The 112,979-nt window shown below is 70.1% G+C and carries 105 protein-coding genes (2 of these 105 only partly in view); 54 read left to right on the forward strand and 51 right to left on the reverse strand.

Going from position 1 to position 112,979, the window contains the following annotated elements; genetic code table 11:
* A protein-coding gene (gnd, locus tag OIE74_RS27030) for a phosphogluconate dehydrogenase (NAD(+)-dependent, decarboxylating) (RefSeq protein WP_329392455.1) crosses the window boundary here: on the forward strand, positions 1-705 show its 3' portion. The gene continues 183 nt to the left of window position 1, outside the view; the window shows 705 of its 888 coding nt (coding positions 184-888); its start codon lies off the left edge, out of view; the stop codon is at positions 703-705.
* A gap of 103 nt (positions 706-808) precedes the next feature.
* A complete protein-coding gene (locus OIE74_RS27035) occupies positions 809-976 on the forward strand; it encodes a hypothetical protein (protein WP_329388062.1) in 168 nt (55 codons plus the stop codon).
* A gap of 5 nt (positions 977-981) precedes the next feature.
* On the opposite strand, the gene OIE74_RS27040 is transcribed toward OIE74_RS27035, so the two are convergent.
* Complete coding sequence (locus OIE74_RS27040; protein WP_329388064.1) at positions 982-1,875, reverse strand: ketopantoate reductase family protein; 894 nt, start codon at positions 1,873-1,875, stop codon at positions 982-984.
* A 70-nt stretch (positions 1,876-1,945) separates the two neighbouring features.
* On the opposite strand from OIE74_RS27040, the gene OIE74_RS27045 reads away from it, so the two are divergent.
* The 5 genes from OIE74_RS27045 (at position 1,946) to OIE74_RS27065 (ending at position 7,803) form a co-directional block, all read left to right on the forward strand.
* On the forward strand, positions 1,946-2,575 hold the full coding sequence (locus OIE74_RS27045) for a TetR/AcrR family transcriptional regulator (protein WP_329388066.1): 630 nt from the start codon (positions 1,946-1,948) through the stop codon (positions 2,573-2,575).
* A gap of 233 nt (positions 2,576-2,808) precedes the next feature.
* Complete coding sequence (locus OIE74_RS27050) at positions 2,809-3,912, forward strand: type III polyketide synthase (RefSeq protein WP_329388068.1); 1,104 nt, start codon at positions 2,809-2,811, stop codon at positions 3,910-3,912.
* Positions 3,909-5,225 (forward strand): aldo/keto reductase, encoded by a 1,317-nt coding sequence (locus OIE74_RS27055; protein WP_329388070.1) that lies wholly within the window; start codon positions 3,909-3,911, stop codon positions 5,223-5,225. The genes OIE74_RS27050 and OIE74_RS27055 overlap by 4 nt, the downstream gene beginning before the upstream one ends.
* On the forward strand, positions 5,218-6,435 hold the full coding sequence (locus tag OIE74_RS27060; RefSeq protein ID WP_329388073.1) for a cytochrome P450: 1,218 nt from the start codon (positions 5,218-5,220) through the stop codon (positions 6,433-6,435). Before OIE74_RS27055 ends, OIE74_RS27060 begins: the two co-directional genes overlap by 8 nt.
* A 162-nt stretch (positions 6,436-6,597) precedes the next feature.
* A complete protein-coding gene (locus OIE74_RS27065; RefSeq protein ID WP_329388075.1) occupies positions 6,598-7,803 on the forward strand; it encodes a DUF418 domain-containing protein in 1,206 nt (401 codons plus the stop codon).
* Positions 7,804-7,806: 3 nt separating this feature from the next.
* Here the strand turns inward: OIE74_RS27065 and OIE74_RS27070 are convergent, their stop codons facing one another.
* From OIE74_RS27070 to OIE74_RS27105, 8 genes are all read right to left on the reverse strand, one after another.
* Entirely contained in the window at positions 7,807-9,636 is a 1,830-nt protein-coding gene (locus OIE74_RS27070) for a type IV secretory system conjugative DNA transfer family protein (RefSeq protein ID WP_329388077.1), read from the reverse strand.
* On the reverse strand, positions 9,633-11,195 hold the full coding sequence (locus OIE74_RS27075) for an ATP/GTP-binding protein (protein ID WP_329388079.1): 1,563 nt from the start codon (positions 11,193-11,195) through the stop codon (positions 9,633-9,635). Before OIE74_RS27075 ends, OIE74_RS27070 begins: the two co-directional genes overlap by 4 nt.
* Before the next feature lie 2 nt (positions 11,196-11,197).
* A complete protein-coding gene (locus tag OIE74_RS27080) occupies positions 11,198-12,694 on the reverse strand; it encodes an SCO6880 family protein (protein ID WP_329388081.1) in 1,497 nt (498 codons plus the stop codon).
* 151 nt (positions 12,695-12,845) lie between these two features.
* The gene (locus OIE74_RS27085) at positions 12,846-14,141 is read right to left on the reverse strand and encodes a hypothetical protein (RefSeq protein WP_329388083.1); all 1,296 of its coding nucleotides are present in this window, start codon (positions 14,139-14,141) and stop codon (positions 12,846-12,848) included.
* A 1-nt stretch (position 14,142) separates the two neighbouring features.
* Entirely contained in the window at positions 14,143-14,928 is a 786-nt protein-coding gene (locus OIE74_RS27090) for a hypothetical protein (RefSeq protein ID WP_329388085.1), read from the reverse strand.
* Positions 14,929-14,950: 22 nt separating this feature from the next.
* Positions 14,951-15,256, reverse strand: coding sequence for a hypothetical protein (locus tag OIE74_RS27095; RefSeq protein ID WP_329388087.1), 306 nt, complete (start codon positions 15,254-15,256; stop codon positions 14,951-14,953).
* A gap of 56 nt (positions 15,257-15,312) precedes the next feature.
* On the reverse strand, positions 15,313-15,627 hold the full coding sequence (locus tag OIE74_RS27100) for a hypothetical protein (RefSeq protein ID WP_329388089.1): 315 nt from the start codon (positions 15,625-15,627) through the stop codon (positions 15,313-15,315).
* The gene (locus OIE74_RS27105; RefSeq protein ID WP_329388091.1) at positions 15,624-16,136 is read right to left on the reverse strand and encodes a DUF6668 family protein; all 513 of its coding nucleotides are present in this window, start codon (positions 16,134-16,136) and stop codon (positions 15,624-15,626) included. Before OIE74_RS27105 ends, OIE74_RS27100 begins: the two co-directional genes overlap by 4 nt.
* 275 nt (positions 16,137-16,411) lie before the next feature.
* On the opposite strand from OIE74_RS27105, the gene OIE74_RS27110 reads away from it, so the two are divergent.
* From OIE74_RS27110 to OIE74_RS27120, 3 genes are all read left to right on the forward strand, one after another.
* Positions 16,412-17,227: a transglycosylase SLT domain-containing protein gene (locus OIE74_RS27110; RefSeq protein ID WP_329388093.1), complete on the forward strand. Its 816-nt coding sequence runs from the start codon at positions 16,412-16,414 to the stop codon at positions 17,225-17,227.
* Between the two features lie 24 nt (positions 17,228-17,251).
* Positions 17,252-18,199 (forward strand): hypothetical protein, encoded by a 948-nt coding sequence (locus OIE74_RS27115; protein ID WP_329388095.1) that lies wholly within the window; start codon positions 17,252-17,254, stop codon positions 18,197-18,199.
* Between the two features lie 230 nt (positions 18,200-18,429).
* Positions 18,430-19,014, forward strand: a complete 585-nt coding sequence (locus OIE74_RS27120; RefSeq protein WP_329388097.1) for a sigma-70 family RNA polymerase sigma factor — start codon at positions 18,430-18,432, stop codon at positions 19,012-19,014.
* Positions 19,015-19,052: 38 nt separating this feature from the next.
* Here OIE74_RS27120 and OIE74_RS27125 read toward each other — a convergent pair whose 3' ends face one another.
* From OIE74_RS27125 to OIE74_RS27135, 3 genes are read right to left on the reverse strand one after another with little or no spacing between them, the layout of a single operon-like run.
* A complete protein-coding gene (locus OIE74_RS27125) occupies positions 19,053-19,985 on the reverse strand; it encodes a hypothetical protein (RefSeq protein ID WP_329388099.1) in 933 nt (310 codons plus the stop codon).
* Between the two features lie 58 nt (positions 19,986-20,043).
* The gene (locus tag OIE74_RS27130) at positions 20,044-20,715 is read right to left on the reverse strand and encodes a hypothetical protein (protein ID WP_329388100.1); all 672 of its coding nucleotides are present in this window, start codon (positions 20,713-20,715) and stop codon (positions 20,044-20,046) included.
* Positions 20,712-21,761 (reverse strand): C40 family peptidase, encoded by a 1,050-nt coding sequence (locus tag OIE74_RS27135; RefSeq protein WP_329388102.1) that lies wholly within the window; start codon positions 21,759-21,761, stop codon positions 20,712-20,714. The genes OIE74_RS27130 and OIE74_RS27135 overlap by 4 nt, the downstream gene beginning before the upstream one ends.
* Before the next feature lie 160 nt (positions 21,762-21,921).
* On the opposite strand from OIE74_RS27135, the gene OIE74_RS27140 reads away from it, so the two are divergent.
* The 8 genes from OIE74_RS27140 (at position 21,922) to OIE74_RS27175 (ending at position 29,422) form a co-directional block, all read left to right on the forward strand.
* The gene (locus OIE74_RS27140; protein ID WP_329388104.1) at positions 21,922-22,521 is read left to right on the forward strand and encodes a DUF6668 family protein; all 600 of its coding nucleotides are present in this window, start codon (positions 21,922-21,924) and stop codon (positions 22,519-22,521) included.
* Between the two features lie 36 nt (positions 22,522-22,557).
* Entirely contained in the window at positions 22,558-22,854 is a 297-nt protein-coding gene (locus OIE74_RS27145; RefSeq protein WP_147879035.1) for a hypothetical protein, read from the forward strand.
* Between the two features lie 74 nt (positions 22,855-22,928).
* On the forward strand, positions 22,929-23,699 hold the full coding sequence (locus tag OIE74_RS27150; protein WP_329388106.1) for a hypothetical protein: 771 nt from the start codon (positions 22,929-22,931) through the stop codon (positions 23,697-23,699).
* The gene (locus OIE74_RS27155) at positions 23,699-24,940 is read left to right on the forward strand and encodes a hypothetical protein (RefSeq protein ID WP_329388108.1); all 1,242 of its coding nucleotides are present in this window, start codon (positions 23,699-23,701) and stop codon (positions 24,938-24,940) included. The genes OIE74_RS27150 and OIE74_RS27155 overlap by 1 nt, the downstream gene beginning before the upstream one ends.
* Positions 24,937-26,433, forward strand: a complete 1,497-nt coding sequence (locus OIE74_RS27160; RefSeq protein WP_329388110.1) for an SCO6880 family protein — start codon at positions 24,937-24,939, stop codon at positions 26,431-26,433. Before OIE74_RS27155 ends, OIE74_RS27160 begins: the two co-directional genes overlap by 4 nt.
* Positions 26,434-26,532: 99 nt before the next feature.
* Positions 26,533-27,990 (forward strand): ATP/GTP-binding protein, encoded by a 1,458-nt coding sequence (locus tag OIE74_RS27165; protein WP_329388112.1) that lies wholly within the window; start codon positions 26,533-26,535, stop codon positions 27,988-27,990.
* A gap of 187 nt (positions 27,991-28,177) precedes the next feature.
* Positions 28,178-28,999 carry a glycosyltransferase family 2 protein gene (locus OIE74_RS27170; protein WP_329388114.1) on the forward strand — a complete coding sequence of 274 codons (822 nt, stop codon included), beginning with the start codon at positions 28,178-28,180 and terminating at the stop codon, positions 28,997-28,999.
* Between the two features lie 177 nt (positions 29,000-29,176).
* The gene (locus tag OIE74_RS27175; protein WP_329388116.1) at positions 29,177-29,422 is read left to right on the forward strand and encodes a hypothetical protein; all 246 of its coding nucleotides are present in this window, start codon (positions 29,177-29,179) and stop codon (positions 29,420-29,422) included.
* 484 nt (positions 29,423-29,906) lie between these two features.
* Here the strand turns inward: OIE74_RS27175 and OIE74_RS27180 are convergent, their stop codons facing one another.
* Genes OIE74_RS27180 through OIE74_RS27190 form a run of 3 tightly spaced genes read right to left on the reverse strand, consistent with a single transcriptional unit; the run spans position 29,907 to position 32,177 of the window.
* Positions 29,907-30,605 carry a response regulator transcription factor gene (locus OIE74_RS27180; RefSeq protein ID WP_329388118.1) on the reverse strand — a complete coding sequence of 233 codons (699 nt, stop codon included), beginning with the start codon at positions 30,603-30,605 and terminating at the stop codon, positions 29,907-29,909.
* A gap of 4 nt (positions 30,606-30,609) precedes the next feature.
* A complete protein-coding gene (locus tag OIE74_RS27185) occupies positions 30,610-31,851 on the reverse strand; it encodes a sensor histidine kinase (RefSeq protein ID WP_329388120.1) in 1,242 nt (413 codons plus the stop codon).
* Positions 31,818-32,177, reverse strand: a complete 360-nt coding sequence (locus tag OIE74_RS27190) for a hypothetical protein (RefSeq protein WP_329388122.1) — start codon at positions 32,175-32,177, stop codon at positions 31,818-31,820. The genes OIE74_RS27185 and OIE74_RS27190 overlap by 34 nt, the downstream gene beginning before the upstream one ends.
* An 18-nt stretch (positions 32,178-32,195) precedes the next feature.
* On the opposite strand from OIE74_RS27190, the gene OIE74_RS27195 reads away from it, so the two are divergent.
* Positions 32,196-32,414 carry a hypothetical protein gene (locus OIE74_RS27195; RefSeq protein ID WP_329388124.1) on the forward strand — a complete coding sequence of 73 codons (219 nt, stop codon included), beginning with the start codon at positions 32,196-32,198 and terminating at the stop codon, positions 32,412-32,414.
* A 179-nt stretch (positions 32,415-32,593) separates the two neighbouring features.
* Positions 32,594-32,965 carry an MmpS family transport accessory protein gene (locus tag OIE74_RS27200; protein ID WP_329388126.1) on the forward strand — a complete coding sequence of 124 codons (372 nt, stop codon included), beginning with the start codon at positions 32,594-32,596 and terminating at the stop codon, positions 32,963-32,965.
* Between the two features lie 75 nt (positions 32,966-33,040).
* Here the strand turns inward: OIE74_RS27200 and OIE74_RS27205 are convergent, their stop codons facing one another.
* The gene (locus OIE74_RS27205) at positions 33,041-33,874 is read right to left on the reverse strand and encodes an enoyl-CoA hydratase/isomerase family protein (RefSeq protein ID WP_329388128.1); all 834 of its coding nucleotides are present in this window, start codon (positions 33,872-33,874) and stop codon (positions 33,041-33,043) included.
* Between the two features lie 122 nt (positions 33,875-33,996).
* Here OIE74_RS27205 and OIE74_RS27210 point away from each other — a divergent pair, with 122 nt between their 5' ends.
* Positions 33,997-34,386, forward strand: a complete 390-nt coding sequence (locus OIE74_RS27210) for a winged helix-turn-helix transcriptional regulator (protein ID WP_329388130.1) — start codon at positions 33,997-33,999, stop codon at positions 34,384-34,386.
* A 104-nt stretch (positions 34,387-34,490) separates the two neighbouring features.
* On the opposite strand, the gene OIE74_RS27215 is transcribed toward OIE74_RS27210, so the two are convergent.
* Together OIE74_RS27215 and OIE74_RS27220 are read right to left on the reverse strand one after the other, a co-directional pair.
* Entirely contained in the window at positions 34,491-34,829 is a 339-nt protein-coding gene (locus tag OIE74_RS27215) for a GNAT family N-acetyltransferase (RefSeq protein ID WP_329388132.1), read from the reverse strand.
* Positions 34,830-34,858: 29 nt separating this feature from the next.
* Positions 34,859-35,848 (reverse strand): pirin family protein, encoded by a 990-nt coding sequence (locus tag OIE74_RS27220; protein WP_329388134.1) that lies wholly within the window; start codon positions 35,846-35,848, stop codon positions 34,859-34,861.
* A 139-nt stretch (positions 35,849-35,987) separates the two neighbouring features.
* Between OIE74_RS27220 and OIE74_RS27225 the strand changes: the two genes are divergently transcribed.
* A complete protein-coding gene (locus OIE74_RS27225; protein WP_329388136.1) occupies positions 35,988-36,476 on the forward strand; it encodes a carboxymuconolactone decarboxylase family protein in 489 nt (162 codons plus the stop codon).
* 74 nt (positions 36,477-36,550) lie between these two features.
* Here OIE74_RS27225 and OIE74_RS27230 read toward each other — a convergent pair whose 3' ends face one another.
* Both OIE74_RS27230 and OIE74_RS27235 read right to left on the reverse strand, forming a co-directional pair.
* Positions 36,551-36,793, reverse strand: coding sequence for a hypothetical protein (locus tag OIE74_RS27230; protein ID WP_329388138.1), 243 nt, complete (start codon positions 36,791-36,793; stop codon positions 36,551-36,553).
* 88 nt (positions 36,794-36,881) lie between these two features.
* Complete coding sequence (locus tag OIE74_RS27235) at positions 36,882-38,621, reverse strand: pyruvate dehydrogenase (RefSeq protein ID WP_329388141.1); 1,740 nt, start codon at positions 38,619-38,621, stop codon at positions 36,882-36,884.
* Positions 38,622-38,932: 311 nt separating this feature from the next.
* Here OIE74_RS27235 and OIE74_RS27240 point away from each other — a divergent pair, with 311 nt between their 5' ends.
* The gene (locus OIE74_RS27240; protein WP_329388143.1) at positions 38,933-40,003 is read left to right on the forward strand and encodes an LLM class flavin-dependent oxidoreductase; all 1,071 of its coding nucleotides are present in this window, start codon (positions 38,933-38,935) and stop codon (positions 40,001-40,003) included.
* Entirely contained in the window at positions 40,000-40,668 is a 669-nt protein-coding gene (locus OIE74_RS27245) for an NADPH-dependent F420 reductase (protein ID WP_329388145.1), read from the forward strand. The genes OIE74_RS27240 and OIE74_RS27245 overlap by 4 nt, the downstream gene beginning before the upstream one ends.
* Before the next feature lie 23 nt (positions 40,669-40,691).
* On the opposite strand, the gene OIE74_RS27250 is transcribed toward OIE74_RS27245, so the two are convergent.
* On the reverse strand, positions 40,692-42,029 hold the full coding sequence (locus OIE74_RS27250) for an aspartate aminotransferase family protein (RefSeq protein WP_329388147.1): 1,338 nt from the start codon (positions 42,027-42,029) through the stop codon (positions 40,692-40,694).
* An 89-nt stretch (positions 42,030-42,118) separates the two neighbouring features.
* Here OIE74_RS27250 and OIE74_RS27255 point away from each other — a divergent pair, with 89 nt between their 5' ends.
* Positions 42,119-43,045 (forward strand): LysR substrate-binding domain-containing protein, encoded by a 927-nt coding sequence (locus tag OIE74_RS27255; RefSeq protein WP_329388149.1) that lies wholly within the window; start codon positions 42,119-42,121, stop codon positions 43,043-43,045.
* A gap of 320 nt (positions 43,046-43,365) precedes the next feature.
* On the opposite strand, the gene OIE74_RS27260 is transcribed toward OIE74_RS27255, so the two are convergent.
* Entirely contained in the window at positions 43,366-44,238 is an 873-nt protein-coding gene (locus OIE74_RS27260; protein WP_443076241.1) for an oxidoreductase, read from the reverse strand.
* Here OIE74_RS27260 and OIE74_RS27265 point away from each other — a divergent pair.
* Positions 44,149-44,886, forward strand: coding sequence for a TetR/AcrR family transcriptional regulator (locus OIE74_RS27265; RefSeq protein WP_329392456.1), 738 nt, complete (start codon positions 44,149-44,151; stop codon positions 44,884-44,886). The two genes, OIE74_RS27260 and OIE74_RS27265, sit on opposite strands and share 90 nt — an antisense overlap.
* A gap of 36 nt (positions 44,887-44,922) precedes the next feature.
* On the opposite strand, the gene OIE74_RS27270 is transcribed toward OIE74_RS27265, so the two are convergent.
* The 9 genes from OIE74_RS27270 to OIE74_RS27310 form a co-directional block, all read right to left on the reverse strand.
* A complete protein-coding gene (locus OIE74_RS27270; protein WP_329388151.1) occupies positions 44,923-45,729 on the reverse strand; it encodes an SDR family NAD(P)-dependent oxidoreductase in 807 nt (268 codons plus the stop codon).
* Between the two features lie 26 nt (positions 45,730-45,755).
* Complete coding sequence (locus tag OIE74_RS27275) at positions 45,756-46,076, reverse strand: hypothetical protein (protein ID WP_329388153.1); 321 nt, start codon at positions 46,074-46,076, stop codon at positions 45,756-45,758.
* 90 nt (positions 46,077-46,166) lie between these two features.
* Positions 46,167-47,129, reverse strand: coding sequence for a hydroxymethylglutaryl-CoA lyase (locus OIE74_RS27280; protein WP_329388155.1), 963 nt, complete (start codon positions 47,127-47,129; stop codon positions 46,167-46,169).
* Positions 47,130-47,169: 40 nt separating this feature from the next.
* Positions 47,170-47,967: an enoyl-CoA hydratase/isomerase family protein gene (locus tag OIE74_RS27285; protein ID WP_329388157.1), complete on the reverse strand. Its 798-nt coding sequence runs from the start codon at positions 47,965-47,967 to the stop codon at positions 47,170-47,172.
* 1 nt (position 47,968) lies between these two features.
* Positions 47,969-49,249, reverse strand: a complete 1,281-nt coding sequence (locus OIE74_RS27290; protein WP_329388159.1) for a CaiB/BaiF CoA transferase family protein — start codon at positions 49,247-49,249, stop codon at positions 47,969-47,971.
* 55 nt (positions 49,250-49,304) lie between these two features.
* The gene (locus OIE74_RS27295; RefSeq protein WP_329388161.1) at positions 49,305-51,458 is read right to left on the reverse strand and encodes a hydantoinase B/oxoprolinase family protein; all 2,154 of its coding nucleotides are present in this window, start codon (positions 51,456-51,458) and stop codon (positions 49,305-49,307) included.
* A gap of 28 nt (positions 51,459-51,486) precedes the next feature.
* Positions 51,487-53,553 carry a hydantoinase/oxoprolinase family protein gene (locus tag OIE74_RS27300; RefSeq protein WP_329388162.1) on the reverse strand — a complete coding sequence of 689 codons (2,067 nt, stop codon included), beginning with the start codon at positions 53,551-53,553 and terminating at the stop codon, positions 51,487-51,489.
* 45 nt (positions 53,554-53,598) lie between these two features.
* Entirely contained in the window at positions 53,599-54,873 is a 1,275-nt protein-coding gene (locus tag OIE74_RS27305; protein ID WP_329388164.1) for a hydroxymethylglutaryl-CoA reductase, degradative, read from the reverse strand.
* A 107-nt stretch (positions 54,874-54,980) separates the two neighbouring features.
* Entirely contained in the window at positions 54,981-55,496 is a 516-nt protein-coding gene (locus OIE74_RS27310) for an ATP-binding protein (protein WP_329388166.1), read from the reverse strand.
* A 218-nt stretch (positions 55,497-55,714) separates the two neighbouring features.
* Between OIE74_RS27310 and OIE74_RS27315 the strand changes: the two genes are divergently transcribed.
* The 7 genes from OIE74_RS27315 (at position 55,715) to OIE74_RS27345 (ending at position 67,244) form a co-directional block, all read left to right on the forward strand.
* On the forward strand, positions 55,715-57,712 hold the full coding sequence (locus OIE74_RS27315) for a helix-turn-helix domain-containing protein (protein WP_329388168.1): 1,998 nt from the start codon (positions 55,715-55,717) through the stop codon (positions 57,710-57,712).
* A gap of 98 nt (positions 57,713-57,810) precedes the next feature.
* Positions 57,811-58,209 (forward strand): TOBE domain-containing protein, encoded by a 399-nt coding sequence (locus tag OIE74_RS27320; protein ID WP_329388170.1) that lies wholly within the window; start codon positions 57,811-57,813, stop codon positions 58,207-58,209.
* A gap of 46 nt (positions 58,210-58,255) precedes the next feature.
* Positions 58,256-59,092, forward strand: a complete 837-nt coding sequence (modA, locus tag OIE74_RS27325) for a molybdate ABC transporter substrate-binding protein (protein ID WP_329388172.1) — start codon at positions 58,256-58,258, stop codon at positions 59,090-59,092.
* Positions 59,093-59,154: 62 nt separating this feature from the next.
* Positions 59,155-61,164, forward strand: coding sequence for an ABC transporter permease (locus tag OIE74_RS27330; protein ID WP_329392457.1), 2,010 nt, complete (start codon positions 59,155-59,157; stop codon positions 61,162-61,164).
* Between the two features lie 110 nt (positions 61,165-61,274).
* On the forward strand, positions 61,275-62,135 hold the full coding sequence (locus tag OIE74_RS27335; RefSeq protein ID WP_329388174.1) for a hypothetical protein: 861 nt from the start codon (positions 61,275-61,277) through the stop codon (positions 62,133-62,135).
* A 418-nt stretch (positions 62,136-62,553) separates the two neighbouring features.
* A complete protein-coding gene (locus OIE74_RS27340; RefSeq protein ID WP_329388176.1) occupies positions 62,554-65,043 on the forward strand; it encodes a PQQ-dependent sugar dehydrogenase in 2,490 nt (829 codons plus the stop codon).
* Positions 65,040-67,244, forward strand: a complete 2,205-nt coding sequence (locus OIE74_RS27345; RefSeq protein ID WP_329388177.1) for a ThuA domain-containing protein — start codon at positions 65,040-65,042, stop codon at positions 67,242-67,244. Before OIE74_RS27340 ends, OIE74_RS27345 begins: the two co-directional genes overlap by 4 nt.
* Positions 67,245-67,365: 121 nt before the next feature.
* Here OIE74_RS27345 and OIE74_RS27350 read toward each other — a convergent pair whose 3' ends face one another.
* From OIE74_RS27350 to OIE74_RS27360, 3 genes are all read right to left on the reverse strand, one after another.
* Complete coding sequence (locus tag OIE74_RS27350) at positions 67,366-68,835, reverse strand: GAF domain-containing sensor histidine kinase (RefSeq protein WP_329392458.1); 1,470 nt, start codon at positions 68,833-68,835, stop codon at positions 67,366-67,368.
* An 82-nt stretch (positions 68,836-68,917) separates the two neighbouring features.
* Entirely contained in the window at positions 68,918-69,961 is a 1,044-nt protein-coding gene (locus tag OIE74_RS27355) for a rod shape-determining protein (protein ID WP_329388179.1), read from the reverse strand.
* A gap of 186 nt (positions 69,962-70,147) precedes the next feature.
* Positions 70,148-70,741 carry a hypothetical protein gene (locus OIE74_RS27360; protein WP_329388181.1) on the reverse strand — a complete coding sequence of 198 codons (594 nt, stop codon included), beginning with the start codon at positions 70,739-70,741 and terminating at the stop codon, positions 70,148-70,150.
* Positions 70,742-70,862: 121 nt separating this feature from the next.
* Between OIE74_RS27360 and OIE74_RS27365 the strand changes: the two genes are divergently transcribed.
* Positions 70,863-71,609: an SCO2400 family protein gene (locus OIE74_RS27365; RefSeq protein WP_329388183.1), complete on the forward strand. Its 747-nt coding sequence runs from the start codon at positions 70,863-70,865 to the stop codon at positions 71,607-71,609.
* A 42-nt stretch (positions 71,610-71,651) separates the two neighbouring features.
* Here the strand turns inward: OIE74_RS27365 and OIE74_RS27370 are convergent, their stop codons facing one another.
* Complete coding sequence (locus OIE74_RS27370; protein ID WP_329388185.1) at positions 71,652-72,110, reverse strand: MarR family winged helix-turn-helix transcriptional regulator; 459 nt, start codon at positions 72,108-72,110, stop codon at positions 71,652-71,654.
* Between the two features lie 94 nt (positions 72,111-72,204).
* Between OIE74_RS27370 and OIE74_RS27375 the strand changes: the two genes are divergently transcribed.
* Positions 72,205-73,221, forward strand: coding sequence for an NADP-dependent oxidoreductase (locus OIE74_RS27375; protein ID WP_329388187.1), 1,017 nt, complete (start codon positions 72,205-72,207; stop codon positions 73,219-73,221).
* A gap of 79 nt (positions 73,222-73,300) precedes the next feature.
* Positions 73,301-73,729 (forward strand): organic hydroperoxide resistance protein, encoded by a 429-nt coding sequence (locus tag OIE74_RS27380; protein ID WP_329388189.1) that lies wholly within the window; start codon positions 73,301-73,303, stop codon positions 73,727-73,729.
* Between the two features lie 102 nt (positions 73,730-73,831).
* On the opposite strand, the gene OIE74_RS27385 is transcribed toward OIE74_RS27380, so the two are convergent.
* Complete coding sequence (locus OIE74_RS27385; protein ID WP_329388191.1) at positions 73,832-76,399, reverse strand: M14 family zinc carboxypeptidase; 2,568 nt, start codon at positions 76,397-76,399, stop codon at positions 73,832-73,834.
* Positions 76,400-76,574: 175 nt separating this feature from the next.
* Between OIE74_RS27385 and OIE74_RS27390 the strand changes: the two genes are divergently transcribed.
* A complete protein-coding gene (locus OIE74_RS27390) occupies positions 76,575-77,420 on the forward strand; it encodes an EI24 domain-containing protein (protein ID WP_329388193.1) in 846 nt (281 codons plus the stop codon).
* A gap of 51 nt (positions 77,421-77,471) precedes the next feature.
* Here OIE74_RS27390 and OIE74_RS27395 read toward each other — a convergent pair whose 3' ends face one another.
* Together OIE74_RS27395 and OIE74_RS27400 are read right to left on the reverse strand one after the other, a co-directional pair.
* Complete coding sequence (locus OIE74_RS27395) at positions 77,472-78,671, reverse strand: pyroglutamyl peptidase (RefSeq protein ID WP_329388195.1); 1,200 nt, start codon at positions 78,669-78,671, stop codon at positions 77,472-77,474.
* Between the two features lie 342 nt (positions 78,672-79,013).
* Positions 79,014-79,598 carry a TetR/AcrR family transcriptional regulator gene (locus tag OIE74_RS27400; RefSeq protein WP_329388197.1) on the reverse strand — a complete coding sequence of 195 codons (585 nt, stop codon included), beginning with the start codon at positions 79,596-79,598 and terminating at the stop codon, positions 79,014-79,016.
* A 160-nt stretch (positions 79,599-79,758) separates the two neighbouring features.
* On the opposite strand from OIE74_RS27400, the gene OIE74_RS27405 reads away from it, so the two are divergent.
* A complete protein-coding gene (locus tag OIE74_RS27405; RefSeq protein WP_329388199.1) occupies positions 79,759-82,251 on the forward strand; it encodes a beta-glucosidase family protein in 2,493 nt (830 codons plus the stop codon).
* Positions 82,252-82,264: 13 nt separating this feature from the next.
* Here the strand turns inward: OIE74_RS27405 and OIE74_RS27410 are convergent, their stop codons facing one another.
* On the reverse strand, positions 82,265-83,272 hold the full coding sequence (locus OIE74_RS27410) for an aldose epimerase family protein (RefSeq protein ID WP_329392459.1): 1,008 nt from the start codon (positions 83,270-83,272) through the stop codon (positions 82,265-82,267).
* A gap of 26 nt (positions 83,273-83,298) precedes the next feature.
* Positions 83,299-84,255 (reverse strand): SGNH/GDSL hydrolase family protein, encoded by a 957-nt coding sequence (locus OIE74_RS27415; RefSeq protein WP_329388201.1) that lies wholly within the window; start codon positions 84,253-84,255, stop codon positions 83,299-83,301.
* Positions 84,256-84,529: 274 nt separating this feature from the next.
* On the opposite strand from OIE74_RS27415, the gene OIE74_RS27420 reads away from it, so the two are divergent.
* Both OIE74_RS27420 and OIE74_RS27425 read left to right on the forward strand, forming a co-directional pair.
* Complete coding sequence (locus OIE74_RS27420) at positions 84,530-85,024, forward strand: DUF3145 domain-containing protein (protein ID WP_329388203.1); 495 nt, start codon at positions 84,530-84,532, stop codon at positions 85,022-85,024.
* Positions 85,025-85,082: 58 nt separating this feature from the next.
* Complete coding sequence (locus OIE74_RS27425; RefSeq protein ID WP_329388205.1) at positions 85,083-85,958, forward strand: NAD(P)-dependent oxidoreductase; 876 nt, start codon at positions 85,083-85,085, stop codon at positions 85,956-85,958.
* A 79-nt stretch (positions 85,959-86,037) separates the two neighbouring features.
* Here OIE74_RS27425 and fabF read toward each other — a convergent pair whose 3' ends face one another.
* From fabF to OIE74_RS27450, 5 genes are all read right to left on the reverse strand, one after another.
* The gene (gene fabF, locus OIE74_RS27430; RefSeq protein WP_329388207.1) at positions 86,038-87,300 is read right to left on the reverse strand and encodes a beta-ketoacyl-ACP synthase II; all 1,263 of its coding nucleotides are present in this window, start codon (positions 87,298-87,300) and stop codon (positions 86,038-86,040) included.
* Between the two features lie 79 nt (positions 87,301-87,379).
* Positions 87,380-87,628, reverse strand: a complete 249-nt coding sequence (locus OIE74_RS27435; protein ID WP_329388209.1) for an acyl carrier protein — start codon at positions 87,626-87,628, stop codon at positions 87,380-87,382.
* Positions 87,629-87,700: 72 nt separating this feature from the next.
* Positions 87,701-88,702 carry a ketoacyl-ACP synthase III gene (locus tag OIE74_RS27440; protein WP_329388212.1) on the reverse strand — a complete coding sequence of 334 codons (1,002 nt, stop codon included), beginning with the start codon at positions 88,700-88,702 and terminating at the stop codon, positions 87,701-87,703.
* 15 nt (positions 88,703-88,717) lie between these two features.
* Positions 88,718-89,647, reverse strand: a complete 930-nt coding sequence (locus OIE74_RS27445; RefSeq protein WP_329388213.1) for an ACP S-malonyltransferase — start codon at positions 89,645-89,647, stop codon at positions 88,718-88,720.
* 89 nt (positions 89,648-89,736) lie between these two features.
* Complete coding sequence (locus OIE74_RS27450) at positions 89,737-90,918, reverse strand: PucR family transcriptional regulator (RefSeq protein WP_329388215.1); 1,182 nt, start codon at positions 90,916-90,918, stop codon at positions 89,737-89,739.
* A gap of 61 nt (positions 90,919-90,979) precedes the next feature.
* Here OIE74_RS27450 and OIE74_RS27455 point away from each other — a divergent pair, with 61 nt between their 5' ends.
* Positions 90,980-91,642, forward strand: coding sequence for a pirin family protein (locus OIE74_RS27455; protein WP_329392460.1), 663 nt, complete (start codon positions 90,980-90,982; stop codon positions 91,640-91,642).
* A 3-nt stretch (positions 91,643-91,645) separates the two neighbouring features.
* Here OIE74_RS27455 and OIE74_RS27460 read toward each other — a convergent pair whose 3' ends face one another.
* Entirely contained in the window at positions 91,646-92,467 is an 822-nt protein-coding gene (locus OIE74_RS27460) for a serine hydrolase domain-containing protein (protein WP_329388217.1), read from the reverse strand.
* 114 nt (positions 92,468-92,581) lie between these two features.
* Between OIE74_RS27460 and OIE74_RS27465 the strand changes: the two genes are divergently transcribed.
* Together OIE74_RS27465 and OIE74_RS27470 are read left to right on the forward strand one after the other, a co-directional pair.
* Positions 92,582-93,055, forward strand: coding sequence for a MerR family transcriptional regulator (locus OIE74_RS27465; RefSeq protein WP_329388220.1), 474 nt, complete (start codon positions 92,582-92,584; stop codon positions 93,053-93,055).
* Entirely contained in the window at positions 93,052-94,065 is a 1,014-nt protein-coding gene (locus OIE74_RS27470) for an aldo/keto reductase (RefSeq protein ID WP_329388221.1), read from the forward strand. Before OIE74_RS27465 ends, OIE74_RS27470 begins: the two co-directional genes overlap by 4 nt.
* 243 nt (positions 94,066-94,308) lie before the next feature.
* Here OIE74_RS27470 and OIE74_RS27475 read toward each other — a convergent pair whose 3' ends face one another.
* The 3 genes from OIE74_RS27475 to OIE74_RS27485 all read right to left on the reverse strand — a co-directional run bounded on the left by OIE74_RS27475 (position 94,309) and on the right by OIE74_RS27485 (position 97,261).
* Positions 94,309-95,154 (reverse strand): DUF4429 domain-containing protein, encoded by an 846-nt coding sequence (locus OIE74_RS27475; protein WP_329388223.1) that lies wholly within the window; start codon positions 95,152-95,154, stop codon positions 94,309-94,311.
* Between the two features lie 64 nt (positions 95,155-95,218).
* Positions 95,219-96,430, reverse strand: coding sequence for an alpha/beta hydrolase (locus tag OIE74_RS27480; RefSeq protein ID WP_329388225.1), 1,212 nt, complete (start codon positions 96,428-96,430; stop codon positions 95,219-95,221).
* 171 nt (positions 96,431-96,601) lie between these two features.
* On the reverse strand, positions 96,602-97,261 hold the full coding sequence (locus OIE74_RS27485; protein ID WP_329388228.1) for a TetR family transcriptional regulator: 660 nt from the start codon (positions 97,259-97,261) through the stop codon (positions 96,602-96,604).
* 260 nt (positions 97,262-97,521) lie between these two features.
* Here OIE74_RS27485 and OIE74_RS27490 point away from each other — a divergent pair, with 260 nt between their 5' ends.
* Both OIE74_RS27490 and OIE74_RS27495 read left to right on the forward strand, forming a co-directional pair.
* Positions 97,522-99,015, forward strand: coding sequence for an MFS transporter (locus OIE74_RS27490; protein ID WP_443076382.1), 1,494 nt, complete (start codon positions 97,522-97,524; stop codon positions 99,013-99,015).
* Between the two features lie 174 nt (positions 99,016-99,189).
* Entirely contained in the window at positions 99,190-99,576 is a 387-nt protein-coding gene (locus tag OIE74_RS27495) for a peptidase inhibitor family I36 protein (protein WP_329388232.1), read from the forward strand.
* A 99-nt stretch (positions 99,577-99,675) separates the two neighbouring features.
* Here the strand turns inward: OIE74_RS27495 and aceE are convergent, their stop codons facing one another.
* The gene (gene aceE, locus OIE74_RS27500; protein WP_329388234.1) at positions 99,676-102,420 is read right to left on the reverse strand and encodes a pyruvate dehydrogenase (acetyl-transferring), homodimeric type; all 2,745 of its coding nucleotides are present in this window, start codon (positions 102,418-102,420) and stop codon (positions 99,676-99,678) included.
* Between the two features lie 595 nt (positions 102,421-103,015).
* Here aceE and OIE74_RS27505 point away from each other — a divergent pair.
* The 6 genes from OIE74_RS27505 to OIE74_RS27530 all read left to right on the forward strand — a co-directional run bounded on the left by OIE74_RS27505 (position 103,016) and on the right by OIE74_RS27530 (position 107,706).
* Positions 103,016-103,453 carry a DUF3052 domain-containing protein gene (locus OIE74_RS27505; protein ID WP_164250122.1) on the forward strand — a complete coding sequence of 146 codons (438 nt, stop codon included), beginning with the start codon at positions 103,016-103,018 and terminating at the stop codon, positions 103,451-103,453.
* Positions 103,454-103,624: 171 nt separating this feature from the next.
* A complete protein-coding gene (locus OIE74_RS27510) occupies positions 103,625-104,131 on the forward strand; it encodes a peroxiredoxin (protein WP_329388237.1) in 507 nt (168 codons plus the stop codon).
* A 215-nt stretch (positions 104,132-104,346) separates the two neighbouring features.
* Complete coding sequence (locus OIE74_RS27515) at positions 104,347-104,922, forward strand: TerD family protein (RefSeq protein ID WP_189108171.1); 576 nt, start codon at positions 104,347-104,349, stop codon at positions 104,920-104,922.
* 155 nt (positions 104,923-105,077) lie between these two features.
* Entirely contained in the window at positions 105,078-105,653 is a 576-nt protein-coding gene (locus OIE74_RS27520; protein WP_329388241.1) for a TerD family protein, read from the forward strand.
* 51 nt (positions 105,654-105,704) lie between these two features.
* A complete protein-coding gene (locus tag OIE74_RS27525; protein ID WP_329388243.1) occupies positions 105,705-106,838 on the forward strand; it encodes a DUF475 domain-containing protein in 1,134 nt (377 codons plus the stop codon).
* A gap of 130 nt (positions 106,839-106,968) precedes the next feature.
* The gene (locus OIE74_RS27530; RefSeq protein WP_329388245.1) at positions 106,969-107,706 is read left to right on the forward strand and encodes a TerD family protein; all 738 of its coding nucleotides are present in this window, start codon (positions 106,969-106,971) and stop codon (positions 107,704-107,706) included.
* A gap of 48 nt (positions 107,707-107,754) precedes the next feature.
* Here OIE74_RS27530 and OIE74_RS27535 read toward each other — a convergent pair whose 3' ends face one another.
* Complete coding sequence (locus OIE74_RS27535; RefSeq protein WP_329388247.1) at positions 107,755-108,711, reverse strand: TerD family protein; 957 nt, start codon at positions 108,709-108,711, stop codon at positions 107,755-107,757.
* A 190-nt stretch (positions 108,712-108,901) separates the two neighbouring features.
* Between OIE74_RS27535 and OIE74_RS27540 the strand changes: the two genes are divergently transcribed.
* The 3 genes from OIE74_RS27540 to OIE74_RS27550 all read left to right on the forward strand — a co-directional run.
* Positions 108,902-110,065: an HpcH/HpaI aldolase/citrate lyase family protein gene (locus OIE74_RS27540; RefSeq protein WP_329388249.1), complete on the forward strand. Its 1,164-nt coding sequence runs from the start codon at positions 108,902-108,904 to the stop codon at positions 110,063-110,065.
* 110 nt (positions 110,066-110,175) lie between these two features.
* Positions 110,176-112,689 carry a phosphoribosyltransferase gene (locus tag OIE74_RS27545; protein ID WP_329388251.1) on the forward strand — a complete coding sequence of 838 codons (2,514 nt, stop codon included), beginning with the start codon at positions 110,176-110,178 and terminating at the stop codon, positions 112,687-112,689.
* Positions 112,686-112,979 carry the start of an HAD family hydrolase gene (locus OIE74_RS27550; RefSeq protein WP_329388252.1) on the forward strand. It continues 540 nt past the right edge of the window, so only the first 294 of its 834 coding nucleotides appear in the window; the start codon lies at positions 112,686-112,688; its stop codon lies beyond the right edge, outside the window. Before OIE74_RS27545 ends, OIE74_RS27550 begins: the two co-directional genes overlap by 4 nt.

Consider the following 112,979-nt stretch of genomic DNA (forward strand, 5'->3'; position numbering starts at 1 on the left):
CCGGCGACGCAGGGCGTCATCGACGAGCTGGCGGAACTGCTGTCCCCCGGCGACGTGGTCGTGGACGGCGGCAACTCCCGCTGGACGGACGACGAGAGGCACGCTGTTGAGCTTGCCGCGAAGGGCATCGGCTTCGTCGACGCCGGCGTCTCCGGCGGTGTCTGGGGTTTGCGGAACGGTTACGCCCTCATGGTCGGCGGTGCGGCTGAGGACATCGCCGTCGTGCGGCCGGTCTTCGAGGCGCTCAAGCCGGCGGGTCCGTACGGCTATGTCCACGCGGGCAAGGTCGGCGCCGGGCACTTCGCGAAGATGGTCCACAACGGTATCGAGTACGCGATGATGCAGGCCTACGCCGAGGGCTGGGAGCTGCTGGAGAAGGTCGACTCCGTCACGGATGTGCGTGAGGTCTTCCGGTCCTGGCAGGAGGGCACGGTGATCCGCTCCTGGCTGCTCGACCTGGCCGTGAACGCCCTGGACGCCGATGAACACCTCGGCGAACTCAAGGGATACGCCGCCGACTCGGGTGAGGGCCGCTGGACTGTCGAGGCCGCCATCGACAACGCCGTGCCCCTCCCCGCCATTACCGCCTCTCTCTTCTCCCGGTTCGCGTCCCGGCAGGACGATTCCCCGCAGATGAAGATGATCGCCGCCCTGCGCAACCAGTTCGGCGGCCACGCCGTCGCCGCCGCGGGAGACAACGAGTAGCCGTGCGGTACGACGGCCTCACGGCCGGTGCCCGGACGCGGGCGATGTGGTGCTGGTGTCCCTTCCGATCAGTCGGCAACCCATCCAGGAATGTGAAAGTGATATGGATCAGACGCTGTCACGATGCCCGCACCCGCTCAGTCGCGACGCGGGCAAAGGCGAATACGCCACCGGTCAGTACCGCGGAATGCTGATGCGCGCCCTGGCGCTGAGGCCCGAGCAGCTCGTGCCCGTGATCGAGTCGTGTGTGGTGAGGTTTTCGCCGTTTTGAGTTGCTCAGGCCCTGTCCGGTGGAACTTCGCGGGCTCCCGCAGGGGCGCGGAGCTGTTCGGCCAGCCGGTCGAGTTCGGCCGCCGCGGCGGGCGAGGTGGCGTTGAGTCCGCTGTTCACGGCCGTTGGGCTCTTCAGGAAGCGCCGGAGCACGGCCACCAGGAGCCCTTGCGGCAGAGCCCGCAACGCGGCGAACGCGCGAGGTACCGGCGGCGTCTTCATCGCGGCGAGGTTCTGCCGCATGAGGCGGAGCATGCTGCGGACCGCGGCCGGGTCGTCGGCCAGCGCTACCGGGCCGCCCGCCGCGTGTACCGCCTGTCCGAGCGGGACTTCGAACGCGGCGTGCGTCCTGAGCCAGGCATCCATCCGCGGCTCGGCCTTGGCGTTGATCCCGGCGGTACGGAACGTCTCCACGATCCGTACCAGTCGAGGGGTGGTGCGGCCGTCGGGCTCGCCGATCGGTATCGCGACCCGGCGGGTGATGAAGTTGGTCTTGCGGTAGCGGATCACGTCGCCGTCCATCGTGCCGCCGGTCGTGGGGAAGCCGAGCAGCACCCGCTCGTGGCCGATCACCGCGCCCAGCGTCTCCGGGCCGGCTGCCCAGTTGAGCAGGAACAGCACGTCACCTTTGACACCGGCGAGTGATTCCAGCACCGCGTCCATCTGGTGGGTGCGGACGAAGACGGTGATCAGGTCGTACCCGCTGTCCGGGTGCTCGATCACCGGTACCGGCACCCGCCTGGCAGCCGGGCCGTCTTCCTCGGCGAGCCGCACTCCGTGCCGGCGCAGGGCGGTCAGGCGCTCGCCCCGGGCGAGGAGCGAGACGTCATGGCCGGCCTCGTGCATGCGGGCGGCGAACAGGCTGCCGCAAACCCCGGCGCCGTACACGAGCAGCTTCATGACAGCCCTCTTCCATACGTTCGTTTGATTCATACGTTCGTTTCATTCAAACATATGTAGAGTCCCTCGTGTGGCGACCCCAGACACCCGCACCCAGATCCTCGACGCGGCCGAGCACCTCTTCGCCGAGCACGGATACCGCGGCACCTCGGTCCGCGCGATCACCAAACTCGCCGGAGCGAACCTGGCCGCCGTCGGCTACTACTTCGGCTCGAAGGCGGAGCTGATGGCCGCGGTCGCCCGCCGCGTGATCGAGCCCATCAACGCCGCCCAGAGCGCCGGGCTCGACAGACTGCTCGCCCGGACCCCCGAGCCATCGGTCGGCGAACTGGTGGAGGCATTCGCGGGGCCGCTGTTCGACGAGATGCCGGCCGGCGACGAGGGAAGCGCCCGGACGTCCCGGCTGATCGTGACGATCCTCAGCGACCCGGCCGAGGAGGCACGCAGCTGGACCGGCCCGGCCGAGGCCTCGGTCCGCGAGCGCTACCTCGCGGCCTTCGCGCGCGTACTGCCCGGCCTTTCCCCGGAAGAGCTGTGGTTCCGGATGCGGGGGATCCTTGCCGTGACGGCCGTCGACCGCCTTGAGGTCCACCAGCAGCCGTCCCCGGGCTGCGTGTCCCCGGCGGCGGGCGAGGCGGCCCGGCGATGGGCGATCACGTTCCTGACGGCAGCGACGAGCGCGCCCCCGACCCGGACCTGACGCCCCAAGACCCGGGCCTTTGGGCCCGCCGCTTGGTCACTCCGCCGCGAAGTCCGCCAGATCACCCCGGACCGCAGCCAACTCCCCACTCGGCACACCCGATCGAGGGTGAGCTTGGCGTTGAACCATCCAACAACTTCGACCGTAGTTGATCAACACAGGGGCCACAGAGCCCGATGGATGAACACGGGGATCCCTGAATCATCTGTTCCAGAATACCGATCGGAAGACGTGTGCCTGTACTTTGCTGCCCAGCAGTCGATGTACCCGAATACACGATCAGCATGCAGGAGACGCTTGAGCTCGCGGAGCGCCTCCACCCTGATCACGATCAGCTGCCGTTGGCGCTCAAGCTGATCGAAAATACCGGAGTACGGACCCGGCATCTGGTTCAGCCCATCGAAAGAACCCTGGCGCATCCGGGATTTGAGGAACGCAACCGAATTCATCTCCAGGAAGCGAAGGCCCGGATCCCGGCCGTGGTCGAGCGGGCGCTGCGGAATGCCGCGCTCAGTGCCGACCAGGTTGATGCCATCATCTACGTGTCGTGCACGGGATACAGCATGCCGTCCCTGACCGCATGGATGATCAACAACCTGGGGTTTCGGGCGGACACACGCCAGTTGCCCATCTCGCAGATGGGTTGCGCCGCGGGTGGCGCTGCCATCAATCGTGCCAGTGACTTCTGCCGGGCCCATGCCGACGCGAATGTCCTGATAGTTTCCTGTGAATTCTGTTCACTCTGCTATCAACCGACCGATATGACCGTGGGAAACCTGCTGTCCAACGGGTTGTTCGGGGACGCGGTGGCGGCCGCGGTCGTTCGTTCGGAGGGCGGCAGCGGAATACAGTTGGCGCGGAACGGATCGCACCTCGTGCCGAACACCGAGGATTGGATCTCGTACGCGGTGAAGGCCACCGGGTTCCATTTCCTGCTCGACCGAAGAGTTCCGGGGACGATGAAGCAACTCGCCCCTGCTCTCATCGATCTGGCCGACAAGCACGGGTGGGACGCGGGCGCGCTCGACTTCTACATCATTCACGCCGGCGGACCGAGGATCCTCGACGACCTGTCTCTTTTCCTCGGCGTCGATCCAGCCATGTTCTCCTACAGCCGCAGCACCCTGACGGAGTACGGGAACATCGCCTCCGCCGTCGTACTCGACGCCCTGCGCCGACTGATCGAATCGGGGACCGTGCCGCACGGGGCACGGGGGATGCTCGCCGGGTTCGGGCCTGGCATCACTGCCGAAATCGCGCTGGGCACCTGGGTCGCCCCTGACGCACAACTCTCCACGCCGCTCCCCTCTCACGAAGAAAAGGAATTCGCACTGTGACCATCTCGCCGAACGGCGTCAGTCAGCAGTTGACCATCGGAGGAGACCGTACGGTCAACCGGATCGGCTACGGCGCCATCAAGCTGACCGGGCCGGGATGCTGGGGGCCGCCGAAAGACCCGGATTCAGCTATCCGACTGCTGCGCCGCGCCGTGGAGTTGGGCGTCAACTTCATCAACACCGCGGATGCCTACGGGCCGGACTTCAACGAGCAGATCATCCGCGAAGCACTGCATCCATACCCCGAAGACCTGGTGATCTGCACCAAGGGCGGCTTGTTGCGGCGTGGCCCCGGAGACTGGCGGGAGGGGTACATCGCCGCTTGTGGCCGGCCCGAGTACCTGCGCCAGCAGGTCGAGATGAGCCTGCGCAACCTGGGTCTGGACTGTCTCGACCTGTATCAGCTGCACAGCATCGACCCGACTGTGCCCCTCACGGACCAGGTGGGTGAGCTGCGACGGCTTCAGGATGAGGGGAAGATCCGGCACATCGGGCTTTCCTCCCAACCCGGAGTGACGATAGAGCAGTTGAAGGAGGCGGCCAGTGTCGCCACGATCGCGTCGGTGGAGAACCTCTACAACATCGGCGACCGCACCGACGAGGCGGTCGTCAGGTATGCCGAGGAACACGGCATCGCCTACATCTGCTACTGGCCGCTGGGTAGCGGAAGCCTGCTGGCGTCGCACAGCAAGCTCGCCAAGGCGGCCGGCGAGATCGGAGTGAAGCCCGCCCAACTGGCCCTCGCCTGGCTGCTGCGCGACTCGCCCAGGACACTGCCGATCCCCGGCACAACGTCGATCGAGCACTTGGAGGAGAACCTGCGGGCGGCCGACATCCTGCTGGACGACGATCAGTGGGACGAGATCGCCCAAAGCTCCCGGGAGGAAGCTCCGACCCGGCCCTCCGCGCCCGTTCGGCGCGAACCGAAGGAACACCCGAACGTCGAAACCCTGCGATCGGTGTACGAGAACCTCTCATCCATCGGGGAGTACTCGGACGACGACGTCGTCCTGCACCCGGCCGGGCGCACCGAGCGCGATCCCGGAGATATCGTGGGCAAACCCGCGGTCGTGGCCCGGCAGGCGGCTCTTCTCGAACTTCACCACGGCACCACGGTGATGGAGCTGGAGAGCATCACCGCCAACGACTACTTCGGGGCGGTGCTGGGCACCGTGCACACTCAGTACCCGCAGGTCGCGGCAGTGCGGTTCTGCGGACTCTGGCGCTTCCGGGACGGCCGAATCGTGGAGCACTGGGAGAACGCCTACAACACTCAGGAAGCCCTGAAAAAGCTGACGCAGGCTCATGGCTGAGGAATCCCCGGTGGACGACAGCCGAGTCTGGGACTGCCCCTTCCAGCACAACGAGGCACTTGAGTTCGATCCGCTCATGCTGCGGCTGCTCAATGAGGACCCTGTGGCGCGGATACGCATGCGACACGGGAGCGGCGAGGCATGGCTGGTGTCCCGGTACCGAGACGTACAGGTGGTCACCTCGGACCGCCGATTCAGCCGGGCCGCCGGCATCGGCCGGGACCTGCCGCGGATGACGCCGCAGCCCATAGCGCACTCGGACGCGATCAACAACATGGACCCTCCTGAGCACACCCGGTTTCGCCGGGCGATCGCTCAGGGGTTCACCCGCCCCGCCGTCGAGCGTCTGCGGCCCCGCACCGAGCGAGTGGTGAATCAGCTGCTGGACAACATGGCCGGGACGAGCGCCCCGGCCGACCTGGTCCAGCACTTGTCCTCTCCACTGCCTCTGGCGGTGACGAGTGAGATGTTCGGCATCCCCGAACGTGATCGGAGCTGGTTCCAGGAACGGGCCGCGGCAGTCATGACGTTGGCGACCGGGCGGAGCGCCGAAGCAGCGCAGGCGAAGACGGATCTGCGCGGGTACTTCACCGAGCTGGCCGAGCGCAGGCGACGGGAGCCGGGTGACGACCTGCTGAGCGCGATGAGCAGGGCCGAAGGTGCCGACGAGCCGCTCACCGACACCGAGCTGGCCATGCTCGGGCAGGTGATCGTGGTCGCATCCGACACGTTGACCTTCGAGATCAGCAATTTGATCTACACCTTGCTCACCAGGGACACCCTCCTCGCCGAGCTCCGGACACGGCCCGAGCGGCTCCCTGCCGCGATAGAGGAGATGCTGCGGTTCATTCCCTTCCGACAGGGCGTCGGTATTCCACGGGTGGCCACCGAGGACGTGGAGCTGAGCGGGACAAGGATCCAAGCTGGTGACGCGGTACACGTGTCGTACCTGAACGCCAACCGGGACGGCGAAGTGTTCACCCGCCCGCACGAGTTGGACCCGCGACGGGAATCGGCGCAGCACATGGTGTTCGGATACGGCCCGCACCGGTGTCCCGGCGCGCAGTTGGCCCGGATGGAGATGCAGGTCGCCTTGGCGGCGCTCCTGCGCCGCTTCCCGAAGCTGCGGCTGGCAGGCGAGCCCGGCGACATCGTGTGGAACGCGGAGTCCATCTGGCGGTTCCCGCTCGCGCTTCCGGTCCGCTGGTAAGGCTCCGGGGCACCGCTGTCTGACAGACCGCCACGGTGGGACCGATTGAACCGTTCACGCGGGTTCCTCGTGGTGGTCCCCGGGCGGCGACGAAGCAGGTGTGGTGATGGTCGGCGCGGCCTCGCCGTTCGTTTCGCTCCGCATCGGTCCCGGAGGCCCGTCTTGCGTTCCTCGCGCCGTACACAGGTCTCTCGCGCCACCGAGGCGCTACCGGGGAGCGGACGGAGCGAACGGATACGAGAGATCGATCTGCTGCGCGGATTCGCCCTGCTGGGCATTCTCCTGGTCAATCTCCCGGCCATGGCCGGACCGCATATTGGTCCGGAGGGCGAACTGTCCGTGTGGTGGGTGGACGAGGCGGCCGACTGGCTCGTCACGGTCCTGGTCAGTGCCAAGTTCTACCTGCTCTTCTCCTTCCTGTTCGGTTACAGCTTCACGTTGCAGAGGGCCTCGGCCGAGCGCGCGGGGGTGCCGTTCGCTCCTCGGCATCTGCGCCGGTTGAGCTGCCTGTTCCTCCTGGGGCTCGTGCACGGTGTCTTCCTCTTCTCCGGCGATGTCCTGCTGGTCTACGCGGTGCTGAGCCTCGTCCTCTTCGCGGTCAGGGACATCGAGCCCCGGACCGCCGTACGGGCGGCGGCCTGTCTTGTCATCGGTGTCGCGGTATGTCTGCTGGTCTGGGGCCTGTCGACGGTCGCCTACGCGGAGCCGATGAATCCGCGGGACCGCACGGCCGCGATCCAGGAGATCGCGGCTGCCTACCAGGGAGACTTCGGCTCCGTCGTCCGGGCCAATCTGGGGTCATTGCACGACTCCCTGGGCTGGAGCGTCCTGTACGGCGCCGACATGCTGGCGGCCTTCCTGGTGGGACTCGCCGCCGGCAAGCGCGAGCTGCTCACCGACACCGGCCGGCACCGTGCCCGGATGGTGCGGATCGTCGTACGCGCCCTGCCCGTCGGCCTGGCGGGGAGCGTCTTCATGGCCATCTGCCGCAACGGGCCGCTGGACGCCCGGTGGTACGACGTCGGCTCGGCCGTCGGCGTGCTCACCGCCCCGGCGCTGACGGCCGCGTACGTCTGCGGGCTGCTGCTTCTGCTGCGCTCCCGGCCCGGCGGCCGGGCCGCCGGCGCCCTGGCCGGGGCCGGCCGGCTGGCCCTGACCCACTACCTCACACAGTCTGTGGTGATGGCGCTGGTCTTCACCGGTTACGGACTGGCCTGGTACGGCCGCCATGGCACCGCGGTGCTGCTGGTGGGATGCTTCGCCCTGTACGCGGCGCAACTCGCGTACGGCGGGTGGCTGTTGCGCCATGTCCGGTACGGACCGGCCGAATGGCTGCTGCGCGCGGCGACGCTGGCCCGCAGGCCCTGAGATCTACCCGTACGGCTTGTCCAGGGACACCGCGTCCCTCTCCCACCTGTTCATGGTGTCGTCGGGAGCGTGGGCACCGCTGCCGGACCAGGCGCGGGCCGCCCGCTCGGTGATGGCGGCCGTCTCGGCCTTGGCCGCCGCCGAGATGGCAGCGGCGTTGGGCTCCTTGTACCAGGGGCGCAGACGGATCAGGGCCGGCCGTACACCGGTGGCCAGCAACAGGGCGGTGCCCTTGGGCAGCGCTCGTATCCGGTCCGCGGGCAGCACCGGGTCCAGCCGGTAGGAGTACGAGTGGGAGCCGCCGTCCTTGCTCTTGGAGTAGGACGCGGTGCGTACGTCGTGGTTGCCGACGAGTTTGGAGATCTTCTCCACGAAGTCGGCGTCGTCCAGGCCGGCGCCGAGCAGCTTGATGGTGGCCGCGCTCCACAGGGCGTCCATGCCCGCCTCGCCCCACACGCGGCTTCCCTGCCGGTAACTCTGAAGCAGGGTCACGACGTTGATGCCGCGCGAGCCGAAGTGGCTGTAGAGGTCGGGCAGGTCGGAGATGCGGCAGACGTTGGCCGCCTCGTCGAGGACGGCGGTCATCGGAGGGTCGAGCCGGCCGCCCATGCGCTCGGCGGCCACCACGCCCGCGCGCATTGTCGCGTCGGCGAGCCCCGCGATCACTCCCGCCGCCGAGCCACCGCCGTCCTTCGACAGCAGATAGAGGGTGTCGGTGGCCAGTACGTGCTCGTGCGGCTTGAACTGCGGCAGTGCGGGATCGGGCGTCACCCAGGCCACGATCTCCGGGTCGAGCAGGCAGGCCACGCACTGCCGGGCGGTCTCGTAGATGCCGTCGCGGGTCTCCACCGCGCCCCGGACCGTGCCCTGCAACTGCTCGGCCATGGCGATCATGTCGACATCCCGCAGCAGGTCGATCGGCGTGCGGTCGGCGGGGTCCGCGAGCCATGCCAGCAGGTCGAGCACGGATGCCTTGCCTCGTGCGGCGGCGAGGAACAGGGCGGTGAGGGTGTTCTGGGCCGCGGAGATCCAGAAGTCCTTCTTCGACTGGTCGTCGTTGACGGAGGCGACGAAGTGCCCGGCCAGACGGCGGGCGCCCTCGATGGTGTGGCAGTCGGCGAGGATGTCCCACCACATCTCGCGCGGGGTGTGGGCGATCCCCTGCGGGTCGAACGTCCAGACCCGGCCCGCCTCTTCGCGTGCGGCGCGGGTGACGGAGTAGACGTCGGACTTGTTGGAGGTCAGCAGCACCGCTCCCTGGGCGCGCAGCACGCGCGGGACGGCGATGCCGGTGGACTTGCCGGCACGCGGGGCCATCAGGTCCAGCTCCACGTCTTCGTAGGACGAGCGCAGTTCGGGGCCGCTGGGATCGAGGTCGCCGAGAAGGTTGCCCGTCTCGTCGGGGTGCAGATGCCGGCGGCCCTTGAGCGAGGGGCGCAGGTCGCGGGCCCGTTCCTCGATGCCGGCCGGGGCCAGGGCGGCCAGTTCCCGGCCCCCTGCCAGCCCCTTGGGCCGGGCGGCACGCCGCAACACCCACCGTACGACCAGCACGCCGACGGCGACGGCCGAGCCGAAGACCAGGACGACGCCCGCGACCACACCGGCGGGCGAGGCGTCCGGCCAGAGTGCCGACGGCCCGTCGGTGAAGAGGGTGGCGAACGAAGCCAGGGCGAACGGCGGAGGATGCCAGCCGGCGCCGGTCAGCGCCGCGCCCAGCGTGCCGCCGAGCCATACGCCCCCGAACACCACCAGGCTCACGCCCGCCACGGCGACGATCGCCCAGGGTGCCAGCTCGCCGCCGAGGCTCCTGCCCTTGGCCGCAGTCGCGCTCACGCGGTCCAATTCCTTTCTGTCTCCGACAACTTGGAGAGGTCGGGAACATGCGCGGACGCCTGCTCGATGACGGGATCGTTCGACGCCCAGCGTTTGTTGGTGTCGTGCAGGCGCCGTTCGGTGTCGGTGATCGCGACCTGGATCGGGATACCGGGCCGGCCACCGACCTTGATCAGGAAACGGCCGCGGCCGGGCGGCTCCTCGCGGTCCCCGTGCGCCGCCCAGCCCGGGGGCGAGGACCACGAGGAGACCAGATCGATCTCCCGCCGGGACAGGCCGACGATCTGGCCCAGCTCCTCCATCTCCTGGCGCGGCAGCCCCGCGCACACCACCATGCCGGCGCGTTCGACGAAACCACGTGCCTTGACCCGGTCGGAGTCGGTGCCCAGTGCCTCGGCGTCCTTCAGAGTGTGGGTGATCTTGGCGTCGCCCAGGCCGAGGCTCCGGTTGAGCCGGGTCAGGGCGTCGATACGGTCCACGATGCCCGAGGCCGCGCGCAGCGGTCTCCACAGCTCGTCGAGCACCGTGAAGAACCAGCGCCGGGGCCGCAGTCCGGCGTCCGCCAGGGCGTGCGAGGCGGCCACGGTGCCCAGGCCGTCGGACCAGGCGGCCAGCATCGCCGCCGCGGTGAGCTGGGTGTCCGCCTCGCCGATCCGGGAGATGTCCACGCACACCGCCGGTGAGTCCAGGTCGATGCGGGTGGACGTCTCGGAGGCGAACGTGTCGCCCAACGGCCCGTCGAGGATGCCCAGCAGTGAGCGGTGCAGGGGGTCCACGGCGTCGCGGTAGCGGGTCTCGTCCCCGCGGTCCAGGGTCACCGCCCGTACCCGGTCCGGCCCCTCGGTGATGATCTGGAGCAGATCGGGCAGCAGCGGCTGGCGGCCGGGCGGTGTGTGCTCGCGCAGATGGTGCAGCGCCGCGGACAGCACCGACTGCTCGTGGTCGTCGACGGGACGGTCGCGCACGATGGTGACCAGGGCGGCGACCATGTTGAGCACACGGCCGTGGGTCTCGGCCATCAGCACCCGGCCGGCCTCGCCGCCGATGCGCTCGGCGGCGGCGCCCATGGCCCCGGGGTCCAGGACGTTGATGCCGCCCACTCCGCGCCCGATGGAGATGACCTGTCCGCCCAAGGCGCGCACGGTGTCGGCGTAGTCGGGCTTGAGGTCGCCCAGCACCAGCGGCACCACACCGGTGGCGGCCAGCCCGATGAGCATCCGGTTGACCAGGGTGGACTTGCCCAGACCCGGCATACCGAGCATGAACAGCGAGGGGTTGGAGATGTACTGGGCGCGGGTGAACCACGACAGCGGGTCGCCGCAGACGGTGGCTCCGGTGAACAGGTGCTGGCCGAGCGGGACGCCGCTCATCGGCGCGCCGGAGCCCGCCGCGAACGGCCACAGGCCGCATGCCTGCACGGTCGTCGCCCGCCACATGGTCGGCGGGTCCACGTTGGCCACCTGGCCGCCGCCAGGGCCGGGCCAGCCGCGCGGCGGTACCAGCGGGGCCCTGGGGCGCGGGGGAGCCTTCTTGCTCTTGGTCCGGGGCGTGTTCCTCATGCTCACAAGGCCTCCTTCAATTCGCGCGGGACCAGGGTGTACTCCCACGGCAGGATCCCGACCGGCAGCGTGCAGCTGAACGCCGCCGCCTGCATCCGGTCGGCCGGACGCATCATCAGGCGCGCTCCGGCCAGTTGGTTGCGCACCGACGTGTTGGCGTCGTCGAGATCCTCGACGCTGTCGACCGTCACCGTGACCATCAGTGAGAACTCGATCAGACCGGCGCCGCTGGCCTCCTCCACCGCCGTCTGCTCGGTGGCCTGTACCTCGTTGGCGGCACGTGCCTGCACCATGCCGCGCTTCGAGGTCGCCATGAACTGCGCCGCCCGCCGGTCGGCCTCGACGATGCGCGCCGAGGTCGCCGGGTCGATGGGGCGGTAGAGCAGGGCCACGCGCTTGCGGCGGGTGCCATCGGTGGCCTCCAGCAGTCCCTGCAGCACTTGGGCACGCACCGTGCCACGTGGTGCGATGGTGAGCAGCCAGGTCCGGGACACTCCTGAGTCGTGCTGATAGGAGTTGGCCGTTTCCACAGTCGCCGTGGGACCGGCGTCCTCCCAGTCCAGACCGGTTCCGCCGTACTGCGCGCGGGCGTCGAGGACGTCCCCTGCCACGGCCGGGTCGTAGGCCACCCGTACGACTTCCGCGACGCGCTCGGCCGACAGCGGGGCCGCGGGGCCGCCGCCCGCGGCCATCAGTCCCGACAGCAGGCCGGGGATGCGGATGGCGAGATCGGTGATGATGTCGTCGCCCTTGCGTTTCTGGCCGTTGGGATTTCCGTAGGTCAGCGAGATGTAGGTGTGCATCTCCGAGGACGCGGTCGGATACCGATGCACCACTTCCTCCATCACGGCCCGTGCCGCCTCCGGGGCGTCGGGATGAATGCGGGGCAGCAGTTCGTTGGCCAGCCTGTTTCCCGTGTCCGGGGCGGTCTCGACCACCACCGCGGCCCCGCGCAGGCCCGGTTCGGAGGACAGCCGGGCCAGCCAGTGGCCCCATGACGCCACCCAGGTGTCCACCTGGTCGGCGTCGACCAGGGAACCGCCGTCGGGTTCACACTCGAGCACGATGGTGTAGAGGTTCCGGCTGCGGTGGTGGACCACACCGAACGGCTGGTCATAGGCGTCCCTGCCCTCCTTGAGCGTGACCCGGCTCAGCAGTCCCGGCGGACGGAACCGGCCCCCCGGCCGCGGCGCCAGCGGACCGGAGACATAGGTGGTCGATCCCTTGGCCTTGCGACGGAACCAGCTGACGCGCAGGGCGAAGAGCTGATAGACGTTGCGCCCGTCCTGCGTGCGCGCGGCCAGCGGCAGCAGCAGGAAGACCTGCATGACGACAAGGATCAGAGTGACTTGCAACGAGATCAGCGACGCGATGAGGTCGAGGATGATCCCGCCGAACACTCCGATGGTGCCGACGAGGCCGAGCGGCCCCAGGCCGGGCCGTCTGGGCCTGCGCCAGTTCCCGTATGTGGGATGGACGACAGGAGCTTGGGTGGACATGGGGAGTACCTGCTTCGCTTACGGTGAGTGGATCGTGGGCCGTCCTGGACCGAATCTGGGTCCGGGCCGGGGGAGGTCCGGACGCCGGACCACGAGGGTGAGCGCGGCCGATGGGCGGGAAGGAACCCGCGGTACACCGGTCTGGCGTCGCTCACCTGTCGCGGGGGAGGTCTTTGTACATACCGTCGTCAATAGCTTTGTTGTATTCGTTCTGGTACCACGCCTCGGAGTACGGCTTGGGCCCGGATCTGCCTGACGAGGATCCGCTGCTGCTGCTTCCGCCGCTGCCCGACGGTGAGCTGTCTTTGGCGCCCGAGGATTCGTCTCCGCCTCCGCTTCCGCCGCTGCCCGACGGCGAGCTGCCTCCGCCCCCGTTGCCCGAGGATCCGTCTCCGCCGCCTCCGCCCGACGGTGAGCTGTCTTTGTCTTTGCCGCCCGACGATTCGCCCCCGCCGCCTCCGCCTGACGGCGAGCTGTCCTTGCCTCCGCCCCCGCCGCCCAAAGAGCTGGCTCCCGAGGGCTTGGCCGCCCCGGCGGCACCGCCCGCGAGAGAGGCCGCCCCTCCGCCGATCGCCTTCGCGCCGGTGGCGATGCCCCCGGCGATGCCGCTGACCATTTTGTCGGCCCCGTCGCTCCCGAGAGACTCCATCGCCGGAACGATCACTCTCATCAGCGCGGGCAGAGCGACGGCCGAAAGCAGAAGCACCCCCATTCCGGCGACTTGGACGTTGACTTCGCTCGCCCCTTCGCCTGGGACTCCGGTCGCTTTTGAGTTCACCATGACGGACCCCGAGAAGAACACGAGGCTGACCACGGGCTTGTACAGCAGCCACGCGATCAGCCACCCCATGTGCTTCTTCCACCAGGTGCCGCCCCACTCGGTCATGGAGGCGGCGGCGGCCAGGGGGAGCGTGCCCATCAGGATGATCATCACGCCGAGCCGGATCCACATCAGAAGCGCGTGGATGATGCCGGCGACGATGAGGAGGCAGCCGATGATCAGCAGCAACATGGCCGGGACCCTGTCGCTGCAGTCGATGCCGTCCATCAGGTTCTCGAGGGCGCCGGTGAACAGGTGGGCGGAGTATCTGTCCATGAGGGCGGTGAACGTGATGAGCACGCTGCTCGCGAGCGTGTTGACCAAAGTGATCCGCAGGACGCCCTTCAGCGCGGTCTCGCCGCTGTCGGCCTTCCTGTCCAGGGCCATTTTGACCGCGGCGAAGAGGATCGAGCCGACTGCCAGATACATGACGATCCACTGCGTCTGACGGTCGATCACATCCGACGACTCCTGGTCGTACGAACCGATGCTGCCCACAGCGTCGAAGATGCTCAAGGCGCCGCGCATCGCGATCTTGGCCACCATCCTCATCATCTCGCCGATCGGATCGCCGAAGATCAATTCGCCGATGTCGATGCCGCCGTCGCAGCCCGCGGCCAAGTACATGTCATTCTCCCCATGCGGAGAAGCCGCTGGGCTTCGCCTGCCGTACTTGTGTGTAGAGCGACCCGTCGTCCAGAAGGGCCACCTTCCAGTCGCCGTCCCGCCAGCGCAGGGACACCGATGTGCTCAGGTAGCCGCCCACGGGATTGGTGAGGAGCAGCCGTACGGTCGCGGATTCAGCCGAGTAGGACGCCAGTGAGAAGCCCACGAACCGCCCGCTGAGGTCCGCCTCAGGATCCTTCGTACCGGTATCGGCTTTGGTGGTGACGAATCTGTCGCGCGGCCTCCCGGGCACGAGTTGCTGCTCCGCCGCGGCGCGCCACCCGGTGCCGCTCAACTGGACGGGAATGACGTGCGCCGCCAGTACCGCGCCCGTGGGCGTGTGGGCGAAACACCACCACACGGAGCTGTCGGTGTGCAGCGGACCGGCTGACGCCGACGTGGGAACCATGACGGTGACGAGCTTTCGCCACCGCAGATCCCTCGGTGTGGTGGTCGGCCGCGAGGTGTCCCGGTCGTCGGTACGGCAGTTCTCCGGACGGCCTCGCGGACCGCCCCGGACCTTTTGTGGATCGCCGGGGGACAGAGGGCCGCTCAGCCCGGACAGCAACTCTCGGCTGTCGGCCACGATCCCGGTTTCCTTGGCGGGGATGCCGTTGGTGGCGCCGGTCGAGAGGGCCACCAGCGACATGACCACGAGAAAGCCGAGGAACCCGGCCGCGGCGATCCAGCCGCGTTGCTTGTAGAAGGGCCCGTCGAGGGGCTTCCGTTTTCGTAGCGAGCGGAACATGTTGATGTTCTCTTCGGCGGGATTACGCCGCGAAGAAGAAGGTGACTACGGGGCCCGCGGTGGAGACGAGGACGCAGCCTCCCAGCACCATGCCCAGGCGGCTCATGTGCTCGGAACCCTCCCCGCGCTTCACGGACGCGGCCATCATGACTCCGGTGATGATGATTCCCGCCACACCGGCGGCGGTGCCTGCCCAAGCAGCGATCCCCAGAACGGTGTTGACGGCATCGGCCAGTTCTTGAGGGGCCTTCCGCTCCGGCTCGGGAACCTTGTCGGTGGCCAGATAGTCCCAGCCCTTGGCGGAGAGAGCGCGCAATGTGTCCTTCATCAGTGTCTCCGTTTTCATCACAAGTCAAAGTCGAATATTCACGTATTCACGTGCGGTCAGCGCAGGAGATAAGGCCAGATCACGAAGTTGACGAGCGGCCCCGCGGCGACGCCGAGGATGCAGGAACCCAGGATGATGACGATCCCTCGGAAGTAGGTCGCCCCTTCACCCATTTCTCCGGCCCGCAGACGCATGGCCATCTGTATGCCAATGAAGATCACGCCCCCCACGGCGGCGGCCGTCACGAGCCAGGAGAGAACACCCAGCAGCTCACCCGCCTCGGGGTTCGGAATGAACTTTTTGTCTTTGTCGGGCCCGTACTCAAGGTCCCCGGGTGACCACGAGGGGCGGGGGACCTGCGCGGGGTTCATCGGTTTCCCGCCGTACGTCCGGTCGGGCCGGCGGCGAGCTCCGCCAGCGCACGTACCTCTTTCGGCAGCGGATCCACCTCCTCGCCGAGGCGCCACGCCGGAATCCACGGAACGCGGTGGACCTCGGCCGCCGAACGCAGTACGCGTACGCGTCGGCCGAGTTGGCGCGGCAGGCGGCCCGGCGCGTCGGCGACGAGCACGAGGGCGATGAGGTGCACCCCGTCGGGGTGTTCTCCGGTGCGCAGTGCGTTCAGCGCCTGGGACGCCGCCCGCATGCCACCGGCATGGGTGCGGGCCACCAACAACACTCCGCCGGGTTCGCCCCGGGCCGGTTCGGGCCACCGAAGGCGCAGGTCCGCCCCGCCCAGCACCCGCGCGAGCGTGCTCGCCCCGCCACCGCCGTGCGCGTTGACCCAGGCGACCCGCTGCCCCCGGTGCGGCGAGGGCGCGCGTGGAGCGGGCGCGGGCGCGTCGGGGCGCGTGGTCCTCCCCGCTGAGCGCGGTGACACGGCTGTCGCCGGGGCGTCCTGCTGGGTCGCCGGCCCACGAATCCACATCTGTGGGCCGGCCAATGTCGACGGTGGAAGATCCATGGGCGTCCACCCTCCTCTCGGTTCCGAACTACTACGGCGGATCCCGCATTGAACTGATCGGCCGCTTCGTCCGTTGCGCCGGTGCGGGCCCGCGGTGATCCGTCGGGCAGCCACTACGGGAAAACCGATGACCTGGTTCAGCGCTGTTCGAAACCACGGCGTGGGCCCGATCACGAGAGGAGCGACTGGACGTGGGTGCGGACACCAGCGGGCAAGCCACCAAAGGTACGAACGCCGTGCTCATCGCCGCCGGCGCGGGTACGGCTCTCACTGGGTGCGCGCTTTTCCCGCTGATCGTCCTGATCATCCTGGTCGGAGCGATCGTGATATTCGTCATCTATGTCTTCTTCCTCCCCCTGGTCCTCATTTGCGAGATCTTCGGCTGCGGGGGAGGCGACGGCGAAGCGACGGGGGACAGCGACAAGGTCGCCGAGGCGTTCGGCGGCGACGGGCGGGGCGAGTTGTACGAACCGAGCGTGCCCGCGCAGTTCCGTGAGCACATCAAGAACGCCGGGGCCGAATGCACACAGATCGGCCCGATCGTCATCGCCTCGCAGATCCAGTACGAGTCCATGTTCAACGAGAAACTCGTCGGGCCCGACGGGGCCGAGGGGATCTCCCAGTTGCCCCCGGACAAGTTCGACGAGTTCGGCGAGGACGAGGACGACAACGACGAGACCTCGGCCCTGGACGCGGCGGACTCGATCATGGCGCAGGGCAAGTACATGTGCTCACTGGCCGAGGACATCGACGAACTCGTCGCCAACAACGAAGTCAAGGGAGATCTCCTCGACTTGACCCTGGCGGCGTACCACGTGGGCTTGGACGCGGTCAAACAGGCGAAGGGCATGCCGGACCACTCCGGCGCGCAGAGCTACGTCTACGGCGTCAGGAGCTCGTTCGCCGTGTACTCGGGTGTCGTCAAGGTGCCCGAAGGATCCGCGTACCCCTCCATCAGCCCACTGCCGTTCGACAGCATCAACCCGTCGCCCACCGGTGGGCAGTGACCAGGACAGTGAAGGAGTCATCGGGTGCTCAGGAAACGCGCCGGGCAGGTCCGCGCGGGACAGGAAGACGCGGAGCGGGGGGCGGTGGCGGTGGTCTCCGTGGAGGTGTTCATCGACCCCGACGGCCGTGTGACGGTCGACGGTGCGCCCTTTCCGCTGCCGGACGGCGAACCGGTCAACGTGGCCGTGCTCGACACGATGCAGCGCCGGGCGCGGGCCGGTGGCGGACCCGTCGAGGCGACGATCGTCGACCGGCGTGCGGGGTATGCCACCCGTGTCGAGGTCACCGCCGACGGGTCGAGCCGCATCGTGCGGCACGAGAGGTACCGGGAGTTGACCGAGACGGACCCGTCCGCGGAGGGGCCGGGGCCGGCGGACTCCGGGCCGGACGGGCAGCGACCGGCCGAACCGCCTTCCGCCGGACTGTCGTTGGTCCCCGGCCCCTCGCCCGACGCACCGCCCGGCGAAGGCACACCATCCACCGACGCGGGTGTACCCGTGCTTGTCCCGGACCAACTCGCCGGACTCGTCGCGAGTATCGGTCATGCCATCGACACCGGAGCGCGGGAGCGGGCGGCGGCGCTCGCCTTCCGGCTGCGGGAGCACACCGCGCGCACCTTCGGCGCCGAACACCTGTACACGCTGGAGGCACAGGCCCTGGAGGCGTACGCCGCGTACAAGGGCGGCAACCACGCCGCCGCGACGCTCACCTGCCTTGAACTCGCCAAGATCCGGCATCAGCAGGGCGACCCGCGCGCCCATGAGGATCTGCTGCGGGCAGTCGCCGTGTGGTGGCTGATCGACGACCTGCCGTCCGCCGTCGATCACGGCCGGACCCTGCTCACCGCGTGGTCCCGGCTCGCGGAGGAAGGCTGTGTGGCCGTGGGGGACGTCGAGTTGGTGAGGGGCGTGGATCGCCGTATACGCGCTCTCGCCACCGAGGCCGCCATGTCCGAGACCGGCGTGGCCTGAAGGGGAACGCGCAGGTCGACGTGGGGGGAGCGCCCAGGGAGAGGAGCGCCCCCGTCCGATATTCCGCCCTCCGGTTACTGCTGAGTTTGGCTGAATCGGACGTTTAAACGTCAATCGAACGTCAACGCGACGTGGAGTCCCACGAGTAACACTCCCTCCGAATCGGGGCCGCCTGGCGCGGTCTTGAGACCTGACCTTCCCCCGAGGTCATGCAGCGAGGGAGTAAGTACGTGAGCGGCACAGTGATGGGCTCCTTGGGCGCGGCCAGCGCCGGAGAACGCGCGATGCGCACACTCCACGACGATCAGGCGGGCGCGCTCTACGCCTACGTGGTACGGCTGTTGAACGGTGACCGGTACAAGGCCGAGGACGTGGTGCAGGAGACCCTGCTGCGCTGCTGGCGGACACAGGACCTGACTGACGGCCGGCAGTTGCGGCCGTGGTTGTTCAGAGTCGCCCGCAACCTCGTCGTCGACGAGTTCCGGATGCGCAAGACCCGTCCCCAGGAGGTCAACGGCAACATCTGGCTGGACGACTTGCTGACCAGTTCCGACGACGTGGACTGGCTGCTCTCCTCCCTGTTGCTGAAAGAGGCGTTCAAGAAGCTGTCACCCAACCATCGCGAGGCGCTGTACGAGACGTACTTCTCCGGCAGGTCGATGCGTGAGACGGGCCTGTTGCTCGGTATACCGGCGGGCACCGTCAAGTCGCGTGTGCATCACGCCTTACGCGCACTGCGGCTGGCCATGGAGGTTGGCGAAAGCCCCGACGGCCAGGTCGTCAAGAAGTCCGAGAAGCACCTGACCGCCGCCTGAGTCGCGCACCCGTCGGCCGGGCCCCGTACGGACCGGAATCAGCCCGCCTTCCGGGTGTCGACCGCGGGCCGTTCCCAGGTCGGCGCGGGACGGGGGGCTCGCGGGGCGGGTGGGTCCGCCACGACTCGTGGGGCGGGTGTGTCCGCCACAGACTGCTCCCGCGCGCCCGGTTCGCCCGCGTCCTGGGCCTTCAGCAGCCACTCCCGGTGTTCCAGGGCCGCGGCGAGGGCCTCGCCGGACCGGCCCGGGATCTGGTTGCGCATACGGATCACGTCGACCCCGGCGGACAGCGCCTGGCCCACGTGCGTCATCCGCATCCACAGCATTTCGGCGTGGCCCGCCGCGGTCTCGGCCTGCTCGGCGTCCCCCCGGTAGTGCCAGCGCTCGGCCACGTCGCGGTACAACTGGACGCCGCCGACCACGTCTCCGGCCAGGGCGGTGGCCCGTGCGTGGACCTCGCGGATACGCAGGGCCTCGGGGTGGGAGACCCCGAGGACCCCGGCCGCCTGCGCGTCGAGCCGGGCGGCGAGCTCGCCCGCCTGGTCGGTACGGCCCGCGTCGAGATGCTCCCGTACCTGGGCCAGGGACTCCGCGTACGTCTCGGCCCCCTTCGGCGCGCCGGGCCGGGGCCCGGAAGCGGCGGGGACGTCCGCCGCTTCCGCTGAGCGCGCCACCGGGCGCCTCCCCTTGCGCTTCTTCGGAGCCGTGGTGCGCGCGCCGCCGCCCGGCACCTCGCTCACCTCTCCCTCGGGCGAGACGATCAACTGCCATACGGCACCGCCCGGTTCGGTGGCCGTGGCCCGCACCGCACGTCCGAGCCGGGCGGCGGCGCCGGCCACGACCTCTATGGCGGCGGCGCGAGTGGCGTGCCCGGACAGGGGAATCAGAGGGCCCGAGGTGAGGATCCGGCCGTCGTCGTGCACGGTGAGGTCATAGACCGGCCAGGCGGGTACATCCGTGGATTCGCGCATCGTCGACAGAACCTTCCTACCGTGCAGTTGGACACTTGGTCTGATCCGGGGGACACCTCTAACGGACGGTGACCTCGGCGACCCGCCACGGCTTGTCGGTCGTCGTGCGGGTGAGCTGAACGTAGACGGAGGAGACGACGGGATCGCCCGTCCACCCCTCACTCCCCTTCGGGGTGGCGGTGACGGTCCACTGCCGCCACGCCTCGGTGCCGGTGTCCGGGGGCTTGGCGGCGTCCTCCGTCTTCTTCAGCGCGACGGTGGTACGGGCGCGGTGTCCGGCCCACTCCCGCCACTGGGCGCCGAGGACCGACTGGGGCCGGTGGGCGCGTACTTGGTCCGCGTACGCCCCGGTCAGCCACCCCGCTTCGGCGGCGCGCAGCTCGGCGTCGCGGGGCCCGCTGTCGGTGGTGGTGTCGTAGGTCCACAGGGCTTTGAGCGCGCCCTCACCGACCGCGTCGGCGTCGGTCCCGTCGACTTCCTGGGGCCGGACCGCGCTTCCGCGAGGAGCGTCTGTGCTCGTGGGCTCCGTGGGCTCCGGGAGTGCGGGTACGTCCGTATGCGGGGCGGACGGCGTCGGGTACGGGCCGGTGCCGGTCGCCAGAGGGGCCGACGGCTCCGGGAGCGCGCGTTCCCCACCGCCACCGCCGGAACCGCACCCGCCGGTGAGCAGACCGATCGCGAGCACCGTCGCCGCCGAGGCGGTGGTGGCCCATGTACGGGAGAAAGTCATCCGAACCGCCTGGCTGTCTGGGGCTTGCCCGCGTAGTAGGGCTCGTTCAGGTTGCTGATCTTGACCACGTCACCGGTCTTCGGCGAGTGGATGAACTGCCCCTGGCCGATGTAGATGCCGATGTGGTCGTAGCTGCCGTTCAGCTGGAACCCGATCACGTCGCCGGGCCGCAGGTCCTCGCGGGACACCGCCTTGCCCGCTGTGACCTGGAGTTGGCTGACGCGGGGGAGGAGAAGGCCGCCGCCGGAGGCGTGGTAGACCGCGTTCTGTACGAGGCTGGAGCAGTCGAACCCCACCGTGTTCGCGCCCTGCGCGAATCCGCGGCCGGGGCCCTCCGGACCGCCGCCGCCCCACGAGTACGGGGTGCCGAGCCATTTCTTGGCGTTGGCCACGACCCGGTCGCCGAACGCGCCGCCGCTCTCGGCCGGTTCGCCGCCGGTGTAACGCGACATCGAGGCGATGATCCTGGTGACGTAGCTCCCGGTCTCCGGGATCGGCGGCACGCCCCTGTACTGCTCGACCGCTCCGGGGCCCGCGTTGTAGGCGGCGAGCATCAGGCGGGTGAGGTCGCCGCCGATGTTCATCTCCCTGACCGTGTCGGCGAGCCAGCAGTCGTAGCGGGCTTGGGTCATGATCGCGTCTCCCGGGGTGAACGGGTCGGCCACACCGTCCGGTTCGGGACTGCCGTCCTTGCCGGCCGCGTCCACGCCCCAGGTCGCCCAGGTACTGGGGATGAATTGGCTCAGCCCTTCGGCCTGGGCATGGCTCACGGCGGTGGGATCCCAGCCCGACTCGGCCTCGATCTGCGCGGCCACCAGCGGGGCGCTGACCTCCGGGCAGAGAGCGCCGGCACGTTCGATCCACCGCACGTACTCGGGCGGTATGCGTTCGGTCGTGAGCCCGGTGACCAGTCCAACCGGTTCGACGTCCTGTTTCTGGCCGGCGGCCCCCAACACCGACAGACCGACCAGCGAGCCGACCAGTCCCAGGACGACGCACCCGGTGGCCAGAACGGCCGACCCGGTCCGGCCGGGACGGCTGCTCATCGGCGGTTTCCCACATGGTGCGCGACTATCCGAAAAGCCATGTGGTCCGACATGGGGGAAACAGTCCTTATCTGTCTTAGGTGCAAGAAAAGTAGTTTCTTGTGAATTGGCAACTCATGTGTATTATCGGCGCGTTGTGTTGACGGCCGAAGGAGATGTCTTGGCAGGGGATGAGCCGGTGGTCAATCCCTGGCTGCGTGCGGATCCTTCGGGGGCCACCAACGGAAAACCGGGGCGAACGGTTCAAGACACGGACACCGGGTTCTCCGGACCACGAGCACCTCAGGGCGCCGGAGTCCCCCCACCCGAGCGGGGGCTGCCCGTCGCTCATCCGCTCCTGAGCCGGGGGCAGTCCTGGTGGTGGCTCGGCGTACACGGCGGGGCGGGCGTCAGCACTCTGGAAGAGGTCGTGCCCGGGGGCCGGGACGCCGGCCGCGCCTGGCCGGTGACCACCGGGTCCCAGGCGGTGGTACTGGTGGCCCGCTCCACCGCGCGCGGCCTCGGCGCGGCGCGGAACGCCGCCCAGCAGTGGGCCTCGGGCACGGTCACCGGCATCGACCTGCTGGGTCTGGTCGTCGTCGCCGACGCCCCGGGCCGACGTCCCAAAGTCCTGCGGGACCGGGTGCAGTTGGTGTCCGGTGCCGTACCGAGGCTGTGGGAGATCCCGTGGGTGGAGCCCTGGCGGCTCGGCGAACCCCATGTGCCCAAGGAGTGCGCGGCGCTCGCCCGCGACCTGACCCGACTCACTCAACCCGCTTAGAAGGGAACCGAGTTGTCCAGCCTGATGGCGGCCCTCATGGACGCCTCACCGTATGTGGACCATGTCGTCGCCGCCTCCCCGGGGCCCTCGGGTGTGCCCGATGTCGGCGGGGGAGAGGCGCCCCCCGGAGCCGAAGACATGCTCAAGGTGCTCAGGTGGGTGGCCTGGAGCGTGACTGTTCTCTGTGTCGCGGGCATCTTCGGCGTCGCCGCGCGGATGGCGGTCGACCACTCCCGGGGAGGCGGCCGTGAACACGCCAGAGGACTCGGCTTCGTCCTGGGGGCATGCCTGCTCGTCGGCTCCGCCTCGGGCATCGTCGGCGCGTTCGTCTAGACGGGACGGACGGGAAGACCGCCCGTCCGCCCGGCCACTCACTCACCCGACCAGCCATCAGGATGGGAGGAACCATGGCAGACCCCGGCTCCTACACGGGGGCCAGCGAGCCGCGAAGTCCGTGGCTGCGCCCCGGCTTTGTCCTCGCCGCCGCGTTCATCGGCTTCGTCGCCGTCGTCGCGGGGGCGGTCGTCCTCACCTCGGACCCCGCCGGCCAGGACGACGCACTCCCCGCTTCACGGCCTCCCGCCGACCGTGCCACCGCTCCGGCGACGTCCTCACCCTCCGGTGACGAATCCGGTGACGATCGGTGCCCGGAACTGCCCGACAAGCGCCAGGAGTTGCCCACCGCCGCTCCCCGGGGGGTGACCTGGGCCCTGTTCGGCGCCGTCGCCGTCCCCGCCTCCGAGGAGTCGGGTCCGGCCGTGACCGGCGATGACGTGGCGCGCTGCTACGCCCGTACTCCCGTGGGCGCACTGCTGGCCACCAGCCAGATCAGCGTGCGCTATCTGGCGGCCGACGACTGGCGGAAGGTGACCCGTGTCCAGACCGTCGGCGCCGGCCGCGACGCGTACATAACCGGGCGGACCGAGGCCGAGAAGAAGTCGCCCACGGATCAGGACGGCGGTGTCCACGGACAGATCGCCGGATTCAGGTTCGTCACCTACGACGACAGCACCGCGGTCGTCCAGACCGTGTGGCGGTTCCCGGACGGCGCGCTGCAGGCCGCGACCACGACGGTGCTCTGGCGGGACGGCGACTGGCGGCTGGAGTACCCGGCGGACCCGGCCCCGCCCATCCCGGTCGGTTCCCTCGCGGGCTACACCGAGTGGGGAGGCGTCTGATGGCGGGCTGCGACTTCGGCTGGGTGACCCCCTCGGTCGGCGGCTACTGCGTGGGCGACGGCGCCGGGACAGTCCCGAAGGACCTCGGCGACAGCGCGTTCGACGACATCGCCGAGAGCGCCGCGAAGGCGGCGAGTACGACTGTCGAGGCGCTCGGCGGCGCGTGGATGAACCTGGGCACTCCCGATCTGACCGACGACGCCGGGCCGGTGGCGTTCCTCCAGGGCTCCACGCTGTGGTTCACCTCGTTCACGGCCGTACTGTGCCTGCTGGTCGCGGCCGGGCAGCTCGCCTGGCAGCGCCGCGGCGACTCGGCCCGGCAGGCCCTGCAAGGGATGCTCAACCTGGTGATGGTCTCCTCGGTCGGGGTCGCCACGGTCGCTCTGCTGACCTCGGCGGGCGACAAGTTCAGCGTCTGGATCATCGACAGGTCCACGGGCTGCCGGCAGATCAGCGCCACCGGGGAACCCGTCGCGCAGTGTGTGGGCGAGTTCGAGAAACGCACGTCGGCCATGCTGGCGCTGGGCGGCGCGGACTCCTCGTTCCTCGTCCTGATCATGGCCGTGCTGGTGATCACCGGCACCGTCGCGCAGATCGCCCTGATGATCGTGAGGATGGCCATGCTGGTCATCCTCACCGGAACGCTGCCCCTGGCGGCGGCGGCCAGCTCCACTCCCGCCGGCCGGGTCTGGTTCCGGAAATCCGTGGGCTGGCTCCTCGCCTTCGTGCTCTACAAACCGGCGGCGGCCGTCGTGTACGCGGCGGCGTTCTCGCTCAGCGGCCAGAAGCAGGACAACGAGGTCGTCTCGATGGTCTCCGGGGTCGTGCTGATCGTCCTGGCCTGCTTCACGCTTCCCGCGCTGATGCGGTTCGCCGCACCCGTGGTCCAGGCGGCGGTCTCCGGTAGGGCCCGTACGGCCAAGGCGTCCGCCGCGGCGGACGGATCGGCCGCTGCGGCCACCGGGGCGCTGCCCGTTCCGCATCTGCGCAGCCTGGCCACCGGCCGCTCGGTGGCCGGGGCCGCCGTGAGTCCGGAGGCCACCGGCGCACGGGCGGGTTCGACGACCGCCCGGGGCGCCGTGGGAGCACGGGGAGTGCCGGACGGCGACCGTGCCACGGGCGCACCGTCGGAGCCGGAGAGTTCCGCCGAGGAGCGGTCCGAGGACCGGGGGGAGACCGCCGCGCGGGTGCCCGTCCTGGTCCGGCAGCATCCCGACGACCATCAGGAGGAAGGCCCATGACGACTGAAGAGCTCACCACACGCACCTACGGCAACTTCCGTAAACCTCGCACCTCCGGGCTGCGCGGGTTGTCCCTGGGGGCGACTCTGCTGCTGTTCGCCGGGCTGATCGCCGTGGTGCTGACCACGCTGGTCTCCCTCCTGGCCGCGCTGAGCCTCGCGTTGTCGCTGGCGATGCTCACGGCCGCGCTGGGTTTCAAGGACCGGCACGACCGGACGCTGATGAAGCGCGGCTCGGTCCGTCTGGCCTGGTGGCGCACCACCTCTTCCGGCGGCCACCTGTACCGGTCGGGTCCGCTCGGCCGTACCGGCTACGGCACCTGCCGACTGCCCGGCCTGGCGGCCGAGTCCACGCTGACGGAGGCGCAGGACGGATACGGCCGCCCGTTCGCCGTGATCACGATTCCGGCCACCGGCCATCACACCGCGGTCATCTCCTGCGACGCCGACGGATCCGCCCTCGTCGACGAACGGCAGGTCGACACCTGGGTGGCCCACTGGGGCCAATGGCTGTCCGCCCTGGGTACCGAACCGGACCTCGTCGCCGCGAGCGTCACCGTGGAGACCGCCCCCGACTCCGGCGTGCGGCTCCAGCAGGAGATCGCTGCCAACACCGCGTCCGACGCTCCCCAGTTGGCGACGGAGATGCTCCAGGAGGTGCTGGCCGCCTACCCCGCGGGCTCGGCGCGGATCGCCACGCGGATCGCGTTGACGTACTCCGGCGCCGCCCGTCCGGGCACCCCCCGCCGCACCGCCGAGGACATGGCGCTCCACATCGGCACCCGCCTGCCGGGCCTGACCGCCGGGCTGTCCCTGACCAGCGCCGGCACGGCCGTACCGATGACCGCGACCGAACTCGCCGAGGCGGTGCGCGTCGCCTACGACCCGACCGTGGCGACCCTGGTGGAGGAGGCCCAGGCCACCGGCGGCACCGGGCTGACCTGGCGGGATGCCGGGCCCATGGCGGCCCAGGAGGCCTGGGACCACTACCGGCACGACGGGGCGTTCAGCGTGACGTGGGCCATGACGGAGGCCCCGCAGGGCGAGGTGTTCTCCAACGTCCTGACCGGGCTGGTGCAGCCCAACCGCGACATCGCCCGCAAGCGGGTCACGCTTCTGTACCGCCCGCACACTCCGGCCGACGGCGCCCGGGTCGTCCAACAGGACTACAAGAACGCGCTGTTCAGCGCCCAGCAGTCACAGATCGGCAAGGCGCGTGAGGACGCGGAGGTGATCGCGGCGCGCAGGACCACCGAGGAACAGGCCCAGGGACACGGCGTGATCCGCTTCGGTCTGCTGATCACGGCGACCGTCAACACCGCCCCGGAACTGGCGAAGGCCGCAGCGGCGGTCGACAACCTGGCCCCCGCCGCCCGGATCGCGGTGCGGCCCGTCTACGGCTCCCAGGCGGCGGCGTTCGCCGCGTCCCTGCCCCTGGGGCTGGTGCTCCCGCTGCACACGGCCCTGCCGCAGACGGTGCGCGACGCGATGTGACGTGCGTCATCAGCGACTTGACGTTCCGTCAGTGAAGTGACGCCGTGTCCGCGTCATGACGGACAGCGGCGAACGATGAGGAGAGACTCGATGGCACGCATGACCAGGCAATCCCGTCCGCCCCGCTCCACTCCCCGTGGCTGGCCCGGCCCCGGCGGTGGCATGGTCGGCTACGTCGATCCCGCACCCGAGTGGCGAGGCACCTCCGTACAGGTGTGCGGTCTGTGGCCGTTCGGCGCGGGCGCCGGGACCCCCATGGTCGGGGTGCCGCTCGGCCGTGACCTGGACTCCGGGGCCACGGTGTGCTGCGATCCCGTGTCCTGGTTCATGCGCACGGGTCTGCTGGCCAACCCGTCGATGTTCGTGCTGGGCCGCCCCGGGCTCGGCAAGTCGACGGTCGTACGGCGCATGGCCCTCGGCCTCTCCGGTTACGGAGTCCATCCGCTGATCTTCGGTGACCTCAAGCCGGACTACGTGGACCTGATCAGGGCCATCGGCGGCCAGGTCATCAGCCTGGGGCGGGGCCGCGGCAACCTCAACGTCCTGGACCCCGGCGAGTCCGGCCGGGCGGCGGCCCGGCTCACCGGCGATGCCCGCGGACGGCTCCTCGCCGACATCCACGGCCGCCGCCTCAACATGGTCTCGGCCCTGGTGACCATCCTGCGCTCGGCGCCGCCGACGGACCGTGAGGAGACGATCCTCTCGACCGCGCTGAACGTCCTGGACGACCGGCACGACTCGCGCTCGGGCCGGGTGCCGGTGCTCGGTGACCTCGTCCAGGTCATCAAGGACGCCCCGGAAGCGGTACGGGCGGTCGCCCTGGACCGGGGCGACCTGACCCGCTACCGCGACATCACGGAGAACCTGGAGGCGTCACTCACCGCCCTGCTCGGCGACGGCCGCCTGGGCGGCACCTTCGCCCGCCCGACCACGGAGGCGATGAAGCTGGACCGCCCGGTCTGCTTCGACGTCAGCGGCATCGACGACAGCGAGGCCCTGCTCCAGGCAGCCGCGCTGCTGTCCTGCTGGTCGTACGGCTTCGGCGCGGTCTCCGCGGCACACGCGCTCGCGGACGCGGGACTGGAACCGCAGCGCAACTACTTCCTGGTCATGGACGAGTTGTGGCGCGTCCTCCAGGCGGGCCGCGGCCTGGTCGACCGGGTCAACGCCCTCACCCGGCTGGACCGCCAGCGCGGAGTGGGCCTGGCCATGATCACCCACAGCATCGACGACCTCCTGGCGCTGCCCACGGAGGAGGACCGCACCAAGGCGAAGGGTTTCGTGGAACGCGCCGGCATGGTGGTCTGCGGGGGACTCCCGCCCGCCGAGATACCGCAGCTCGCTCAGATCGTGGAGCTGACCGAGGCGGAGAAGCGCCTGCTGGTCGACTGGTCCACCCCGCCGGCCTGGGACGCGACCAACGGCCGCCGCGCCGAACCACCGGGCCTCGGCAACTTCCTCATCAAGGTCGGCAACCGCCCCGGGATTCCTCTGCACGTGGACCTGACAGCGGCCGAGCTCGATGTCAACAACACGAACAAGAGGTGGAACAAGTAGGCGCGCGCGCCGCCCGCGCCGAACCCGCCGCGACCGGTGTCCCTCTCGCGGAGTGCCTGCCGAAGATTGGAGTAAGCATCAAATCCAGGGTGATCACGGACGGCGAAGCAGTGGAGTTCACGGGCATCCCCCTTCCCGCGGACCGCACCGAGCTCATATACACGGCGCCGCTTGAGCGGTGGAACTAGTGCCGATCATCAGCATCATCACGCCCGTGTATGACGGCGGCCACCAGTACTTGGGCGATGCCTACATATCCGTCAAGAACCAAGCTCTGCCTCATGGGTGGTCGTGGGAGTGGATTGTGCAGGAAGACGGGCGAACAAGCCGTCCCACCGCGGCGCTTCCCAACGACCCGCGCGTGCGTGTCGGCACAGGCACTCGCGGCGGCGCAGGCGTTGCGCGCACCCTGGGACTCGCGCGAGCGAGAGGAGATCTCGTCCGGGCGCTGGACGCCGATGACCTGCTCATGGAGGGGGCACTCGCGCGCGACATCCAGGTGTTCAGGGACTTCCCCGGCATCTCCTGGTGCATCTCAAGCTGTCTTGACCTCCTGCCCGACGGGGCTCTCGTTCCGGGACCGTACGATCCCCCGGCCGGCGCCCTGTCCTTTCAGCAGCTCCGCGAGCAGTTCGAAGCGGACCGGTTCCCGGTGGTCGGCACACACCTCACTGTCCGCACCGGACTGGTGCGCGCTCTGGGCGGGTGGCCGGCACTCCCCGCGCTGGAGGCGATGGCGCTCGTCCTGGCGTGCGCGGCTGTCGCACCTGGCCGCATGATCAGCGAGCCCGGAGGGATCTACCGAAAGCATCCCGCCCAGACGACGGCGCAGCCGCACTACCGCGACGAGGGCGAGTTCATCACGTTGCGCGCCGCGCTCTTGTCACGGATGGACTCTCTTCAAGCGTCAGGATGGCGCTGGGTGCCAGCCGCCCGTGAGCCAGCGGCCTCGGCGCGAGCGGAGTGGGGAGTGGCTCGTCCAGGAGGACGGCGAGGGAGCGGACGCTGAATCCCACCTGCCCCCACCTGCCGGTCGACCTCCGTATCCCTCAAGCGATCGTCGTCCCGGAGCGTAGGGGTGGGGAATTGCTCGGAATGCTGAACCGCTGAGGTGCGGGGTCCGTTGTGCTTCCCGTATCGGATACCGGTCCGGTGTTCCACGGCTGAAGGTCCAGGGAGTACGCACATGCCCGAACGAGATCCGGCCCGTCGTATCGCGCCCCATGGTCTGCTCAAGCGGCGGCGGCACGAGGCGGTCGAGGCAGAGGCCCCATCCCCGCAGGAGCCGTCGGCGGACGACCGTGCACTGCGACTTCCCGTCTCCCCGCTGCCCGCCGCTCTGCTGCCGCTGCCCACGGGGTTCGACCTGACGCCGGAGGCCGCCGCGGGCCTGGCCGACTCCACGCGGAACCCGACGCGGCGCGCCGGCTGAGCCAAGCGCGCCTCCTGGTACCAGTCGAAACCACGACTTCGCCGCGTCCCGCCGTGGTGCGTACGCGAGCGGGACATGCCCGTCGCGATCCGCCGATCGGAGGCGGGCAGCACGCCGAACGGCGGCGTCGCTGTCGTGGCTGTCGCATGTCGTCGGACGGCTGGAGAAGCGCGAACTGCTCGCACGAGTTCGGATCCCCGGCTCGGGCAGACGCACCAACGCGACGCCGACCGAGGCCGGTTACGAGGCGGTCGTGGCGGCGGCGCCGGGAATTGTCGCCGCAGTTGACGCCGCCATGAAGCGCGAGCAACTCGGCGTGGGCTCTCGCACGGGCGTATACCGTCACCGATCGGTCTGTGACGGGCCCGCGCGCCGGCAGCCACCTGACGTGCGCAGGGCACCTGGCGAACATCCTCAAATGCTCGCCCAGGCACATAGGCGTCGGCTTCGCCGGGGCTGGGGGCGAGGACGCCGACGCCGACGGTCAGCGGCGCGCGTCGCCCTCGCGAAGTTGTTCGTGGCCGAGGCCGTTCTCCCATGCCCAGGCGGCGATTTCGACGCGGTTGCGGACGGCTAGTTTGCGCTGAGCGTTGGCCAGATGCGTCTTGATCGTGGAGAGCGATACGTGGAGCTCCGCCGCGAGTTCGTCGTTGGTGAGTCCTCGGGCGACCAGCCGCGTGACGTCGAGTTCCCGTGCGGTGAGCGGATCGGCCGGCGGGCGCCGCGGTTTTCCCCTTCCGACCGTCGCCGGTGGCGTCGGCCGCATGTGTCGCAACAGTCGGAGCGTGATGGCGGGGGAGATCAGGGACTCGCCGACAGCGGCGGCCCGCACGGCCTCGGTGAGCAGGGCGGGCGCGCCGTCTTTGAGGAGGAAGCCGCAGGCACCGCTGCGGAGGGCCTCGTACACGTACTCGTCGAGGTCGAAGGTGGTGGCCATCACCACGTTCAGGGGATCACGGACTTCTGGGCCGGCCAGGAGACGGGCCGCCTGGAGGCCGTCGAGCTCCGGCATCCGGATGTCCAGCAGGCAGACGTCCGGCCTTAGGGAGCGGGCCAGTTCGACAGCGGTGACACCGTTGCCGGCTTCCGCGACGACCTCGATGTCGGGCTGGGAATCGAGGATCATGCGGAAGGCGGCGCGGATCATCTCCTGGTCGTCGGCGAGCAGTACGCGGATCGTCATGTTCCTATGATCGCAGCGGGATCTCCGCGGTGACACGCCAGCCTCGGCGGCCGTCCTGTGGCCCTGCGGTGATCGTCCCGCCCAGGGTGGTGACGCGTTCGGTGAGGCCGACGATTCCGTAGCCGGCCGCCGCTACCGGGGCCGGCTTCCCTTCCCCCGCAGAGGGCTTCGCGCCGACGCCGTCATCGGCCACCGTCACCAGCAGCCGGCCGGGGTCGCCCTCCCCGAGGCGGACGCCGACCTCCACCTGCTGGGCGCCCGTGGCGTGGCGGCTGATGTTGGTCAATGACTCCTGGAGCAGGTGATGGACGGTGGTGGCGACCTTCGGTCCCAGGGGCCTCGTGGCGACCTCGGGGGCGAGGGAGAGACGCGCGGGAATCCTGGTGGTCTGTGTGAACGCCTCCGTCAGTCGTTCGAGGCCGGACAGGTTGGTACCGGCGGCCGTGGGCCCGGTGCCGGGGGCCCGCAGTTCGGTGACCAACTCCCGCATGGAGGTGAGGGCCTGGGTTCCGGCCAGCTCGACGTTCTTGAGGAGTTCGTCGAGTTCATGGGTGTCGGGTGCGTGTCCGGCTTCGGTCACGTAGCGGATGGCCTTGACCTGCGTGACCATGGCGGTCACATGGTGGGCGACGAAATCGTGCAGCTCCCGGGCGTATTCCAGACGCTGTTCGTTGAGTGCTGCCTGCCGCTGCCGGTGCCGGGCCTGGTCCAGCATCCGCAGGTAGATGCCGAGTGCGGCCAGGGGCGCGAGGCTCAGCATGATCGCGGGTTCGATGATCTTGAGCTGGTCCCATTCGCCCTGGGGGAGCCGTAGCGGAGCCAGTCCGGCCGTGACAGCCGCCGCGAAGGCGGTCACCGTCGCGACGAGTGGGTTGGGCAGCCGCAGGCTCCGTGCCACCAGGAGCAGCAGGGCGATCAGTTCCAGGGCCCCGAACGTGTTCTCCGGCCGATGGGAGAGCTGTGTGGTCACCAGGCTCAATGTCGCGGAGCACAGCACGGCGCTCGCGCTGAGAACCAGCACGAGGCGCTGGGGGGCGCAGAGAGCGACCCAGGCCAGAGCGCCGCACAGCGTGGTGGCGAGAGCGGTGGGCACGAAGCCCGTGTTGGCTCCTTCCAGGGCCACACCGGCGAACAGCAGCACACCGACGGCCGCGCGTGCGGCGCCGTGTCGCAGGAGGCGCTCAGGGGGCTTGCGCGTGCCGGAAGCCAATATCAGCTCAAGGGGACGGAAGGACGAAGAAGGCATGTCAGAGAGGCTAGGAGGCGCCGTTCGCGGCCACCATGGCCGATCGGACGATTTCCGCGGCCGCGGGGATCAGCATTTCGGCCGAGCCGCTCCTCCCCGCCCAGGCGGGTCCAGGTTGCCGCCAGTACCCCGGCCATGGGGCCGACCAGCGGGAACAGCCCCAGCCGACCCCAGGGCGGTACGGTCTCGTGCATCGCCGGCGAGGGTACGACGAGGCTGCCGCCGGCCCGGGCGACGCCGAGCACCCCGATGACGACGCTCATGCCGAACAGCCCGTACATCAGGGCGAGCATCCTGCTGACTGGGCCGGACTCCGCTTCGGTCATCAGCTCCTGTTTCCGCACTTGGACCAGGGGCGCGAGGACGTCCCCACGGCGCCCAGGACGTCGGCGACAGCGACGGTGTGGGTCTTCACCGTTCCTGATTTGCGCGACGGCGCGTCGGGCGTCGACCTCACCCCCTTGGACCCGGGGTCGCGTGCGGTCGGCGCGGACCCGCTGCCGTCGGTCTCCGGAAGCATGCTGGTCACCATGAACCGGCGCAACGCCGTCCCGTTCAGCTGATCCCCGCCGTGGACGCCGATGGCGAATCGCACGGGATGCCCTCGCTCGGACCGAGAGGGTTCGTACTTTCGGCCGATCCCCCTCGCGGCGAAATTCCATCTTCTGATGGAACCGCCCCCGTCGGAGGCCGCGAAGGATGGTTCCCAGAGACAAGTACCCCTCAACCAACTGGAGTTGCTGTGAAGTTCTCCCAGGCCAACCCCTTCATCAAGTTGCTGCTGACGGCCGGTGCCCTGTCGTTGACCGTCGTCTCCGTCACCGGATGCGGCATGTTCGGCCAGAGCTGGGACGTGAAGCTGGAGGTGACGGGGGACGGCAGCGCGGACGTCGGCTACGCCTTTCCCGGTGACAACGACGGCCAGACGGATGCCGACCGGAAGCTGCCCTGGAACAAGGCGCAGAACGTGGGATTCGGCTTCAGTGAGGTGGCCGTCGCCGACGCCGGACCCGGCACCGCCTGCCGTATCTACGTCAACGGAAAACTCAAGGACGAACAGCGGAAGCCGGATGCCAAGGGTCTGGTGTCCTGCTCCGTCAACCTCCAGGACTGATCCGATGAGGCGGGCGAGCGGCACGCTGTCGCGGTCGACAGGACACCGGTGAGTACGCGGGGACCTGTCCGGGGCCTATCCGGTCAGTCCCCGGAGCAGGCCCTCCAGGTCGCGCTCGCCGTCGTGGGTCTGGGCTCCGTCGGCCAGTCCGCCGCGGATCAACCGCTCGGCCGCGGGGCGAACGAACTGGCCCGCCCAGGCCTCGTGCTCCCGCACCAGCCCTTCGCTCAGGTTCTCGGGGACGATGGCGCGCTTGGCCGCCGCGATCACACCCTCGGGCAGGGCCGCGATATTGCGGGCGAGGCGGTCGACGAAGTCGTCGAGCTCGTCAGCGGGTACGGCCCGGTTGACCCAGCCGTAGCGCTCCGCGGTTTCGGCGTCGTACAGATCGGCACCCAGCACCGCCTCCAGGGCGCGATTGCGGCCGACCCGGCTTGCGAGGTACTGCGTACCCCCTCCACCAGGGACGATGCCCATGAGAGCTTCGATCTGGCCGATCCCGGCGCGACCGATCGCCGCGAAAGTCATGTCCGCGGCCGCGACGAACTCCGCCCCTCCTCCGCGCGCCGTCCCCGCGAGCTTGACGATGGTCACCTGGGGTTGGTGCCGGAGCAGCTCCCCCAGAGCCTGGAAGACGTTGACGCCGTCCGGAAGGTCGGCGGCGAACTTGTCGAAGGCGTCCGGCGTGTCGATGAGCGACATGTCGACGTGGGCGATGAAGAACTCCGGGTCGGCGCTCTCGAACACGATCACCCGAACCGAGTCGTCGTCCCTCAGCGCGGTCAGCAAGTGCCGGAGGTCGGTCATCAGGGCGACGTTCAGGACGTTGACCGGTGGGTTGTCGAGGGTGACGCGGGCGATGCCGTCCTCGATGCTCAGCCGCAAGGTGGTGTAGGCGTGGTGGTTCATGGAGATCTCCGATCGGTACCCGGTATGCATCTAGGTTCCTGATGCATACTTACCTTGCGATGGTGGGCGACCGGCGTCAATAACGCACTTTGGGCATCGTAAGGATCGCGGAGGATACCGATATGGCCATCTCTGAGAGCGGTACCGACGTCGGCGTCGGCACCGTCTACCGGTCCGACTGCCCCAGCCGCCCGATCCTCGACCAGATCGCCGACAAGTGGTCGATGATGGTCATGGCGGTACTTGACAAGCCCACCCGGTTCAACGAGATCAAGCGCCGTCTTGAGGGCGTGACCCAGCGGGTCCTGACCCAGACCCTGCGCCGCCTGGAGCGCAACGGGATGGTCGTACGCCGCGTGCTGCCGACCTCGCCGGTCGGGGTCGAGTACTCCCTCACCCCGCTCGGCGAATCCCTGCGGGAGCCGTTCGGCCGGCTGTACGACTGGACGGTCGACAACGCGGACGAGATCCGGGCACACCAACTGGACTACGACCAACGCGTTCAGAGCTGACACCGGTTCCGCGACCACGAATCCGTACCCCTCGTGCGGTTCCGGCCGGGAGGGCAGTGCCACGAGGATCCGCATACGGTAGACACCGTGGCGAGGCTACGCACTCAGCCAAGCTGCGCCTCCAGCCACCGCAGGATGTCGGGTGTGACCGGGTCGGTGAGGTCCGCGAACTCGTCGTGCCGCTTGAGGAACTTGGCGACGTAGGGGCAGACCGGGACGATCCGCATTCCGGACGCGCGCACGTCGGCGAGTGCCTGCTGGACCAGCTGTGGGGCCAGGCCCTGGCCGGCGAAGGCCTCGTCGATCTCCGTGTGGAAGAAGACACGCCGCACGCCCAGATCACGGTAGGCGGTCAGACCGGCGCGTTGGCCGTCGACCAGGATCTCGTACCGGCGCTCGGCGTCCACACGCTCGACGACCGTGGTGGTGGAGGACTCGCTCATGGAGTGCCTTTCGTGAATTCGTAAAGGGGTCAGCGGGTCGGTGGGTTCCGGCGCGGTGTGATGACGGCGTTCGGCAGGGCCGGTGCCGGAAGGCGGCCGCCGGGAAAGTCCTCGATGACACCGAAGCGGTCGGAGGAGGCTTCCCAGTCCTCGCGGGCTTTCACGATGTCCTCGTGGCTGCGACCGATGAAGTTCCACCACATGACGATCTCCTCCCCGAAGGGAGGTCCTCCGAGGAGGATGGTCCGCGCCGGGGCGTCGGTCTCGTTCACCACCGTCAGGGTGTCCGCGCCGCGAGGGACGTAGCCGAGTTCGGCAGGCCGCAGCACAGTGTCGAGCAGGCGGATGTCCCCGCTGTCCACCAGGAGGCCGTGCTCGAAAGCCGTGTCCACGGCGAGAGTGAGCGTCACGTGCGGTTCGATGACGATCTCGGCGCCGAGCAGCGGCGTGAAGGTCCGGACCGGGGAGGTCCGGCCGACGAGCGAGCCCAGAAAGACCCTGATCCCGGCCCCGTCGACCTGCGCGAGTTCGGGCACGTGGTGCTGGAAGTCCCGGGCGGTGCCGCGGTGTTCCTCGGGCAGCGCGACCCACAACTGGACGCCGTGGATGACGGTGGTGTTCGGGGTGGAGACCTCCGAGTGGGCGATGCCATGTCCGCCGGTCATGAGGTTCACCTCGCCGGGCCGGATCAGGGAGTGGGTGCCGAGGGTGTCGCGGTGCTCGACCTCTCCGCTGAACAGCCAGGTCACCGTCTGTAGTCCGGTGTGTGGATGCGGGGGAAGGTCCATGCCACCCGACGCGGCGACCTGGTGTGGGCCGTAGTGATCGGCGAAGCACCAGGCGCCGATGAGTGTGCGCTTCCGCTGGGGCAGCGTCCGCCGCACGCGCATCGCACGTGGACCGCCGAGGGGGACCTCACGCGCCGACAGGACATCGACCCGGGGGGCTCCGGTCGGCCGGTCGCCTTCGGCGGGCGCACCGCGGCGCAGGGCCGCGGCATCGGTTTCCGTGTTGCTCACCGGCACCTCCTATGCAATCTGGTTGTCGCATCAACTAGGATGCCACGAAGGCGGTCAGATGGCCAAAGCACCCGCACGAACACAAGAGCACCCGCACGAACACAAGCCACTCCGAGCGTGGCTCGTAGGAGGCCCCGACGTGAGCATCCACAACCAGAGCTCCCCACCCCGCAGGATCTTCATCGACAAACAGAGCCCCAAGGCCTTCCATGCCCTGGCGCAGGTCTCGGAGGCGGTCCGGGCGACAGCCTCCGAGGCCGGGCTCGACCGCACCACCGTGGAGCTGATCAACCTCCGCGTATCGCAGCTCAACGGCTGCGCCTACTGCCTCGCCGTGCACACCAGAGCGGCCCTGCGCGCCGGTGAATCACCGCAGAGACTCGGAGTCCTGAGCGCATGGCGGGACACCGGCCTGTTCACTCCCTCGGAGCGCGCCGCCCTGGCGCTGGCCGAGGCCACAACCGATCCGGTGAACGCCGCGGCCCAGACATCCGCCTACGAGGCCGCCCGACAGGTTCTCTCCGAGGACCAGACCTCAGCGGCGATCTGGGTGGCGGTCACCATCAACGCGTTCAATCGCGTGTCGATCATGAGCAAGCACCCGGTACCGCCGCTTCAGGACAAGTAGCGGCGGTTGACCCGCCAAACGAGACACGACCCTCATCCGCTCGTCCGGTCCACGGTGCCGCTCTTCCGTCCGCGCTACTCCGGTGGCGGCTTGACGCTCCCGAGATCACTTTCAGCGTCGAAGCCGAGGCGCTCGTGCGGAAGAGCGGCTGGGTGTCCGATGTCGGCCCCCAGGTCAAAAGTGGCGGCGGCGATCGCATCGGCTATGTCCGCCTCCTGGTGCTTCTGCTCCGCCCGTTCATGATGGGCACTCAGAAGATCAACGATTCTCTGGATCGGACCCTGATGGTGGTCAGGAGTCGGCGTTTCCTCGCTCATGGACGGTGATTCCCTTCCGTAGACCCCGTAGACCCCACGGACCCCGCGCAGGCGTAATCCGTGGCGTGCGGGCGTCGGGCTGTCGATCTCAGGGGCGGGGTATGTTCCGCAGGTTGGCGCGGGCCAGGTCGAGCATCTTGCCGACGCCGCCGTCGAGCACTGTCCGGCCCGCGGCGAAGGCGAATCCCTTGACCTGGGCTGCCGAGATGTGCGGTGGGATCGACAGCGCGTTGGGGTCGGTCACCAGGTCGACCAGGAACGGTCCGTCGTGGGCGAGCGCCCGCTTGAGTCCCTCGACGACATCCCCGGGGTGCTCGATGCGGATCGCCTCGATGCCCGCGCCGCGGGCGATCGCCGCGTAGTCCACCGGCTCGTGGTCGGTCTCGTGCTCGGGCAGCCCCTCGACCAGCATCTCCAACTTCACCATGCCCAAGGAGGAGTTGTTGAAGACGATCGTCTTCACCGGCAGATTGTGCAGCTTCACGGTGAGCAACTCGCCCATGAGCATGCCCAGTCCGCCGTCACCCGACATCGAGATCACCTGGCGGCCGGCGTAAGCGAACTGCGCGCCTATGGCGTGCGGCAGAGCGTTGGCCATCGTGCCGTGCAGGAACGAACCGATCACCCGGCGTCGTCCATTGGGTGTCAGATAACGCGCCGCCCACACGTTGGACATGCCGGTGTCCACGGTGAACACCGCTTCGTCGTCGGCGAGTTCGTCCAGAACCGAGGCCGCGTACTCGGGGTGGATCGGGGTGTGCCGCTCAACGTCGCGGGTGTAGGCGGAGACCACCGTCTCCAGCGACTTGGAATGCTTGTGCAGCATTCGGTCCAGATAGGTACGGTCCCGCTTCGCCTCGACCAGCGGCAGCACAGCCCGCAGCGTCTCCCGGACGTCGCCGTGGACCCCGAGTTCCAGAAGCGTGCGACGGCCGAGGCGGCCCGCGTCGTGGTCGATCTGCACGGTCCGTGCCTGCGGCAGAAAGTCGTTGTACGGGAAGTCGGTACCGAGCAGGACGACCAGGTCGGCGTCGTGCATCGCGTCGAAGCAGGCGCCGTAGCCCAGCAGACCGCTCATGCCCACGTCGTACGGGTTGTCGAACTGGATCCACTCCTTGCCCCGCAGGGTGTGCCCGATGGGGGCGGCGGCCTTCTCGGCCAGCGCCATGACCTCGGCGTGCGCGTCCCGCACCCCCGCACCGCAGAACAGCATCACCTTCCGTGCCGCGTTCAGCTTCTCTGCCAGCCCCCGAACCTGTGTGTCCGGCGCGACGACCCGGCCGCGCTCAGTGACCAGGTCGCTGCTTCCCGTCGGATGAGTCGCCTCGTCGTGCGCGACATCGCCCGGTATCACCAGGACCGACACCGCGCTGTTGCCAAGGGCCCGCTGCATGGCGATCCGCAGAACCCGGGGCATCTGCCCGGGGGTGCTGATCATTTCGCAGTAGTCGCTGCACTCGGTGAACAGCCGTTCCGGGTGGGTCTCCTGGAAGAAGCCGGTGCCGATCTGGTGGGACGGGATGTGCGAGGCGAGTGCCAGGACGGGCGCACCGGAGCGGTGAGCGTCGTACAGCCCCTGGATCAGATGTGTGTTTCCGGGGCCACAGCTTCCAGCACACACCGCGAGCCTGCCGGTCAGCTGTGCCTCCGCTGCCGCGGCGAAGGCGGCGGCCTCCTCGTTCCGTACATGCACCCACTCGATGCCGTCGGTGCGGCGCACCGCGTCGACCACCGAGTTCAGGCTGTCACCCACCACGCCGTAGATCCGCTCCACGCCCGCCTGGCGCAGAATGTCCACCAACTGCTGGGCCACGCTCAGCTTCCGCATCGCCGGACTTCTCCCCTCGTGCTGCACAGCTGTCCCATATGACTCTCGACAGCTCCAATGTAGTTGATGCATCCACTTTAGAAGCATGGGTGCCAGGGGCTCGCCGCTGGGGGCGGTCCGTTCGCTGACGTGCGGCTACGCCCACCGTGGCACCTTTGGTTGACGTGGCAACCATGGGATGTCATGGTTTACGTGTCAACTAGCTCGGCCGAGGTGGTATGGGTGACCGGGGGGACTACGAAGCTGCCTCCATCACGGACCACGCCCCGCCATTCCTCGACACAACGAAAGCGTTGAACGAAGTGAACACGATGGACGTTTCGCAAATCGAGTTCGGTATCGACAGCTTCGGAGACCGGCCCCGAAACGACGGGGGCGTGATCGTCTCGCACGCCCAGGCCATTCGCGCCGCGGTGGCCGAAGCGGTCCTTGCCGACCAGATCGGTATCGACGTTGTTGCGTTGGGGGAGCACCACCGGCCCGAGTACGCGATCTCCAGCCCTGAGACAGTACTGGCGGGCATCGCGACAGCCACGAAGCGCATCCGGCTCGCCTCGGGTGTGACAGTGCTGTCCTCGGACGACCCGGTGCGCGTGTTCCAGCGGTTCGCCACGGTCGACGCGCTCTCCAACGGCCGCGCCGAGGTGATCCTCGGTCGCGGTTCCTTCACCGAGTCGTTCCCCCTGTTCGGGTACGACCTGAAGGACTACGAGGTGCTGTTCGAGGAGAAGATCGAACTTTTCCATCGTCTCCTGGACGAGAAGCCGGTCACCTGGGAAGGCACCACGCGCGCCGCCCTGCGCGATGCGGACGTGTACCCGAAGACCGATTCGGGACGTCTCAACACCTGGGTAGGGGTTGGCGGGACGCCGCAGTCCGTGATCCGCACCGCTCAATACGGCTTCCGGCTCATGCTCGCGATCATCGGCGGCAGCCCCGACCGCTTCGCTCCCTACGTGGATCTGTACAAGCGCGCCAGCGACGAGTTCGGCACGACCGCACAGCCGGTCGGAACGCATTCGCCCGGCTTCGTCGCCTCCACCGACGAAGAAGCGAAGGAGCTCTTCTACCCCGGGTACAAGGAGATCCGTGACCGGATCGGGGCGCAGCGCGGCTGGCCACCGCTCCGCCGGGAAGAATTCGACGCCGAGGTGGACCGCGGATCGCTGTATGTCGGCTCGGTCGAGAAGGTCGCGACCAAGATCGCCCATGCTGTCCGGGTACTGAACGCGGGCCGGTTCGACATGATCTACACCACCGCCGGCACCGTTTCGGCCTCCGCGCGTCTGCGTTCGGTCGAGCTGTACGGCACCCAGGTCATCCCTCGGGTCCGCGAGCTTCTGACCGAGCGGCCCGCGGCCACCGCGGGAGCGACACGATGACCAACCCTGTCGCCACTGTCGGGATCCTGGGAGCGGGGAAAGTCGGCACCGTCCTGGCGCGCCTGGCGGTCGCCTCCGGCTATCGAGTCCTGATCTCCGGGTCCGGTGACCCCTCCAAGATCGCGCTTACGATCGAAACCCTCACTCCCGGGGCGACCGCCGTGTGGCCGGCCCAGGCCGCGGATGCCGCCGACGTGGTGGTCCTGGCTCTCCCCCTCGGCAAACACCGCGACCTCCCTGTGCCGAAGCTGGAGGGAAAGCTGGTCATCGACGCGATGAACCACTGGTGGGAGGTCGACGGTCCCCGCGACGCGATCCTCCCGCCGGATACCTCGTCGAGCGAAGTCGTTCAGCGGTTCCTGACGGGCACGCGTGTCGTGAAAGCCCTCAACCACATGGGCTACCACGACCTCGAAGACGGGGCTCGTCCCTCTGGCGGCCCCGGACGCAAGGCCATCGCGATCGCTGGTGACTCGCCCGAGGATCTTGCCGTCGTGTCCGCGCTGATCGACACTCTCGGATTCGACCCACTCACCATCGGCGACCTCGCGGCGGGCGTCCGGCTTGAGCCCGGAACCCCCGCCTTCGGAGCCAATGTCGACGCGGACCAGCTTCGCGCGCTTACCGCCGCCCCTGCTCCAACAAGGCTTCTTGAGCATTCGTAAGACGTGACTCACGTGGAGGAGATTCACAGCGCCGCGTTCACCTCGCCGATCGCCGTGTCCAGGATCGAGAGGCCGAGGGCCAGTTCGTCCTCGGTCGCCGTCAGCGGAGGCGCGATACGGAACACGCCCCCCATGCCGGGAAGCTGGACGATGTTCATGTGCAGGCCGAGTTCGAGGCAGCGGCGGGTGACCTGGGCGCCCAGTTCGTCCGAGCTCTGCCTGGTCTCGCGGTCGACGACGAGTTCCAGGCCGGCGAGCAGGCCACGGCCGCGGATGTCGCCGATGACCTCGTGGCGGGTGGCCAGGTCCTCCAGGCCGGTGCGCAGGAAGGAGCCGAGGTCGCGGGCGCGCTCGTCCAGGCGGTCCTTGGCCAGGACGTCGAGGACGGTGTTGCCCACCGCGGCCACCAGTGGGTCGGAGACATGCGTGGTGAAGAAGAGGAAGCCGCGGTCGTAGGCCTCCTGCTCGATCTCGGCACTGGTGAGGACGGCCGCCAGGGGCAGCCCCGCGCCGAGGGTCTTCGAGAGCGTGAGGATGTCGGGGACGACCCCGTCGCGTTCGAAGGCGTACCAGGTGCCGGTACGGCACAGGCCGGTCTGGGCCTCGTCGAGGATCAGGAGCATGCCGCGCTCGCGGCACTTGCGCCGGAGGGCGGCGAAGTAGCCGGGCGGAGGTTCGATGACGCCGCCGGAGCTGAGGATCGGCTCCACGAGGCATGCCGCGAGGCTTCCGGTGGACTGGGCATCGATGAGGTCGAAGGCGAAGTCCAGTTGGCGGCGCCAGTCGAGCTCACCGTCGGGCGTGGTGAAGTCGGGCCGGTAGGCGTTCGGCACGGGGATGGCGAAGTTGCCGGGGGCGGACGGGCCGTAACCTTTGCGGCCCGCGCTGTAGGTGGCGGAGACGGCGCCCTGCGTCATGCCGTGCCAGGACCGGGCGAACGAGACGATCTCGTGCTTGCCCGTGACCAGCTTGGCCATCCGGATGGCGGCCTCGTTCGACTCGGCGCCGGTGGTCAGGAGCATCGCCTTCTCCAGCGGCGCGGGCAGCGTCTCGGCGAGGCGCCGGGCCAGCTCGACGACCGGGCGGCTGAGCATTCCGCTGTAGAGGTGGTCGAGGGTGGCGACCTGGCGCTGGACGGTCTCCACGATCGCCGGGTGGGAGTGCCCGAGGATCGCGCTCATCTGTCCGGACGTGAAGTCGAGGATCTTCCGGCCGGACGCGGTGTATACGAAGCTTCCGGAGGCGCGCTCGATGATCTCGCTCGTGAAGTCTCCGCCGTAGCGGACGAGGTGGCGGTCCGCGTCGGCCCAGAACGTGGCCTCAGCGGCGAGAGCGGTGGACTTGGAGGATTCAGCAGCCATGACCGTGACGCTAGGACGGGTTGGGCGCCACGTCCATTACACAATTCCGGCTGTGCTGTTCGGGAAATCCGCACAACAATGAAGCGGTGATGAACCCCTGGAGGCTGCGGCTGCTGACGCGGCTGGACTCGCTGGGCACGGTCAGGGCGGTGGCCCAGGCCGCCCACCTGAGCCCGTCGAGCGTGTCTCAGCAACTCGCCGTACTTGAGACCGAAACCGGCACGCAGCTGCTCGAACGCACGGGGCGCCGCGTGCGGTTGACTTCGGCCGGGCTGATTCTGGCGCGGCGCGCACGGGCGATCCTCGACCACATGGACAGCGTGGAGGAGGAGCTGCGCGGGTTCGGGGAGGAGCCGTCGGGCCTGGTACGGGTGGGGGCGTTCCAGAGCGCGGTGCACACGATGGCCGTGCCGGCGGTGACACGCCTGGCCCGCGCGTATCCCCATCTCGACGTCCAGCTCCTGGAGTTGGAGCCGCACGAGAGCGTGCCGGCCCTGCGGGCCGGCGACGCGGACCTGGTGATCACGACCACGGATTTCGGCGAACTGCCGCTCGGCCCGGACCTCGACCTCGTACCGCTCACGACGGATCCGATCCTGCTGGTGCTGCCGCCCGAGCACCCGGCCGCCGGGCGCGGTCCTGCCGACCTGGCCGCCTTCGCCGAAGAGTCGTGGGCCATCGACATCTCCCAGTCGTACATGGCGAATCTCGCGCTGCGGCTGTGCCGGCAGGCGCGGTTCGAGCCCCGGGTGGTGGGCCGGTTCAGCAACTACATGCTGACCCTGGAACTTGTCGAAGCCGGGCACGCTGTCGCGCTGCTGCCGGGGCTGGCTGTCGACGCCGGCCGCTACCGTGTCGCCACCCGCGAGCTGGCCAACCCTGTGACCCGTACGATCACGGCGGCGATCCGCAAGGGCGCGCCGCCTCGCGCGGCTGTGCACACGGTGCTCGACGCACTGCTGCCGCCGGCGGCCAACGACGGTTGTTCGGCTGAAGGCCGCGCGGCAGAGTCGTGAAGCCCGTCCGGATGTGATCGTCGAGCGGGCCGGCATGTCGGCCTCCAGCTAAGGGATCGGTCCGCCGTAGTCCATCCCGAACCCGTCGCCCACCGGCAGCACCCCCGCGAGCGAGCCGGCCACCCACGAGACCTTGATCAGCGCGTACGGCACCAGCGCCTGGGCCGCCTCTTAGGCCGCTCTCGGTCCGGCCCGATCCCAGCGTTCCACCGGAGCTCCCCTTCCACCCGAATTCCCTTTGCACCCACGGGAATCCATCGTCGAAGGTCGCCCGGACCGGCCACATCCCCCGTCGGCCCCGTCCGTATCCCCCGTCCGGCTCAGGCCAGCGAGGCGAGCGACTCCCGCTGGAACGGCCGGAGTTCGTCCACGCGGCCGTCAAGGACCTTGCTCAGCCAGGCCGGATCGCCCAGCAGCGCCCGGCCGACGGCGATCAGGTCGAACTCGTCGCGCTCCATACGGTCCAACAGGCCGCCGATGTCGGTGACTCCGCCCCGCTGCCCCTGGAAGGCCTGTAGGAACTCGTTGTCGAGGCCCACCGATCCGACGCTGATCGTGGGCCTGCCGGTGAGCTTCTTCGCCCACCCGGCGAAGTTGAGGTCCGAGCCGTCGAACTCCGGCGGGTGGAACCGCCGCGTCGAGCAGTGGAAGGCGTCCACGCCCGCCGCCGCGAGCGGGGTGAGGAGGGCGTCGAGTTCCTTCGGGTCCTGGGCGATCCGTGCGTCGAAGGCGCCCATCTTCCACTGCGAGATCCGCAGGAGGATCGGGAAGTCCGCCGGCACGGCGGCGCGGCACGCCGCGACGATCTCGGCGGCGAAGCGGGTCCGCGCCGCGATGCCGCCGCCGTAGCCGTCGGTGCGGCGGTTGGTGTGCGACCAGAGGAACTGGTCGATGAGATAGCCGTGGGCGGCGTGCACTTCGATCCCGTGGAACCCGGCCGCCCGCGCGTTCGCGGCCCCCTCGGCGTACGCCGCGATCACCGCGTCGATGTCCGCCGAGGTCATGGCCAGACCGGACGCCGAGCCGTCGACGGCGATGCCGGAGGGCCCGACGGCCGGGGCCCCGGGGACCGGTCCGGATCCCGGCGTACGGGCCATGCCGACGTGCCAGAGCTGCGCGACGATCCTTCCGCCCGACGCACGGACCGCGTCGGTCACTCCGGCCCAGCCCGCGAGTGCCTGTTCGCCGTACACGCGCGGATCGCTGCGGCGGCGGTCGAACTCGCCGACCGTGAGGGCCTCGACGCCGTCACCATGCGCCGGCTCGCCGGCGAGCTGGGCGTCGCGCCCATGGCGGCGTACCGCTATGTCACCGGCAAGGACGAACTCCTGGAGCTGATGGCGGACTTCGTGTACGGCGAGGTGAGACGGCCGGACAGCGAGGCGGAGGACTGGCGGTCGGCGCTGCGGGGGCTGGCCGTCCGTATCCGGACCGTACGGCTGCGGCACCCCTGGCTCTCACGCGCCGCCCTGCACGGCCCCACCCCGAATCAACTCGTGGCGCCCGAGGAGGGGTTGGCGGCGCTGCACGGCCTCGGTCCCGGTCCCGGTCTCGACGCGGATCTGACGATGGCCGTCTTCCGTACGGTCACCGCGTACGTGGACGGCTCGGTCGACGCCGAACTCGCCCTGCGGCAGATGAGGGAGGAACGGGGGTGGACCAGCGGCCAGGACAGCCGGGCCGCGCTGGCCCCCCGGATGGCGTGGCTGATGAGCACGGGCCGCTACCCCCACTTCGAGCGGTATCTGCACGAAGGCACCCGGAAGGACGATCCGGACTGGCAGTTCGAGACCGGTCTGGACTGTGTGCTCGACGGCATCGCCGCGCGTATGGGGATCTGACTCGGGGCGCGCGGCGCGGCGCGGGCCCCGGTCGCGTCAGCCGGACTTCGCCTGGGCCGAGATGCCGCCGTCGACCGGCATAGCTGTCCCGGTGACGAAGGACGCGCGGTCGCTGCACAGCCAGGCCGCCGCCTCCGCGATCTCGGCGGGCTCCGCCATGCGCTTCTGGATCTGCGGAGCGATGAACGCCTGCTCCAGGACCGGCATCTGGCGTACCGCCTCCTCGATCATCTCGCTGCGGGTGGTGCCGACCACCAGCGCGTTGACCCGTATCCCCCGCTCGCCGTACTCCGACGCCGCGGCGCGGGTCATCCCCAGCACGGCGTGCTTGGCCGCCACGTACGGCACGGACGCGCCGGTCGCGTAACGGCCCGCCGTACTGCTGGTGTTGACGATGGAGCCACCCCGGCCGGAGTCGAGCATCACCGGCAGCTGGTGCTTGAGGCAGTTCCAGGTGCCCCGGACGTTCACGTCCATGGTGCGTTCGTAGACCTCGTCGGCCGTTTCGTGCAGGGACGATTCGAGCGTCGCGTAACCGGCGTTGTTGAAGGCGCAGTCCAGCCCTCCGAAGTGCGCCGCCGCCGCCTCGACGACGCGGCGTACGTCGTCGGAGACGGCCACATCGCCCGGTACGGCCAGCGCTCGGCCGCCCCGCTCGGTGATCTCCTCGGCCAGGGCGCTCAGTTTCTCCGTACGACGCGCCATCAGGACGACCGCCGCCCCCTCGGCCGCGAACAGCCGTCCCGCCGCCGCGCCTATGCCGCTCGACGCACCCGTGATCATCGCGACGCGCCCCGCCAGCAGACCCTGCCGGCCGTCGGCCCCCGTGTTGTGTTGGCTCATCCCGCGATCCTAGGCAGTGCGTTCGATCAGCGAAATGCCTTCACCATCACATGCTCCCTGGTCACGCCGTCGGACAGCAGGTCACCGCGCTCTTCGGCGAGAACGAAGCCGTGGCGCGTGTACAGCGAGACGGCGGGTGAGTTGCCGGGAATCACCGCGAGCTTCAGCGACGCGAGGACGTTGTACGCGCCGGGAGTCTCCAGCCGCGCCCGCCACCGCGCCTCCCCGCCCCGGTGCCAGTCCCCGACGCGGGACTTGAAGGCGTGGGGCGCCTCGGTCAGGGCGGCGAGACGGGCGTCGCGCCAGAGAGGCCAGTCGTTCGGCGTGAGCACTTGAAGACGCACCATGTGCTCAAGTCTGCCGAGCCGACCCCGCATACGGACTTCCGGGGGACGCTCGCAGCGCATTCGCGGGGTTGCACCGGACCTGGTGGGCGGTCAGCTCGTCGCGCCGGCCAGGGCCGTGACGACGCGGGAAGGGCTCGGGCGGCCGAGGTGACCGGCCATCCAGCGGCTGGTGGCGGCGAGGGCGGTCAGATCGACTCCGGTGGGGATGCCGAGTCCCCGCAGCATCCACAGCAGGTCTTCCGTGGCCAGGTTGCCCGTGGCGCTCTTGGCGTAGGGGCAGCCGCCGATGCCGCCGGCGGAGCTGTCGAACTCGGTGATGCCCGCGGTCAGCGCGGCATGCACGTTGGCGAGCGCCTGCCCGTAGGTGTCGTGGAAGTGGAGGGCGATCAGCTCCGACGCGATACCCGCTCCCCGTACCGCGTCCAGGAGTTCCAGGACATGGCCGGGCGTGCCGGTACCGATGGTGTCCCCCAGCGACAGGGACGTGCAGCCCATGTCGAGCAGCCTCCGGGCGACCGATACGACCCGGCGGGGGTCCACATCGCCCTCCCAGGGGTCGCCGAAGCACATCGACACGTAGCCGCGTACCGGCAGGTCCGCGGAACGGGCCCGGCGCACGACGGGCTCGAACATCGCCAGCACCCCCTCCACGTCCCGCCCCAGGTTGTTCTTCGCGAAGGACTCGGTAGCACTGGCGAAGACGGCGATCTCCCGGGCACCGGCGGCCAGCGCCCGGTCCAGACCGCGGTCGTTGGGAACGAGTACGGGGAGGCGGACGCCGTCGAGGGGGCCCACGGCGGTGAGCAGCTCGTGCGCGTCGTCGAGCTGCGGTATCCAGCGGGGGGAGACGAAGCTGGTGGCCTCGATGGTGGTCAGCCCCGCGTCGGCGAGCCGCCGGACGAACTCGGTCTTGACGGCCGTGGGGACGCGGACGGGTTCGGCCTGGAGACCGTCGCGGGGACCCACCTCGTAGACGCGGACCCGTTCGGGCATTCCTTGCTGGGGTGCGACGCGGGGCAGCGGGTTCGTGGACGATGTGTTCTTCGATGTCATGGCGCGTCCGTCGATGGTGGGCGGGGGAACGAAGGCTCCCTTATGTGGTGCGCTTGCCGGCGTTCCGGCGGGAGGGGAACTCGGGTCGCCGGCGCTCGGCGAACGCGGCCAGCCCCTCATGGGCGTCCGGGGCGGTGAACGCCCGCTGCCCGTACAGCGCCTCGGAGTGGAACGCCTGATCCTGCGGAAGGTCCCCGAGGCGGAGCACCGACTCCTTGATCGTCTCCAGGGCGGTGCCACTGCGGGCGGTGAGGCGGTGCGCCCGGTCCATCGCCGCGTCGAGCAACTGGTCGGCGGGCACAACGGCGTTGAGCAGGCCGTACCTCAGGGCGGTGGCCGCGGGGATCCGGTCGCCGAGCAGCATCAGCTCCATGGCCCAGACATAGGGGATCTGTCTGGTCAGCCGGGTCAGGGTGCCGCCCGCCGGAACGACTCCGACGCCGCTCTCGGGGAGCCCGAACTCGGCGGTGTCGGCGGCGATCCGCAGGTCCGTGGAGAGCATGATCTCGAACCCGCCGCCGAGACAGAGCCCGTTGACCGCCGCGATCACCGGCTTGAACAGGGTGGTGTGCTTCTGGTGCGCCTTGTCCCACCGGGAGATGTCGAACCGCCCCTCGGCGAGCGCGGGGATGGACTCGGTGAGATCGGCGCCGACGCAGAAGGCCCGGTCGCCCCTGCCGGTGAGGACCGCGACGGCGATCGAATCATCGTCGCGGACCTCGTCGAAAGCCGCACCCAGCTCCTCGTACATCGCCAGGGTCAGCGAGTTCAGCTTCTCCGGCCGGTCGAACCGGATGAGCGCGACAGGCCCGTCGCGGTCGAGCGTGACGCCGCCCATCTCAGACCACTCCCGCCTCGCGCAGAGCGCGGATACGTTCGTCGGAGAGACCCGCGAAGGCCCTGAGCAACTGGTCGGTGTGCTGGCCGACCCGGGGAGCGAGTCCCCGGGGGTCGGCCGGTGTGACGTCCAGCTTGACCGGCGAGCCGACCATACGGAGCCGGCCGAAGTCGGGGTACTCGACGTCGACGACCATGTCACGGGCCTGGATCTGAGGATCCGCGATGACCTCCCCGATGTCCTTGATCGCGCTCAGCGGGACGAGGTCGCCGGCGAGTTCTTCGAGTTCGGTCTTCGTCCGGTCGGCGAACCACCTGTGCAGCAGGGGCCGCACGCGGCGCTCGTAGACCTCGGGCGTGAACCGCTTGGCCATGGTGTCGATCTCCGGGTCGGCCGCGAGTCCCGGCTCGCCGAACATCTCGCAGGTCAGCCGCCAGAACTTGTCGGTGTAGCCGCCGAAGAAGACGAAGCCGTCCTTGCACGGGTAGAGCTCGTAGGGCTTGACGAACGGATGCTCGTTGCCGAGCGGAGTCGGCACCTTGCCCTCGACCGTGTGCGAGACGACCGCGTTCTCGGTCAGGCTGAGCACCGAGTCCTGCTGGGAGATGTCGACCAGCTGACCTTCACCGGTCTGCTCGACGTGCCGCAGCGCGGCGAGTGTGCCGATGACGGCGTAGAGCGTGGCCGACAAGTCGCCGATGATGGTGCCGACCCGGACCGGCGGGCGGTCGGGGAAACCGTTCATCGACCACAGCCCGCCGGTGGCCTGCGCGCTGTTGTCGTACGCGGGTTTGCGCCGGTACGGGCCGGTCTGGCCGTAGCCGGAGATCGCCGTGTAGATCAGCCGCGGGTTGACCTTCCGCAGCTCCTGGTAGCCGACGCCCAGCTTGTCCATGGTGCCGCCGCGGAAGTTCTCGACCAGGACGTCCGCGTGGGTGGCGAGCTCGCGCAGCAGGTCCTTGCCCTCGGGCTGGGACAGGTCCAGCGTCATGCCGAGCTTGTTCCGGTTGTACTGCGCGAAGAACGCGCTGAACGCCTCGCCTTCCGGCGACGTCAGCAGCGGGGGGAACGCGCGGGCGTAGTCCGGGTCCTTGGGATTCTCGATCTTGATGACCGTCGCTCCGAGATCCGCGAGCAGCATCGAGCAGAACGGCCCCGCGACCACCCGGGTGATGTCGAGGACGACGACACCGCGCAGCGCCCCCCGCGAGGGACCGCCCGGCAGGATGGCGTCGAGGCCGGCCCCACCCCCGTCGGGGCCGGCACCACCGTTGAGCTCCATCACGCGACAACCTCCTTCTTCGAGTACCGCTGGGGCAGCGGCCGGCACGGGCGCATCAGCCGGCCACGGCGGCTTCGACCCGGATACGTGCGTCCAGCAGCGTGCCGCAGCGCGGGCTGTAGAACTCGTCGATGAGCACACGCTGCCCGCTCTCCCGGGGCCGTACCCGGACGCCGAACTCGCCCAGCCGATCGGCGGCGACCCGCGTGGTGACGACGGCGTCCTCCCGCCAGTCCTCCTTCGTGCTGACGCGAGCACCGCTGGCCGGGCAGTACCAGCCGTCCGCGGTACGGCGGGGCGCGGACGCACCGGCGGGCGCGTCGGCGGCGACCGACGCGGCAGGTTCCCCGCCGATCCGGGTGGCGCGCATCGCCTTGCGCGTGTGCTCGGTCGCGTGGGTGTCCACGGCGCCGGCGGCGAGCACCACGCCGTAGACGGCGGACGCCGCGTGGTCGGTGACGTACCCGTCCCGGACGTCCTTGGCGACGAGCAGCGGGTCACGCAGGAGGGGATCTCCGTACCCGCCGCCCCCGGCGATCCACTGGACGAAGACATCGCCGGCCGAGACCGGTACCGAGGACTGGTTGATGGCCAGCAGGTCCTGCTCATCGGATGTCAGGCTGTCGTCGGTGGGCACCGTGCCCGCGGCGAGCAGACCGTCGATGTTGGTCCCGCGCAGGATCCGGTGCCCGCTGCCCCCGCCGGGGAGCCCGCCGCCGTACCCGTCGGCGACCACCTGGGCGCTGGGGGCGAACACGGTCTGGGTGACCGATGACGCGCCGCGCAGGGTCCAGGCGAACTCCAGTCCCAGTCCGCCGCGGTGGGCCCCGTGTCCGGCGCTGGCGATGTTGAGCCGCTTCCACAGGTAGAGGACGGGATAGAGCATCTCGTTCATCTCGACGTCCGGGAGCATGTTGTTGACCTGTGTCATCATCCCGGCGCAGTCGAGGCCGTCGGTGTCCGGCTGCGCGCCCGCCCCCATCCCTCCGCCGTCCATGTTGAACAGCACGAAGTACTCGCCGTCGTCCGAGGTGCCGGCCGAGATTCCGCCGGTCCACGAGTCGGCCCACACGCCCTGGGCGCGGCCCCGGACGGTGTCGTCGGCGCTGCCCCGGCAGGCGTCGTTCATCAGTTTGGTGACCAGCCGGCTGACGCGGGCGCCGGTCGTCAGGTGCCCGTTGCTGATCGGCGCCGGAGGTGTGGGGTTGACGATGGAGCCGGGCTCGGCGACGACCTCGAAGGCGGTCATGACGCCCTCGTTGAACGGCACGTCCCAGGCGAGGATGGGGACGACCGCGGTGGCGACGCTCCCGACGAGTGCCCCGTAACTGCAGTTGACGAAGCCGTCGGTCTGCTCGCTGGATCCGGTGAAGTCGAAGGTGACCTGCTCGCCCTGCTTGGTCATGGTGCAGGCGACGCGGTACAGCTCGTCGACATGGCCGTTGTGCTCGGTCCACTCCTCGGCCGTGTACGTACCGTCGGGGATCTTCGCGACGCGGTCACGGACCACCTGCTCCGCCAGTTCGAAGCTGAGCCGGGTGTACTCACGGAACTCGTCGATCCCGAACTCCCCGACGGTGGCGAGCAGCCGCTGGATCCCGGTGTTGTTGCTGGCCACCAGGGAGCGCACGTCGTTCCAGAACAGCGCGGGCACCCGCACGTTGTTGAGCAGGATGCGGCGCACCCATTCGACGGGCTCGCCCTTGTCGAAGATCTTCACCCCCGGCGGGAGGCGGAGCGCCTCGCTGTAACAGTCGAAGGCGTCGGGGGCGAAGCCGCCCGGTGTCATCCCGCCGACGTCGAGGAGGTGGGCCTGGGACTGAGCCCAGCCGATGAGCTCGGAACCGTGGAAGATCGGCGAGATCACGTTCGTGTCCGGCGGGTGGCTCGCGCCGGCGGTGTGCGGGTCGTTGGAGATGAAGGCGTCGCCGGGCGCGAGGGGCTCGCCCGCGATCTCCCTGACCAGGTTCTGGACCGCGACGCTGCCGGAGCCGATGTGGAACTGGACGTAGTCGGAGTAGGCGTAGATACGGCCGGTCGGGTCGAAGAGCGCGGTGTTGAAGTCGCCGGCCTCGGTGATCACCGGAGAGCCGGACGAACGGATCATCGCGATGCCCATCTCCTCGACGATGGAGTCCAGGCGCATGCGGATGACTTCGAGCGTGACGGGGTCGTACCCGGCGGGGAGGCCGGTTGCGGATACGGTCATGAGGGTCTCCTGGAAGCAGCCGTGGCGATCAGACGGACGAGTCGAGCCGGACGAGGAAGTCCCCGGCACCGGTCAGTTCCACCGTGGCGCCCGTGGGGACGTAGACGGTGGTGTCGGGCTCCTCAAGCAGGCACGGTCCATTCGCCCGGCCCAGGGCGGCGAACCCGCGGTGCACGTCCACGTCGGTACGTGTCCCCGTCGCCGGTTCGACGATGCCGCGGCGCAGCAGTACGTGCTTCTCGTCGTCACCGACCGCCTGCTGGACCTGGCCGACCTCTTGGACGTCACTGCGGCCGACCGCCCGCACCCTGGAGTTGACCAGCAGGATGTCGGTCTCGGTCCAGGCGGTGCCGGCCCCGAACTCGCTCTGGTAGTCGGCGATGAACCGCGCGCGCAGTTCATCCTTGTCGGCCTCGGTGAAGGTCCCGCCCTTGAGCCGCGTGGTGACCTCGAAGATCTGGCCGACGAACTTCATGTCGGCCTCGCGGTGGAGTTCGCGCCGGTCCTCGGGGATGCCCTCGGCCTCGAACCACGCCTGCGCGCGCTGCTCCAGGGCACGGAACTCGCCGTCGAGATCGGCGGCCGGCTGGTGCATCGTCCAGGGGCTGGTCCGCACGGCGGAGAAGACGGAATCGGCGTGCATGAGCCCGTAGGCCGAGAACACCGCGGCGTTGCGGGGGATGACGATCTCGGTCACGCCGATCTCGGCGGCGATGCTCGCGGCGAACAGTCCGCAGGCGCCGCCGAAACCGACGAGGGTGAACTCCCGCGGGTCATGGCCGCGGTTGACGGTGATCTTGCGCAGCGCGTTGGTCATCTGCGAGGTGGCGAGGCGGTACACGCCCTCGGCCGCGGCGTCCTCGGTCAGCCCGAGCGGCTCACCGACGTGCTCGCGCAGCGCCTCGCGGGCGAGGTCCTCGTACAGCTCGACGGCCCCGCCGAGGTAGTAGTCGGGGTTGATGAGGCCGAGCACGAGCGCGGCGTCGGTGACCGTCGGGGTGGTCCCGCCCTTGCCGTAACAGGCGGGCCCGGGGGTGGAGCCCGCGCTGTGCGGGCCGACCCGGAGGAGTCCGCGACCGTCCACCCAGGCGGAGCTGCCGCCGCCGGCGCCGATCGTCTCGATGTCGACGACGGTCAGACTCGTCGGCAGTCCGCCGATCTCGGCCCGGGAAAGCAGCCGGAACTCGTCGTCCATGATCGCGGCGGCGTCCAGGCTGGTGCCGCCCATGTCGGCGGTCAGCACCCGGCGCCTGCCCAGTTGCTTCCCGAGCAGCCGGGCGCCTGTCACACCGCCGACCGGGCCGGAGTTGAACATGGAGATCGGCGCCTTGTTCGTCTCCTCGACCGACAGGAACCCGCCGTGGACCTGCATGATCTGCACCCGGGTACGCAGGCCCCGGGCGCCCAGTTCTTCGGCGAGGTGATCGAAGTGCGAGGCGACGAGCGGCTTGACCGCGGCGTCGAGGGCCGTGGTGACCATGCGCTCGTACTCCCGGTAGACCGGTGTCAGGCTGCTGGAGAGGGTGAACGGGACGCCGGGGTGGTTCTCCCGCAGGTATGCGCCGATGGCCTGCTCGTGGGCGGGGTTGCGGAACGACCACAGCAGACAGACGGCGATGGCCTCGGCATCCGTGGCGAGCGCGGCCTCCACCGCGGCGGCGATCACGTCGTCGCGCAGGGGTACGAGGATCTCACCGTGCGCGTCGACGCGTTCGGCGACCTCGAAGACGCGCCCTCGCTCGACGATGTCGGGCGGCGACAGCATCTTGTGCGGGTCGCGCTCGTCGGTCCGCGCGGACCGGGCGATCCGCATCGTGTCGCGGAACCCCTGGGTCGTGAGCAGGGCCACCGTGGCGTACTTCTGCTCGTCCACGGCGTTGGTGACGATCGTGTTCCCGAGGACGAACCGGTCGACGGCCGGGTAGAACTCCTCCTCGGACAGGCCCGCACGCTCCTGGAGCACGGCCAGCGCGCCCAGGATGCCGGTGGTGACGTCCTTGGTCGAGAACGCCTTCCCGCGGACCGCGCGCCCGTCGAGGACCGCGACCGCGTCGGTGAACGTGCCACCGACGTCGATACCCACATGAAGTGCCATGTTTCAGTGTCTCCCTTGACAGTCGAACGTGCGGGCTGTGCGGAATCAGGCCTTGTCGCGCAGCTCGGCGAGGATCTTCTCTGCGTGGTCTCCCCGTACGGCGCGGTCGGTGATCAGCCGGGCGACCACGACCGGCAGTTCCTCGGGGGTGGCGCCGGCGGTGACGGCGACATTGCGGGCGTGCAGCGACATGTGGCCGCGCTGGATGCCCTCGGCGGCCAGGGCCCGTACGGCGGCGAGGTTCTGTGCCAGGCCGACAGCGGTGATGACCTCACCGAGCTCGCGGGCCGTGTCGACGCCGAGCAGGGCCACGGCGGCCCGCGCGACCGGGTGCACCTTGGTGGCCCCGCCGACGAGGCCGACCGCCATCGGCAGCTCCAGTACACCCGTCAGGTTGCCGTCGGAGTCCTTCTCGAAGTGCGACAGGGCTGTGTACCTGCCGTTCCGGTCGACGGCGTGGGAGTGGGATCCGGCCTCGACGGCCCGGGTGTCGTTGCCGGTGGCCAGGACCACGGCGACGACGCCGTTCATGATCCCCTTGTTGTGGGTGGCGGCGCGGTAGGGGTCCGCCTCGGCCAGCGCGGCGGCGTGCACGATGTCGTCGACCACCTCGGGCCCGCCGAGCGCGTCGGCGTCGAACACGGCACGCGCCCGGCACAGGCGCAGGTCGGCCTTGTTGCTGAGGATCCGCAGCAGCGCACGGCCCTGGGCGATCTCGCCGGCCCGCCCGGCGACCGCCTCGGCCATGGTGTTCACGGCGTTGGCGCCCATCGCGTCGCGTACGTCCACGATCAGGTGCAGCACCACATAGGTGGCGGCGGGAGCGTCGACCAGATGTACGTCCACATCCCGGACGCCGCCGCCGATGCGGCTGAGCTGGGGATCCTGCTTGTCGGCCAGCGCCATCAGCTCGTCACGGGCTTCGAACAGCCGCAGCCGGGCGGTGTGCGGATCGGCGACGTCGAGGATCTGGATCTGGGCCCGCATGAGCGGTTCCGTGGTCGAGGTGGTGAAACCGCCGTTGACGCGGGCGATGCGGGCGGCGTTGCTGGCCGCGGCGATCACCGACGGCTCCTCGGTGGCCATGGGGATCAGATAGTCGCGGCCGTTGACGGTGAAGTTGGTCGCCACGCCCAGCGGGACGCCGAAGACACCGATGGCGTTCTCGATCATGTGGTCGGCCTGCTCAAGAGTGAGGCCCTGCTCGGGATCGAGCACCTCCAGCCGCTCCGGCTCGACCGAGGTGCTCCGCGCGATTCGGGCGCGGCGCTCGCCGATCGGCAAGTCCTTCATTCCGGACAGGCGACTGTTGACTGCCATGGGTCCTCCTGCTTCCAGTGACGGGCCTCATGGGAGGCGGACGAGCGATAGGCCGGGACGTGGCGGCACGCCCTCGGCGGGATGGGGCAAGAACGGGACGGCAGGCCCTAGACCGCCATAGCGGGCTGTAGGCGGGCGGTGGCTGCCGGGGATGGCGCGGGAACGCTGTCGGGAGGGGGCCGCGACATCCGCAGTTCAGCACGCACGGCCGTGCCCCGCGCGGTCCGCTCCACCCGGCAGGCCGTGGAGTAGGCGTGGACCATATGGAGTCCCCGGCCGCACACCCTCTCCTCGGGTGTCCCGGCGGCACCGCTCTCCATCCGCCACCTGCCGGTGTCCTTGACCTCGACGGTGGCCGTGTGATCGTCGACCGTCAGCAGCAGGGTCACCTCGGGGCTTCCGCTGTGCAGCACGGTATTGGTCACCAGCTCCGTGGCGATCACGCGCAGGGCGTCGACCGTCTCCTCGGGTGCCCCCCACTGCGTCGCCATGTCACGGGCGAAGGCTCGCAGAGCGGGGACCGCACGGGTTTCCGCGACCATGGAGCACACCGCGGACCGCTTCCCGAGCACGGCGTCGCCGTGCCGGACGAAGAGGGAGCGGGGTGACTGTTCAATGATCATGGCGTGTCCTCCGGTGAGGAGTCCGTGGGGGAGGCCGGCGAGTGACATGGCGGCCAGGGAGCGGATCAGAGTCGGTCTTCGGTTCTGTGACGGGCGGATGTCGTCGGGATGTCTCCGCTGTCACGCTTCCGACTCTAGGTACCGTCTCCGGCAGCGGACATATACGATGAGCACATAGAGCGGGGTATCTAGTGGATGATTCACACAGGGTGAGAGGGATGGACGCGCCCCGGGACACCGGACAGGCGCAGGAGGCCGACGTCTCCGTGCCCGCTGTCCTGGCCCTGCTCGACCTCGCCGCGAAGGGCCGCCCGGACGAGCGGGACGCCGTGACCGACCTGCTGCTCACCGAGCGGCTCGACACCACCACGGTCGCCCAGGTGGGCCGGCGGGTCCGCGAGCTCCAGGGCGGGATGGCCCGGTTGCGCCGGCGCGGACAGGAGCTGTCCGCGCTGTTCTCCAGCGCGCGGGAACTTGCCGAACTGCACGACGTGGATCTGCTGATCACCCGGCTGGTACGGCGCGCGCACGACCTCGCCGGAACCGACGTCACCTACTTGTCCGAGTTCGACGAGACCACCCGCGAGCTGAAGGTCCGTTCCACCGCTGGAGCGGTCGCCCCCTCCTTCCAGAAACTGAGGGTGCCGCCCCATATCGGTCTGGCCGGCAAGATCGTCGAGTCCCGCGCCCCGCAGTGGACCTCGCGCTACGAACGGCTGCGCGACGTGCCGCACGTCGAGAGCATCGACAACGCGGTCCGCGCCGAGGGCCTCGTCTCCATCCTGGGCGTCCCGCTGATCGCCGGCGACGAGATTCTGGGGGTGCTGTTCGCCGCCAACCGCGACGAGCACGAGTTCTCCCCCGAGGAGGTGTCGCTGTTGTCGGCCTTCGCCGACAACGTCGCGGTCGTCCTGCAATCGGCCCGGCTGCTCACCCGGACCCGCGACGCCGCCGCCGAGACACAGCACGCGTACGACGCGCTGGCCGCCCACGTGGAGGCGATGGAACGCGCCAGCCGGGTGCACGAGGAACTGACGACCGCGGTGCTGCGCGGAGGCGGAGCCGCCGATGTCGCGCGGACCCTGGGAGCGGCGCTGGAGAGGCCGGTGGTCATCCTCGACGAGTCCTACGCCGTCATCGCCTCGTCCGACGACCGGAGCACGGACTCGGTGATCGACCCGCCCCCCGTCCGCTCGGCGGTCACGGACAGCCTGGCCTCCGGACGCTGCACCCTGCTGGAGCCGACGCCAGGCGGGTTCCACGCCGCGGTCGCCGTGCTCGCCGGAGAGATGATGCTCGGCGGCCTGCTCATCGGCGACGGCGGGGTGGAGCTCGGCGCGGTGGAGCAGCGCACCATCGAGCGCGCCGCACAGATCACCGCGCTGCTCACCCTGAAACAGGACGCGGTCCTCTACGCCGAGGACCGTGTGCGCGGCGAACTGCTCGGCGACCTGGTCAGCCCCGACTTCAGGCGCCACTCCAGCCTGCCCGCCCGGCTGCACGCCCGCAGACTGCGCCCGGACGACCTGCGCACCGTCGTCATCGCGGTGGTGGCGCCCGAACAGCGCCGTGCGGCGCTGCGGGCCGCGCACACGGCGGCCGGGCAGTCCGGCCTGGCGGGTGAGGTGGACGGCGTCGTCACGCTCGTCGTACCGGACAGCGACCCGCAGCGTGCCGCGACCGCCGTACACGACCGGATCTGTGCCGGAACGGGTATCGGCAAACTGCTGGCAGTGGCCGCGGCTCCCGCCGAGACCCTTGACGGACTGAGCGCCCGTTTCTCCGCGGCCCGGGACTGCAGCAGGGTGCTCGCCGCGCTCGGGCTCGAGGCCGCCGCGGTCGCGGCCGACGCCTACCTGCCGTACACCACGCTGTTCGCCCACGACCCCACCAGCGTGGGGCAGTTCATCGGGCACACCATCGGCCCCGTCCTGCGCTGGGACGCCGAACGCGGGACGGACCTGCTCGCCACTCTCCACCGGTTCGTCGACTGCAACGCGAGCCCTTCCCGCGCGGCGCGGATGATGGGCGTGCACACCAACACGGTGCTGCAACGGCTGGACAGGGTCGCACAGTTGCTCGGCGGTGAGTGGCGGGAGCCGGATCCGTACTTCCGTATCTCGGTGGCGGTGCGCCTCCAGGCTCTCTCGGAGACCGTTCTCGCCCCCTCGTCGCAGAACCGGCAGCGGCCTCAGGGCGGCGACTCCGGCGCCTGAGGGCGGACCGGTCGCCGGGCGGCTCCGACGTCCGCATCTGCCATGGGTATCCGGATCGGACATTGCAAATGCCAGGCAGGCGGCCTATCTTTCCGCGCATGCAGTCCTACACAATCGGCCAGGCCGCGCGCCTCCTCGGCGTCAGCACCGACACCGCTCGCCGGTGGGCCGACGCCGGCCGGGTCGCCACCCATCGTGACGACGGCGGCCGACGGCTCATCGACGGCCGCGACCTGGCCGCGTTCTCGGTCGAGATCGGCCAGAGCGGCGGCAACGGCGACGAGGAGGTGCCGTACACCTCGGCGCGCAACGCCTTCCCCGGCATCGTCACCGCCGTCAAACTCGGCGACGTCGCCGCCCAGGTGGAGATCCAGGCCGGGCCGCACCGGCTCGTCTCGCTCCTGACCAGGGAGGCCGTCGAGGAGTTGGGCCTGGAGGTCGGGATGCGGGCCACCGCCCGCGTGAAGTCGACCAGCGTGCACATCGACCGCGTCTGACCCTTTCCGTCTTCGTGCTCAGCCTTCCAGGGAGTCCTGAACCCTCATGTCCTTCACCCTCAGAACGGCCGCCATACGCCGTACCGCCGCTGCCGCGCTCACCGCGGCCCTGCTCGCCACCCTGGCCGCGTGCAGCGGCGGCGACAGCGACAGCGGCAGTGGCAGTGACGACAGCGACGCCGGTGCCAGGCCCACCGAGTCGGCGACCGGCACCCCGGCGGGCGAACTGACCGTTCTCGCCGCCTCCTCGCTCACCGATGTCTTCGCGATGGCGGGTGCCGCGTACGAGAAGGCGAACCCCGGCACGAAGGTGACGTTCTCCTTCGCCGGCTCGCAGGAACTCGCCGCGCAGGTCGAACAGGGCGCCCCCGCCGACGCGTTGGTGACCGCCGACACCAAGACCATGGACGGTCTGAAGGCCGACACCGGGACGCCGACCGTCATCGCCAAGAATCGTCTCGTCATCGCCACCGGGGAGGGCAACCCGGAGAAGATCGGGAGCCTGAAGGACCTCGCCGACCCCAAGCTCAAGGTCGTCCTCGCGGCGCCCGAGGTCCCGGTCGGCCGGTACAGCGAACAGGTGCTGGACGCGCAGAAGATCGAGGTGAAGCCGGTCTCGCAGGAGCCGAACGTCCGCGCGGTCCTCAGCAAGGTCGAACTCGGCGAGGCCGACGCCGGGATCGTCTACCAGACCGATGCCGCCATCGCCACGGACAAGGTGGACGCGGTCGAGATCCCCGACGCGCAGAACGCCATCGCCGAGTACCCGGCCGCCACGCTCAAGACGTCCGAACACGCGGAAGCCGCAGCCGCGTTCGTCGCCTGGCTCAGCACGCCCGACGCGCAGAGGCTTCTCCTGGACGCGGGCTTCCTGGTGCCGTAATCGCCAACTCGCCCGTGCCACAGGCCGGCAGGACCCGCAGGAGCCCGATGAGCCGCCTCAGCATGCCCCGCCGGGCCCCGGGCCGCCGCACCCGCACCCGCACCCGCACCCAGCCGCGTACGCCCGTCGCGCTCGCACTCCCCGCGCTGCTCGCGGTCGCCTTCCTGCTTCTGCCGCTCGTCGGGATCCTCGCCCGGACCTCGTGGGGCGACGTCGGTACGCATCTGACCAGCCCCGGAGTCGTGGAGGCGCTGGAACTCTCCCTCCTCGTCTCCGGCTGGGCACTCGTACTCTCCCTGCTCCTCGGGGTGCCGCTCGCCTGGCTGCTGGCACGCGTGGACTTTCCCGGCAAGGCGCTGGTGCGGTCCCTGGTCCTGCTGCCGATGGTGCTGCCGCCCACCGTGGGCGGCGTGGCACTGCTCCTCGCGTTCGGGCGGCGCGGGCTGCTCGGCCCCTGGCTGGAGGACACGTTCGGCATCACGCTGCCGTTCCACACCTCCGGCGCCGTCCTGGCCGCGACGTTCGTCGCGATGCCGTTCCTCGTCATCAGCCTGGAAGGCGCGCTGGGCGGACTGCGCCCCAGTTACGAGGAGACCGCGGCGTCCCTCGGAGCCTCGCCTGTACGGGTGTTCGCCACCGTCACCCTGCCGATGGTCGCCCCGGGGCTGCTCGCCGGGGCCGCGCTGACGTGGGCGCGGGCGCTCGGCGAGTTCGGCGCGACCATCACCTTCGCGGGGAATCTGCCGGGCACCACGCAGACGCTGCCGCTCCAGGTGTATCTGCTGCTCCAGAGTTCGCCGGAGGCGGCGACATCCGTCTCCCTGCTGCTGCTCGTCATCGCGATGGCCGTACTGATCGCGCTGCGCGGGCGGTGGACGGGCACGCCGCAGGACACCAACGACACAGCCAACAGGTCCCGGAAGCAGGCCACTTCGGCGGACGACGACACGGCATCGGGGCCGGGGGAGGGGGTGGGCGCGGGGGCCGCGGCCGTCGGCCTGGTGAAGGGTGACGGCGAGCGGCTGACCGTCGACGAACGGTGGGCGCTGCACGCCGACGTCACCGGCTTCACCCGCCTCACACTCGACGCCGAGCCCGGCACCACCATCGCCGTCGTCGGCCCCAACGGCGCCGGCAAGACCACCCTCCTGCGCGCCCTCCTCGGTCTGACCCCTCGCGCCCACGCCGAGCTGCGCCTCGGCGCGCTCGACGTCACCGCGCTCCCGCCGCACCGCAGAGGTGTCGCCTGGGTGCCCCAGGACGGCGCGCTCTTCCCGCACTTGAGCGCTCTGAGCAACACGGCGTACGGGCTCCGCGCCCACGGCGCCACCCGCGCCGAGGCGCGCCGGACCGCCCAACTGTGGCTCGACCGGCTCGGCGTGGGCCATCTCGCGCACCGCAGGCCCGCCCAGGTCTCCGGCGGCCAGGCTCAACGGGTGGCCCTGGCAAGGGCGTTGGCTACCAGCCCGCGCCTGCTGCTGCTCGACGAGCCGCTGGCCGCGCTCGACCAGACGACCCGTGCGCGGGTACGGCACACCCTGCGCAGCCACCTCGAAGGCTTCGGCGGAGTCTGTCTGATGGTCACTCACGACCCGGTGGAGGCCGTGTCGTTGGCCGACCGGGTGCTCGTCCTGGACGAGGGCCGTGTCGTCCAGGACGCACCGCCCGCCGACGTCGCCCGCCACCCCCGCTCACCGTGGGTGGCCCGGATGCTCGGCCGCAACGCCTGGCCCGGCACCGCGACCGCCGCCGGGTTCGCGCCCACCGGCGGCGGCCTCCTGGTCGTCGCGGATCCGCTGCCCCCTCGCACGCGCGCGCTGGCGATCATCGCGCCCGAGGCCGTGTCCGTGCACCGGGACCGGCCGAGCGGCAGCCCCCGTAACGTCTGGCCCGGCACCGTACGCGAGATCACCTCCAGCGGCAGCCGGCTGCGCGTGCTGATCACCTCCGAGGAGGCCCCGGATCTGGTGGCCGAGATCACCCCGGGGGCCGCCGTCGAACTCGGCCTGGCCGACGGGGTGCCGGTCTGGACGAGCGTGAAGGCCACGGAGGCGACGGTCGTGGCTCTCTGACACCGCTTCCGCACCGTGCGGAGCCGTGCCGTGTCCTCCCGGCACCGGCCCGGCGGCGGCCCCGGGGCGCCGCGTAATCTGCGGGCACCCACGTCACTCTCAGGAGCACGATGTCCGCCGCCGTACCTCCCCGTGTCCTCTATGTCACCGACCTCGCCTACGAGGCCAGGGGCCGCCGCTACTGCGACGAGGACATCCTGTTCTCCTCCCGGCTGCGGCGGGACTTCAGCGTCGCCACGTGCCATCCGGCCGACGCCGCACGCCTCATGGGCGAGTTCGACGGGGTCGTCGTACGCAACAGCGGGCCCGTGATCCATTACCGGAAGCAGTACGACGACTTCCGCAGCCGGGCGCTGGCCGAGGGCGTGCGCGTCTACAACCCGCTGACCGGGCGCGGTGACATGGCGGGCAAGGGGTATCTGGTGGAGCTGAGCGCCGCCGGGCTGCCCGTCATACCCACCGTGGACCGGGCCGATGACCTGGGCAAGCTGCCGGACGCGGACGAGTACGTCGTCAAGCCGAAGGACGGGGCGGACTCCTTTGGTATGCGGTTCGTACCGCGCGCCCGGCTGGCGGAACTAGGCGGTCTCGGCGAGCCCGGTGGCCCCGGCGGCGGCCTCGGGGACGTCCTCGTACAGCCGCGTATCCCCTTCTCGTACGAGGTCTCCTTCTACTTCGTCGACCACGACTTCCAGTACGCGCTCCACGCACCCGACCCGGACCGGCGGTGGGAGCTCGTGCCGTACGAGGCCAGGGCCGTCGATCTCGACTTCGCGCGGAAGTTCATCGACTGGAACACCCTCGACCACGGCATCCAGCGCGTCGACGCGTGCCGGGCGCCCGACGGGGAGCTGCTGCTCGTGGAGCTGGAGGACCTCAACCCGTTCCTGTCGCTGGAACTGCTGGACGAGACGACCCGCGACGCGTTCATCGCGCGGACGGTGGTCTCGCTGCGGGCGCTGCTGAGCTGAGGCGAGCCGACCGGGCGTCTCTGAGCCGCCCCCCGGCCGCGAGTTAATCCGGCGTTTCGCGTAACCTCCGCGAATTTGTTCAGTCACACAACACTGTCCGAAAGATGCGCAGTTGGCGGTGGCGCGCCCGCAAGATCGTCGGCGGAAGGCGGCAGGCCAAAGCCGGTCTACGCGGGGCGAGTTCGGCCTCGCGCGCGCACGCGGGCCCCCGCCGGAATGGCCGAAGCCAATTTTGACACGACCTTGACAAATTAATTCGGCGTTGCCAGCATGCAACTCGCTCGGACTACCGACATGGCCCCAGGGCCAACACACGGCATCCCCCGAACCCCCCGCACCGCACCATCCGCTCAGCAGCAAAGCGCGACGGCGCGCGCCTTGCCTGACACACCCCACCTCTGGTCAGGAAGGAAATTTCATGTCACGACGCCCACCAGCGTGGTCCAGAATTTTCACGGCGCTCGCCCTCGTGCTGTCGGCCGGTCTCACCGCCGCCCCCGCAGCCGTCGCCCACCCCGGTCACCCGGGCCACGAGGCCGCCGACATCCCGGCTGCGGACTACCAGCAGGTGCAACTCGCCCTCGGTGGCTCGGAGTTGGGCGAGGCCATGTCGCTGGCCGTCCTGCCGGACCGCTCGGTCGTGCACACCTCGCGGGACGGCACGCTCCGCCTCACCGACGCCGCGGGCAACACCAGGACGGCGGGGAAGCTCGACGTCTACACGCACGACGAGGAAGGTCTCCAGGGAGTCGCGGCCGACCCGGACTTCCAGACCAACCGGTATCTGTATCTGTACTACTCGCCCAAGCTCAGCACCCCGGGCGGGGACGCCCCGGTGACGGGCGGCGCGGCCGACTTCGAGCCGTGGAAGGGGCATCTGAACCTCTCCCGCTTCACGCTCAAGGCCGACGGCACCCTCGATGCCGCGAGCGAGAAGGTCGTGCTCGAAGTCCCCAACGACCGTGGCCAGTGCTGCCACGTCGGCGGTGACATCGACTTCGACGCGCAGGGCAACCTCTATCTGACCACGGGCGACGACACGAACCCGTTCGAGTCCGCCGGCTACTCGCCGATCGACGAACGCGCCAACCGCAACCCGCAGTTCGACGCCCAGCGCTCCTCGGGCAACACCAACGACCTGCGCGGCAAGGTGCTCCGTATCAAGCCCACGGCCGACGGCGGCTACACCGTCCCGGCCGGCAACCTCTTCGCCCCGGGCACGGCGCAGACGCGTCCCGAGATCTACGCGATGGGCTTCCGCAACCCGTTCCGGATGTCCGTCGACAAGGCCACCGGCATCGTCTACCTCGGCGACTACGGCCCCGACTCCGGCTCCACGAGCGCCGACCGCGGGCCCAGCGGCCAGGTCGAGTTCAACCGCATCACCGAGGCGGGCAACTTCGGCTGGCCGTACTGCACCGGCACCAACACCGCCACCGAGACCTACGGCGAGTGGGCGTTCCCGGACGGCCCCTCCGCCGGCAAGTACGGCTGCGCGGGCGGCGCCACCAACAACTCCCTCCACAACACCGGCCAGAGCAAGCTCCCCCCGGCCAAGGCCGCGTGGATCCGCTACTCCGGTGACGCGGGCTCCCCGCCCGAGTTCGGCAGTGGCTCCGAGTCGCCCATGGGCGGTCCCGTCTACAACTACGACGCGGGCCTCGACTCCGACGTGAAGTTCCCCGAGTCGCTCGACGGCCGCTTCTTCGCCGGTGAGTACGGCCGCAAGTGGATCAAGGCCATCGAGGTCAAGGCCGACGGCGCCCCCGGCGTCATCGAGGCCTTCCCGTGGACCGGCACCCAGGTCATGGACCAGGCCTTCGGCCCGGACGGCGCGCTGTACGTCCTCGACTACGGCACCGGCTCCAACAACCAGGCCCTGTGGCGCATCGAGTACCTCGCGGGCAGCAACCGCAACCCGGTCGCCAAGGCCGCCGCCGACAAGACGTCAGGACCGACCCCGCTCCAAGTCGCCTTCTCCTCCGCGGGAAGCGCCGACCCCGAGGGCGGAGCGCTCAGCTACGCCTGGGACTTCGGTGACGGTACGAAGTCCACCGACGCCAACCCGAGCCACACCTACACCGACGCCGGCACCTACCGGCCGACCCTCACCGTCACCGACCCGGAGGGCCTGACCGGATCAGCCAGCCTCGTCGTGACGGCCGGAAACAGCGCGCCCACCGTCACCCTGAACACGCCCGCCGACGGCGAGCTGTTCTCCTGGGGCGACAGCGTCCCGTTCACCGTCACGGCCAGTGACCCCGAGGACGGCGCGGTCGACTGCGCCAAGGTCAAGGTCACGTATCTGCTCGGCCACGACGAGCACCGGCACCAGATCACCTCGAAGAACGGCTGCTCCGGCACCATCGACGTGCCCGTCGACGGTGAGCACGACACCGCCGCCAACATCTACGGGGTCTTCGACGCCGAGTACACCGACGAGGGCGGCCTGACCACGCACAGCGACAGCATCCTGCAGCCCCGCCACCGGCAGGGCGAGCACTTCGGCGCCCAGTCCGGCATCGAGGTCGCGGCCCACGGCAACGCCGAGGGCGGCGCCACGGTCGGCTTCACGGACAACGGCGACTGGGTCTCCTTCAAGCCGTACGCGGTGGACAACGCGACCAGCATCTCGGCGCGTGTCGCGTCCGGCGGCGTCGGCGGCACGCTCGAAGTACGGGCGGGCTCCGCGACCGGCACGCTGCTCGGCTCGGTGACCGTCGCGCCGACCGGCGGCTGGGAGAACTTCGTGGACGTCACGGGCGACATCTCCAACGCCCCTGCCGGGACGACGGAGTTGTTCCTCGTCTTCAAGGGCGCGACGGGTCAGGGCAACCTCTTCGACCTGGACGCCTTCACCTTCTCCACCGGTGCGGCGGCCGAGGCGGACAGGGGAGCCGAGCGATGAGACGTCAGATCGCCCGGCGCATGCGGCACTTGTCGTGCGTGCTGACCGTCGCGCTCGGGGCCGCGTTCCTCGCGCCCACCGGCGCCTCGGCGCAGGCCGCGGCCGACCCGTACGAGGTGCTCGTCTTCTCCAAGACGGCCGGTTTCAGGCACGATTCGATCCCGGTCGGCATCAGGACGATCCAAGACCTCGGCGCGGCCAACGAGTTCACTGTCACGGCGACCGAGGACAGCGGTGCCTTCACCACGGCCAACCTCGCGAACTACGAGGCGGTCGTCTTCCTCAGCACCACCGGCGACGTGCTCGACGACGCGCAGCAGACCGCGCTGAAGTCGTACGTCGACGGGGGCGGCGGCTACGTCGGTGTCCACGCGGCGGCCGACACCGAGTACGGCTGGCCGGAGTACGAAGGCCTGGTCGGCGCCTGGTTCAAGAGCCACCCGGCGATCCAGCAGGCCACCCTCAAGAACGAGGACCGGACCCACCCGGCGACCTCGCACCTGAACCCGACCTGGTCCAGGACCGACGAGTGGTACAACTACCGCACCAACCCGCGTGAGTCCGTCCATGTGCTCCAGAGCCTGGACGAATCCACGTACAGCGGTGGGGAGATGGGCGGCGACCACCCGATCACCTGGTGCGACGAACAGGCCGCGGGCCGCTCGTTCTACACCGGGCTCGGCCACACCCAGGAGTCGTACGCCGATCCCGCCTTCCGGCAGGTACTGCTCGGCGGTATCCAGTACGCGGCGGGCGCGGTCGAAGCCGACTGCTCGTCCGGCGGTGAGGACCCGGGGGACGCCGGCGACCCGGGCCCGGAGCCCACGGTCGTCGAGGGCGAGGCGTACACCTCGGGGTCGGGCGTGGAGCGCGCCAACCACGGCTCGGCCAGTGGCGGTCAGACCCTCGGTCATATCGAGAACGGTGACTGGGCCGGGTACTCCCAGGTCGACACCGCCGGTGCCACCACCTTCACCGCCGACGTCTCGTCGGCGGGCGCGGGCGGCACCGTCGAGATCCGGTCGGGCTCGGCCACCGGCACCCTGCTCGGGTCGGTCGACATCGCCCCGACCGGCAGCTGGGACACCTTCACCGAGGTGTCCACGACGCTGACCGCCACCGGGACGGGCGCGCTGTTCCTGCGCTTCACCGGGGGAGCGGGCGCGCTCTTCGACATCGACAGCTTCAGCCTGTCGGGCGCGGCCGAGGACCCCAAGGCCGCGACCTCGTCGAACGTGCACCTCTTCTACTACCCCTGGTACGGCAACCCCGAGGTCAACGGCAGCTGGCGGCACTGGCAGCAGGGCGGCCAGAACCCGCCCGAGGACGTCGGCGCCGATCTCTACCCCAAGCTCGGCGCGTACGACTCCGGTGACTTCACCGGCGCTGTCGAACAGCACATGAAGTGGATCAAGCAGTCCGGCGCGAACGTCCTGGTCTACAGCTGGTGGGGCCAGGGCAGTTACGAGGACGGTCTGGTCGACGGTGTGATGGACGCGGCCCAGCGCCACGGCATCAAGGTCGCCTGGCATCTGGAGCCGTACGGCGGCCGTACCGGTGCGTCCACGGTGGACGACATCAACTACATCAACGAGCGGTACGGCGACCACCCGGCGTACTTCCGGGACGCGGAGCGCGACAACAGCAACGCGTTCTACGTCTTCCAGAGCCTCGACGTGCCCGACTGGTCGGCCCTGGACCAGGTGACGGACAACAACATCGTCCTGGCCCAGACCACCGACACGTCGAAGATCGCGCACTTCAACGGCCTCTACACCTACGACGGCATCGCCGGCGCCACCGCTCCCGGCTGGAAGAACGCCGGGGACTACGCGCGGGCCAACGACCTGGTCTGGGCGCCCTCGGTGGCCCCCGGCTACATCGACGACCGCGCCGTACCCGGCAACACCACGCCCACCCTGGGCAGGGACAACGGCGCCGCGTACGACAGGCAGTGGAACAACGCGCTGGACCCGGCCATCGGCGGATCGCCCACCTGGGTCTCCGTCACCTCCTTCAACGAATGGCACGAGGGAAGCTCGATCGAACCCGCGTCGGGCAACCCGCCGGCCGGGCACGGCTACCAGACCTTCTCGGGCGCGTACGGGAAGATCGGGGCGGCCGCCGAGACCGCGTATCTCGACCGGACGCAGTACTGGGTGAACCAGTTCGAGGCCGCGCGAGCGGCCAGGCTGCGGTGAGAGCGGCCCGTGCCGGGTGAGGGTCAACCCCGGTCCGGGCGGTGAGGCAGCGGGCCCGGTACGGCGAACCCGCCGTACCGGGCCTTCTGTTGTGGGTGTAAAGGTGTGTGCGGGTACGGGGCTACCGCTCGGCCTCCCAGGTGACCGTCGTACCGCCCTCGCCGCCGTCCTCGCGCCGCCCGTCGTCCGTGACCACCAGACGCACCCCGGCCCGGCCGTCCGGCAGCCGTGCCGCCGCGTCGACGGTCACCTCGATCGATGTCACCCCCGGCCGCCGGTGCGCGGCGGCCAGCGCGCCGCGCAGCGTGGCCAGCAGCCCCGCGTGCAGCGGATCTTCCACGAGGGTGTCGACAGCCCCGTCGAAGTGCACGGACGGCTGGAAACCCAGCAGGACGGCCGCGCCCGCCGTCTCCCGCAGCACCTTGCCGCGCAGGCCCGTCGGAGCGTCGGCGGGCGGCTGCTGGAGGGCGAAGATCGTGGTCCGCACCTCCTGGATCGTGGAGTCCAGTTCGTCCACGGCGTGGCCGAGCAGGCGGGACAGCTCCGCGTCGTCGGTGCGCCGGCGGGTCGACTCCAGCATCATCATGGTGGCGAACAGCCGCTGTACGACGAGGTCGTGCAGGTCGCGGGCGATCCGGTCGCGGTCCTCGTAGACCGCCAGCCGCTCGCGGTTGTGCTGCGCGTCGGCGAGTACCAGCGCGAGCGCGGCCTGGGAGGCGAACTGGGTGGCCAGCAGCCGCTCCACAGGGGTGTACGGGCGTCCGCCGCGCCTGCGCGGGAGGGCGAGGGTGCCGATCAGCCGGCCGCCGCTCTGGAGGGGCAGCATCATGCTGGGGCCGAAGCGGCTCCGTACGTGGGTGGTCATCCGGGGATCGGTCGCCGAGTCGTCGATGTAGACCGGTTCGCCGCCGAGGAGTTGGGCCAGTACGGGCGCGCCGGGCGCGATGCTCGTCCCGACGATGTCGCCGGGGTCGTCCTGCGCGGAGGCGGCGACGATCTCCATGCCGCCCTCGCCGGTGGGCTGGAGCACCACGCCGGCGGCGGCTCCCGCCAGGATCCGCGCGGACTTCGCGAGCGTCGTCAGCGCCTCCGCGGCGGACTCGCCGCCGAGCAGCGCGGTCGTGACGGCGGCGGCGCCCTCGATCCACCGGGCGCGCTGGCGGGCGGACCCGTACAGGCGCGCGTTGCCGATCGCGATCCCGGCCTGCGAGGCGAGCACCCGCAGCAGGGCGAGGTCCTCCTCGGTGAAGGGACCGTGCTCCTTGCGGGCCAGACAGAGATGACCGAGTACGTCGTTGTGCACCCGGACGGGGACGCCGAGGCTCAGCGGGCTGCCGGGGTGGCCGAGCAGCCCGGTGTGGCCGGTGGGGAGCCGGGTGATGCGACGGCGCTCGTCCTCGCTGAGCCCGTAGGAGAACAGCTCGGCGATCCGGCTCCGCCCGCGCTCGGGTCCCCGGCCGTGGGCGGGGCCGGCGAGCGCGAGCGCGCCGTAACGCGCGCCGGTGAGATCGGCGGCGCTGTCGACGACATGCTGGAGGGTGGAGGCGAGTTCCCCCTCGCTCCCGACGTCGAGAACGGCGTCCAGCAGCATGGGCAGCCGGGGTGCGACCCGCCGCGAGGGCTCCCGCCCGTCGCGGTCCTCTCCCTCCGGTCGTTCGTCGCCCGTCGTCACGTCACTCGGCGTGGGCCAGCGGATCGAGGACCAACGGCTGGATCTTGCCGTCCAGCATCGCGCCGAGACCGAGGATCGCGCAGACGTCCGGGCGCTCCGCGATGTGCACCGGCATGCCCGTCGCGTCGCGCACCATCTGGTCGAGCCCCGGCAGCAGCGCGCTGCCGCCGACCATCATGATCCCCGTGTCGGCGAGGTCGGCGACCAGGTCCGGCGGGCAGTCGCGCAGCACCTTGCCGATGCCGTCGAGCACGGCGGTCAGCGGTGTGTGGATGGCCTGCCGTACGGCGGCGGTGTCCACGAAGACCGACCGGGCGAGCCCCGTCGCCACGTCACGGCCGTGGATCTCCGTCGAGGTCGGCCCGTCCGGGGTGATGCCGTTGCCGCGCAGCGCCAGCTGGAGAGGGCGGACGGACTGGCTCGGGAGCATCAACTCGTGCTGGTGGCGCAGGTGCTGGATGACCGCGTGGTCGATGGCGTTGCCGCCGACCGGGACCCGCTGGGCCGTCACGATCGAACCGAGCGACAACACCGCGACCTGCGTCGTCGCAGCCCCGCACACCATGATCATGGTGGCGGTCGGCTTCTCCACGGGCAGCCCGCAGCCGACGGCGGCGGCGATGAGTGTGTCGACCAGCTCGACCCGGCGGGCGCCGAGACCGACCAGCGTCTCGACCGCCGCGCGCTGGGCGAGCGGGTCGCTGTCGTGCGGGGTGCACGCCGCAGCCCGCAGCCGGGGCTTGCGGCGCAGCTGGCGGCGGAGCTTCTCGCCGAGGAGGTTGCGGAGCATCCGCTGGGCCATCTCGATGTCCACGACGGTGCCGCCGCTCACGGGGCGGGTGACCCGGATGTAGTCCGGCGTACGGCCCGTCATCTGTTCGGCCAGGGCGCCGACGGCGATGAGCGCCCCGGTCCGGGTGTTCACTGCGGCGACACTCGGCTCGTCCACGACGAGCCCGGATCCCTTCACGAAGACCCGGGTCCTGGCGGCCCCGAGGTCGACGGCGACATGGCAACGGCGCAACTGCTCAAGGCTGACGGTCACGGCGGGTTCTTCTCCCGGGAGCGCTGAGGTGGATCACCGGCGGGCGGCCGGTCCTCTTCGCATCGTGGCCGCGGGAGGGGCGGTGCGCGCGCTGGGTTGCGCCGGCCGGGCGTACGGGAGCCGCCGCCGCACCGTGACACCGGGCCCTGACACCCCACCAGGAAACGCGGGCCTCAGTGACCGTATCTACGGCGCCGGCGACCAGCGCTGGAGCAGGCCCCACGTGAACTCCGCCACGCACGGCCCGGTTCCGGGTACGTCGAACGCGAGCCCCCAGCGCGTCGGCGCCGTCCCCTCCAGCGGTCTGGCCGGCGCGAACGCGCGGGCGACCTCGTCGACCGTGCAGGACCAGGGGCGCAGATCCTCCGCAGTACGCGGCTCGGGCCCCGGCTCGCCCGGCGCCCGGACCAGCCACTCGTTCCACACACCTCCGCCCGGCGCCGCCGTCACCTCGAAACGGAGGGTGGGCCAGAGCGGTACGGGCCACAGCAGCACCTCGCACGCCAGATCACCGATCTGCCGGGGAAACGTCGCGTCCGGCGCGCCCAGCACCGAGCGGTAGCGCGACAGCGTGCCGCGGGCGCGCGGGGAGCGGACCATCGCCTGCCAGCGACGGTTGGCCTCCCTCATCTCGGCGAGCGACGCGCCCAGTTCACGCCGTGCGTCCTCGACCAGTCCGGGCTGGTGGTCGGCCATCCTGCGCAGCAGTACGAGCTGGAAGTCGCGCGGCCCGAACGGCCGGGAACGCCCGTCCGCTCCGGCTGATGTCGTGGCATTCATAGCGACATCGTGCCCCTTCGGGGCAGGTCGGGCGGCAAAATCACGGAACGGCCAACTCCGCACAAGATCTTCACGAGAGAGGTGCCCGAGTGAGGTTCCGTAGGATTATCTTCAGGGCGCCATGGACTACTGCCATCACTGCCGGCGGCACCTCAACGGCGCCCTGGCGTGCGCCGGGTGCGGTACGCCCGCCGAGGAGCTACGGCTCCACGATCCCGCCCCGCACGAGGCCGAGGTGGTCCTTGCCGCGCCCGACCACAGCGACGAGCCGGTCGTCGGCGCACGTCGTCAGCGCGGCTCCCGCAAGCGCAAGATGTCCCGGCGTGAGCGCCGGCAGCTACGCGCGGAGCGTGGCGCCGGTACCCACCGGCGCAGAGGCCGCACCGTGCTGGTCGTCGTCATGAGCCTGGTCCTCGCGGTCGGCGCGCTGAGCCTGGCCGAGCTGGCGCTGGAATCGTCCGGCGACGACGGTGACGCCACCTCCGTCCAGGAGGACAGGGCCATCGAGGTCGACGGCGGCCCGCCGCCGTCAGGCCCGCCGAAACCCAAGGACCCGGGCCCCGTGGAGGGCACGCCCTCCGGGTCCGCCGGTTCCGCGCGCCCCGGTGGCGGAAACGGTTCGCCGGACCCGTCGGGATCGGGCACCGGTACCGGTCCTTCGGACGGGGAGTCCCCGTCGGCGACGGATTCGCCCGATCCGAGCGACACGCCGGACGACCCCGGCAAGCCCACGGGCTCCACCAGCCCCACGGGCGGTTCTAGCTCCCCCGGGAAACCGGATCAGCCGTCCGCGCCGCAGCCCTCCACCAGCACGACGCCGCCGGAGGAAGAAGAGGACGACTGCGTCCTGTGGATCATCTGCGTCTGACGCGTCTGACGTCTCTCACACGGCTCACGTATCTCATGCATCTCACGCATCCCGTGGAGCCCACTCGTCCGACGCGTCGTCGCCCAGCATCCGCCGCAGCAGATCGCGCAGCACCGTCCGCTCCTCCACCGAAAGGTCCGCCAGCGGTTCGCGCGCGAAGTTGAGGCCGTCCCGCAGCTCCCGCGCCGTCTGCCGCCCCTTCTCGGTGGGCGCGGCCAGCTTCACCCGCCGGTCCGAGGGGTCGGGGCGCCGCTCCACGAGGCCGCGCGTCTCCAGCCGGTCCACGATTCCCGTGACGTTCGACGGCTCGCACTTCAGCTTCTGCGCGATCCGGCGCATCGGCATGGGCCGGAGGGAGAGCAGCCCCAGCACGCGCGCCTGCGCGCCCGTGAGCGAGTGCTCGGCGGCGGCGTGCTCGTACTCGTCGTAGTACCGGGCCACCACCGTGCCGATGAGTTCGACGACTTCGAGGGTCAAGGGGTCCCTGTGCTCAGTGGCCATAGTCACCATCGTACTCGTTTGCTTGACAACGTGAAATATTGACAAGCATGATTGTTTCAGGAAGTGAAGCTTTAATCGAGGAGGCACCGCATCCATGACCGCTCTTCCCGCGTCCGGCCGCGAATGGCATCTCGTCGCCCGCCCGCACGGCTGGCCGAAGTCCACGGACTTCGCCCTGCGTGAGGCCCCGGTGACGGAGCCGGACGAGGGCGGCGTCCTCGTCCGCAACAAGCACTTCTCGGTCGATCCCTACATGCGGGGGCGGATGAACGACGTGAAGTCCTACACCCCGCCGTACGAGCTCGACCACCCCATGGACGGTGCGGCCGTCGGCGAGGTCATCGCCTCCCGCGCCGAGGGCCTCGCGGTCGGCGACCATGTGGTGCACCGGCTCGGCTGGCGGGAGTACGCGCAGATGCCGGCCATGTACGCCACCAAGGTCGACGGGTCGCTCGCGCCGCTGAGCGCCTTCCTCGGTGTCCTCGGCATGACGGGCCTCACCGCCTACGCGGGGCTCTTCGAGACCGCCTCCTTCAAGGAGGGCGACGCCGTGTTCGTCTCCGGAGCCGCAGGCGCCGTCGGCAGCCAGGTGGGCCAGCTGGCCCGGATCAAGGGCGCGTCGCGCGTCATAGGCTCGGCGGGATCCGACGACAAGGTCAAGCTTCTTACGGAGGAGTACGGCTTCGACGCCGCCTTCAACTACAAGAACGGCTCCATCAGGGAGCAGCTCAAGCAAGCCGCGCCCGACGGCATCGACGTCTACTTCGAGAACGTCGGGGGAGAGCACCTCGAAGCGGCGCTCTCCTCGTTCAACGTGCACGGCCGCGCCACCATCTGCGGGATGATCTCGCAGTACAACAGCACCGAGGCGACCCCCGCGCCGCGCAACCTCGCCCTGGTCATCGGCAAGCGGCTGCGCCTCCAGGGCATGCTCACCACCGATCACCGCGCGCTCATGCCGCGGTTCGTCGAGGACGTCTCCGGCTGGCTGGCATCCGGCGAGCTCAAGTACCGCGAAACGACCGTCGAGGGCATCGAGAACGGCTTCGACGCCTTCCTCGGGCTCCTGCGCGGCGAGAACACCGGAAAGATGATCGTCACACTCAACTGACCCTTACCCGCTAGGCTCTCAGCAGGCCGTCGTGGTCCGTGGGCGCGAGCCGCGGCGTACAGAGAAGAAGGAACCCCCAATGACCATCCAGCAGATAGCCCCCCTCTACACCGCCGTCGCCACCGCGGAGAACGGCCGTGACGGCCGCGTCTCCACGGACGACGGGAAGCTCGACGTCGTCGTCAACCCGCCCAAGGAGATGGGCGGCAGCGGCGCCGGTACGAACCCGGAGCAGCTCTTCGCCGCCGGCTACAGCGCGTGCTTCCAGGGCGCGCTCGGCGTCGTCGCCCGCCGGGAGAAGGCCGACATCTCCGGCTCGACCGTGACCGCCAAGGTCAGCATCGGCAAGACCGACGGCGGCGGCTTCGGACTCGCGGTCGAACTGACCGCCTCCATCCCGAACGTGGACGCCGCCACCGCGCGGGACCTCCTGGAGAAGGCGCACCAGGTGTGCCCGTACTCCAACGCCACGCGCGGCAACATCGAGGTCGAGCTGTCCGTCGTCTGACCGCACGACCGCCCCATCCGTGACGAAGGGCCGCACCCCGAGAGAGGGGTGCGGCCCTTCGCGTGCGGGCGACGCCGTACGTACGCGGCCCGAACGCGCCTCCTACGGAAGGCGGTTCAGCAGCGCCCTGCCCACCTGGGCGAACGCGCCCTTCGGGTGGTCGCGGAAGAGCGGCTCGGTGCCGAAGAGCGTGACCGGCGTACCCGCCGCCGATGTACCGCTCACGATCGCCGCCTGTCCCGCCGCGGCCTGCGGACCGCCGGCGCCCGACTCGTCCGCGCGCCAGTGGCCCGAGACGAGCGGGTTGCCGCCGCCGTACGACTGCTCCGTACGCACGCCCTTGCCGAGCCCGGTGAACCAGAGCGGCGAGTAGACGAACGAGTGGGGCTGGGTGCCGCCGGTGACCGGTCCCGGCGTGTTGACCACCCGCACCACGCCGTTGGCGCTCCCGTTGCCCCGTACCGGTGTGGCCGTCAGCAGCGCGGCCTCCGCGTTGAACGCCGCGCCGCCGGAGCCGAGCGCCACCACGGGCGCGCCCCCGGCGAGGAACTCGGCCAGCGCCGCGCGGGCGCTGTCGTTCAGCCCCGCGTGACTCAGCCCCGTCGACACGTACAGCGCGTCGGCCTTCGACCAGTCGAAGCCCCCGTTCGCCGTCGCCGTCGATACGGGCAGCACCTCGAAGCCCATCTCGCGCAGCGCGAACAGCTCGCCCGAGTTCACGGCCGCCGCGACCGTCGTACGGCGCAGCGCCGCGACGCCCTTGTCCTTCGTGGCCGTGAAGACGACGCCGTACCGGTCGGCCAGGATCTCGGCCTTCCGGCGGGCCGACGACGGCACGATCGCCGCGCCGTCCGCCGTCCTGCGCACCTTCACACCCTGCGCGAGCAGGGAGTTGACGGCGGCGAACTCCTTCGGGTCGTCCAGCCGCAGCTTCAGGTCGCCGCCGCGGGCCACCGAGCCGACCGGGGACGCCGCGGTCACGGCCCGCCCGGCGAAGTCCAGTTGGCCGCGCTGGACCTTGGTGACGTCCGCGCCCCACAGCAGCCCGAGGCTCCAGCCCGAGATGTCGTACATCGACGACACGTCGGCGCTGATGTCGCGGCCCTCGCTCAGGATGACGTTGGCGATACCGCGCTTGGCCTGCTTCATGTCGACCACGTAGGAGCCGGCCGGGTAGGTGCGGCCCGCCAACTTGAAACTCTTACGGGCCTGTTCGACCCTCACGTCGTTGGCGACGAGGTGGTCGACGAGCCGGGCGGCGGCCGGTGCCGACCGCTGGCCGCCGCCCGCCGGGATCACGTACGCGCGCGGGAAGTCGGTCGTGTAGATGTCCTCAGGACCGATGCCGGGCACACCGGGCACCGTCTCCTCGGAGATGACCCGCTGCTTCTCGCCCGCGACGCCGCGCCGGAACGTCTCGATCTGGTCGGCGATCAGCGTCTCGCGGTTCTCCCGCGCGAAGTCGAGCGTCGAGCGCATCGCGGCGCCCGCGACAGCGGTGTTGATCCCGGACCTGCGGCGCAGCTCCTCGACGGGGAGGTTGTTGTAGTCGTTGTTGTTGACCCGCATCGGGATCTCGACCGTGTGCGAGGCGACCGCGCCCTGGAACGCCATGTACTGCGGCGTGAAGATCGGCGGCCAGTCGTCCCAGCCCTCCTCCTGGTCCCGGAACGGGATGACCGGTGGCTGGACGCCGTCCCTCCCGGCCGTGTAGCCGAGGTCGTTGACCGCTTTCTCCATACCGAGGGCGTTGGCGTAGGAGTTCTTGAGGAACAGGTCGTACTCGTAGTTCTCGCCGTGCGGCGGTGTCGTCGGCTCGATGAGTGTGCCGTTGACGTACCCGTGCAGGTCGAGCATGACCGCGGGCTGCTTGTCGACGGCTATCTGCCGGATCGCGCGCGCCTCCGGCTGCGAGGCGGTGATGAAGTCACGGTTGAGGTCCAAGCCGTTGCCGTTGGCGCGGGTTCCGGCTATCCGGCCGTCGGGGTTGGCCGTGACGTTGAGATGGATCCGGCTGGTGGCGAGCAGCTTCCTCGTGTCGCCGTCCTTGGCCTTCGCCAGCTCCTCGATGAGCTTCAGGGCCGCGTCCGTGCCCTCCCACTCATTGCCGTGGATGTTGTTGTTGATGAAGACGGGGGTCTTGTAACTCTCCTTGATACGGCGGTCCTTGGCGGCCGACGCGGGGGAGCTCTCGATGCGCTCGCGCATCCGCTCCTGCTCGGCAACCTCCTTCGCGCTCTCCGGCGCCGTGACCGTGACGAGGTACAGGTCGTGCCCGGCGGCCGACCGGCCGGTGACCTCGACGCTCACCCGATTGCCCAGCTCCTGGAGGGCGTTGAGGCGCGGGGCGAGCGAGTGGTACGGCGCCAGGCCCAGCTTGATGGCCTTGTCGGCCGGGTTCTCGGGCACCGTGTCGAGGACGGTACGGCGCGGGTAGCCGCCCTCCTTGCGCAGCCCGGGGGAGGTCGTGCCCACCGACGAGAGCGCGGCGGCACCCGCCGACGGCAGCGCGGACGATGCCACGCGGCTGTCCGTGGCGCCGCCGTCCCGCACCGGGTGCGACGACCGGTCGCCGCCCGCGCCGGGGACGGCGGTCGCGGGAAGGGGCGAGAGCATCAGTGCCGCGGTGGCGGTGGCGGTGGCGAGCAGGACGGGTCTGGGCATCCCCATGCGGATGTACCTCCGGGTCGTGCGGCGGCGATCGTTCGGTTCAATAGGCAGGTCATACCGGTTGAACGTGTCAACAACAAGAGCTACTCGCAGCCTCGTTGGTCCCGGGCGCCTCATGGAATCGAACGGGAACCACCGCGAAACAGCCCCGGAACAAGGCCGATAGGGTGGTCTTATGCGTGATCTCGGTGTGGGCTTCGGGTACTTGGTGAAGGGCCAGCGCTGGGTCGGCGCGCACGGCAGATGGCTCGGCTTCGGGCTGCTGCCCGGCCTGGTGACCCTCGTGCTGTACGCGGCGGCGCTCGTCGGCCTGTTCTACGGCGCCGACGATCTGACGACATGGGCGACGCCCTTCGCCGACGACTGGTCATCGCCGTGGCAGGGGCTGTTCCGCGGTTTCCTCACCGTGCTGTTCATCGCGCTCGCGCTGTTCCTCGCCGTGATCACCTTCACGGCCGTGACACTGCTGGTCGGGCAGCCCTTCTACGAATCGCTCTCCGAGGCCGTGGACCGGTCGGAGGGCGGTGACGTACCCGAGTCGGGTCTGCCGCTCTGGCGCGAACTGTGGATCTCCGCGCGGGACAGCCTGCGGATCCTGGCACGGGTGGTGCTGTACGGGGTCGTGCTCTTCGCTCTCGGGTTCATCCCCGTCATCGGCCAGACGGTCGTCCCCGTACTGGGCTTCTGCGTCTCCGGCTTCTTCCTCTGCGAGGAACTCACCGCGGTCGCGATGCAGCGGCGAGGCATCGAACTGAAGCAACGGCTCGCGCTGTTGCGGGGCCGCCGGCTGCTCACGCTGGGCTTCGGCGTCCCGCTGACGCTCGCCTTCCTGGTCCCGTTCGTCGCGGTGTTCCTGATGCCGGGCGCGGTGGCGGGAGCGACGCTGATGGCCCGCGAACTGACCGGCGAGGACGCCGAGGGCGGGCGGCCGGGTCCCGGTGCCCCTGCGGCGGCGCCGAGCCTCAACACGCCCCCGCCGCAGCCCGGTTCAAGCCCTGCGGACGCCCCGCGCGAGTGGTGAAGGACCGGCTCACCGGAGCTGATGAGCCGGCCCTGCTGAGCGACCCGAGTCCTACGACTCCTCCACCGCCACGCGCACGATCGTCCGCAACTGCGCGGTGATGTCCAGCCTGTTCTGTACGAAGACCGGATCCGACACCGTCCCGGTGGCCGGGTTGGTGTTGCCGGGGCCGAATTCGAGGACCGGCGTGTGGACATGGCCGCCCGGGATCTCCAGCCCGAGCCGGTCGCGCAGCAGCGTCGCCCGGTAGGCGATCTCGTTCGACAGATAGTCCCCGCCGCCTCCGGCACGGGCCGCCGAGCCGGGCGTCGGCCCGTCCGGCCGTACGACGGGGGCGGTGCCGCCCGCCGGGATCTCGGTCACCGACGTGTTGTCGTACACCGGGAAGCGCCCCGTGCCGGCCGCCACGATGCCCGCGTAGGGAAGCGTGGTCCGCGTCCACTGCGGCTGCGTCGCCGGGTCCTTCACCGGTACGAGCCCGGTCTCGGACAGGTTCTCGTTGTCCCCGAAGCCGCCCCGCCAGGCGCCGTTGTACCGCTCCACGTCGATACGCCCCACCCGCCCCTGACTGACCGTCATGAACAGGTCGGCGCGCGGCAGCACCCGGCGCAGGGCGCGTTCGACCATGCCGTCGGCGAAGTCGCCCCAGCGGACCGGGAACACGGCGGTCTCGACGCGCGCGGGCCCGTCGGCCGTCGGGATCACCGTGCCGTCCAGCGCGAGCGCGACCGCCCCGGACGGGTTGCTGATCCGGATGTCCCTGTCCAGCGTGAACGGGTCGAAGCCGGTCACCACGATCCGCTTGACGCCCTTCGCCCGGTCGGCGCCGCCGAAGTCCATCGAGTCCTGGCCGCGCGACGCCCTCTCCAGCCGCTCCAGGAGCCGTACACCCGCGGCCTCCGAGAGCCCCGACTCCGCGTGCCACGCGCGCAGTTCACGGGTCATGCCCAGCCGCGCCCAGTACAGCGGCCGGTCGTCGTCCCGGCTCAGTTCACCACCCGCCGGGCCCCGCCCCTGTGCCCGGTCCACCGCTCGCTGCCAGAGCCGTTCGCCATGCCGTACGGCGGCGCGCTCGGCCTGTGCGTACGAGCCGGCGCCGCGCAGGGACTTCGCGAACTCCGGCGCGACCTCGTCGAAGCCGCTGTCGTCGAGTATCTGGCGCGGTACGGCCCCGTCGAGACGCCGCTCCTCGACGGTAACCGCCGGAGCGGCGGCGGCCGGCCCGGCGGCCGTGGCACCTGACGGAGTCACCACGGCGACCAGAGCGGCCGACGCGAGCAGGACGAGCCCCAGGGGGTGTCTTGCCGATCTTGCCGGGCTCGCGGTCCCTGGTGCCGCGCCTCGCCGCGTTGTCGTCGGTCGCCAACGCTCCGCGTTGTCTCCCTCCTCCGCCTTGCGATCCACGCCACCAGACCCCGCTCCCTGATCCGGCCTGACCGACAAGACACCCCCTAGCGGATGCCGGACACGCGGCCGGCCCGCCGTGTTGCTGTTGGTGCGCACGAGTCTCACGGGAGTCCTTCCTTCGGGTGGCGGAAGTATCACCTCCGCACCCCGCCGATGGCTACGGCGCCTCAACACCCGTGCGTGCTCCTACCGTTCGGGTCCGTCCGCGCCACCCCGCAGCAGTGTCACGAACGCCCGGAAAGCCTCCGGCATGTCCACCTCGTCCGGCGCCAGCAGCCACTGGTACTGGAGCCCGTCCATCACGGCCACCAGCAGCGGCGCCGTCTGTTCCGGGGTGAGGCCGCTCGGCAGCCGGTCGCCGAACTCGTCGCGCAGCACGCCCGCCATGTTGCCCCGCACCTGGACATAGCGGCGGGTGAAGAACTCCCCGGCCGGATGACCCTCCGTCACACTCTCGCCGAGCAGCGCCGAGAACGTCTGCACGATGCCGGGCCGCATCGCGTTGTAGTCGACCATCGACGTCAGCAGCTCCAGCCGCCAGCCGTCCGCGCCCCGGCTGCCGCCCCCGGTGTCCCACTGGTCGCGCTCGTCCATGACGGCGAGGAGCAGCGCGTCCTTCGTGGGGAAGTAGTGGAGCAGCCCCTGCTGGGTGAGGCCCACGCGCTCCGCCACCGCGCCCAACGTCGCGCCCCGGTAGCCGCGTTCGGCGATCACCTCGATGGCGGCGCGGAGAATCTCCGCCCGCCGCTCCGTGCTTCTGGCCCTCGCCATCCCACCGGTCCTCATCTCTCGCACCTGTCCGCTCACCGGCCGTCGTCTCCGGACCGTACACGAGTAACGAACCGATAACGAAGCCTACCCGCCTACAGAATTGCGGGTCACCATGTAACCCGTCCGCACGAACGCAGGGCACTGACGAGGAGGTACCGCCGTGACCGGCGCACCCATCACCGCGGCCGACCAGGCACGCGAAGCCGCCGTCGAGGCGGCGCTCGGCAAGCTGGCTCTGGACGACAAGGCGCGGCTGCTCGCAGGGCAGGACAACTGGTCGCTTCCCGCGCTCCCGGAGATCGGGCTGGCCTCCCTCGTCATGTCCGACGGCCCGATCGGTGTCCGGGGCGTGCGCTGGACCGCCGACGACCCGTCGGTCGCCCTCCCGTCGCCCACCGCGCTCGCTGCCACCTGGGATCCCGAACTGGCCCGCAGGGCAGGCCGGTTGCTCGCCCAGGAGGCCCGCCGCAAGGGTGTGCACGTCCTCCTCGCGCCGACCGTCAATCTGCACCGGTCCCCGCTGGGCGGACGCCACTTCGAGGCGTACAGCGAAGACCCGTACCTCACCGGCGAGATCGGCACCGGCTATGTCCTGGGCGTCCAGGACGGCGGCGTCGGCACGACCGTCAAGCACTTCGTCGCCAACGACGCCGAGACCGACCGCTTCACCGTCGACAACGTCGTCGCCCCGCGCCCGCTGCGTGAGCTCTACCTCGCCCCGTTCGAGGCCATCGTCAAGAACGCCCACCCCTGGGGCATCATGGCCGCCTACAACCGGGTCAACGGGGACTCGATGACCGAGCACCGCCATCTCCAGAAGGAAGTCCTGCGTGGCGAGTGGGGATTCGACGGCTATATCGTCTCCGACTGGCTCGCCGCCCGCTCCACCACCGGCGCGATCCTCGGCGGCCTCGACGTCGCGATGCCGGGCCCCAAGACCGTCTACGGCCCCGCGCTCGCCGCCGCCGTCCGGGCCGGCGAGGTCGAGGAGTCCCTCGTCGACGACGCCGTACGCAACGTGCTGAGGCTCGCCGCCCGCGTCGGCGCCCTCGACAACGCGCCCGCCGTCGTCCCCGCGTCCGCACTGCCCGCGACCCTCGACGGCGACGCGCTGTCCCGCGAGGTCGCGCGCCGCTCCTTCGTCCTCGTACGCAACGAGGTACGTGACGGACACCCCGCCCTGCCGCTGGACCCGGAGAGGACCCGCACCGTGGCGCTCAGCGGCGCCGCCGCCCGCGACGCCCGGATCCTCGGCGGCGGCTCGGCCCATGTCTTCCCGCCGCACACCGTCTCGCCGCTCGACGGCCTGACCGCCGCGCTGCCCGAAGGCGCCCTCAGCTACCGCGTCGGCGCCGACCCCAGCGACCAACTCGCCGTCGCCGAGAAGGGATTCACGCTGCGAGCGGTCTGCCGCGCCGCCGACGGACGCGAGCTCGGCACCACCGATCTCCCCTCCGGCATGGTCCAGTGGGTCGGCGTCGACCTGCCCGACGGTGTGACATACGACGAACTGCACACCGTCGAGTTCACCGGCACCTTCACCCCGCGCGAGAGCGGCGACCACACCTTCGGCACCCGCGGCATCGGCCCCCTCGTCCTGACCGTCGAGGGAGAGAAGGTCTGGGCGGGCGAGGAAGGGCTCGGCGACAGCACCGACCCGTTCAACGCGTTCTTCGGCGAACGCCTGGAACGGGCACAAGTCACCCTCATCGAGGGCCAGACCGTCGACGTCTCGCTCCATCTGACCGTGCCCAGGCTGCCCGGCGCCCCGATGGACGCCGTCGCATTCTCGCTGCTCCACCTCGGCCCGCGGCGCGACCCCGAGGACCTGATCGCCGAGGCCGTCGACGCTGCCAGGGAGGCGGACACCGCCGTTGTCGTGGTCGCCACCACCACGGCCGTCGAGTCCGAAGGCTTCGACCGTACGAGCCTGGAACTGCCCGGACATCAGAACGCGCTCGTCGCGGCCGTCGCCGCCGTCAACCCCAACACCGTCGTGGTCGTGAACACCGGCTCACCGGTCGAGATGCCGTGGCGCGAGGACGTGGCCGCCGTACTGCTCAGCTGGTTCCCCGGCCAGGAGGGCGGCGCCGCGCTCGCCGACGTCCTCACCGGCTCCGATGAGCCCGGCGGCCGGCTCACCACCACCTGGCCGGTCGCCCTCGCCGACGTGCCCGTCACGGACACCACTCCGGACGCGGGCCAACTGCACTACACCGAGGGCGTGTTCATCGGTTACCGCGCCTGGGAACGGGCCGGCGCGACCCCCGCGTACCCCTTCGGCCACGGCCTCGGCTACACCGACTGGGAGTACGAGACGCTGGACGCCACCACCGAGCGGGCCACCGTACGGCTGCGCAACACCGGCGAACGACCCGGCCGCGAGACCGTCCAGATCTATCTCGCGCCCGTCCCCGGCGACGCGCCGCACGCACCGGACGCGCCCGAGCGCCCGGCGCGCTGGCTGGCCGGATTCGCCTCGGCCGAGGCGGGCCCCGGCGAGAGCGTCGAGGTGACGGTCCCGCTCAGGGCCCGCGCCTTCGAGATCTGGGACGAGGCGGCGAACGGCTGGACGGCCGTCCCCGGCGCGTACGAGATCCAGGCGGGCCGCTCGCTCACCGACGGCAGGCTGACCGCCAGGGTCCACCGCTGACGGACATTCGCCCTCAGGTGCCGGACGGGCCCACGGCCCGTCCGGCCGAGAACCCGTACGTCGTCGCCGAGGTGAACACCTCGCCCGGCCGCAGCACCGTGCTGGGGAAGTCGGGCCGGTTCGGCGAGTCGGGGAAGTGCTGGGTCTCCAGCGCGATGCCCTCGCCGGGCCGGAAAGGCCCCGCGTCGAAGTGGTCACCGGTGTACAGCTGCATGCCCGGTTCGGTCGTCGTCACCGTCAACACCCGCCCCGACGCGGGGTCGTACAGCTCCGCCGCGACCGGGGTCCCCGAACTCCCCTGATCCAGCACGAAGTTGTCGTCGTACCCCGACCCCACCTTGCGCGGCTCACGGAAGTCGAAACGGGTCCCGGCGACCGGCGCGGGCGGACCCGTCGGCACCGAGTCGCCGTCCAGCGGCGTGATATGGCCGGCCGCGATCCGCAGCACATGACCACCGGCGCCGCCACTGCCCGCGCCGCTCAGATTCCAGTAGGAGTGATTCGTAAGATTGACCACCGTCGGCGCGTCCGTCACCGCCCGGTAGTCGATCCGCAGCGCACCGTCCGCGGCCAGCGCGTACGTCGCTGCGAGCTCCAGCCGGCCGGGGAAGCCCTCCTCGCCGTCCGAGCTCACCAGCGACAGCCGTACGCCGTGCCCGTCCGCCGCCGGCTCCGCGTCCCACACGCGCTTGTCGAAGCCGCGCTCACCGCCGTGCAGACAGTTGGGGCCGTTGTTGCGCGGCAGCCGGTACGTCCGCCCGTCCAGCGTGAACGTCCCGCCCGCGATGCGGTTCGCGTACCGGCCGATGAGCGCGCCGAAGTACGGCGAAGGGCAGTCGACGTAGCCCGCGACATCATCGAACCCGAGCACCACGTTCGCGAGGGCGCCCTCGCTGTCCGGCACCTCGACGGACTGGAGGATCCCGCCGTAGGTGAGCACCTTCACCCGTACACCGGCCCGCTCCAGGACCCAGCGGTGGACCGGCGTCCCGTCGGGTGCCGCACCGACGCGCTCGGTCATGGTCATGTCGTCCACGATCGCCGACCCTACGCCGGGGGGTCGGCCGCGACGACGTTGCGGTAGGCGATGTCCGCCAGCTTGCCCTGCCCGTTCTTGCTCGGATGGAACCAGTCCCACGCGCTCAACTGGTCACCCGCGAACCGGTAGTCGAAGACCGCCCCGCCGTCGTAACGGCAGCGCAGATCCTTCGCGCACACGTCCCTGAGCACCTTGTTGTACGCCACAACCCGCGCCTGCACCGTCGACCGCCGCTTCTGCGCCGCGGCGTCCATGTCCTGCGAGTCGCCCAGCATCGACGAGCAGATCCCCAGCTTCCAGATCTGCCGGCCCAGCGGATTCTCCCGGCCCTCGGACCAGAGCCGCTTGAGGTCGGGCACGCTCGCCACGTACACCTGCGTCTTGGGAGCCTTCGCGCGCAGCCGGCGCATCGACTCCTCGAACGACGCGCGGAACTCGTCCACCGGCGTCATCAGCGCCGCCTCGTCCTTGCACGCGTCGTTGGCGCCCATCATGACCGTGACCAGCTCCGGCCGGTGCACGGCCGCCTTCGCCATCTGCTGGGCCAGATCGCCGACGGTGGCGCCCGTGCGCGCGTAGTTCCAGCTGTTCTCCGCGACGGCCTGCTTGCCGAGCAGCCGCAGCGCGAGGCTGCGCACCTGGTCGTCCGAGCCGGTCGACCAGGACACCTCGGGGCAGTCGCTCAGCACGCCGCAGGCGTCGAAGCCGCGGGTGATGGAGTCGCCGACGGCCGCGATCGAGGTCGGACTGCGGTCCCAGACCGGCTTCGGCGGGGGTTGGCTTGTCTTCGCCTTCGTCCAGTCCGGATCGGCGCCGTCCGAGGACGTGCACCCCGAAAGCGCGACGACACCGACCAGCAGCCCGGCACAGGAGGCGGCGGCGCTCGCGTACGGTTTCCGGCGACGGGGGCGGGGGCCGTGGCCGCCCAGGCGTCGCCCGGCACGGCCCTGAGGGCTCTCCTGCATGCTGTGAACCCTCCGCGTGGGCGTCGTCATGCGTACGGCGGCGTCCTGGCGAGTGAAAGCTTCGCGTATATCGCGCCTGGGACCGACAGTACGGCACCCCGGTGCCCCCCGCGCAAGGTAGCTTTCAGGCGTCGAACCAAAGTCAACCGCGCCCCCCACGGCTCCGGTAAGTTACATCCCGTCACATGTTGCCCGTTTTGCGGGGTTTCACTCTCGATGCTGTTTACTGAGGCCGCTGGGCAAGGCGAACCTCGTCCCCACACTGGAGGTCACGGTGACCACACGTGGTGTTCTGTACGTGCACTCCGCGCCACGCGCGATGTGCCCCCACGTCGAATGGGCGGTGGCGGGCGTCCTCGGCGCCCGCGTCCAGCTCGACTGGATCCGGCAGCCCGCATCGCCCGGCACCTGGCGGTCCGAGTTCTCCTGGCAGGGCGAGGCCGGCACCGCGTCCAAGCTCGCCTCCGCGCTGCGCGGCTGGCGGATGCTGCGCTTCGAGGTGACCGCCGAGCCCAGCCCCACCGCCGAGGGCGAGCGCTACAGCGCCACCCCCGAACTCGGCATCTTCCACGCCGTCACCGGGATGCACGGCGACATCCTGGTCCCCGAGGACCGGCTGCGCGCCGCCCTCGCCCGGTCGCTGAGCGGTGAGACACAGCTGGAGGCCGAGGTCGCGAAGCTGCTCGGCAAGCCGTGGGACGACGAACTGGAGCCCTTCCGGTACGCGGGCGAGGGCGCCCCCGTGCGCTGGCTGCACCAGGTCGTCTGAGCCGGACCGTACGGGCGACGGTTACCGGCCCTGCGCCGCCGCCTTCTACGGTGGGCGCATGGCTGATCAACTCGAAGTAGCAGTGCTCGGCACGGGCATCATGGGCGCCGCGATGGCCCGTAATCTCTGCCGGAGCGGACACGCGGTCCGGGTCTGGAACCGTACCCGTGCGAAGGCCGAGCCGCTCGCGGCCGACGGGGCGCGGATCGCGGACACTCCGGCGGACGCCGTACGCGGCGCGGACATCGTCCTCACGATCCTGTACGACGGCGCCGCAGCCCTGGAGACGATGGCGGAGGCGGCCCCGGGGCTGCGGCCCGGCACGGTCTGGCTCCAGTCCACGACGGCGGGCCTCGACGGGCTCGTCCCCCTCGCCGAACTGGCCGCGGCCCACGGACTGGTCTTCTTCGACTCGCCCGTGCTGGGCACCAGGGGCCCCGCCGAGCAGGGGAAGCTCGTCGTACTCGCCGCAGGCCCCGAGGACGCCCGGGACGGCGTCACGTCCGTTCTGGACGCAGTCGGGGGCCGCACCATCTGGGTCGGCGACGACGGCGCGTCCGGGGCCGCGACCCGGCTCAAGCTCGTCTGCAACAGCTGGGCCCTGGCCCTCACTCACGCGACGGCGGAGGCACTGGCCCTGGCGAAGGGGCTCGGCGTCGACCCGCGGGACTTCCTGGCAGCCACGGAGGGCGGCGCGCTCGACTCCGGCTACCTCCGCGCCAAGTCGTCGGCGATCCTCGACGGCGACTACACCCCGAGCTTCGGTCTCACCACGGCCGTCAAGGACGCCCGCCTCGTCGTGGAGGCGGCGGAGGCGGCAGACGTACGTCTGGACGTCGCCGAGGCGGGCTGGCACCGCTTCACCCGGGCAGAGGCCCAGGGCCACGGCGACGAGGACATGGCGGCGACGTACTTCGCGAGCTTCGGGGACTGAGAGACCCGGAGACGACACGCCGGAGGCCCGGCTCCCGTGGAGGACGGGAGCCGGGCCTCCGGCGTGTCGGACTACTCGATCAGACCGAGCGGAACGCCAGCACCACGTTGTGGCCGCCGAAGCCGAACGAGTTGTTGATCGCCGAGATCGTGCCCTCGGGCAGCGCCCGTGCCTCGCCGCGCACGACGTCCGCGTCGACCTCCTCGTCCAGTTCGTCGACGTTGATCGTCGGCGGGGCCAGCCGGTGGTGCAGCGCGAGCACCGTCGCCACGGTCTCGATACCGCCGGCGCCGCCCAGCAGATGGCCGGTCATCGACTTCGTGCCGGAGACGGCGACATGGTCGAGGTCCTCGCCCAGGACCCGGCGCAGCGCCTTGATCTCCGCCACGTCACCCTGCGGCGTCGACGTGGCGTGCGCGTTCAGGTGAACGATCTCCGACGGCTTCACGCCGGTGTTGTCGAGCAGGTTCCGCATCGCCGCCGCGACCCCGCGGCCGGTCGGCTCCGGCTGCGCGATGTGGTGGCTGTCGGCGGACAGACCCTGGCCGAGCACCTCGCAGTAGACGCGTGCGCCGCGCGCCTGCGCGTGCTCGGCGGACTCCAGGACCACGACCCCCGCGCCCTCGCCGAGTACGAAGCCGTCACGGCCCTTGTCGTACGGGCGGGACGCCTTCGTGGGCTCGTCGTTGTTCTTCGACATCGCCATCATGTTGGCGAACGCGGCGACCGGCAGCGGGTGGATCGCCGCCTCCGTGCCGCCCGCCACCACGACGTCGGCGCGGCCGGTGCGGATCATCTCCACGGCGTAACCGATGGCCTCGGCGCCCGACGCGCACGCGGAGACCGGAGTGTGCACGCCGGCCTGGGCGTTCACCTCCAGACCGACGTTGGCGGACGGCCCGTTCGGCATCAGCATCGGCACGGTGTGCGGGGAGACGCGGCGTACGCCCTTCTCCTTGAGCACGTCGTACTGGTCGAGCAGGGTGGTCACGCCGCCGATGCCGGAGGCGATGACCGTGCCGAGACGTTCGGGGGCGATGTTCTCGTCCTCGCCGGCCTTGGCCTTGTAGCCCGCGTCGGCCCACGCCTCACGGGCCGCGATCAGCGCGAACTGCGCCGAGCGGTCGAGCTTGCGGGCGAGCGGGCGGGGCAGCACGTCCGCCGGATCGACCGCGGCGAGCGCGGCGATCCGGACGGGCAGTTCGGCGAAGCGCTCGCTTTCGAGGGGCTTGACGCCCGAGCGGCCGGCGAGCAGGCCCTCCCAGGTCGATGCGCTGTCGCCACCCAGCGGTGTGGTTGCGCCGATACCGGTGACGACCACGGTGCGATTGGTCGGGCTCACTGGAATTCTTTCTCCACGTGTAGAGGGTGCGGAATTTGTACGGCGCCACCACCGGGTGGCGTCAGCCGCGCGACCTGGATCAGGCCTGGTGCTTCGTGATGTAGTCGGCGGCGTCGCCGACGGTCTTCAGGTTCTTGACGTCGTCGTCCGGGATCTTCACGTCGAAGCGCTCCTCGGCGGCGACGACGACCTCGACCATGGACAGCGAGTCGACGTCCAGGTCGTCGGTGAAGGACTTGTCCAGCTGGACGTCCTCGACCGGGATGCCGGCGATCTCGTTCACGATCTCCGCGAGACCCTTGACGATCTCTTCCTGAGTGGCGGCCATGTGGGCGCTCCTTCGATATTCAGCGTGAGCAGAGGGATTTGTACAAGCACGGTCCGGAAAGATCCGGTGTGCCTAGGGGAGGGTAACGACCGTCGCGGCGTACACGAGACCCGCCCCGAAGCCGATGACGAGCGCCGTGTCGCCGCTCTTCGCCTGACCGGTCGCCAGAAGCCGCTCCATCGCGAGCGGGATCGAGGCGGCCGACGTGTTGCCGGTGGTCTCCACGTCCCGGGCGACCGTGACGTGTTCAGGCAGCTTCAGAGTCTTCACCATCGAGTCGATGATCCGCATGTTGGCCTGGTGCGGAATGAAGACGTCCAGGTCCTCCGAGGTGATCCCGGCCGCGTCGAGGGCCTGTTGGGCGACCTTCGCCATCTCGAAGACGGCCCAGCGGAACACCGCCTGGCCTTCCTGGGTAAGGGCGGGGAACCGCTCCACCGTCCCCTTGCGGTAGTCGTCCCACGGTACCGTCTGCATGATCGTGTTCGACTTGTCGCCCTCGGAACCCCAGACCGTCGGACCGATCTGCGGCTCCTGTGCCGGGCCGACGACGACCGCGCCCGCGCCGTCGCCGAACAGGAAGGCGGTGGCGCGGTCTTCGAGGTCGGTGAGGTCCGACAGCCGCTCCACGCCGATCACCAGGACGTACTCCGCCGAGCCCTCGACGATCATGCCCTTGGCGAGCGTCAGCCCGTAACCGAAGCCCGCGCAGCCCGCCGAGATGTCGAACGCGGCCGGCTTGCCCGCGCCGATCCGGTCGGCGATCTCCGTCGCGACGGCCGGCGTCTGCTTGAAGTGCGAGACGGTCGACACGATCACGCCGCCGATCTGCTCCGGCGTGATCCCGGCGTCGGCGATGGCCTTGCCGGACGCCTCGATCGACATCATGGCGACGGTCTCCTCGTCGGAGGCCCAGTGCCGGGTCGCGATGCCGGAGCGGGAGCGGATCCACTCGTCGGACGAGTCGATCGTCTCCAGGATCACCTCGTTGGGCACCACGCGCGTCGGACGGTAGCCGCCGACGCCCATGATGCGGGCGTACGGGGCGCCCTGGCTGGGCCTGATCTTCGCCATGCTCTCTCGGGCTCCTTAGGCAGTGTGCTCGGCAACGATCTCGCGAGCCGCGTCGAGGTCGGCGGGGGTCTTGAGCGCCAGGGTCTTCACACCGGGCATGGCGCGCTTCGCGATGCCGGTCAACGTGCCGCCGGGGCACAGCTCGATCAGCGCCGTCACGCCCTGCTCCGTGAACGTCTCCATGCACAGATCCCAGCGGACCGGGTTGGCGACCTGGCCCACGAGACGTGCGACGACCTCGGCCCCCGTGCCCACAGTGTGCCCGTCCTTGTTGGACACATAGGGCAAGGCGGGGTCTGACACGTCGAGCTTTCCGGCCGCGTCCGCCAGTCTGGCCACCGCGGGGGCCATGTGCTCCGTGTGGAAGGCGCCCGCGACCTTGAGAGGCACCACGCGGCGTACGCCCTCGGGCTTGTCCGCAGCCAGGGCCTCGATCTGCTCCAGGGTGCCCGCGGCCACGATCTGGCCGGCTCCGTTCACGTTCGCCGGCGTCAGACCGAGCTTCTCCAGATGAGGCAGGGTCACCTCGGGGTCGCCGCCGAGCAGCGCCGCCATGCCGGTCGGGGTGATGCCCGCCGCCTCGGCCATGGCCAGACCGCGCGTACGCACGAAGCCGAGCGCGGCCTCCTCGCCCAGCACACCCGCGTACACGGCGGCGGTGATCTCGCCGACGCTGTGTCCCGCGACCGCGCCCGCGCCCTCGGTGTCACCCAGCAGCCCGCGCACGGCCTCGCCCGAGAGCAGACCCGCGGCCACCAGCAGCGGTTGGGCCACGGCGGTGTCGCGGATCTCGTCCGCGTCGGCCTTCGTGCCGTAGTGCACCAGATCGAGGTCGATGGCCTCCGACCAGGCCCGCAGCCGGTCTTCGGCGCCGGGCAGATCGAGCCAGGGTGTCAGGAAGCCGGGCGTCTGAGCGCCTTGGCCGGGAGCGACGAGTACGAGCACCCTCACACTCTCTCGTGCGGACGGCCTCCGCCGCCCGTGGGGACAAGGACGAAGAACCGTCGGGGTAATTGTTGGTGTCCAACAAAAGGCTAGGAAGGCGATTCCCCGTCGGCCAGCCTCCCCAAGATCAACGCGATTCGCAGAGTGAAAGCGGAACGGACGTCGGACGGTGACCATCCGGTGACGTCGGTCACACGTCGAAGCCGGTAGCGCACGGTGTTGGGGTGCACGAACAGCATCCGGGCGGCGCCTTCGAGACTGCTCGCCTGTTCCAGGTAAACACTCAGAGTTTCCAGCAGTGCCGAACCCGCTTCTTCAAGCGGTCTGTAGATCTCCTCCACCAACTGCTCACGAGCGGCCGGATCCGACGCGATCGCGCGCTCCGGCAGAAGGTCGTCGGACAGTACCGGACGCGGCGCGTCCTGCCACGCCGAACACGCCTTCAGCCCGGCCGCCGCCGCCTGCGCCGACCTCGTGGCAGCCAGCAGGTCGGGCACCACGGGGCCCGCCACCACAGGCCCGGCCGCGTACGGCCCGATCAGGGCCTTCGCGACCTGGAGCGGGTTGTCGCTGCCGCCCGCGATGACGACCAGCCGGTCGCCGAGCACCCCGGTGAGGACCTGGAGCTTGGCGTGCCGCGCGGCCCGGCGGATCGCCTCCACGGTCAGCTCGCTGTCCCCGTCGGGCGCGGTGCCCAGCAGGACGCACACATGATCGGGCGAGTTCCAGCCCAGCGCGGAGGCCCGCGACACCGCCCCCTCGTCGGCCTCGCCGGAGAGCACCGCGTTCACCACCAGCGACTCCAGCCGGGCGTCCCAGGCGCCGCGCGCCTCGGCGGCCTGCGCGTACACCTGGGCCGTCGCGAAGGCGATCTCCCGCGCGTACACGAGCAGCGCCTCGCGCAGCACCGACACATCCCCGGGCGCCGCGACCTCCTCGATCGCCGACTCCATGACCTCGATCGTGGTGCGCACCATCTCGACGGTCTGGCGCAGCGTGATCGCCCGGGTCAGCTCACGCGGGGCCGTACCGAACACGTCGGTGGAGATGGCCTGCGGGGTCTCGGGGTGCCGGAACCACTCGGTGAAGGCCGCGATACCGGCCTGGGCCACCAGACCGATCCAGGAACGGTTCTCAGGCGGCATCGCGCGATACCACGGCAGCTTCTCGTCCATGCGGGCGATCGCGTTCGCGGCCAGCCTGCCCGCCGACTTCTCCAGTCGGCGCAGGGTCGCGGGATGCGGATGGGCTTCGTTCGCTGGTTCAGGCACGGGACAAGACTGCCTTATCAGGGCGGTCGCGTGCGGGGGAGGCCCTAACGTAGGGGCCGTGATTTCTGTCCGGTACGCCGACGACCGCTATCCCGGCGGTGATCTGTCCGCGGGGATCGAGTCCTACCACGCCTTCTCCTTCGGGGAGTTCTACGATCCGGACAACCTCCGGTTCGGCGCGGTGATCGCCTGCAACGAGGAACGGCTCGCGCCCGGCGCCGGGTTCGGCGAACACCCGCACAGCCACACCGAGATCGTCACCTGGGTCGTCGAGGGCGAACTCACCCACCGCGACTCCGCCGGGAACGCCACGCTGGTGCGGCCCGGCGATGTGCAGCGGCTCAGCGCGGGCGGCGGCGTACGGCATGTGGAGCGCAACGACAGCGGGCAGCCGCTGGTGTTCGTCCAGATGTGGCTGGCCCCGCTCACCCCCGGCGGCGCCCCCCGCTACGAGATCGTGCACGGCATCGCCGACTCCACGCCGTACGCGCTCCCCGAGGCGGGCGCGATGCTGCATGTGCGCCGGCTCCACGACGGCGAGCGGGCCGCGGTCCCCGACGCGGCGTACGCCTATCTGCACGTGGTGCGGGGCCTGGTGGTCCTGGCGGGCGTGGAGTTGGGGCCGGGGGACTCGGCGCGCATCACGGACTCCGCGAGCCTGGAGCTGACCGCGGACGAGCCGTCCGAGGTGCTGATCTGGGAGCTGGGCCCCAACACGCCCTAGTTCTCAGGAGGCCGACCGCAGTTCCGCCAGCACCGCGTCCGTGAACGGCGGCCACGCGTCGATCGCCCACGGGCCGAAGTCCCGGTCGGTCAGCACCACGCACGCCGCGCCCGCGTCCGGGTCGACCCACAGGAACGTGCCGGACTGCCCGAAGTGGCCGAAAGTACGCGGTGACGACGAACTCCCCGTCCAGTGCGGCGACTTGGAGTCCCTGATCTCGAAGCCCAGACCCCAGTCGTTGGGCTTCTGATGCCCGTAACCCGGCAGGATCCCCGACAGCCCCGGGTGGACCACCGTCATCGCCTCCAGCACCGTACGGGGGTCGAGCAGCCGCGGCGCCTGGAGTTCGGCGGCGAACCGGACCAGGTCGTCCACCGTCGAGACACCGTCCCTGGCGGGCGAGCCGTCCAGGGCGGTCGACGCCATGCCCAGCGGTTCAAGGACCGCCTGGCGCAGATACTCGGGGAAGGGGATGTCCGTCGCCTTCGCGACGTGCTCGCCGAGCGCCTCGAAACCCGCGTTCGAGTACAGCCGGCGGGTGCCGGGCGGGGCCGTCACCCGGTGCTCGTCGTAGGCCAGACCGCTGGTGTGCGAGAGAAGATGGCGGACGGTCGAGCCCTCGGGACCGGCGGGCTCGTCCAGCTCGACCGCGCCCTCCTCGTACGCCACGAGCACCGCGTACGCGGCGAGCGGCTTGGTCACCGACGCCAGCGGGAAACGGTGCGAGGCCGGGCCGTACGACCCGCTCACGGTGCCGTCCGCCCGTACGACGGCTGTGGCGGCCGTCGGCACCGGCCAGTTCTCGATCATCGCCAGGCTCTGCATGGCCACGAGCGTAGACGGGCCCCATCCGCCGCCCGACCCCGGTAGGGGACCTGGCGAGAATCGTCCCCCGTGTCCTCTTGCTTCGAGTGCACTCCAAGGTCCTACGTTGATGGCATGACGCTGATCGAGAGCACCCCCGTCGCGGAGGAGACCGAGGACATCTGTGTGACGGCCCCGCCGACCCATCCCAGCCCCGCCGGTGACGACCGGTACACGATCAGCGAAGTGGCCGCCTTCACCGGCCTCACCGCGCACACCCTGCGCTGGTACGAGCGCATCGGACTCATGCCGCACGTCGACCGGTCGCACACCGGGCAGCGGCGCTTCAGCAACAAGGACCTCGACTGGCTCGCCCTCGTCGGCAAACTGCGTCTCACCGGCATGCCGGTCGCCGACATGGTCCGCTACGCCGAGCTGGTCCGCGAGGGCGAGCACACCTTCGAACAGCGGCAGGAGCTGCTCCAGCAGACCCGGCGCGACGTGCGCGCGCGGATAGCCGAGCTCCAGGACACCCTCGCCGTACTCGACTACAAGATCGACTTCTACGCCGGTGCGCATGCGCACCGCGCGTCGGAAAGGGCATCATGAGCATCGAGAAGATCAACACCGTGACGCTCGGCACCGCCGGACCCACGGTCGGTGTCCAGGGCTTCGGAGCCATGGGCATCAGCGAGTTCTACGGCGACACGGACGAGACGGCCGCCAGGGACACCCTCGAAGCGACCGTCGAGGCGGGCGTCACCCTCATCGACACCGCCAACGTGTACGGGCGCGGCGCCAACGAGACGTTCCTCGCGCCGTTCGTCGCGGCCCACCGCGACGAGATCACCCTCGCCACCAAATTCGGCATAGAGCGCACCGACGATCCGAAGTACCGGGGCGTGCGCAACGAGCCCGCGTACGTCAAGCAGGCCGTCGAGGACTCCCTGCGGCGCCTCGGCGTCGACGTCATCGACCTCTACTACATGCACCGCCACGACCCCGCCGTGCCGTTCGCCGAGTCCGTCGGCGCGATGGCCGAACTCGTCGCCGAGGGCAAGGTCAAACACCTCGGCCTCAGCGAGGTCACCGGCGCCGAGCTGCGCGAGGCGCACTCGGTGCACCCCATCAGCGCGCTCCAGTCCGAGTGGTCGCTGTTCTCGCGCGACGTCGAGACGAGCGCCGCGGCCGTCGCCGCCGAGCTCGGTGTGGCCCTCGTGCCGTACTCACCGCTCGGCCGCGGCTTCCTGACCGGTTCGTTCACCCGGGCGGACACGGAGCTCCAGAGCCAGGACTTCCGGCGTGGCATGCCGCGCTTCACCGGCGACAACGCGGGCCGCAACGCCGCGCTCCTGGAACCGGTCCGCACCGTCGCGGCGGCGCACGACGCGACCGTCGGGCAGATCGCGCTCGCGTGGGTGCAGCAGCGGGCCGAGGTGCACGGGCTGACCGTTGTACCGATCCCCGGGACGCGCAGGCGCACGCGCCTGCTGGAGAACGCGGCGGCCACGCGTATCACCCTCACGCCCGGGGAACTGGCGCTCCTGGAGCCGATCGCGGGCCAGGTCACGGGCGCCCGCTACGCGGACATGTCGTCGACGTCGTCGGCCCGGGAGTAGCCCTCCAGGCAGGGGCGGGTGAACGGGGTTGCTGTTCGTTGCCGGGGGCGGGGTTCGGGGCCTCCGGAGGGGTATGTCCGGACGGCGTGATTTACGGCGCGTGCCCCGTTCGTTGGACCCGATGTGCCCTCCTTGTTCACGCACCACAAATCAGCCTGAGTGTCCGAACACACCCCTCCTGCGACCCCGCCCCCCTCAGGCCGGTGGGGGATCCGTACCACCGACCCCGCCGGAGGCGGCCCCTTACAGCTCCGACAGCAGCTCCGCCTTCTTCGCGCTGAACTCGTCGTCCGTCACCAGTCCCGCCTCGTGCAGCTCCCCCAGATGCCGGATCCGTTCGGCGATGTCCGCCGGATCGCGGCGGCCCACCGGCACCGGTACCGGGACGGAGCCCGACTTGCGTACGGCCGCTAGTACCGCCGCCGCGAACGGCAGGGACTCGTGGACCGGGCCGTAGCCGAGACCGAAGACCACCGCGGCCGGGTCGTGGTCGGCCTGGGTGGGCTGCTCGTGGTCGCCGTGGCGCAGCAGTCGCAGGTAGCCGTCGAAGACCTCGGGGGAGCGCCACTCGACCCCGCTCAGCTCCGAGACGGCGAAGCGCTGGTCGCCCGCCTTCCACTTCGCCGACGACGCGCCGGTCCAGAACCAGCGGAAGGAGACCTTGGAGCCGTCGAAGGACGCCTTGCCGTCGTACGCCTTGAAGTTCAGGGGCGCCGGGGGAGGGGCCACCAGATAGCGGTCGGCCGGCTCCGTCGTGGTGAGGGCGGCGCGGAGCTCGTCCGCGTAGTACTCCGCGAGCGTCTCGCGCTCCGCGGGCAGCACCAGCCGGTACGGATCGCCGGAGTCCTTGAGCTGACCGGCCGCCGCCTCCATCAGCGGGTCGGCACCGGGTCTGGGCACGGCGTGCAGCACCACCGTCCCGCGCTTGCCCGGGGAGAGCGTCACCGACGCCAACGCCTCGTGCGGTACACGCCGTTCGCGCAGTGCCTGGAAGAGCTTCGGCGTGCGTATCCCCCGTTCGAAGCGGATGAGCACAGAGTCGCTTTCGAACTCCCAGGTGGCATGAATTCCGGCCAGCACATCACCCATGTGCCTCATCGTAGGCGGCGCGGGGCCGCACGTCGCCCCTCGGCGAAACCGAGTTCTACGCGCGTCAGATCACTTCGCCGTCGGAGATTCCGCTCCGGCACCCGTCACCGTCGTCCGCACAACTGGTGTTCCGGTACGAACCGACCCCGATGTCCGCGAAGTTCCGCAGGCTCTCCGTGCCCGGCTCGAAATAGCCGGTGTGGCCGGCCGCGCCCTGCGCGGACAGCACCCGTGCGCCGAAGTCCGACGTCACCGGGTCGGCGCCGTGGCCGAGCCCGCCGACCTCCAGATACGGCACGGCCTGGATCCAGTCGTCGCTGTCCCGCATCGCCCAGACCCGGGCGCGGGAGTCCAGCTGGCCGGCCGACTCGGCCCGCATTCCGGGACTGCCCGCGACCGCCACGTCCGTGACCCGGGCGGGCAGCCGGCGCGCGGCGATGCCGCACACCACGGAGCCGTAGCTGTGGCAGATCAGCGAGACCCGCGAGGTGCCCGGCAGCGCCGAGGTGAGCGCCTTGAGGCGCCCGGCACCCTTCGACGCCAGCCGCCCGGTCACCGCGTCCACGCCGATCCCCGCGGGCGCCGTGTAGTCGGCCCACGCGATGACGGCGGTACGGGTACGGGGCGAGGCCGCGCGCTCCGCCTCGTACAGCGACCTGGCCATGCCGACCGGCGCGGTGTAGCGGCGCTTGGTCCGCTCGAAGGTCAGCAGGTTCGTGTCGGCGCCCGGGACGACCACCGATACGCGCCCCGCGCTGTCGAGATCGCCGAAGACCTCGGCGGCGCGGCCGTCGCCGGTCGGGTCGAAGGCGAGGATCTGACGGCCCTCGCCCGCCATCGACTCGAAGCGGTGCATCCGCCGGCCCGCCTGGTGCCGGCCCACGACGGAGAGTCTGCTGTCGTCCATCCGTTCCCGCTCGACGTCCCGCGCCTGGATCACGGCCAGCCGGTTGGCGCGGTAGCGCAGTGTCAGGGGCGCGCCGTTGAGATTGCCCACCACGAGGGGGTACCGGTCGGCGAGCCCGGTCCGCTGCGCGGTGCTGAGCGAGGCGAAGAACGCGGCCAGCCGCTTCGGCGGGGCATGGGGGTCGGGCAGATCGAAGGGGCCGACGCGGCCCTTCTCCCAGGCCGAGAGTGCCCTTTCGCGTGCCGTGCCGTCTTCGCCGTGCCTCTGGAGAGCGGTCCATCCGGTGGAGGCCAGCATCACGAAGACCACGGCGAGTGCCAGCAGGGTGCGCCATGCGGTGAGGGACGGGGAGGAGTCGAAGGAAGTCACTGCGCAACACAGTAGGAGACGCCCGGCGGCACTCGTGACGGCCGTGAGGCAGATCACTCCCTGGAGAGGGGGCAACTCGCGTTTGTTCACGCTCCGTCGGGGTAGCGCGCACGCACCGGTGCTCAGGTGTGGCGTACGTAACAGGGCGCAAGGTGTGAATCGGCCGCGCTCTCAGGGTGTCTGTGGGCGCCGCCAGTCACCCGCGAGCGTGGGCACGAGCTGGTCCAGATACGACTCCGTCAGCTCCTGGAGCCCCTCCAGGCCTGTCTCCCGCTGTCCCCACAGCCGGCCCGTCACCCGCATCACCCCGGAGAACGCGGCGACCGCCACCCGGGGCCGGGGGTCCGTCTCCACATCGAGCCCCTCGCGCTCGGCGATCACCAGCGCGATCAGGTCCTCCAGCTCCATGGCGCGCCGCAGATGCGCGGCCAGCAGCGAGGGGGTGGATTCGATCATCCGGTACGTACGCAGGTGCACCTCGACCGGGACCAGGGCCTCGATCGCCTCGTTGATGGAGTTCCAGGCGCCCAGCACCGCGTTGCGCATGGCCTCGAACGGGGTCTCCCGGGCCGGGCGCCCGCGCAGCTCCGCCACGAAGCGCGACTCCACCATGGACTGGATGGTGAAGGCCGCCTCCTCCTTGCTGGCGAAGTAGCGGAAGAAGGTGCGCTGGGAGACGTCGACCGCCTCGGCGATCTCGTCGACGGTCGTCTCCTCGTACCCCCGCGTCGTGAACAGCTCCAGGGCCGCCCGCAATAGGGCGTCCCGCGTACGCTGCTTCTTCAGTTCCCGCAGTCCGGCCGGATGCCGTGCCGCCCGCTGCCCGTCCATCGTTCTCCGGTCCTCTTTCCCGTCACTTCTCGTCCACTTCGTACGCTGTCGTCGGCCCGAGGTGAGATGTGAGCCACGTGACAGTTACAGGCTAGTGAAATGGTTGGTCAACTGTCAGACGCTGTCATTAGTCTCGGGACATGACTAGTCAGACCACCGTCAAATCGGCGCCGAACGATCCGCGGGACGCGGCTCCGGGAGCCACGAAGGGCCTCCGCGGCCACCCCTGGCTGACGCTCTTCTCCGTCGCCATCGGCGTGATGATGGTCGCGCTCGACGGCACGATCGTCGCCATCGCCAACCCCGTGATCAAGGAGGACCTGGGCGCCACCTTCGCCCAGGTCCAGTGGATCACCAACGGCTACCTCCTCGCGCTCGCCGTCGCGCTCATCACCGCGGGCAAGCTCGGTGACCGCTTCGGCCACCGTCAGACCTTTCTGATCGGCATCGCGGGCTTCGCCGCGGCCTCCGCCATCATCGGGTTCTCCGACAGCGTGGCGTTCGTCGTCGCCTTCCGCGTGCTCCAGGGCGTCTTCGGCGCCCTCCTGATGCCGGCCGCACTCGGCCTGCTGCGCGCCACCTTCCCCGCCGAGAAGCTGAACATGGCCATCGGTATCTGGGGCATGGTCATCGGCGCCTCCACCGCGGGCGGCCCGATCGCCGGTGGTCTGCTCGTCGAACACGTCAGCTGGCAGTCCGTGTTCTTCATCAACGTGCCCGTCGGTGTCGTCGCCCTGGTCCTCGGCCTGGTGATCCTCAAGGACCACCGGGCGTCGAAGGCCCCCAAGTCCTTCGACGTCGTCGGGATCCTGCTGCTCTCGGCCGCGATGTTCTCCCTGATCTGGGCGATCATCAAGGCGGGCGAGTCCTGGGGCTGGAGCTCGGGCGGCACCTGGGCATTCCTGGGCGCTGCGGTCCTGTGCTTCGTCCTGTTCGCGGTCTGGGAGACGAAGGTCAGGGAACCCCTCGTACCGCTGAGCATGTTCCGTTCCGTCCCGCTCAGCGCCGGCACGATCCTGATGGTGCTGATGGCGTTCGCCTTCATGGGCGGCCTCTTCTTCGTGACGTTCTATCTCCAGGGCGTCCACGGCATGAGCCCCGTCGACAGCGGTCTGCACCTGCTGCCGCTGACGCTCATGATGATCGTCGCCTCACCCGTCGCGGGCCTGCTGATCACCAGATTCGGACCACGGGTCCCGCTGGTCGGCGGCATGGTCGCCACGGCCGTCGCCATGTTCGGCATGTCCACCCTGTCACCCGGGTCCGGCACGTTCGTGATGTCGCTCTGGTTCGCGCTGCTCGGCATGGGGCTCGCCCCGGTCATGGTCGGCGCCACCGAGGTCATCGTCGGCAACGCGCCGCTGGAGCTCTCCGGCGTCGCCGGCGGTCTCCAGCAGGCCGCGATGCAGGTCGGCGGCGCGCTCGGTACGGCGGTGCTCGGGGCCGTCATGTCCGCCAAGGTCAGCGCCGACCTCGAAGGCAACTGGCAGGACGCCGGCATCCAGCTGCCGCTGGACCCGTCCCTGGAACAGGCGGCCGAGATCGGCGTCGCCCCGCCGGCGCTCGCCGAGGCACCCGGCGTGACGCCGGACGTCTTCGCGAAGATCACCGGGGTCATGCAGGACACCTTCGTGTCCGGGATGAGCCTTGCGTTCCTGGTCGCCGGTGTGGTCGCGGTGGTCGCGGCGTTCGTCGCCACCCGGACCAAGCGCGGCGACAACGCGGACGCGGCCGGGGGCGGCGTGCACATCTGACGCGACGTCAACATGGTGCGATCCACCGCGACGGCCCCGCCCGGACATCCCGGCGGGGCCGTCGCCTGTTCGGGTGGAGTACGGCGAGATCCTCTTCCCGTGGAGCGGGCCGCCGGGTCAGAGTGCGGACAACTGATCGGCATCACACGGGGGTTCACCATCATGCGTACAGCCATGCGTACGACCACGCCTGTCACCCTTCTCACCGCGGCCGCTCTGGCCGCCGCGACGGCCCTGCTGCCGGGCCCCGCGCCTGCCGCCGCGGCCGTGGCCGCTCCGCGCGACGCCTGCGGGCCCGGCGAGCTCTGTCTGTGGGGAAAGCCGGATTTCCGCGGCGCCCGCCAGACCCATGAACTCTTCCGCACCGAGATCCAGAGCTGTGTCCCGCTGCCGCCGGGCACCGACGCCCAGTCCCTGGTCAACCGCACCGGACGGCCCGTCACCACCTACCAGTCGCAGGAGTGCGAGGAGACCGGCGAGTTCGAGACGTACCCCGGCAACGGCACCTGGGTTCCGCAATCGCCCTACCGCGTAAGGGCCTTCAAGGTCTGGGAGCGCTGAGCGGGGTCCTGGCCGGCGCCGGGCGGGAACAGCGACAGGCCCCCGACACGGGCGATGGCCGGTCCCGTACCCGCGGAACCGGCCACCACCCACTACGTGTTACGCGTCGCCGCCCGCCGCGCCCGGGTCCGCCGCCGCCACGTCCAGCAGCTGGTAGCGGTCCACCGCCTGCTTCAGCACCGAGCGGTCCACCTTGCCCTCCCTGGCGAGCTCCGTGAGCACCGTCAGAGCGATCGACTCCGCGTCGATGTGGAAGAACCGGCGGGCCGCGCCACGCGTGTCCGCGAAGCCGAAACCGTCCGCGCCGAGTGACTGGTACGTCCCCGGCACCCAGCGCGAGATCTGGTCCGGCACGGACCGCATCCAGTCCGAGACCGCGACGAACGGGCCCTCGGCGCCGCCGAGTTTGCTCGTCACGTACGGAACCCGCTGCTCCTCCTCCGGGTGGAGCAGGTTGTACCGCTCCACCTCGACGGCCTCACGCCGCAGCTCGTTCCACGACGTCGCCGACCACACGTCCGCGCGCACGTCCCACTGCTCGGCCAGGAGCCGCTGGGCCTCGACGGCCCACGGCACGGCCACGCCGGACGCCATGATCTGCGCCGGGATCGAGCCGCGCTCGCCCTGCTTGAAGCGGTAGACGCCCTTGAGGAGGCCCTCGACGTCCACGTTCTCGGGCTCGGCCGGGTGCTGGATCGGCTCGTTGTAGACCGTCAGGTAGTAGAAGACGTTCGGGTCCTCGCCCGGGTGCGGCTGCCCGTACATCCGGCGCAGCCCGTCCTCCATGATGTGCGCGATCTCGTAGCCGAACGCCGGGTCGTAGCTGACACAGCCCGGGTTGGTCGAGGCGAGCAGCTGCGAGTGGCCGTCGGCGTGCTGGAGACCCTCACCGGTCAGGGTCGTACGCCCGGCGGTCGCGCCCAGTACGAAACCGCGCGCCAGCTGGTCGGCCATCTGCCAGAACTGGTCGCCGGTCCGCTGGAAACCGAACATCGAGTAGAAGACGTACACCGGGATCAGCGGCTCGCCGTGCGTCGCGTACGCCGAACCCGCCGCGATCAGCGACGCCGTACAGCCCGCCTCCGAGATGCCGTCGTGCAGCATCTGCCCGGTCGGCGACTCCTTGTAGGCGAGGAGCAGCTCACGGTCGACCGACTCGTACTGCTGGCCGAGCGGGTTGTAGATCTTCGCGGTCGGGAAGAACGCGTCCATACCGAACGTGCGGTACTCGTCGGGCGCGATCAGCACGAAACGCTTGCCAATCTCCTTGTCCCGCATGAGGTCCTTCAGTACCCGCACGAACGCCATCGTCGTGGCGATCGACTGCTGGCCGGACCCCTTCTTCGCAGCCGCGTACGCCTTCTCGCCCGGCAGCTGAAGCGCCTTCGAGCGCACCAGACGGGTCGGTACATAGCCGTCCAGGCTCTTGCGCTGGTCGTGCATGTACTGGATCTCTTCCGAGTCCCTGCCCGGGTGGTAGTACGGCGGCTGCCCGTCCTCCAGCTCGCTGTCGCTGATCGGCAGGTGCAGCCGGTCGCGGAAGTGCTTCAGGTCGGCGACCGTCAGCTTCTTCATCTGGTGCGTGGCGTTGCGGCCCTCGAAGTTCGGCCCCAGCGTCCAGCCCTTCACCGTCTGCGCCAGGATCACCGTCGGCTGGCCCTTGTGCGCCTTGGCCGCCGCGTACGCCGCGTACACCTTCTTGTGGTCGTGGCCGCCGCGTCCCAGATGCAGGATCTGCTCGTCCGACATGTTCTCGACCATGGCGCGCAGCCGCTGGTCGTCACCGAAGAAGTGCTCGCGGATGTACGCGCCGGTCTCCGTGGCGTACGTCTGGAACTGGCCGTCCGGCGTCGTGTTCAGCCGGTTGACCAGCACACCGTCGCGGTCCTGCGCGAGCAGCGGGTCCCAGGAGCGGTCCCAGACGAGCTTGATCACATTCCAGCCGGCGCCGCGGAACTGCGACTCCAGCTCCTGGATGATCTTGCCGTTGCCGCGCACCGGGCCGTCGAGCCGCTGGAGGTTGCAGTTGACGACGAAGGTCAGATTGTCCAGGCCTTCACGGGCCGCGATCGAGAGCTGGCCCAGCGACTCCGGCTCGTCCATCTCGCCGTCGCCCAGATACGCCCACACATGCGACTTGGAGGTGTCCGCGATGCCGCGGGCCTCCATGTAGCGGTTCATCCGGGCCTGGTAGATCGCGCCCAGCGGGCCGAGCCCCATCGAGACGGTCGGGAACTCCCAGAAGTCCGGCATCAGCCGCGGATGCGGGTAGCTGGACAGCCCGTCCGGGGCCTTCGACTTCTCCTGGCGGAACGCGTCGAGCCGCGCCTCGCTGAGCCGGTCGAGCAGGAATGCGCGGGCGTAGATGCCCGGGGACGCGTGTCCCTGGAAGAAGATCTGGTCGCCGCCGTCGCCGCGGTCCTTGCCCCGGAAGAAGTGGTTGAAGCCCACGTCGTACAGGGAGGCGGAGGACGCGAAGGTGGCGATATGGCCGCCGACGCCGATCCCCGGGCGCTGCGCGCGGGAGACCATCACCGCGGCGTTCCACCGGGTCGCGTTGAGGATCTTCCGCTCGATCTCCTCGTTGCCGGGGAAGAACGGCTCGTCCTTGGTGGCGATCGTGTTGACGTAGTCGGTGCTGCGCATCTCGGGCACGGCCACGCGCTTCTCGCGCGCGCGCTCGATCAGGCGGAGCATCAGATAGCGGGCGCGCTCACGCCCCCGTTCGTCGACGGCGGCGTCGAGCGAGTCGAGCCACTCCTGGGTCTCCTCCGGATCGAAGTCCGGGACCTGGCTGGGAAGGCCGCCAATGATGATCGGGTTGCGATCGGATCCGGAAGCCACACTTTTCCTTCGCTGTTCGGGTCGTGTCGCGCCCCGCATCCTGGCCGGTCGTCCGACCGGTCACACCATCCATGCGGAACGCGCCTGTGGGTTCTGCGGGTACTGCTGGTACTGCGCTGGTGCTCGGGAGTGCTTGCCTCTTCTGCCGCCAGGGAACAGGCACGTAAGCGGGCCGTACGGCGCTATCCATCGTGTACCGCGACGACGGAAACGTCACCTCTACCGAGGGGTAACCCGCACACTGCGATGAATTCCGCGCGACAACGTCGCCCGCTTGGTCGTCCACCGTGTTCCGGGTCCGGCCAAACCGGCATCTTACGCCCAAGACGGCAATGCGTTTCGTTCGGTCGTTCGGACCTGATTGGCCTACCGAAGCCGCGTAGGATGACAAAAAGGGAAGAAATTCTCCGCAGCCATCACGGGCCGTGTCAGCGGGGTGTCAGGAGATGCGGTGAAGCGGCCCGGAACGTACCCGTTTCGGCGGTCTCGGCCGTCGGGTACTTGCGCGATCCGCCCGGCCCGTGTGGACTACGGCCAGCGCCCCGCGTACGCGCGTGGCTGAAGCATTTTCCAAAACATGATCAGGAGGCAATCCGTGAGCGCGACCGCGGACCACGCGGAGGAACGGACCAACGTTGCCGCGAGGCTTGGGTTCGAACCCGGACAGGTGGTCCAGGAGATCGGCTACGACGAGGACGTCGAGCAGGAGCTCCGTGAGTCCATCGAGGCCGTCATCGGCCAGGAGCTCGTCGACGAGGACTACGAGGACGTGGCCGACGCCGTCGTCCTCTGGTTCAGGGACGACGACGGCGACCTGACGGACGCGCTGGTGGACGCCATCGGTCTGATCGACGAAGGCGGGGCGGTCTGGCTGCTGACGCCCAAGACCGGCCGTGACAACTACGTCGAGCCCAGCGACATCAACGAGGCCGCACAGACCGCCGGCCTGGCGCAGACCAAGAGCATCAACGCCGGCAAGGACTGGACCGGCAGCCGACTGGTCACGCCCAAGGCGGCGAAGTCCAAGCGCTGAGAACCGGCGCCGCATCCGAGCGCGAAAGCCGAAGCGGCGGCCGGGCAGACCTGCCTCGCAAGCCTCGCACGCACTGACGGCCCCCGTCGGCACCCGCCGCCGGGGGCCCTTGCGTAGGGTGGCGGGTGCGCCGACGGGGGAGCGCGGCCGACGAGGGAGAGAGTGGCGGGGATGGGGACTGGGACAGCGGCCGGGACGGGACCGGCGGGGATCGGGGCCGGTGTGCGGGCGCCGGACTTCACGCTGAAGGACAACCACGGGCGGACCGTACGGCTCTCCGACTTCCGGGCCGGGCCCGAGGACGACGGCAGGAACGTCGTGCTGGTCTTCTACCCGTTCGCCTTCACCGGCGTCTGCACCGGCGAGCTCGGGGCGCTCCGGGACGAGCTGCCCACCTTCGTCAACGACGACACCCAGCTGCTCGCGGTGTCCACCGACTCCATCCACACCCTGCGGATCTTCGCCGACCAGGAGGGCCTTGAGTACCCGCTGCTGTCGGACTTCTGGCCGCACGGGCAGACCTCGCGGGCATACGGGATCTTCGACGAGGACAAGGGCTGCGCGCTGCGCGGCACCTTCGTCATCGACAGGACGGGCGTGGTGCGCTGGACGGTCGTCAACGGCCTGTCGGACGCACGTGACATCGGCGAGTACGTCAAGGCCCTTGCCGCTCTGTGACGACAACTCGCCATCTGTGATCGCGATCTTTCGGGAAAACCCTTGTGGGAGCGGGGTTGTCCGCTGTAAACCGCACAAGGGGTGGGAACCGGTCACTAGGATCCATCCGTTGATCCGATGCCAAATGCACCAGGGGGCGCGCTACGCGCGGTGACGGCCGCCGAGACGGCCGGTGCCGGGGCGGCGCCCCTGTGAAACTCATCAAGGGAGGACTCGTGGGAGTCAGCCTCAGCAAGGGCGGCAACGTCTCGCTGACCAAGGCCGCGCCCAACCTGACCGCGGTCACCGTGGGTCTGGGCTGGGACGTCCGCACGACCACCGGTAACGACTTCGACCTCGACGCCAGCGCTCTGCTGACGAACGCCGAGGGCAAGGTCACGAGTGACGGAAACTTCGTCTTCTTCAACAACCTCAAGAGCCCCGACGGCTCGGTCGAGCACACCGGCGACAACCTCACCGGTGAGGGCGAGGGTGATGACGAGGCGATCAAGGTCAACCTCGCCGCGGTCCCCGCGGAGGTCGACAAGATCGTGTTCCCGGTCTCGATCTACGAGGCGGAGAACCGCCAGCAGTCCTTCGGCCAGGTGCGCAACGCGTTCATCCGCGTTGTCAACCAGGCGGACAACAACGAACTGGCTCGGTACGACCTGACCGAGGACGCGTCGACGGAGACGGCGATGGTCTTCGGAGAGCTTTACCGAAATGGCGCCGAGTGGAAGTTCCGCGCCATCGGACAGGGGTATGCCTCTGGCCTGCGTGGCATCGCGCAGGACTTCGGCGTCAACGTCTGAGCCGCTGATCCGTCGTCCGGCTCGCACATCCGAGTGCGGCGCCGGACGCGCCTCACCGTGCGGGGCCCGCCCCCGCACACGCACCACGCACCACGAGCACGGCGTCAGGCGCGCCGTGCTCGGCATCACGTCACCTCGGGGAGGACTCACCAATCATGGGCGTCACACTCGCCAAGGGGGGCAATGTCTCCCTCTCCAAAGCCGCACCGAACCTCACCCAGGTGTTGATCGGTCTCGGCTGGGACGCACGCTCCACCACCGGAGCGGACTTCGACCTCGACGCCAGCGCATTGCTCTGCCAGTCAGGGCGGGTGCTCGGCGACGAGTGGTTCATCTTCTACAACAACCTCACCAGTCCCGACGGTTCCGTCGAGCACACCGGTGACAACCTGACCGGTGAGGGCGACGGCGACGACGAGTCCCTGCTGGTCAATCTCCCCGCCGTGCCCGCCAATGTCGACAAGATCATCTTCCCGGTGTCCATCCATGACGCCGAGGTCCGGGGACAGACCTTCGGCCAGGTCAGCAACGCGTTCATCCGCGTCGTCAACCAGGCGGACGGTCAGGAACTGGCGAGGTACGACCTCACCGAGGACGCCTCGACGGAGACCGCGATGATCTTCGGCGAGCTCTACCGCTATGGGGGCGAGTGGAAGTTCCGTGCGGTGGGACAGGGGTACGCGTCGGGTCTACGGGGCATCGCTCTAGACTTCGGGGTCAACGTTTCGTAAAGCAGTGCTCTGCGCGGGGGAAAACCCGTTAGATACCAGATGGGGTAGCCAGTGATCCTGAAAACCTTCGGCTGGTCGTTCGCCATTACGGCGCTCGGCCTTGCCTTCGCGGCCTGGCAGTGGGGGTGGGAGGCGTTCGGGATCGTACTGATCCTGTCGATCCTTGAGATCTCCCTGTCGTTCGACAACGCCGTTGTCAATGCAGGGATCTTGAAGAAGATGAATGCCTTCTGGCAGAAGATCTTCCTCACGGTCGGCATCTTGATCGCCGTGTTCGGTATGCGGCTGGTGTTCCCCGTCGCCATTGTGGCGATCAGTGCCAAGGTCGGCCCCATCGAGGCCGTCGAGCTGGCGCTGGACAATCCCGAGAAGTACGAGTCGCTCGTCACCGACGCGCACCCGGCGATCGCCGCCTTCGGTGGCATGTTCCTTTTGATGATCTTCCTGGACTTCATCTTCGAAGAGCGTGACATCAAGTGGCTCGGCTGGCTGGAGCGTCCGCTGGCGAAGCTCGGCAAGGTCGACATGCTGTCGGTCTGCGTCGCGTTGGTCATTCTGCTCATCACCGCGATGACGTTCGCCACGCACGCGCACACCAGTACCGGGTACGCGGACAAATCGGCGACCGTCCTGCTCTCCGGTGTCGCGGGTCTGATCACCTACCTCGTCGTCAACGGGCTCTCCAGCTTCTTCGAGGACAAACTCGAAGAAGAGGAGGAGCGCGAACACGAGGAGGAGGAGAAGGCCAAGGCCGAAGGGAAGCAGGTCTCGGCCATCGGTCTCGCCGGCAAGGCCGCGTTCTTCCTCTTCCTCTACCTCGAAGTCCTGGACGCCTCCTTCTCGTTCGACGGGGTCATCGGCGCCTTCGCCATCACGAACCACATCTTCTGGATGGCGCTCGGCCTCGGTATCGGCGCGATGTACGTCAGGTCGCTCACCGTCTACCTCGTCCGCCAGGGCACGCTCGACGACTACGTCTACCTGGAGCACGGCGCGCACTACGCGATCGGCGCGCTCGCCGGGATCCTGCTCATCACCATCGAGCACGAGATCAGCGAGATCATCACCGGCCTCATCGGTGTGGTGCTGATCGCCGCCTCGTTCTGGTCATCCGTGGTCCGCAACAAGCGAGTTGAGTCCGAAGGTGATGAGGATTCGGAGGACAAGGCAACAGTCGCTGTCTGAGTCCGCCTCCGGGGTGTGACCAGGAGGGGATAGCGGGAACGCTCTGAGCGGGGCGGCCTGAGGCGGAAGCCTTCCGGCCGCCCCGCTGTTCATGTTCTGTACGGCAACGGATGGTGGGGGTGGGGTGGGCATGGCCTTCTGGGACAATCTATGGCGAGGCAAGGCATCGCAGTTCGATTCGGGCAGCGCCTCGACGAACTCGATCGAGCTGACGAAGCGCAATCCGTCGGTCTCGCTCACCAAGCAGGGCGCGGCCACCGGGAACCTGCGGGTCAACCTGTCGTGGCGGATGCGTACTTCGGACATCGAGGGAGGGTCGAGGCAGGGCGGCGGACTGCTGCGGCACCCCTTCAAGTTCTTCAAGCCCGATGTGGTGCAGGCGCACACCCTGGGTGTGGTGAACGTCGACCTGGACATCGGTTGCATGTACGAACTGGCCGACGGCAGCAAGGGAGTTGTGCAGCCGCTCGGCGGATTCTTCGGCAGCCTGAACGAGCCGCCGTACATCAAACTCAGCGGTGACGACCGCTTCGGCGCCCCCTCCGGCGAGACGATATTCATCAACCTCGACCACCGGGAAGAGATCAAGCGGCTGCTGGTCTTCGTCTACATCTACGACCGCACCCCGGCCTTCGACCGGACCCACGCCAACGTCACGCTCTACCCGAGCAACGGCCCGCGCGTCGAGATCGAACTGGACGAGCGGGCCCCGCAGGCCCGGTCCTGCGCGGTCTTCTCGATGCAGACCGTCAAGGGTGAACTGGTGGTGCGCCGCGAGGTGAAATTCGTGTACGGCTTCCAGGCGGAGCTGGACCGGCTGTACGGCTGGGGCCTGCAGTGGGGACGGGGCTACAAGACGAAGACCTGAGGCGCCGGAGACCCGCCGCGACGGTCCCGGCCTGCGCCGGGGCCCGCGCTAGGGCTGGGGCCGTACGAACTGCGGACCCATCGGCGGCAGCCGGAAGCTGGGGTCGGGCGCGGGAGCCGCCGCCGCGGCCGGCTGCGGATAGCCGTACGCCGGGGCGGCCTGCGGCAGCGGCGGTGCCTGCGGCGGCTGGGGACCCGGGGCGGGCGCGTGCGGGTAGCCGTAACCGGACTGCGCCGACGCCGGCTGCGGGTAGCCGTAGGACGGCTGGCCCGACGCGGGCTGCGGATACCCGTAGCCGGGCTGCCCCTGCGGCTGTCCGGGGAACTGCGGCCGGTGCGCGGGCGGTGCCTGCGGGGCGCCGTGCGCCGCGGCGTGGTGAGCGGGCGGGCCGGGCAGCTGCGCGGTCTCCCCCTCCGAGCCCGGCGCCGCGCGGCCGGCCCCGTCGGCCCCTTCCGTCTCGTCGACCGAGATCCCGAAGGCCGTGGCCAGCCCGATCAGGCCGGTCGGATAGCCCTGGCCCACGGCCCGGAACTTCCACCGGTTCCCGCGCCGGTAGAGCTCACCGCAGATGATCGCGGTCTCCTCGCCCGTCTCCGGTCGCACATCGAAGACGGCCAGCGGGTCGCCGTCGGCCTGCCCCGCGTCGTACAGCAGGACCTGAAGGTCCCGCACGTGCTGGAAGCTCGCCCCGTCCGACGACGCCGCGAGCACCACCTGGTCTACGCTCGGATCGAGGGCAGCCAGGTCGGCCTCGACGGTGTCGGTGAGGCCCTCGGGCACCTGCTTCTTCGGCAGCCGCCTCACCAGGCCCGACGGGTGACGGGGCTGGTTGTAGAAGACGAAGTCCTCGTCGGAGCGCACCCGCCCCTCAGGGCCCAGCAGGAGCGCGGACGCGTCCACGTCGGGGATCCCCGCCCCCGGGCTCCAGCGCAGCACGGCCCTCACGGCCATGGCATCGAGGGGAACGTTCGAGCCCTTCACCATCGCGTGCGTCATGCCCGTCATCCTGCCTCCCCGCAGGCCGCGCGGACAACGTGGGGGCATGGTGGAGAGGAGCGTGGCGGGCGCGGGACAGGGGCGAGAAGTGGACGAGTTACCTGAAATTCATGCACGGGAGGAACTCTTGACTGCCGTCCATACGTACTATTACCGGCCACATGTCAACGCGACCACCGTGGCAGTACGGGGGAATTAAATGCGTCACTTCGGGCATATTCCGCCCACTGCACGGCAAGCGTTGTTCCATCGCGAGCCCGACGAGTTCACCTCGGCCTCCCCGGCCCACATGCTGTCGACCGCCCTCGGAGCCACCCTCTACAGCCCCGCGACCAGGCCGCGGCTGGCGGACGACGTGGTCAAGATGGCGGGGCGGGGGGTCGTGTCGATGGTGCTGTGCCTGGAGGATTCCATCGACGACTCCGAGGTGGAGTGGGCCGAGGAGAATCTGGTCGGGCAGCTCGCCGACCTCCACCGGCGCGGCGCGGAGCTGCCGCTTCTGTTCGTCCGGGTCCGTGAACCGGACCAGATCCCCGACCTCGTGCGCAGGCTCGGCCCCGCGGCCCGGATCCTGTCCGGATTCGTACTGCCGAAGTTCACGGATGAGCGGGGGGTGCCGTTTCTTGAGGCACTTATTTCGGCCGAACACGAGAGCGGGCTCCGGCTCTTCGCCATGCCCGTACTGGAGTCGCCCGAGCTGCTGCATCTGGAGACGCGGGCCGACACCCTCACCGGCATCGCGCGCACGGTCGACAAGTACCGGGACCGGGTGCTGGCCCTGCGGCTCGGTGTCACGGACTTCTGCTCCGCGTACGGGCTCCGCCGCTCGCCCGATATGACGGCGTACGACGTACGCATCATCTCGGCCGTCATCGCCGACGTGGTGAACGTCCTCGGCCGCTCCGACGGCACCGGCTTCACGATCACCGGCCCGGTCTGGGAGTACTTCCGGGTCCACGAGCGGATGTTCAAGCCGCAGCTGCGCCAGAGCCCCTTCCTCGCGGGACGGGCCGAGGAACTGCGCACGGCGCTCATCGAGCACGACCTCGACGGGCTGCTGCGCGAGATCCAGCTGGACCAGGCCAACGGTCTGGTGGGCAAGACCTGCATCCATCCCTCGCATGTCATGCCCGTGCACGCGCTGTCGGTGGTCAGTCACGAGGAGTTCAGCGACGCCCAGGACATCCTGCGGCCGGAGCGGGGCGGGGGAGGCGTGCTGCGTTCCTCGTACACGAACAAGATGAACGAGGTGAAGCCCCACCGCGCGTGGGCAGAACGAACCATGCGGCGCGCCGAGGTGTTCGGCGTCGCGAAGGCGGACATCGGCTTCGTGGAGCTGCTGGCCGCCGGGCTGGTGGCGTGAGCGGGCGGGGCGCGGCGCCGAGGAACGACGGGCCGGTCGACGGGCCCGTTGATGGACCGGTCGACGGGCCGGTCGACGTAGGGACCGAGAAGGCAGAGGAGAACGGCAACGTGACGTGGTCGGGGTCGTGGGTCGCCGAACGGCTCGGCATAGAGCTCGTCGGCGGGGACGAACTGCGTGAGCTGCTGGGCGTCGCCCTGCGGCGCAACCCCAAGCGCGCCCATCTCCTCGTCTCGAACGTCCTCGGCAAGCACGTCCCCCAGCGGCCGTCCGTCGTCCACGGCGCCGGTGTCGCCCTCGGCGAACGCGTACGGGACCTGCTGGGCGACGCCGTGGAGCGGGCCGTGATCCTCGGTTACGCGGAGACCGCGACCGGTCTCGGACACTCGGTGGCGGACGGGGTGGCGGACGCCCCGTATCTGCACTCCACCCGGCGCCCGGTGCCGGGAGTCGCCTCCGCGGGCGGTTTCGAGGAGTCACATTCGCACGCCACCTCGCATCTGCTGCTGCCGGAGCGGCCCGATCTGCTGGCGGGGGACGGCCCGCTGGTCCTCGTGGACGACGAGTTCTCCACCGGGAACACCGTTCTCAACACGATTCGCGCGCTGCACGCCCGCTATCCGCGCCGGTGGTACGTGATCGTGGCTCTCGTCGACATGCGCTCGGCCGCCGACCAGGGCCGGCTCGCGGAATTCGCCCAGGACATCGGCGCCCGGGTCGACCTGGTGGCGATGGCATCGGGCACGGTCAGCCTCCCGGAGGGCGTCCTGGCACGTGGCCAGGCACTGGTCGCGGAGCACGACTCCGCTCGGGGGACGGCTCCGGGGGCTCCTGATCCGACGGCGGACACGGCGGATGTGGACGTCGTGCGCGTGCCGCTCGGCTGGCCCGCCGGGCTGCCCGACGGCGGGCGGCACGGCTTCACGCCCGCCCACCGCGCCCGTCTGGGGGCCGCCGCGCCCGGCATGGCCGCCGCGCTCACCCGTGACATCGGCGACGCCCGGCGCGTCCTCGTCCTCGGCTTCGAGGAGCTGATGTACGCGCCCCTGCGCCTCGCACTGGAGCTGGAGCGGTCCCTCCCCGGCACCGAGGTCCGCTACTCGACCACGACGCGCTCGCCCGTACTCGCCGTGGACGACCCCGGCTACGCGATACGCAGCCGCCTCGTCTTCCCGGCCCACGACACCGCGGCCTTCCCCGCCGGCGCCGGCGACGGCGCGGGCGACCGGTACGCCTACAACGTGGCCGGCGGCGGCTTCGACGCCGTCGTCGCGGTCGTCGACTCCCTGGGCGACTCCCCGGAGCTGCACGCCCCCGGCGGTCTGCTCGCACAGCTCACCGCCCATGTCCCGCGTGTCCTGCTCGCCGTCGTTCCCACGTACCTCCCCGCCCTTCCGCACGCCGCCGCCCTCCCGCACGTCCCCGACCGGCAGGAATCCCCCATGCTGCCCGACCCCCTGCGTGGCCCCGCCTTCTCCTCGTACGCCGCGGACGACGTCGGCTGGCTCCTTCAGGACCTCTCCGACGTGGAACTGGAAGCTCCGACGGAGGAGCGCGAAGAGGCGATCCAGAGCGGCGGCGCGCACTACGCGGAGTCCCTGCCCGTCGAGTACCAGCCGAGCGACGAGTACCAGGAACTCTTCCGGTCCGCGCTCGCGGCCTCCGCCGCCCGTATAGCCCGCGCGGTCGGCACCGTCACCGAGACCGTGCTGGCCGAGCACCCGCAGCGCTACGCCGACCCCGCCTCGCGAGAAGCCACGCAGGCCCTGCCCGTCCTGGTCTCCCTCGCCCGCGCGGGCACACCCGTGGGTGTCCTGATGCGCCGCTGGGCCAAGCACCGGCACGGCCTGGATCTGCCGCACTACGCCATCTCCATCGTGCGCGGCCGCGGCATCGACACCAACGCCGTCCGCTGGCTCGCGGCCCACCACGACCCGGCCGACATCGTCTTCGTGGACGGCTGGACCGGCAAGGGCGCCATCACCCGCGAACTGGCCGACGCGCTGGCCGAGTTCGGCGACTTCCACCCGGAGATCGCGGTGCTCGCCGACCCCGGCGGCTGCGTACGGACCTATGGCACCCGTGAGGACTTCCTCATCCCCTCCGCCTGCCTCAACTCCACCGTCTCCGGCCTCATCTCCCGCACCGTCCTGCGCGCCGACCTCGTCGGCCCGTACGACTTCCACGGTGCGAAGCACTACCGCGAACTCGCCGGCGCCGATGTGTCCGGCTACTTCCTGGACGCCGTGGCCGCCCGCTTCGACGACGTCGCCGACGCGGTGGACACCGAGGCCAAGGAACTTCTCTCCACCGACCGGGCACCCACCTGGGAAGGCTGGGCCGCCGTCGAGCGGATCAGTGAGGAGTACGGCATCCACGACGTGAACCTCGTCAAACCCGGCGTCGGCGAGACCACCCGCGTCCTGCTGCGCCGCGTCCCCTGGAAGATCCTCGCCAAGCGCGGCGCGGGAGCCGACCTCGATCATGTCCGGCTGCTCGCCGAGCAGCGCGGCGTACCGGTGGAAGAGGTCGACGGACTTCCCTACACCTGCGTCGGGCTGATCCACCCCCGCTACACGCGCGGCGCCACCGGCGCGGACGGTACGGCGGTGGCGACCTCGTGAACGCGCCCACCCCTTCACCGGCGCTGGTCGCCAGCGACCTCGACCGCACCCTCATCTATTCGGCCGCCGCGCTCCAGCTGGCCGTGCCGGACGCCGAGGCCCCGCGTCTGCTCTGCGTCGAGATCTACGAGGGCAGGCCCCTGTCGTACCTGACGGAGACGGCAGCCGGGCTGCTGGAGAACCTGGCCGCCACCTCGGTCTTCGTCCCCACCACGACCCGCACCCGCGAGCAGTACTTCCGCATCCATCTGCCGGGCCCCGCCCCGCGGTTCGCGATCTGCGCCAACGGC

The sequence above is a fragment of the Streptomyces sp. NBC_01716 genome (assembly GCF_036248275.1).
In the GTDB taxonomy this organism is placed as follows: Bacteria; Actinomycetota; Actinomycetes; order Streptomycetales; family Streptomycetaceae; genus Streptomyces.

Excerpts from the sequence above, each read along its gene's own strand:
- OIE74_RS27035 (WP_329388062.1), top strand. The coding sequence starts at position 809 with ATGGATCAGACGCTGTCACGATGCCCGCACCCGCTCAGTCGCGACGCG.
- OIE74_RS27040 (WP_329388064.1), bottom strand. The coding sequence starts at position 1,875 with ATGAAGCTGCTCGTGTACGGCGCCGGGGTTTGCGGCAGCCTGTTCGCC.
- OIE74_RS27060 (WP_329388073.1), top strand. The coding sequence starts at position 5,218 with ATGGCTGAGGAATCCCCGGTGGACGACAGCCGAGTCTGGGACTGCCCC.
- OIE74_RS27075 (WP_329388079.1), bottom strand. The coding sequence starts at position 11,195 with ATGAGGAACACGCCCCGGACCAAGAGCAAGAAGGCTCCCCCGCGCCCC.
- OIE74_RS27080 (WP_329388081.1), bottom strand. The coding sequence starts at position 12,694 with ATGTCCACCCAAGCTCCTGTCGTCCATCCCACATACGGGAACTGGCGC.
- OIE74_RS27085 (WP_329388083.1), bottom strand. The coding sequence starts at position 14,141 with ATGTACTTGGCCGCGGGCTGCGACGGCGGCATCGACATCGGCGAATTG.
- OIE74_RS27090 (WP_329388085.1), bottom strand. The coding sequence starts at position 14,928 with ATGTTCCGCTCGCTACGAAAACGGAAGCCCCTCGACGGGCCCTTCTAC.
- OIE74_RS27095 (WP_329388087.1), bottom strand. The coding sequence starts at position 15,256 with ATGAAGGACACATTGCGCGCTCTCTCCGCCAAGGGCTGGGACTATCTG.
- OIE74_RS27100 (WP_329388089.1), bottom strand. The coding sequence starts at position 15,627 with ATGAACCCCGCGCAGGTCCCCCGCCCCTCGTGGTCACCCGGGGACCTT.
- OIE74_RS27125 (WP_329388099.1), bottom strand. The coding sequence starts at position 19,985 with ATGCGCGAATCCACGGATGTACCCGCCTGGCCGGTCTATGACCTCACC.
- OIE74_RS27130 (WP_329388100.1), bottom strand. The coding sequence starts at position 20,715 with ATGACTTTCTCCCGTACATGGGCCACCACCGCCTCGGCGGCGACGGTG.
- OIE74_RS27135 (WP_329388102.1), bottom strand. The coding sequence starts at position 21,761 with ATGAGCAGCCGTCCCGGCCGGACCGGGTCGGCCGTTCTGGCCACCGGG.
- OIE74_RS27145 (WP_147879035.1), top strand. The coding sequence starts at position 22,558 with ATGGACGCCTCACCGTATGTGGACCATGTCGTCGCCGCCTCCCCGGGG.
- OIE74_RS27150 (WP_329388106.1), top strand. The coding sequence starts at position 22,929 with ATGGCAGACCCCGGCTCCTACACGGGGGCCAGCGAGCCGCGAAGTCCG.
- OIE74_RS27155 (WP_329388108.1), top strand. The coding sequence starts at position 23,699 with ATGGCGGGCTGCGACTTCGGCTGGGTGACCCCCTCGGTCGGCGGCTAC.
- OIE74_RS27160 (WP_329388110.1), top strand. The coding sequence starts at position 24,937 with ATGACGACTGAAGAGCTCACCACACGCACCTACGGCAACTTCCGTAAA.
- OIE74_RS27165 (WP_329388112.1), top strand. The coding sequence starts at position 26,533 with ATGACCAGGCAATCCCGTCCGCCCCGCTCCACTCCCCGTGGCTGGCCC.
- OIE74_RS27175 (WP_329388116.1), top strand. The coding sequence starts at position 29,177 with ATGCCCGAACGAGATCCGGCCCGTCGTATCGCGCCCCATGGTCTGCTC.
- OIE74_RS27180 (WP_329388118.1), bottom strand. The coding sequence starts at position 30,605 with ATGACGATCCGCGTACTGCTCGCCGACGACCAGGAGATGATCCGCGCC.
- OIE74_RS27185 (WP_329388120.1), bottom strand. The coding sequence starts at position 31,851 with ATGCCTTCTTCGTCCTTCCGTCCCCTTGAGCTGATATTGGCTTCCGGC.
- OIE74_RS27190 (WP_329388122.1), bottom strand. The coding sequence starts at position 32,177 with ATGACCGAAGCGGAGTCCGGCCCAGTCAGCAGGATGCTCGCCCTGATG.
- OIE74_RS27205 (WP_329388128.1), bottom strand. The coding sequence starts at position 33,874 with ATGAACCACCACGCCTACACCACCTTGCGGCTGAGCATCGAGGACGGC.
- OIE74_RS27210 (WP_329388130.1), top strand. The coding sequence starts at position 33,997 with ATGGCCATCTCTGAGAGCGGTACCGACGTCGGCGTCGGCACCGTCTAC.
- OIE74_RS27215 (WP_329388132.1), bottom strand. The coding sequence starts at position 34,829 with ATGAGCGAGTCCTCCACCACCACGGTCGTCGAGCGTGTGGACGCCGAG.
- OIE74_RS27230 (WP_329388138.1), bottom strand. The coding sequence starts at position 36,793 with ATGAGCGAGGAAACGCCGACTCCTGACCACCATCAGGGTCCGATCCAG.
- OIE74_RS27235 (WP_329388141.1), bottom strand. The coding sequence starts at position 38,621 with ATGCGGAAGCTGAGCGTGGCCCAGCAGTTGGTGGACATTCTGCGCCAG.
- OIE74_RS27240 (WP_329388143.1), top strand. The coding sequence starts at position 38,933 with ATGGACGTTTCGCAAATCGAGTTCGGTATCGACAGCTTCGGAGACCGG.
- OIE74_RS27245 (WP_329388145.1), top strand. The coding sequence starts at position 40,000 with ATGACCAACCCTGTCGCCACTGTCGGGATCCTGGGAGCGGGGAAAGTC.
- OIE74_RS27250 (WP_329388147.1), bottom strand. The coding sequence starts at position 42,029 with ATGGCTGCTGAATCCTCCAAGTCCACCGCTCTCGCCGCTGAGGCCACG.
- OIE74_RS27255 (WP_329388149.1), top strand. The coding sequence starts at position 42,119 with ATGAACCCCTGGAGGCTGCGGCTGCTGACGCGGCTGGACTCGCTGGGC.
- OIE74_RS27270 (WP_329388151.1), bottom strand. The coding sequence starts at position 45,729 with ATGAGCCAACACAACACGGGGGCCGACGGCCGGCAGGGTCTGCTGGCG.
- OIE74_RS27275 (WP_329388153.1), bottom strand. The coding sequence starts at position 46,076 with ATGGTGCGTCTTCAAGTGCTCACGCCGAACGACTGGCCTCTCTGGCGC.
- OIE74_RS27280 (WP_329388155.1), bottom strand. The coding sequence starts at position 47,129 with ATGACATCGAAGAACACATCGTCCACGAACCCGCTGCCCCGCGTCGCA.
- OIE74_RS27285 (WP_329388157.1), bottom strand. The coding sequence starts at position 47,967 with ATGGGCGGCGTCACGCTCGACCGCGACGGGCCTGTCGCGCTCATCCGG.
- OIE74_RS27290 (WP_329388159.1), bottom strand. The coding sequence starts at position 49,249 with ATGGAGCTCAACGGTGGTGCCGGCCCCGACGGGGGTGGGGCCGGCCTC.
- OIE74_RS27295 (WP_329388161.1), bottom strand. The coding sequence starts at position 51,458 with ATGACCGTATCCGCAACCGGCCTCCCCGCCGGGTACGACCCCGTCACG.
- OIE74_RS27300 (WP_329388162.1), bottom strand. The coding sequence starts at position 53,553 with ATGGCACTTCATGTGGGTATCGACGTCGGTGGCACGTTCACCGACGCG.
- OIE74_RS27305 (WP_329388164.1), bottom strand. The coding sequence starts at position 54,873 with ATGGCAGTCAACAGTCGCCTGTCCGGAATGAAGGACTTGCCGATCGGC.
- OIE74_RS27310 (WP_329388166.1), bottom strand. The coding sequence starts at position 55,496 with ATGATCATTGAACAGTCACCCCGCTCCCTCTTCGTCCGGCACGGCGAC.
- OIE74_RS27315 (WP_329388168.1), top strand. The coding sequence starts at position 55,715 with ATGGACGCGCCCCGGGACACCGGACAGGCGCAGGAGGCCGACGTCTCC.
- OIE74_RS27320 (WP_329388170.1), top strand. The coding sequence starts at position 57,811 with ATGCAGTCCTACACAATCGGCCAGGCCGCGCGCCTCCTCGGCGTCAGC.
- modA (WP_329388172.1), top strand. The coding sequence starts at position 58,256 with ATGTCCTTCACCCTCAGAACGGCCGCCATACGCCGTACCGCCGCTGCC.
- OIE74_RS27330 (WP_329392457.1), top strand. The coding sequence starts at position 59,155 with ATGCCCCGCCGGGCCCCGGGCCGCCGCACCCGCACCCGCACCCGCACC.
- OIE74_RS27335 (WP_329388174.1), top strand. The coding sequence starts at position 61,275 with ATGTCCGCCGCCGTACCTCCCCGTGTCCTCTATGTCACCGACCTCGCC.
- OIE74_RS27340 (WP_329388176.1), top strand. The coding sequence starts at position 62,554 with ATGTCACGACGCCCACCAGCGTGGTCCAGAATTTTCACGGCGCTCGCC.
- OIE74_RS27345 (WP_329388177.1), top strand. The coding sequence starts at position 65,040 with ATGAGACGTCAGATCGCCCGGCGCATGCGGCACTTGTCGTGCGTGCTG.
- OIE74_RS27350 (WP_329392458.1), bottom strand. The coding sequence starts at position 68,835 with ATGCTGCTGGACGCCGTTCTCGACGTCGGGAGCGAGGGGGAACTCGCC.
- OIE74_RS27360 (WP_329388181.1), bottom strand. The coding sequence starts at position 70,741 with ATGAATGCCACGACATCAGCCGGAGCGGACGGGCGTTCCCGGCCGTTC.
- OIE74_RS27365 (WP_329388183.1), top strand. The coding sequence starts at position 70,863 with ATGGACTACTGCCATCACTGCCGGCGGCACCTCAACGGCGCCCTGGCG.
- OIE74_RS27370 (WP_329388185.1), bottom strand. The coding sequence starts at position 72,110 with ATGGCCACTGAGCACAGGGACCCCTTGACCCTCGAAGTCGTCGAACTC.
- OIE74_RS27375 (WP_329388187.1), top strand. The coding sequence starts at position 72,205 with ATGACCGCTCTTCCCGCGTCCGGCCGCGAATGGCATCTCGTCGCCCGC.
- OIE74_RS27380 (WP_329388189.1), top strand. The coding sequence starts at position 73,301 with ATGACCATCCAGCAGATAGCCCCCCTCTACACCGCCGTCGCCACCGCG.
- OIE74_RS27385 (WP_329388191.1), bottom strand. The coding sequence starts at position 76,399 with ATGGGGATGCCCAGACCCGTCCTGCTCGCCACCGCCACCGCCACCGCG.
- OIE74_RS27390 (WP_329388193.1), top strand. The coding sequence starts at position 76,575 with ATGCGTGATCTCGGTGTGGGCTTCGGGTACTTGGTGAAGGGCCAGCGC.
- OIE74_RS27400 (WP_329388197.1), bottom strand. The coding sequence starts at position 79,598 with ATGGCGAGGGCCAGAAGCACGGAGCGGCGGGCGGAGATTCTCCGCGCC.
- OIE74_RS27410 (WP_329392459.1), bottom strand. The coding sequence starts at position 83,272 with ATGACCGAGCGCGTCGGTGCGGCACCCGACGGGACGCCGGTCCACCGC.
- OIE74_RS27415 (WP_329388201.1), bottom strand. The coding sequence starts at position 84,255 with ATGCAGGAGAGCCCTCAGGGCCGTGCCGGGCGACGCCTGGGCGGCCAC.
- OIE74_RS27425 (WP_329388205.1), top strand. The coding sequence starts at position 85,083 with ATGGCTGATCAACTCGAAGTAGCAGTGCTCGGCACGGGCATCATGGGC.
- OIE74_RS27435 (WP_329388209.1), bottom strand. The coding sequence starts at position 87,628 with ATGGCCGCCACTCAGGAAGAGATCGTCAAGGGTCTCGCGGAGATCGTG.
- OIE74_RS27440 (WP_329388212.1), bottom strand. The coding sequence starts at position 88,702 with ATGGCGAAGATCAGGCCCAGCCAGGGCGCCCCGTACGCCCGCATCATG.
- OIE74_RS27460 (WP_329388217.1), bottom strand. The coding sequence starts at position 92,467 with ATGCAGAGCCTGGCGATGATCGAGAACTGGCCGGTGCCGACGGCCGCC.
- OIE74_RS27465 (WP_329388220.1), top strand. The coding sequence starts at position 92,582 with ATGACGCTGATCGAGAGCACCCCCGTCGCGGAGGAGACCGAGGACATC.
- OIE74_RS27470 (WP_329388221.1), top strand. The coding sequence starts at position 93,052 with ATGAGCATCGAGAAGATCAACACCGTGACGCTCGGCACCGCCGGACCC.
- OIE74_RS27475 (WP_329388223.1), bottom strand. The coding sequence starts at position 95,154 with ATGGGTGATGTGCTGGCCGGAATTCATGCCACCTGGGAGTTCGAAAGC.
- OIE74_RS27485 (WP_329388228.1), bottom strand. The coding sequence starts at position 97,261 with ATGGACGGGCAGCGGGCGGCACGGCATCCGGCCGGACTGCGGGAACTG.
- OIE74_RS27490 (WP_443076382.1), top strand. The coding sequence starts at position 97,522 with ATGATGGTCGCGCTCGACGGCACGATCGTCGCCATCGCCAACCCCGTG.
- OIE74_RS27495 (WP_329388232.1), top strand. The coding sequence starts at position 99,190 with ATGCGTACGACCACGCCTGTCACCCTTCTCACCGCGGCCGCTCTGGCC.
- OIE74_RS27510 (WP_329388237.1), top strand. The coding sequence starts at position 103,625 with ATGGGGACTGGGACAGCGGCCGGGACGGGACCGGCGGGGATCGGGGCC.
- OIE74_RS27520 (WP_329388241.1), top strand. The coding sequence starts at position 105,078 with ATGGGCGTCACACTCGCCAAGGGGGGCAATGTCTCCCTCTCCAAAGCC.
- OIE74_RS27530 (WP_329388245.1), top strand. The coding sequence starts at position 106,969 with ATGGCCTTCTGGGACAATCTATGGCGAGGCAAGGCATCGCAGTTCGAT.
- OIE74_RS27535 (WP_329388247.1), bottom strand. The coding sequence starts at position 108,711 with ATGACGGGCATGACGCACGCGATGGTGAAGGGCTCGAACGTTCCCCTC.
- OIE74_RS27540 (WP_329388249.1), top strand. The coding sequence starts at position 108,902 with ATGCGTCACTTCGGGCATATTCCGCCCACTGCACGGCAAGCGTTGTTC.